The sequence below is a fragment of the Palleronia aestuarii genome, from assembly GCF_003253995.1.
GTDB lineage: Bacteria > Pseudomonadota > Alphaproteobacteria > Rhodobacterales > Rhodobacteraceae > Palleronia > Palleronia aestuarii.
The window spans coordinates 1-114,522 of sequence record NZ_QKZL01000008.1 but is presented as its reverse complement, the minus strand read 5'-3'; the positions used below and the strand labels follow the sequence as shown (position 1 = coordinate 114,522).

The 114,522-nt window shown below is 67.1% G+C and carries 94 protein-coding genes, 3 tRNA genes and 2 pseudogenes (1 of these 99 only partly in view); 51 read left to right on the top strand and 48 right to left on the bottom strand.

Annotated elements, in window-relative coordinates; translation table 11 throughout:
* Positions 1 to 271: the final stretch of a nicotinate-nucleotide--dimethylbenzimidazole phosphoribosyltransferase gene (cobT, locus tag LX81_RS11375; protein ID WP_373280280.1), read on the top strand. It extends 749 nt beyond the left edge of the window; 271 of the gene's 1,020 nt are visible here — the last part of the coding sequence; its start codon lies off the left edge, out of view; its stop codon occupies positions 269 to 271.
* 12 nt (positions 272 to 283) lie between these two features.
* Here the strand turns inward: cobT and LX81_RS11370 are convergent, their stop codons facing one another.
* Positions 284 to 2,203 carry a monovalent cation:proton antiporter-2 (CPA2) family protein gene (locus LX81_RS11370; RefSeq protein WP_111537440.1) on the bottom strand — a complete coding sequence of 640 codons (1,920 nt, stop codon included), beginning with the start codon at positions 2,201 to 2,203 and terminating at the stop codon, positions 284 to 286.
* A 69-nt stretch (positions 2,204 to 2,272) separates the two neighbouring features.
* On the bottom strand, positions 2,273 to 4,453 hold the full coding sequence (locus LX81_RS11365; RefSeq protein WP_111537439.1) for a hypothetical protein: 2,181 nt from the start codon (positions 4,451 to 4,453) through the stop codon (positions 2,273 to 2,275).
* A gap of 146 nt (positions 4,454 to 4,599) precedes the next feature.
* Between LX81_RS11365 and LX81_RS11360 the strand changes: the two genes are divergently transcribed.
* Positions 4,600 to 5,295 carry an SIMPL domain-containing protein gene (locus LX81_RS11360; protein WP_111537438.1) on the top strand — a complete coding sequence of 232 codons (696 nt, stop codon included), beginning with the start codon at positions 4,600 to 4,602 and terminating at the stop codon, positions 5,293 to 5,295.
* A gap of 6 nt (positions 5,296 to 5,301) precedes the next feature.
* Here the strand turns inward: LX81_RS11360 and LX81_RS11355 are convergent, their stop codons facing one another.
* The 6 genes from LX81_RS11355 to LX81_RS11330 form a co-directional block, all read right to left on the bottom strand.
* Positions 5,302 to 6,591, bottom strand: coding sequence for an O-acetylhomoserine aminocarboxypropyltransferase/cysteine synthase family protein (locus LX81_RS11355; RefSeq protein ID WP_111537437.1), 1,290 nt, complete (start codon positions 6,589 to 6,591; stop codon positions 5,302 to 5,304).
* Between the two features lie 74 nt (positions 6,592 to 6,665).
* Positions 6,666 to 7,187: a DUF421 domain-containing protein gene (locus LX81_RS11350; RefSeq protein ID WP_111537436.1), complete on the bottom strand. Its 522-nt coding sequence runs from the start codon at positions 7,185 to 7,187 to the stop codon at positions 6,666 to 6,668.
* 125 nt (positions 7,188 to 7,312) lie between these two features.
* Positions 7,313 to 8,278 (bottom strand): prolyl aminopeptidase, encoded by a 966-nt coding sequence (pip, locus tag LX81_RS11345; protein WP_111537435.1) that lies wholly within the window; start codon positions 8,276 to 8,278, stop codon positions 7,313 to 7,315.
* Between the two features lie 39 nt (positions 8,279 to 8,317).
* On the bottom strand, positions 8,318 to 8,851 hold the full coding sequence (locus LX81_RS11340; protein ID WP_111537434.1) for a bactofilin family protein: 534 nt from the start codon (positions 8,849 to 8,851) through the stop codon (positions 8,318 to 8,320).
* Positions 8,841 to 10,154: a M23 family metallopeptidase gene (locus tag LX81_RS11335; RefSeq protein ID WP_234822581.1), complete on the bottom strand. Its 1,314-nt coding sequence runs from the start codon at positions 10,152 to 10,154 to the stop codon at positions 8,841 to 8,843. The genes LX81_RS11340 and LX81_RS11335 overlap by 11 nt, the downstream gene beginning before the upstream one ends.
* Before the next feature lie 203 nt (positions 10,155 to 10,357).
* Entirely contained in the window at positions 10,358 to 10,816 is a 459-nt protein-coding gene (locus tag LX81_RS11330) for a peroxiredoxin (RefSeq protein WP_373280279.1), read from the bottom strand.
* A gap of 142 nt (positions 10,817 to 10,958) precedes the next feature.
* On the opposite strand from LX81_RS11330, the gene LX81_RS11325 reads away from it, so the two are divergent.
* From LX81_RS11325 to uvrA, 5 genes are all read left to right on the top strand, one after another.
* The gene (locus tag LX81_RS11325; RefSeq protein ID WP_111537432.1) at positions 10,959 to 14,270 is read left to right on the top strand and encodes an AsmA-like C-terminal region-containing protein; all 3,312 of its coding nucleotides are present in this window, start codon (positions 10,959 to 10,961) and stop codon (positions 14,268 to 14,270) included.
* Positions 14,271 to 14,329: 59 nt separating this feature from the next.
* The gene (gene queA / locus LX81_RS11320) at positions 14,330 to 15,388 is read left to right on the top strand and encodes a tRNA preQ1(34) S-adenosylmethionine ribosyltransferase-isomerase QueA (protein WP_111537431.1); all 1,059 of its coding nucleotides are present in this window, start codon (positions 14,330 to 14,332) and stop codon (positions 15,386 to 15,388) included.
* A gap of 138 nt (positions 15,389 to 15,526) precedes the next feature.
* Positions 15,527 to 16,105 carry a DUF924 family protein gene (locus tag LX81_RS11315; RefSeq protein ID WP_111537430.1) on the top strand — a complete coding sequence of 193 codons (579 nt, stop codon included), beginning with the start codon at positions 15,527 to 15,529 and terminating at the stop codon, positions 16,103 to 16,105.
* Between the two features lie 235 nt (positions 16,106 to 16,340).
* Complete coding sequence (gene opgC, locus LX81_RS11310) at positions 16,341 to 17,573, top strand: OpgC domain-containing protein (protein ID WP_170133922.1); 1,233 nt, start codon at positions 16,341 to 16,343, stop codon at positions 17,571 to 17,573.
* Positions 17,574 to 17,645: 72 nt separating this feature from the next.
* On the top strand, positions 17,646 to 20,504 hold the full coding sequence (uvrA, locus tag LX81_RS11305) for an excinuclease ABC subunit UvrA (protein WP_111537428.1): 2,859 nt from the start codon (positions 17,646 to 17,648) through the stop codon (positions 20,502 to 20,504).
* A gap of 24 nt (positions 20,505 to 20,528) precedes the next feature.
* Here the strand turns inward: uvrA and LX81_RS11300 are convergent, their stop codons facing one another.
* The 3 genes from LX81_RS11300 to LX81_RS11290 all read right to left on the bottom strand — a co-directional run bounded on the left by LX81_RS11300 (position 20,529) and on the right by LX81_RS11290 (position 22,661).
* A complete protein-coding gene (locus LX81_RS11300; RefSeq protein ID WP_111537427.1) occupies positions 20,529 to 21,287 on the bottom strand; it encodes a DUF8692 domain-containing protein in 759 nt (252 codons plus the stop codon).
* A 109-nt stretch (positions 21,288 to 21,396) separates the two neighbouring features.
* Positions 21,397 to 22,176 (bottom strand): exodeoxyribonuclease III, encoded by a 780-nt coding sequence (xth, locus tag LX81_RS11295; protein ID WP_111537426.1) that lies wholly within the window; start codon positions 22,174 to 22,176, stop codon positions 21,397 to 21,399.
* Between the two features lie 161 nt (positions 22,177 to 22,337).
* On the bottom strand, positions 22,338 to 22,661 hold the full coding sequence (locus LX81_RS11290) for a HesB/IscA family protein (protein ID WP_111537425.1): 324 nt from the start codon (positions 22,659 to 22,661) through the stop codon (positions 22,338 to 22,340).
* A gap of 74 nt (positions 22,662 to 22,735) precedes the next feature.
* Between LX81_RS11290 and LX81_RS11285 the strand changes: the two genes are divergently transcribed.
* Positions 22,736 to 23,896, top strand: a complete 1,161-nt coding sequence (locus LX81_RS11285; protein ID WP_111537424.1) for a deoxyguanosinetriphosphate triphosphohydrolase — start codon at positions 22,736 to 22,738, stop codon at positions 23,894 to 23,896.
* A 7-nt stretch (positions 23,897 to 23,903) separates the two neighbouring features.
* On the opposite strand, the gene LX81_RS11280 is transcribed toward LX81_RS11285, so the two are convergent.
* Complete coding sequence (locus LX81_RS11280; RefSeq protein ID WP_111537423.1) at positions 23,904 to 25,460, bottom strand: alpha-amylase family glycosyl hydrolase; 1,557 nt, start codon at positions 25,458 to 25,460, stop codon at positions 23,904 to 23,906.
* A gap of 130 nt (positions 25,461 to 25,590) precedes the next feature.
* Here LX81_RS11280 and LX81_RS11275 point away from each other — a divergent pair, with 130 nt between their 5' ends.
* The 6 genes from LX81_RS11275 (at position 25,591) to scpB (ending at position 32,674) form a co-directional block, all read left to right on the top strand.
* Entirely contained in the window at positions 25,591 to 27,417 is a 1,827-nt protein-coding gene (locus LX81_RS11275) for a cation:proton antiporter (protein ID WP_111537422.1), read from the top strand.
* A gap of 73 nt (positions 27,418 to 27,490) precedes the next feature.
* Positions 27,491 to 29,209, top strand: coding sequence for an arginine--tRNA ligase (gene argS / locus LX81_RS11270; RefSeq protein WP_111537421.1), 1,719 nt, complete (start codon positions 27,491 to 27,493; stop codon positions 29,207 to 29,209).
* A gap of 92 nt (positions 29,210 to 29,301) precedes the next feature.
* Positions 29,302 to 30,270, top strand: a complete 969-nt coding sequence (locus tag LX81_RS11265) for an SPOR domain-containing protein (RefSeq protein ID WP_111537420.1) — start codon at positions 29,302 to 29,304, stop codon at positions 30,268 to 30,270.
* Entirely contained in the window at positions 30,267 to 31,262 is a 996-nt protein-coding gene (locus tag LX81_RS11260) for a glycoside hydrolase family 3 N-terminal domain-containing protein (protein ID WP_234822580.1), read from the top strand. Before LX81_RS11265 ends, LX81_RS11260 begins: the two co-directional genes overlap by 4 nt.
* Positions 31,255 to 32,037 (top strand): segregation and condensation protein A, encoded by a 783-nt coding sequence (locus LX81_RS11255; protein WP_111537418.1) that lies wholly within the window; start codon positions 31,255 to 31,257, stop codon positions 32,035 to 32,037. The genes LX81_RS11260 and LX81_RS11255 overlap by 8 nt, the downstream gene beginning before the upstream one ends.
* A complete protein-coding gene (scpB, locus tag LX81_RS11250) occupies positions 32,030 to 32,674 on the top strand; it encodes an SMC-Scp complex subunit ScpB (RefSeq protein ID WP_111537417.1) in 645 nt (214 codons plus the stop codon). Before LX81_RS11255 ends, scpB begins: the two co-directional genes overlap by 8 nt.
* A 12-nt stretch (positions 32,675 to 32,686) precedes the next feature.
* On the opposite strand, the gene LX81_RS11245 is transcribed toward scpB, so the two are convergent.
* The 8 genes from LX81_RS11245 to rpmF all read right to left on the bottom strand — a co-directional run bounded on the left by LX81_RS11245 (position 32,687) and on the right by rpmF (position 37,720).
* Positions 32,687 to 33,760 carry a 2'-deoxycytidine 5'-triphosphate deaminase gene (locus LX81_RS11245; protein WP_272939479.1) on the bottom strand — a complete coding sequence of 358 codons (1,074 nt, stop codon included), beginning with the start codon at positions 33,758 to 33,760 and terminating at the stop codon, positions 32,687 to 32,689.
* 43 nt (positions 33,761 to 33,803) lie between these two features.
* Positions 33,804 to 33,880: transfer RNA gene (locus LX81_RS11240), tRNA-Pro, on the bottom strand.
* Between the two features lie 45 nt (positions 33,881 to 33,925).
* Positions 33,926 to 34,711, bottom strand: coding sequence for a MerR family transcriptional regulator (locus LX81_RS22780; RefSeq protein ID WP_234822579.1), 786 nt, complete (start codon positions 34,709 to 34,711; stop codon positions 33,926 to 33,928).
* A 4-nt stretch (positions 34,712 to 34,715) separates the two neighbouring features.
* Positions 34,716 to 35,018: an integration host factor subunit alpha gene (gene ihfA / locus LX81_RS11230; protein WP_111537415.1), complete on the bottom strand. Its 303-nt coding sequence runs from the start codon at positions 35,016 to 35,018 to the stop codon at positions 34,716 to 34,718.
* A gap of 90 nt (positions 35,019 to 35,108) precedes the next feature.
* Positions 35,109 to 35,279 (bottom strand): hypothetical protein, encoded by a 171-nt coding sequence (locus LX81_RS22195; protein WP_170133921.1) that lies wholly within the window; start codon positions 35,277 to 35,279, stop codon positions 35,109 to 35,111.
* A gap of 145 nt (positions 35,280 to 35,424) precedes the next feature.
* The gene (locus LX81_RS11225; RefSeq protein WP_111537414.1) at positions 35,425 to 36,399 is read right to left on the bottom strand and encodes a beta-ketoacyl-ACP synthase III; all 975 of its coding nucleotides are present in this window, start codon (positions 36,397 to 36,399) and stop codon (positions 35,425 to 35,427) included.
* Complete coding sequence (plsX, locus tag LX81_RS11220; RefSeq protein WP_111537482.1) at positions 36,396 to 37,496, bottom strand: phosphate acyltransferase PlsX; 1,101 nt, start codon at positions 37,494 to 37,496, stop codon at positions 36,396 to 36,398. The genes LX81_RS11225 and plsX overlap by 4 nt, the downstream gene beginning before the upstream one ends.
* Positions 37,497 to 37,513: 17 nt before the next feature.
* Positions 37,514 to 37,720: a 50S ribosomal protein L32 gene (rpmF, locus tag LX81_RS11215; RefSeq protein WP_111537413.1), complete on the bottom strand. Its 207-nt coding sequence runs from the start codon at positions 37,718 to 37,720 to the stop codon at positions 37,514 to 37,516.
* 237 nt (positions 37,721 to 37,957) lie between these two features.
* Between rpmF and LX81_RS11210 the strand changes: the two genes are divergently transcribed.
* From LX81_RS11210 to LX81_RS11180, 7 genes are all read left to right on the top strand, one after another.
* A complete protein-coding gene (locus LX81_RS11210) occupies positions 37,958 to 38,617 on the top strand; it encodes a fumarylacetoacetate hydrolase family protein (protein WP_111537412.1) in 660 nt (219 codons plus the stop codon).
* A gap of 182 nt (positions 38,618 to 38,799) precedes the next feature.
* Positions 38,800 to 39,384 carry an HNH endonuclease gene (locus LX81_RS11205; RefSeq protein ID WP_111537411.1) on the top strand — a complete coding sequence of 195 codons (585 nt, stop codon included), beginning with the start codon at positions 38,800 to 38,802 and terminating at the stop codon, positions 39,382 to 39,384.
* On the top strand, positions 39,381 to 40,346 hold the full coding sequence (speB, locus tag LX81_RS11200; RefSeq protein WP_234822578.1) for an agmatinase: 966 nt from the start codon (positions 39,381 to 39,383) through the stop codon (positions 40,344 to 40,346). The genes LX81_RS11205 and speB overlap by 4 nt, the downstream gene beginning before the upstream one ends.
* A 69-nt stretch (positions 40,347 to 40,415) precedes the next feature.
* A complete protein-coding gene (gene zwf / locus LX81_RS11195; RefSeq protein WP_111537410.1) occupies positions 40,416 to 41,870 on the top strand; it encodes a glucose-6-phosphate dehydrogenase in 1,455 nt (484 codons plus the stop codon).
* Between the two features lie 75 nt (positions 41,871 to 41,945).
* Positions 41,946 to 42,611, top strand: a complete 666-nt coding sequence (gene pgl / locus LX81_RS11190) for a 6-phosphogluconolactonase (protein WP_111537409.1) — start codon at positions 41,946 to 41,948, stop codon at positions 42,609 to 42,611.
* A 5-nt stretch (positions 42,612 to 42,616) separates the two neighbouring features.
* Positions 42,617 to 44,215: a glucose-6-phosphate isomerase gene (pgi, locus tag LX81_RS11185; RefSeq protein ID WP_111537408.1), complete on the top strand. Its 1,599-nt coding sequence runs from the start codon at positions 42,617 to 42,619 to the stop codon at positions 44,213 to 44,215.
* A gap of 17 nt (positions 44,216 to 44,232) precedes the next feature.
* A complete protein-coding gene (locus tag LX81_RS11180; RefSeq protein WP_234822577.1) occupies positions 44,233 to 44,643 on the top strand; it encodes a VOC family protein in 411 nt (136 codons plus the stop codon).
* 175 nt (positions 44,644 to 44,818) lie between these two features.
* On the opposite strand, the gene tkt is transcribed toward LX81_RS11180, so the two are convergent.
* Positions 44,819 to 46,816, bottom strand: a complete 1,998-nt coding sequence (gene tkt, locus LX81_RS11175) for a transketolase (RefSeq protein WP_373280282.1) — start codon at positions 46,814 to 46,816, stop codon at positions 44,819 to 44,821.
* Positions 46,817 to 47,040: 224 nt separating this feature from the next.
* A tRNA-Cys gene (locus LX81_RS11170) sits at positions 47,041 to 47,114 on the bottom strand.
* 202 nt (positions 47,115 to 47,316) lie between these two features.
* Between LX81_RS11170 and LX81_RS11165 the strand changes: the two genes are divergently transcribed.
* Genes LX81_RS11165 through LX81_RS11155 form a run of 3 tightly spaced genes read left to right on the top strand, consistent with a single transcriptional unit; the run spans position 47,317 to position 49,882 of the window.
* Complete coding sequence (locus LX81_RS11165) at positions 47,317 to 47,970, top strand: protein-L-isoaspartate O-methyltransferase family protein (protein ID WP_111537405.1); 654 nt, start codon at positions 47,317 to 47,319, stop codon at positions 47,968 to 47,970.
* Complete coding sequence (locus LX81_RS11160; RefSeq protein WP_111537404.1) at positions 47,967 to 49,388, top strand: TolC family outer membrane protein; 1,422 nt, start codon at positions 47,967 to 47,969, stop codon at positions 49,386 to 49,388. Before LX81_RS11165 ends, LX81_RS11160 begins: the two co-directional genes overlap by 4 nt.
* Before the next feature lie 26 nt (positions 49,389 to 49,414).
* Positions 49,415 to 49,882 (top strand): hypothetical protein, encoded by a 468-nt coding sequence (locus tag LX81_RS11155; protein ID WP_146259414.1) that lies wholly within the window; start codon positions 49,415 to 49,417, stop codon positions 49,880 to 49,882.
* On the opposite strand, the gene LX81_RS11150 is transcribed toward LX81_RS11155, so the two are convergent.
* Together LX81_RS11150 and LX81_RS11145 are read right to left on the bottom strand one after the other, a co-directional pair.
* Complete coding sequence (locus LX81_RS11150) at positions 49,866 to 51,329, bottom strand: cobyric acid synthase (RefSeq protein WP_111537480.1); 1,464 nt, start codon at positions 51,327 to 51,329, stop codon at positions 49,866 to 49,868. The genes LX81_RS11155 and LX81_RS11150 overlap by 17 nt on opposite strands.
* 111 nt (positions 51,330 to 51,440) lie before the next feature.
* Positions 51,441 to 51,764, bottom strand: a complete 324-nt coding sequence (locus tag LX81_RS11145; RefSeq protein ID WP_111537402.1) for a DUF6280 family protein — start codon at positions 51,762 to 51,764, stop codon at positions 51,441 to 51,443.
* A 219-nt stretch (positions 51,765 to 51,983) separates the two neighbouring features.
* Between LX81_RS11145 and efp the strand changes: the two genes are divergently transcribed.
* Positions 51,984 to 52,547, top strand: coding sequence for an elongation factor P (gene efp / locus LX81_RS11140; RefSeq protein ID WP_111537401.1), 564 nt, complete (start codon positions 51,984 to 51,986; stop codon positions 52,545 to 52,547).
* Between the two features lie 6 nt (positions 52,548 to 52,553).
* Here efp and ygfZ read toward each other — a convergent pair whose 3' ends face one another.
* Both ygfZ and LX81_RS11130 read right to left on the bottom strand, forming a co-directional pair.
* Positions 52,554 to 53,291: a CAF17-like 4Fe-4S cluster assembly/insertion protein YgfZ gene (gene ygfZ, locus LX81_RS11135; protein ID WP_111537400.1), complete on the bottom strand. Its 738-nt coding sequence runs from the start codon at positions 53,289 to 53,291 to the stop codon at positions 52,554 to 52,556.
* Positions 53,288 to 55,084: an ABC transporter ATP-binding protein gene (locus tag LX81_RS11130; protein ID WP_111537399.1), complete on the bottom strand. Its 1,797-nt coding sequence runs from the start codon at positions 55,082 to 55,084 to the stop codon at positions 53,288 to 53,290. Before LX81_RS11130 ends, ygfZ begins: the two co-directional genes overlap by 4 nt.
* Before the next feature lie 124 nt (positions 55,085 to 55,208).
* Here LX81_RS11130 and LX81_RS11125 point away from each other — a divergent pair, with 124 nt between their 5' ends.
* Entirely contained in the window at positions 55,209 to 56,405 is a 1,197-nt protein-coding gene (locus LX81_RS11125) for a pyridoxal-phosphate-dependent aminotransferase family protein (RefSeq protein WP_111537398.1), read from the top strand.
* Here the strand turns inward: LX81_RS11125 and LX81_RS11120 are convergent.
* Entirely contained in the window at positions 56,402 to 57,505 is a 1,104-nt protein-coding gene (locus LX81_RS11120) for a pyridoxal phosphate-dependent aminotransferase (protein ID WP_111537397.1), read from the bottom strand. The genes LX81_RS11125 and LX81_RS11120 overlap by 4 nt on opposite strands.
* Positions 57,502 to 60,789 (bottom strand): valine--tRNA ligase, encoded by a 3,288-nt coding sequence (locus LX81_RS11115; RefSeq protein ID WP_111537396.1) that lies wholly within the window; start codon positions 60,787 to 60,789, stop codon positions 57,502 to 57,504. The genes LX81_RS11120 and LX81_RS11115 overlap by 4 nt, the downstream gene beginning before the upstream one ends.
* Before the next feature lie 151 nt (positions 60,790 to 60,940).
* Here LX81_RS11115 and LX81_RS11110 point away from each other — a divergent pair, with 151 nt between their 5' ends.
* Both LX81_RS11110 and LX81_RS11105 read left to right on the top strand, forming a co-directional pair.
* Positions 60,941 to 63,244: a xanthine dehydrogenase family protein molybdopterin-binding subunit gene (locus LX81_RS11110; protein ID WP_111537479.1), complete on the top strand. Its 2,304-nt coding sequence runs from the start codon at positions 60,941 to 60,943 to the stop codon at positions 63,242 to 63,244.
* Positions 63,245 to 63,265: 21 nt separating this feature from the next.
* Positions 63,266 to 64,075 (top strand): YkgJ family cysteine cluster protein, encoded by an 810-nt coding sequence (locus LX81_RS11105; RefSeq protein WP_111537395.1) that lies wholly within the window; start codon positions 63,266 to 63,268, stop codon positions 64,073 to 64,075.
* Positions 64,076 to 64,246: 171 nt separating this feature from the next.
* Here LX81_RS11105 and LX81_RS11100 read toward each other — a convergent pair whose 3' ends face one another.
* Both LX81_RS11100 and metF read right to left on the bottom strand, forming a co-directional pair.
* A complete protein-coding gene (locus LX81_RS11100; RefSeq protein WP_111537394.1) occupies positions 64,247 to 64,639 on the bottom strand; it encodes a tautomerase family protein in 393 nt (130 codons plus the stop codon).
* A 247-nt stretch (positions 64,640 to 64,886) separates the two neighbouring features.
* Positions 64,887 to 65,750 (bottom strand): methylenetetrahydrofolate reductase [NAD(P)H], encoded by an 864-nt coding sequence (metF, locus tag LX81_RS11095; RefSeq protein WP_111537393.1) that lies wholly within the window; start codon positions 65,748 to 65,750, stop codon positions 64,887 to 64,889.
* Positions 65,751 to 65,842: 92 nt separating this feature from the next.
* Here metF and LX81_RS11090 point away from each other — a divergent pair, with 92 nt between their 5' ends.
* Positions 65,843 to 66,760 (top strand): LysR family transcriptional regulator, encoded by a 918-nt coding sequence (locus LX81_RS11090; protein ID WP_111537392.1) that lies wholly within the window; start codon positions 65,843 to 65,845, stop codon positions 66,758 to 66,760.
* A gap of 3 nt (positions 66,761 to 66,763) precedes the next feature.
* On the opposite strand, the gene LX81_RS11085 is transcribed toward LX81_RS11090, so the two are convergent.
* Complete coding sequence (locus LX81_RS11085; RefSeq protein ID WP_170133920.1) at positions 66,764 to 67,960, bottom strand: Aq_097 family APC-type transporter; 1,197 nt, start codon at positions 67,958 to 67,960, stop codon at positions 66,764 to 66,766.
* 118 nt (positions 67,961 to 68,078) lie between these two features.
* Here LX81_RS11085 and LX81_RS11080 point away from each other — a divergent pair, with 118 nt between their 5' ends.
* A complete protein-coding gene (locus LX81_RS11080) occupies positions 68,079 to 68,864 on the top strand; it encodes an inositol monophosphatase family protein (protein WP_111537390.1) in 786 nt (261 codons plus the stop codon).
* A gap of 2 nt (positions 68,865 to 68,866) precedes the next feature.
* Here the strand turns inward: LX81_RS11080 and LX81_RS11075 are convergent, their stop codons facing one another.
* From LX81_RS11075 to putA, 3 genes are all read right to left on the bottom strand, one after another.
* Positions 68,867 to 69,232, bottom strand: a complete 366-nt coding sequence (locus LX81_RS11075) for a GFA family protein (RefSeq protein WP_111537389.1) — start codon at positions 69,230 to 69,232, stop codon at positions 68,867 to 68,869.
* Positions 69,229 to 69,963: a rhomboid family intramembrane serine protease gene (locus tag LX81_RS11070; RefSeq protein WP_111537388.1), complete on the bottom strand. Its 735-nt coding sequence runs from the start codon at positions 69,961 to 69,963 to the stop codon at positions 69,229 to 69,231. Before LX81_RS11070 ends, LX81_RS11075 begins: the two co-directional genes overlap by 4 nt.
* A gap of 83 nt (positions 69,964 to 70,046) precedes the next feature.
* Positions 70,047 to 73,442 (bottom strand): bifunctional proline dehydrogenase/L-glutamate gamma-semialdehyde dehydrogenase PutA, encoded by a 3,396-nt coding sequence (gene putA / locus LX81_RS11065; protein WP_111537478.1) that lies wholly within the window; start codon positions 73,440 to 73,442, stop codon positions 70,047 to 70,049.
* A gap of 105 nt (positions 73,443 to 73,547) precedes the next feature.
* On the opposite strand from putA, the gene LX81_RS11060 reads away from it, so the two are divergent.
* From LX81_RS11060 to LX81_RS11030, 7 genes are all read left to right on the top strand, one after another.
* Positions 73,548 to 74,039 carry an Lrp/AsnC family transcriptional regulator gene (locus LX81_RS11060; RefSeq protein WP_111537387.1) on the top strand — a complete coding sequence of 164 codons (492 nt, stop codon included), beginning with the start codon at positions 73,548 to 73,550 and terminating at the stop codon, positions 74,037 to 74,039.
* Between the two features lie 76 nt (positions 74,040 to 74,115).
* A complete protein-coding gene (locus tag LX81_RS11055) occupies positions 74,116 to 75,591 on the top strand; it encodes an alpha/beta hydrolase (RefSeq protein ID WP_111537386.1) in 1,476 nt (491 codons plus the stop codon).
* A gap of 88 nt (positions 75,592 to 75,679) precedes the next feature.
* Complete coding sequence (locus tag LX81_RS11050; RefSeq protein WP_111537385.1) at positions 75,680 to 76,573, top strand: metal ABC transporter substrate-binding protein; 894 nt, start codon at positions 75,680 to 75,682, stop codon at positions 76,571 to 76,573.
* Positions 76,570 to 77,472, top strand: coding sequence for a manganese/iron ABC transporter ATP-binding protein (locus LX81_RS11045; protein WP_111537384.1), 903 nt, complete (start codon positions 76,570 to 76,572; stop codon positions 77,470 to 77,472). The genes LX81_RS11050 and LX81_RS11045 overlap by 4 nt, the downstream gene beginning before the upstream one ends.
* Positions 77,472 to 78,347 (top strand): metal ABC transporter permease, encoded by an 876-nt coding sequence (locus tag LX81_RS11040; protein ID WP_146259416.1) that lies wholly within the window; start codon positions 77,472 to 77,474, stop codon positions 78,345 to 78,347. The genes LX81_RS11045 and LX81_RS11040 overlap by 1 nt, the downstream gene beginning before the upstream one ends.
* A 1-nt stretch (position 78,348) precedes the next feature.
* The gene (locus LX81_RS11035; RefSeq protein WP_111537382.1) at positions 78,349 to 79,215 is read left to right on the top strand and encodes a metal ABC transporter permease; all 867 of its coding nucleotides are present in this window, start codon (positions 78,349 to 78,351) and stop codon (positions 79,213 to 79,215) included.
* Positions 79,206 to 80,432, top strand: coding sequence for an amidohydrolase family protein (locus LX81_RS11030; RefSeq protein WP_234822575.1), 1,227 nt, complete (start codon positions 79,206 to 79,208; stop codon positions 80,430 to 80,432). Before LX81_RS11035 ends, LX81_RS11030 begins: the two co-directional genes overlap by 10 nt.
* 147 nt (positions 80,433 to 80,579) lie before the next feature.
* Here the strand turns inward: LX81_RS11030 and LX81_RS11025 are convergent, their stop codons facing one another.
* From LX81_RS11025 to LX81_RS11000, 6 genes are all read right to left on the bottom strand, one after another.
* On the bottom strand, positions 80,580 to 80,864 hold the full coding sequence (locus LX81_RS11025) for a hypothetical protein (RefSeq protein ID WP_111537381.1): 285 nt from the start codon (positions 80,862 to 80,864) through the stop codon (positions 80,580 to 80,582).
* A 146-nt stretch (positions 80,865 to 81,010) separates the two neighbouring features.
* On the bottom strand, positions 81,011 to 82,048 hold the full coding sequence (locus LX81_RS11020; protein ID WP_111537380.1) for a gamma carbonic anhydrase family protein: 1,038 nt from the start codon (positions 82,046 to 82,048) through the stop codon (positions 81,011 to 81,013).
* A gap of 166 nt (positions 82,049 to 82,214) precedes the next feature.
* Positions 82,215 to 83,906, bottom strand: coding sequence for a methylmalonyl-CoA mutase family protein (locus LX81_RS11015; protein ID WP_111537379.1), 1,692 nt, complete (start codon positions 83,904 to 83,906; stop codon positions 82,215 to 82,217).
* On the bottom strand, positions 83,903 to 84,868 hold the full coding sequence (meaB, locus tag LX81_RS11010; RefSeq protein ID WP_234822574.1) for a methylmalonyl Co-A mutase-associated GTPase MeaB: 966 nt from the start codon (positions 84,866 to 84,868) through the stop codon (positions 83,903 to 83,905). The genes LX81_RS11015 and meaB overlap by 4 nt, the downstream gene beginning before the upstream one ends.
* Positions 84,868 to 86,313, bottom strand: coding sequence for a phenylacetate--CoA ligase family protein (locus tag LX81_RS11005; protein ID WP_111537377.1), 1,446 nt, complete (start codon positions 86,311 to 86,313; stop codon positions 84,868 to 84,870). The genes meaB and LX81_RS11005 overlap by 1 nt, the downstream gene beginning before the upstream one ends.
* On the bottom strand, positions 86,313 to 86,720 hold the full coding sequence (locus LX81_RS11000; RefSeq protein ID WP_111537376.1) for a cobalamin B12-binding domain-containing protein: 408 nt from the start codon (positions 86,718 to 86,720) through the stop codon (positions 86,313 to 86,315). The genes LX81_RS11005 and LX81_RS11000 overlap by 1 nt, the downstream gene beginning before the upstream one ends.
* Before the next feature lie 97 nt (positions 86,721 to 86,817).
* Here LX81_RS11000 and LX81_RS10995 point away from each other — a divergent pair, with 97 nt between their 5' ends.
* Complete coding sequence (locus LX81_RS10995) at positions 86,818 to 87,462, top strand: GntR family transcriptional regulator (protein ID WP_111537375.1); 645 nt, start codon at positions 86,818 to 86,820, stop codon at positions 87,460 to 87,462.
* 139 nt (positions 87,463 to 87,601) lie between these two features.
* Here LX81_RS10995 and treZ read toward each other — a convergent pair whose 3' ends face one another.
* Complete coding sequence (gene treZ, locus LX81_RS10990) at positions 87,602 to 89,503, bottom strand: malto-oligosyltrehalose trehalohydrolase (RefSeq protein WP_111537374.1); 1,902 nt, start codon at positions 89,501 to 89,503, stop codon at positions 87,602 to 87,604.
* Between the two features lie 534 nt (positions 89,504 to 90,037).
* On the opposite strand from treZ, the gene LX81_RS10985 reads away from it, so the two are divergent.
* Entirely contained in the window at positions 90,038 to 91,405 is a 1,368-nt protein-coding gene (locus LX81_RS10985; protein WP_170133919.1) for a flavin monoamine oxidase family protein, read from the top strand.
* A 16-nt stretch (positions 91,406 to 91,421) separates the two neighbouring features.
* Here the strand turns inward: LX81_RS10985 and LX81_RS10980 are convergent, their stop codons facing one another.
* The 6 genes from LX81_RS10980 to LX81_RS10960 all read right to left on the bottom strand — a co-directional run bounded on the left by LX81_RS10980 (position 91,422) and on the right by LX81_RS10960 (position 98,584).
* Positions 91,422 to 94,604 (bottom strand): DEAD/DEAH box helicase, encoded by a 3,183-nt coding sequence (locus tag LX81_RS10980; protein ID WP_111537372.1) that lies wholly within the window; start codon positions 94,602 to 94,604, stop codon positions 91,422 to 91,424.
* Positions 94,605 to 94,738: 134 nt separating this feature from the next.
* Positions 94,739 to 94,824, bottom strand: a tRNA-Leu gene (locus LX81_RS10975).
* Between the two features lie 92 nt (positions 94,825 to 94,916).
* Entirely contained in the window at positions 94,917 to 95,564 is a 648-nt protein-coding gene (locus tag LX81_RS23125; protein ID WP_272939481.1) for a M20/M25/M40 family metallo-hydrolase, read from the bottom strand.
* 38 nt (positions 95,565 to 95,602) lie between these two features.
* Positions 95,603 to 96,145, bottom strand: a complete 543-nt coding sequence (locus LX81_RS23120) for a M20/M25/M40 family metallo-hydrolase (RefSeq protein WP_272939478.1) — start codon at positions 96,143 to 96,145, stop codon at positions 95,603 to 95,605.
* Positions 96,142 to 97,518 (bottom strand): aspartate aminotransferase family protein, encoded by a 1,377-nt coding sequence (locus LX81_RS10965; RefSeq protein ID WP_111537371.1) that lies wholly within the window; start codon positions 97,516 to 97,518, stop codon positions 96,142 to 96,144. The genes LX81_RS23120 and LX81_RS10965 overlap by 4 nt, the downstream gene beginning before the upstream one ends.
* 22 nt (positions 97,519 to 97,540) lie before the next feature.
* Positions 97,541 to 98,584, bottom strand: a complete 1,044-nt coding sequence (locus tag LX81_RS10960) for a histone deacetylase family protein (protein WP_111537370.1) — start codon at positions 98,582 to 98,584, stop codon at positions 97,541 to 97,543.
* Positions 98,585 to 98,917: 333 nt separating this feature from the next.
* Between LX81_RS10960 and LX81_RS10955 the strand changes: the two genes are divergently transcribed.
* The 12 genes and pseudogenes from LX81_RS10955 to LX81_RS10900 all read left to right on the top strand — a co-directional run.
* Complete coding sequence (locus LX81_RS10955) at positions 98,918 to 99,502, top strand: ANTAR domain-containing response regulator (protein ID WP_111537369.1); 585 nt, start codon at positions 98,918 to 98,920, stop codon at positions 99,500 to 99,502.
* Positions 99,499 to 100,671: an ABC transporter substrate-binding protein gene (locus LX81_RS10950; protein WP_111537368.1), complete on the top strand. Its 1,173-nt coding sequence runs from the start codon at positions 99,499 to 99,501 to the stop codon at positions 100,669 to 100,671. Before LX81_RS10955 ends, LX81_RS10950 begins: the two co-directional genes overlap by 4 nt.
* Positions 100,672 to 100,934: 263 nt before the next feature.
* Positions 100,935 to 102,302, top strand: a complete 1,368-nt coding sequence (locus LX81_RS10945) for a CmpA/NrtA family ABC transporter substrate-binding protein (RefSeq protein ID WP_111537367.1) — start codon at positions 100,935 to 100,937, stop codon at positions 102,300 to 102,302.
* An 80-nt stretch (positions 102,303 to 102,382) separates the two neighbouring features.
* Entirely contained in the window at positions 102,383 to 103,459 is a 1,077-nt protein-coding gene (locus LX81_RS10940; RefSeq protein WP_111537366.1) for an ABC transporter permease, read from the top strand.
* Positions 103,460 to 103,464: 5 nt separating this feature from the next.
* Positions 103,465 to 105,135 carry an ABC transporter ATP-binding protein gene (locus LX81_RS10935; RefSeq protein ID WP_111537476.1) on the top strand — a complete coding sequence of 557 codons (1,671 nt, stop codon included), beginning with the start codon at positions 103,465 to 103,467 and terminating at the stop codon, positions 105,133 to 105,135.
* Between the two features lie 5 nt (positions 105,136 to 105,140).
* On the top strand, positions 105,141 to 106,073 hold the full coding sequence (locus LX81_RS10930; protein ID WP_111537365.1) for a GAF domain-containing protein: 933 nt from the start codon (positions 105,141 to 105,143) through the stop codon (positions 106,071 to 106,073).
* Positions 106,074 to 106,084: 11 nt separating this feature from the next.
* On the top strand, positions 106,085 to 108,514 hold the full coding sequence (gene nirB / locus LX81_RS10925) for a nitrite reductase large subunit NirB (protein WP_111537364.1): 2,430 nt from the start codon (positions 106,085 to 106,087) through the stop codon (positions 108,512 to 108,514).
* Entirely contained in the window at positions 108,511 to 108,843 is a 333-nt protein-coding gene (gene nirD, locus LX81_RS10920) for a nitrite reductase small subunit NirD (RefSeq protein WP_111537363.1), read from the top strand. The genes nirB and nirD overlap by 4 nt, the downstream gene beginning before the upstream one ends.
* On the top strand, positions 108,840 to 111,440 hold the full coding sequence (locus LX81_RS10915) for a nitrate reductase (RefSeq protein ID WP_111537362.1): 2,601 nt from the start codon (positions 108,840 to 108,842) through the stop codon (positions 111,438 to 111,440). The genes nirD and LX81_RS10915 overlap by 4 nt, the downstream gene beginning before the upstream one ends.
* Entirely contained in the window at positions 111,437 to 112,408 is a 972-nt protein-coding gene (locus LX81_RS10910) for a glycosyl transferase family protein (protein ID WP_111537361.1), read from the top strand. Before LX81_RS10915 ends, LX81_RS10910 begins: the two co-directional genes overlap by 4 nt.
* Positions 112,409 to 112,420: 12 nt before the next feature.
* Positions 112,421 to 113,554, top strand: a complete 1,134-nt coding sequence (locus tag LX81_RS10905) for an SAM-dependent methyltransferase (RefSeq protein WP_111537360.1) — start codon at positions 112,421 to 112,423, stop codon at positions 113,552 to 113,554.
* A 257-nt stretch (positions 113,555 to 113,811) separates the two neighbouring features.
* Positions 113,812 to 113,934, top strand: a pseudogene (locus LX81_RS10900) (transposase); the annotation flags it as partial.
* Positions 113,935 to 113,951: 17 nt separating this feature from the next.
* Here the strand turns inward: LX81_RS10900 and LX81_RS10895 are convergent.
* Positions 113,952 to 114,522: pseudogene (locus LX81_RS10895) on the bottom strand (IS5 family transposase); the annotation flags it as partial.

Here is a 114,522-nt window from a genome sequence, read left to right as displayed (position 1 = left end):
GATCCTCGACGGGTTCATCTGCACCGCCGCGGCCTCGGTCTGGGAAAAGGCGCGTCCCGGCGCGCTCGATCACTGCGTCGCGGGCCATCTTTCCGCGGAAGGGGGGCATGGCAGGCTGCTCGCCGCGATCGGCAAGCCGCCCCTCCTTTCGCTCGGGCTGAGGCTCGGCGAGGGGTCGGGCGCGGCGCTCGCGGTCGGTGTCCTGCAAGGCGCGCTCGCCTGCCATTCGGGCATGGCCACCTTCGCGGAGGCCGGGGTAACGGACGGCTGACGGGCTCTCTCGTCAGGCCGCACTCTCCGTCTCGTCGTCGTCATCGTCATTCCCGCCGCGACGCATTTCGTCGTATTTCGCGGAGAGCGCGCTTTCGAGGTCGTTGTCGAGCGCCTTCGCCCGTTCCATGTAGGCCGCGTTGCGCGAGATCGGAACGCCGGGCTGCCAGAGTTCCGCGAGTTCGCGCAGGGCGGAGCGGTCGACCCGGAAGAACGCCTTCTCGAGCTCCGCCGCCTCGAACTCGCTGAGCCCGATATTCTCGAGCACGTAGCGACCGGCCCGGAGCGAGCTGTCGAAGACCTCCCGCACGATGTCGTCGGCCCCGGCGCGGTAGAGGGCATAGACGTGGTTGCGGTCGTAGGCGCGGGCGATGATGTGCAGGTCCGGGCGGGTCTTGCGGGCATATTCCACGAGCGCCGTGACGTTCTTCGGCTGATCCATCGCGACGACGAGAACCTTGGCGGTATCGAGCCCCGCGGCATGGAGCAGTTCCGGACGGGTCGGGTCGCCGAAGAAGCCCTTGAAGCCGAACTTCCGCATGAGCTGGATCGTGTCGAGGTCGTGGTCGAGCACGGTCGTGTCGAAGCCCGCGAGCTGTAGCATCCGGTTCACGACCTGGCCGAAGCGGCCGATCCCGGCGATGATGACGGGCGCCTGCTCGTCGATCTCGTCGGCAGGCGGCTGCTCCTTTTCGGGCTCGGTGACGCGCTTCGAGATCTGCTCGAAGACGATGAAGAAGAGCGGCGTGATCAGCATCGAGAGTGCGACGACGAGCAGCAGCAGTTCCGCGAGCTCCTGCCCCAGCACGTTGGTCTGCAGCGAGAAGGAGACGAGCACGAAGCCGAATTCGCCAGCCTGCGCGAGGCCGAGCGTGAAGAGCCAGCGATCGCGCGTGTCGAGTTTGAAGAGGATGGCGAGGCAGTAGAGCACGATGCCCTTCACGAGCATCATCCCGAGCGTGAGGGCGAGGATCGAGACCGGTGCGCTCCAGAGCGTCGTGAAGGAGATGCCCGCGCCGACGGTGATGAAGAAGAGCCCGAGGAGCAGCCCCTTGAAGGGCTCGATGTCCGATTCGAGCTCGTGGCGGAATTCCGAGTTGGCGAGGACGACGCCCGCGAGGAAGGTGCCGAGCGCGGGGGAGAGGCCGACGATGCTCATGACGAAGGCGATGGAGATCACGATCAGGAGCGCCAGGGCGGTGTAGAGTTCGCGGAGCCGCGCGCGGTGGATGTAGCGAAAGACCGGGCGCGTGCCGAAGATCCCCGCCACGATGATCGCCCCGATCGCCCCGATCGTGATGAGGGTCAGCGCCCAGCCCGGCATCGAATCGAGAAGCGAGACGGCGGCCTCCGCATGGTTGCCGGCGGTCGTGTCGGGAATATCCTCCGCGCCGTGCCCTCCGGTCGCGGCGGAATGACCGCCCACCGCGAGAAGCGGCAGAAGCGCCAGCATCGGAATGACCGCGATATCCTGCGTGAGCAGGACGGAGAAGGAGGATCGCCCGCCCGCCGTCCGCATCAGCCGCTTCTCGTTGAGAGTCTGGAGCACGATGGCGGTGGAGCTCAGCGCGAAGATCATGCTGATCGCGATGGCCGAATTCAGATCCTGTCCCAGAACGAGCGCCGCGCCCGCGACGAGCGCCATGGTGAGCACGACCTGGCTCCCGCCCAGCCCGATCAGACGATGGCGCATGTCCCAGAGCGCCTTCGGCTCGAGCTCGAGGCCGATGAGGAACAGCATCATCACGACGCCGAATTCCGCGAAATGCTTCAGATCCTCCGTCTCCGAGCCGACGAGGCCGAAGACCGGGCCGATCAGGATGCCGGCGGCGAGATAGCCGAGCACGGAGCCGAGGCCGAGCCGAGCGGCCAGCGGAACCGCGATCACCGCCGCGGCGAGATAGACCGTGGCCTGGAACAGGAAGGATTCCATTTCAACTCTCGATTGTAAGATGTGGCGTCCAGAATGCGTACTGGACCGTGGTCATGCAAGCCTGTCGCGCTATCCGCCGGGCAATTGCAGGGGGATCGCCATCCCGTCGCGGACATAGGTCAGGCTCTCGCTCCCGATCTCGCTCACTTGCCCGCCATCGATCCGATCGCCGACGCTGACCTTCTCGAACCTCCCGTTGGGCAGCTGCACCAGCGCGCGCCGGTTCGAGGGCGAGCCGAAGACGCCGATGAGGCTCGCCCCGCCCCGGACGAGCGCGGGCGCGGTCATCGCGAGATCGCGGCTCGACCTGTCGGGGGTCGTGGCGGGCGGAGAGATCACGAGGTCGCCCGGCCGGCCGCGCGGCGCGAGCGAGCGGGCGATGGCGCCCGTCGGATCGATCTCCGCCGGTGGTTCGGGCGTGGCGATCGCCGCGGCGATCGCGGCCGATACCGCATCGCTGTCGGTCGAGGGTTCGGGTAACGCCGACATCTCCGCGGGCCGCCGGGCCGGACGCGCGGGAGGCGCGTTCTCCACGATCACCGGGCTGTCCGGAGCCGTCAGCGTAAGTGGCGCGGCATCGGTTCCCGCCGGCCCCGCGGGATCGGGGTCGAGCGCCGTCTCGTCGCGCGTGGCGGGACCTTGCGGTCGCGCGGGCGGCGTGACCGGAGGCGCGCCTTCGATTACTGGGATCGCGGCAGGAACCGGCGCGGCCGCATCGCGGCGCGGTGCGGGCGGCGGGCGAACCGGAGGGGGGCCATCGGTCACGACGATCTCGGTCTCGGCAGGCGCCGCCGGTGCAGGAGCGCCGTCCGGGCTAGGGCCCGACGTCTCGGTCTCGGGCGCATCCGGCTCTCTCGTTTCCTCCGGCAGGGCGTCGTCGAGCGCCGCAGCGACGGCGCTCTCGTCTTCCGGCACCGCGGCGGTATCGCGCGGAGGCGGAGCCTGGTCCGGCTGCGCGACGCCCTCGGCGGATGCCGGGGGCTCCACCGTTCCCTCGGGATTGCCGCGATCCTCCGCATCGGATTTAGGGCGCTCCTGCGGCGGCGGGGAGAGGAGTGCGCCGGGCTGGGCGGGGGACGCTTCCGGTGCGGCGAGCGACAGGGTGACGGGATCGGTGCGCAGGACCGGGTCGCGCATTCCGTCGCCCACCTCGCCCGGATTGTCGTCGCCGGGTATGTCTGGTCGTCCCGGAACGGCATCCTCCACGCCGGTCGCGGCGTAGCGTCCCGTGTCGGGCGCGCCCCCGGGTCGGTTCAGCGGATCGTTGGGCGCGATCCGTTCCGGATCGGGCGGAGCCTCTGCGGGCGGCGCCTCGACCGGCTCGGTGCCGGTTGGTGCGGTCGGCTCTTCGACCGGGACGGATCGAGCCGTGTCGGATGACGGCAGGGGCGCATCCTCGGTGGCGATCACTTCCGGCTCCGGCGGCGCGGCGAGGAAGAACGACCAGGCGAGGAATCCGAACAGGATCAGGGCGGCGATCGCGGGCAGGGCGAGGCCGGATGTCCGGCTCGACGCGCTCTTCCGCCCGCCGCGCGAGGCGTTGGCGGCGGGGATGGCGCGGGGCGACGGGCGCGGGATGGCGCGATCGGGCTTTTTCCCCGCGTGCTCCCCGGAACCGGGACCGGCGGGGCCGCGCGGTGCTGGAACGAAGGGCGCGGGCTCCTCCGCGAAATGCCCCGCGCCGGTTTCGGTGCCGACCGGAAGGACCGGTGTCGCGGTCGGAAGCGGCGTCTGCTCTCCCGTTTGCGGAGGAGTTGCCGGTCCGACCCCGTCCGGCGCAGCGGGCCGCCCCGATGCGGAACCGAAATCGGGGGCCGTGTCGAAGAGCCCCGGCTGCGGCTCCCCGGCGAAACCGCGCGGATCGAAGCCGTGGGCGCGCGCGAAGCTTTCCGCCTCGGCCAGCGTCTCCCGCGCGACGGCCGCGACGTGGGACTGCCCCGCCTCGCCGGGGTGCCAGTCGAAGACGAGATCGTCGAGCGCATAGGGCGTGAGCCCGTCGAGCGCCGCGCCGATCGTCGCCGCATCGGTGCCCTCGATGCGCGTGTAGAGCACTTCGGAGGCCGGGATCGTCACGATCGTCTCGACCGGGCCGCCGGCCCGTGCCTCCGCATCGCGGCGCAGGGCATCGAGGCGCGACTCGAAATCGGGCGCGTCGAGGGCGATCTCTCCCATCACGGCCTCCCCGTCCGCGCCGCGCTGGCGCAGCCGGATCCCGTCATGGGTCAGGTCGAGCAGGAATGTCGTCTTCATGTCAGGCTTTTACCGTGAGACGTGATTTGCCGTGAACGCAATCTCTTGATCATGGTACTGACGGCGTTCCCGGCCAGCAAGTTCGGGGCGCAGCTTCCGCCCATGCGGGCATTTCGGCCACGGCCGGGCAAGAGGAGAAGAGCGGGATGAGAAGGCTTCTGAGGATCGTCGCGACGGGGGCGTTGCTCGCAGCGCCGCTGGCCGCGACCGCGCAGGAGAATGGCGGCGCGGTGATCGTGGTCACCGGAGAGGGCCGGGCGACGGCCGCGCCTGACATGGCGCTCCTGTCGCTCGGCGTGGTGGCCGAGGGAGAGACGGCCGCCGATGCGGTCGCGGGCGTGTCCGAGAACCTTTCCCCCGTCCTTGCCGCGTTGCGGGACGGAGGTATCGCGGAGGCGGATTTGCAGACGACGGGTATCTCGGTCGTCCCCGTCTATTCCGCGCCGGGCCCCGATGAACAGACCGCGCCGCGGATCGCCTCCTACGAGGCGTCGAGCGACCTGTCCGCGGTCCTGCGCGACCTCGACACCGTGGGGGCGCTTCTCGATGCGGCGATCGCGGCGGGGGCGAACCGGGTCGGCGGGTTCCGCCTCGACATCACAGACGACGCGGCCCTCGCCGACGCGGCGTTGCAAGGCGCGGTCGGGGATGCCCGGCGCAAGGCGGAAGCGGTGGCCGACGCGGCGGGCCAGTCGCTCGGCGCCATTCTCGAGATCCGGGAAGCCGGGCCGGATGGCGGCCCCGGCCCGATGATGGAGATGCGTGCCAGCGCCATGCCGATCGCGGCGGGCGTGATCGAACGCCGCGCCACCGTCACGATCCGCTTCGCCATCGGATCCTGAACGCCCTCAGGCGGTGGCCTTCGCGAGCGCCTGATCGAGATCCGCGATGAGGTCGTCCGCATCCTCGATCCCGATCGAGACGCGGACGACCTCCGGCGGTGCCCCGGCCGCAACCTGCTGGTTCGCATCGAGCTGGCGATGCGTGGTGGAGGCGGAATGGATGATCAGGCTCTTCGCATCGCCGAGATTGGCCACGTGGCTGAAGATCTCCACCGCGTCGATGAGCTTCACGCAGGAATCGTAGCCGCCCTTGACCGCGAAGGTGAAGAGCGCCCCGGCGCCGCGCGGGCAGATCTTCTCCACCCGCGAATGATAGGGCGAGGAGGGGAGGCCCGCATAGGTGACGTAATCGACGCGGGGGTCCTTCTCCAGCCAGTTCGCGATCTTCACGGCGTTCTCCACGTGCCGCGCCATCCGCAGGCTCAGCGTCTCGATCCCCATGAGGGTGTAATGCGCGGCCTGCGGGTTCATCGTCATGCCGAGATCGCGCAGCCCGATCGCCACGCCGTGGAAGGTGAAGGCCATCTTGCCGAAGGTCTCGTGGAACTTGAGGCCGTGGTAGGCGGGCTCCGGCTCCGAGAGCGACGGGAACTTGCCGGAGGCCGACCAGTCGAACGTGCCGCTGTCGACGACCACGCCGCCGGTCACTGTGCCGTTGCCGGTGAGATACTTCGTCGTAGAGTGGACGACGAGCGTCGCGCCATGCTCGAACGGGCGGCAAAGCCAGGGCGTGGCGGAGGTGTTGTCCACGATGAGCGGCAGCCCCGCCTCCCGCGCTACCTCCGCCACGGCGTCGAGATCGGTGATGTAGCCGCCGGGATTGGCGATGCTCTCGCAGAAGACCGCGCGGGTGTCGTCGTCGATGGCCGCACGGATCGCGTCGAGGTCGTCGAAATCGACGAAGGTCGCCGACCAGCCGAAGCGCCGGATGGTCTGCGTCATCTGCGTGACCGTTCCACCATAGAGACGGGTCGACACGACGACGTTCCGGCCCGGGGCCATCAGGGGGAAGAGCGCCATGATCTGCGCGGCGTGTCCGGAGGAACAGCCGATCGCCCCCACGCCGCCCTCGAGTGCTGCCACGCGCTGCTGCAACGCCCCCACCGTGGGGTTCGTCAGCCGCGAGTAGATGTAGCCCACCTCCTCGAGATTGAAGAGGCGTGCGGCATGATCGGCGTCGCGAAAGACGAAGGCGGTCGATTGGTAGATCGGAACCTGCCGTGCCCCCGTCGTCGGATCGGGCCCTGCGCCCGCATGGATTTGCAGCGTGTCGAAACCCTTCGCCAGATCGCTCATCTTGTTTCCTCCCTTGGGTAATTGCGCCGGGGATCCGGGCGCGTGGATGGGCGCGGCCGCCGCCGCGCCCGCTGTCAGACGTTCGCCACGCTCTGCGTCGTGTAGGGGGTCCGGTCGCCGGGGCCGTCGCGGGTAATCACGCTGAAGGCGCCGTCGGTCTCGAGGATCACCGCCTCGACGTTCTCGGGCGTGTTGGCGGGGCTCGTCCGGATCACGGTCATGAGCTCTCCCTCCGTCACCCGCTCGCGCCGGAGTGCCGCGTGCAGCACCTCGCCCCGATGCATGAGGAGCGTCGATTCGGATCGTACCAGTCGGTCGATCGCGCGGGACCGGACCGAGGCGTACGCCACGAGCCATTGCAGCGCGATGAGCGTGGCGAACGCCGCGAGACCCTCGATCAGCGGAGTCGATTTCGACAGGATCGTGGAGGCGAGCGTCGACCCGAGCGCCACGGTCACGATGAAGTCGAAGGCGTTGAGTTTTGCGAGCGTGCGTTTGCCCGAGATGCGGATCATCACGACCACGGCCGCGTAGGCGAAGAGGCACAGGAGCGCGACGCGCCCGATCCCGGCAAGGCTGTCGATGAAGACGGGCATGGCGGCCTCCGTTCTGGGCGTCCTCCTCCCAATGCAGCCTTCGGGCGGCGGGTTCAATGCCGACGCCTGTCCGCGATCCGTCCGGCACTCCCCGACCGGCGCCTGCGAAGCGCCAGTGAAGCGATCTACCGGTCCCCGTCGCGCGCGTGCCTGGCGACCGCGCGGCGCAGGGCATCGACGGTGCCGCCGTCGCTCATCGTATGCCCGGCCTGCGGAATGCCGACGATCCGCGCCGTCGGCCAGGCCCGCGCGAGCGCATGCGCCGTCGCGGGAGGGCAGAGGAGGTCGTAGCGGGGCTGGATCAGCGTTCCCGGAAGGCCCTCGAGCCGTTGTGCGCGGTGCAGGATCTCGTTCGGTTCGAGGAAGCAGTCGTGGCTGAAATAATGAGCCTCCAGAAACGGGCTTACGGGCAGCGGGCCGGGGGTGTCGGCCAGGGCGTCGGGGGAAAGCCGTGTCGTCCGGGGTTGAAACTCCGACAGGATGCGTTCCGTGGCGTACCAGGCGCGAGCCGCACGTCGATGCACGGCCGGATCGGGATCGAGGATCCGCGCCCAGTAGGCATCGAGCGGGCGGGAACGCTCACCGGGCGGAAGCTCCGCCAGGAAGTCCTCGTGCAGCTCCGGATGGAAGCGGGGCAACGTCTCGCAGAAGGCCGTCTCGATCTCCGCGCGGGTGCCGAGGAACACGGAGCGCAGGACGAGCCCGCGAACGTGCTCCGGATGGCGTTCGGCGTAGGCGAGGGCGAGCGTCGCCCCCCAGGAGCCGCCGACGACGAGCCAGTCCGCGATGCCGAAGCGCGTACGAAGCCGTTCGATATCGGCGATCAGGTGGGCGGTGGTGTTGTGCTCCCGCCCGCCCCGGGGCCGACTCCGCCCCGCGCCGCGCTGGTCGAAGAGCACGACGCGGTAGCGCTGCGTGTCGAAGAGCTGACGGAAGCCCGGATGCGATCCGCTGCCCGGTCCGCCATGCAGGACGATGGCGGCAAGCCCGTCCTCGGGGCCCGAAACCTCCACATAGAGGGAATGGCCATCGCCGACATCGACATGGCCGGCAAAGCTCGGCGCCGCCGGATGAGCGTGATCGGCCTGCATCGCGCGGGAGGGATCGCGTCCGGACGGCGTTTCCGGCGTCTAGCCCTGTGCGTCCGCGGTGACGATCGCCGTTCCGCGCGACGGGGATTGGGACGTGCCGGAGGAGGTGGGGGATTTCGTGTTGAGCGGATCGTCGCGCCGGGCAACCGATCCCTCGAAATGCGCGCCGGATTCGATGGCGATGGTCTTATGGATGATGTCGCCTTCCACCCGCGCGGTGGAGGTCAGGCGGACCTTCAATCCGCGCACGCAGCCGACGACGCGGCCGTTGACCACGACATCGTCTGCCATCACCTCGCCCTTGATCGTCGCGGCCTCGCCCACGGTGAGCAGGTGCGCCCGGATGTCGCCTTCGACCTGACCCTCGATCTGGATGTCACCGGTGGTCTTGAGGTTGCCCTTGATGATCAGGTCCGACGACAGGACCGACGCGGCGGGCTTCGATTTCGGCGCGGGTACGGGCATGTCGTTTCCCAAGCGGGAGGGGGCAAGCGCGGGATCGGGATCGGCGCCGGGGGCCGTTTCGCCCATCTGCTTCGGACCAGGCTCGTTGATCTTGCTCTTAGAAAACATCCTGCGCGGCCTTGATGTAGGTCATCGGGTTGACGGGCTTGCCCACCACGCGGATCTCGTAGTGGAGATGCGTGCCGGTCGAGCGGCCTGTATTGCCCATATCACCGATGCGGTCCCCGCGCGATACCCTTTGGCCCACGTTCACGCGAACCTTCGACATGTGTGCGTATCGTGTCTCTATGCCGAATTCGTGCTGGATCTTCACGAGGTTGCCGTAGCCCGATTGCCGCCCGGCGAAGATCACGACGCCGTCCGCCGTGGAATAGATCGGCGTGCCATGCGCCGCGGCGAAATCTGTGCCCTCGTGCATGCGGCCCCATCGCGGCCCGAAGCCCGAGGTGAAGCGGAAGGCAGCCTGGATCGGCAGCGCGAAGGGCGCCTTCTGCGCGGCGATCCGGTAGAGGTTCATCCGGTCGAGCCGCTCCAGGATCGAATTCGCCCGCAGGCTGTCCTCGTCCGGGCCGGAACCCTTCGTAGAGAAGCTCATCGGCGTGAGCGGTCCGCCCTGACCGGAATAGCCCGCGCGCACCGTGTTCAGGAGATCGTCGGTCGAAAGACCCGCGGCGGTGAACATCTTGTCGAGCGGCTCCACGGAGATGCTGAGCGCGTCCTCGAGCTGCGAGAAGATCTTCGCGTTGCGATCCTCGGCGAGCTTCGCCTCCAGGATAAGCTCCTCTGCGAAATCCTCCGCGTCACGGGCCTCGTCGGCAAGGGCGTCGCGCTGCCCGGCCGTCGCGTTCAGGGCGGAGGCGAGTACGTCGACGGTCGTCTCGACGTCGTCGATCCGGGCGATCTCGGTGCCGGATTTTCCGTCTCCGTTCAGCGCGACGGAGAGTTCCTCCGCCTCGGTCATCGCGGCATCGCGTTCGGCGATGGCCGTGCGCAGCGTGCCATGCGTCGCATCGAGGCCGCGTGTCAGTTCCTCGCGCCGGGTCTCGGAAACCAGGAGCTGCGTCTGCATCTCGCTGACTTGCTCGAGCGCGGCGGTGAAGCGTTCCTGTGCCGCCCGCGCATCCGCGAGCGCCTGGTCGCGTTCCCCAGATATGCCGTTAAGCCGCTCCTCGAAAAGCGCGCGCTCGCGCTGAGTCTGATCGCGGAGATGATCGGTCCCGATCCCGTCGACGAGGATCATGGAGGTCGCGACGATCGTCCAGCCGACGACGAGCGCCATGCCCGACAGGGCAAGGAACTGCGTGGCGGGGGAAAGGCGCACGAAGCGCGTCTCCGTATCGGTTCTCAGGAAAAGTCGTTTCTCGGGAAAGGCGCGCGCGATCGCGCCGCCCGGAAGGCGTCCGTTGCTCACTTGGTCTCTGCCCCTCTGCTGTCTTGGTGCAGCACTGGTATGGTTTTTGCTACCTGCGTATTGCGTACCGGGGCAAGCTGTGCGGAGCAAGAAATTATGGTTAACTGAATCGTAAGAAAGCCGTTCCAGCCGCGAATCGGCATGAATTCGCCGATCGCGACCGAGGCCGGATGATTTGCCGGGAACCCCAGCAAAACCACATGTCAGAGAGCCTTCACCGCCTCGAGCACCTCTTCCACGTGCCCCGGAACCTTGACCTTGCGCCATTCGCGCTCGACCCGGCCCGAACCGTCGACGAGGAAGGTCGATCGCTCGATCCCCATATGAGTCTTGCCGTACATCTTCTTCTCGACCCAGACGCCGTACCGCTCGCAGACATCGCCGGCCGCGTCCGACAGGAGCGCGATGCCGAGGCCGTGCTTGTCGCGGAACTTGTCGTGCTGCGCCACGCTGTCCTTCGAGATCCCGAGGATCGTCGCCCCCGCCGCTTCGAACTCCGCGGCCCGGGCGGTGAAATCGAGCGCTTCCGCGGTGCAGCCCGACGTGTCGTCGCGCGGGTAGAAGTAGAGGATCACCGGGCCGTCGATCTCCGAAAGCGTAACGGTGCCGTCGCCGTCGCGCGGCAGGGTGAAGCCCGGGGCAGGTTCGTTCGTCAGGTCCATCATTCTCTCCTCGAAACAGGGCGCCGGATCTTTCTAGGCCGATTGCGGGGAATGAAAACCTGCCCCCCTTCCTGCCGCGATCGTGAGCGGAAAGAGGCCCGCCCCGGTGGCGAATGACGGCAGGTGGAGGGATAAGGGCCCGATGAGCGGCAATCCGGACAACAGGACCCGAAAAGGCCGGCGGAGACAGCACCTGCGGCGGATCCACAGGCGTAGCTGGGGGATCGCGAGCGCGCTCCTCTTCTCGCTCCTACTCTGCATCGCGGTCCTCGCCGTGACTGAACGGCGGATCGCGTTGCCCGAGACGCTGACCGATCGGATCGAGGCGCGCGTCGATGAGGCGCTCGCGCCCGTCGCGGTCTCGATGGGCCGCATCTCCGTCGGGCTCGACCGTCATATCCTGCCGCGTCTCTGGCTCGAGAACGTCGCGATCCGGACCGCGGAGGGCCTGCCTCTCCTAGAGGTCCGCGAGATTGGGGCTGCCTTCGATCCGGCCGCGGCGATCCGGGGTCGCGTGGCGCCGCGCGATCTCGCGGGGGAGGGGGTTACGCTCTCGCTCAGGCGCGATGCCGAGGGCGCGTTCGAATTGCCCTTCGCGCTCGAGGGCGGACCCCGCGATGGCGGGCTCGGGGCGCTTCTCGACACGGTCGACGCGGCCATGGAAGCGGCGCCCTTCGACCGGCTTGAAGCGGTGCGGATCGACGGGGGCACCGTGACGCTCGAGGATGCGCGCGCCGCGCAGGTTTTGCAGGCCGTGGACACGCGGATCGCGCTGGCGCGGACACCGGAGGGGACACGGCTCACCCTCGCCGCGGATCTCTTCGAGGGGAACGACACCGCCTCGCGCGTCGATCTCGCCCTCGCGACGCGCCGAGCGGATAGCGGCGCCACGCTGTCCGCGCGCCTCGACGACGTCACGGCGGAAAGCATCGCGGCGCAGGCTCCGGTTCTCGGCTTCCTTTCCGTCCTCGACGCACCGCTTTCCGGACGCCTGGCGGCGCATCTCGACGCGCAGGGCGCGCTCGCCGATCTCTCGGGGAGCCTCGAAATCGGAGCGGGCGCGATCCAACCGCGCCGGGCGACGCGTCCTATCCCCTTCGAATCTGCGCGGGCCGCGCTCGACTACGACGCCGCGACCGCGCGCCTGACCTTTGCGGAGATCTCGGCGCGCTCCTCGCTCGGTGCGCTGCGGCTCTCGGGGCATGCCGATCTGGGCGATTTCGGAGATACCGGCGTGCCGGCCTCCCTGGTCGGGCAATTCGCGATCGAGGACGTCGCGATCGAAGCGCCAGACCTTTTCGAGAACGCGGTCCGGGCGCAGGACGGGTCGCTCGATATGCGGCTCAGGCTCGATCCGTTCGAGGTCGAGATCGGCGAGCTGGTCCTGCCCGATCCCGAGGGTCGGCGCGAACGGCATCTGCGCGCCTCCGGCCGCATCTCCGCCTCCGCCGAGGGATGGCGCGTGGGCGTCGATCTCGCGACGGAACGGCTCTCCGTGGAGCGCCTGCGCGCGCTCTGGCCGCTGCCAGTCGCGCCGGGACCGCGACGATGGGTGGCGGAGAACCTGAAGGAGGGCCGGATCGACGGGCCGCGTCTTGCGCTGCGCTTCGTGCCCGGCGACGAGAAGCCACGGCTTTCGGCGAGCTTCGCCTTTGCCGAGACGCGCGCGCGGATCCTGCGCACGCTCCCGCCCCTCACCGGCATGGCCGGGTTCGGGTCGATCGGCGAGAACCGCTTCGCGGTCGCTCTCGACGCCGGGGTGGTGACGATGCCGGGCCGCGCCCCGCTCGACCTCGCGGGGACGACGATGACGATCCCAGACACGCGGATCAAGCCGAGCCCTGCGCGGTTCGACCTGCGCACGACCGGATCGCTTCCCGCTCTGCTTGCCGTCCTCGACGCGGACCCCTTCAAGCTCCTCAATCGCGTGGGGCGCGATCCCGATCTTGGTACGGGCGAGGTCACGCTGCGCACGGACCTCGAATTGCCCCTGAAGCCTGGCCTGACGCCCGACGACATCGCCGTCTCGGCCCGTGGCACCGTTCGTGATCTGGCGTCCGACACGGTCGTCGCGGGGCGGGAATTGCGGGCAGAGGAGATGGCGATCACCGCCGATCTGGACCTTATCCGGGCCGAGGGTGCCGCGACCCTCGACGGGGTCGCGTTCGACGGATCGTGGCAGCAGGTCCTGCGCGGCGACGATCGGGGGCAGGGATCGGTCGAGGGGCGAGTCGCGCTGTCGCCCGAGGGACTGGCGAGGTTCGGTGTCGCGCTGCCCGATGGCTACGTGAGCGGTTCGGGGGAGGGCGATCTCTCGCTCGACCTCGCGCCGGATGTGCCGCCGCGCCTGACGCTCACGACCGATCTGCGCGGCGTCGCCCTCCGCATCGCGGCCGTCGACTGGTCGAAGGCGGCGGCGACGCCCGCCTCCCTCACCGTTGGCGGAACGCTGGGCGCGGTACCCGATATCGACACCCTTCGCCTGGAGGCGCCGGGTCTTTCGGCGCAAGGCCGCGTGGAGCTCGGACCGGGTCCGCGGTTCGAGGCGCTGGCGCTCGACCGGGTGGTTCTCGGCTCCTGGCTCGATGCGGGCGTCACGATCAGCGCGCGCGGCCGGGGCGCGGCACCTGCGATCACCGTGCGGGGCGGAGAGATCGACATCCGAACCGCCCGGCTCGGTGCCGGAGGCGGATCGGCGGGCGGCGGCACCCGCGGTCCGGTGGCGCTCCGGCTCGACAGGCTCGTCGTGACCGATACCGTGGCGCTGTCGAACTTCGCGGTCGATCTCGCGCCCGGACGAACCTTGGCGGGCCGTTTCGAGGGCCGGGTGAACGGCGGGCAAACCGTCACCGGCCGGATCGAGGGCGGGCCGCGGGGCGCCACGATCAGCCTCGGCAGCGGCAATGCCGGGGCGCTCCTGCGCGATGCGGGCCTCGTGCGCCGCGTGGAGGGGGGCGCGCTGGCGCTCACCCTCACCCCCACGGGCGATCGGGGCAGCTATGACGGGCGGCTGCGTGTCTCGAACACGCGGCTGCGCGACGCGCCGGCCATCGCCGAGATCCTGTCGGCGGCGAGCGTCGTGGGCCTCGTCGAGCAGCTTCAGGGACAGGGGATCGTTTTCGACGAGGTCGAGGCCGATTTTCGCCTGACCCCCTCGCGGATCACGCTCTACAATTCTTCGGCCACGGGGGCGTCGATGGGGATCTCCATGGATGGCGTCTACGACCCGGTGGCGCGTACCATGGACATGCAGGGCGTGCTCTCGCCCCTCTACGTCGTCAATCGCATCGGTTCGCTCTTCACGCGGAGGGGAGAGGGGCTTTTCGGCGTGACCTTCACGCTCCGCGGGCCGGTGGCGCAACCTGCGGTCGGGGTCAATCCGCTTTCACTCCTCACACCGGGGGCGTTTCGCGACATCTTTCGGCGCGATCCGCCGCGTCGCCCGGCCCGCTGACCCTTCGCCTCGCCTCCGAATGGCGCTAAGCCCCATCCGCGAGACAAGGGGCACGGACCATGAAACTGAGCGAATTCGATTTCGAACTGCCCGACGAGTTCATCGCGACCCGCCCGGCGCGACCCCGGTCGAGCGCGCGGATGCTCGTGGCCCAGGGTGCGGCGATCACCGATGCGCAGGTTTCCGACTTGCCGGACTGGCTACGGCCCGGCGACAGGCTGGTTCTGAACGACACGCGGGTGATCCCGGCCCGCCTCGCCGGAACCCGGACGCGTGACGGTCACGTGGCGAAGGTAGAGGCGACGCTTCTCGAACCCGAGCCCGACGGTAGGTGGACCGCCCTCGTCAAGCATTTGCGAAAGATCGAGGACGGAGAGGAGATCGCGTTCGACGCGGGGCTCCGCGCGCAGCTCTTCCGGCGCGGCGACGGAATGGTGTCGCTACGGTTCAACCTCGAGGGAGAGGCGTTCGACGCCGCGCTGGCGGAGGCCGGGCTGATGCCGCTGCCGCCCTATATCGCCGCTCGCCGGCCCGCCGACGCGCAGGACATGCAGGATTATCAGACGATCTGGGCCAGGCATACGGGCGCGGTGGCCGCGCCGACCGCATCGCTGCATTTCGACGATGCGCTGATGAAGGCCCTCAGGGAGCGGGGCGTCGAGCTGACCTATGTCACGCTCCATGTCGGAGCGGGGACGTTCCTTCCGGTGAAGGTCGACGACATCTTAGAGCACCGGATGCATGCCGAACGCGGCCTCGTGACGGCCGAGGCGGCCGCGGAAATCGCGGCGACGCGGGCGGACGGCGGACGGGTCATCGCGGTGGGCACGACGGCCTTGCGCCTGATCGAGACCGCAGCTCAGAAGACGGGTGCGATCGAGCCTTGGGAGGGCGCGACCGACATCTTCATCACGCCGGGCTTCCGCTTCGCCGTCGCGGACGGGCTCGTCACCAATTTCCATTTGCCGAAATCGACCTTGATGATGCTGGTCTCGGCCTTTCTGGGTGTAGAGGAGATCCGCGCGGTCTACGCCCATGCCATCGCAGGGGCATACCGCTTCTACAGCTACGGCGACGCGTCGCTCCTTCTGCCGCGCGGCGGTAACCCGCGCGCCTGACAAGGCCCCGCACGCGGATTTCCCCGCAATTTGCGTCCGAACGCAGGGATTTTACCGCCCGGTGATCGTAGGAGGCACTTGCCAGCCTGCGCGCCTTGCGTCACGTTCGCTCAACGGGAGCAGGATGGGAGCAGGCAGATGTCCACGCCGGAAGAGGTTCTGGCCTTCTGGATCGACGAGGTCGGTCCCTCCGGATGGTACGATCGCGACGACGCGCTCGATGCCACGATCACGGAGCGGTTCGAGCCGGTCTGGCGCAGGGCGTCGGAGGGAGGGCTTTCGCTGTGGCTGACCTATCCGACGGGCACGTTGGCCTATCTCGTCGTCACGGACCAGTTTCCGCGCAACATGTTCCGTGGCGACGCGAAGGCCTTCGCGCTCGACCCGATCGCGCTCGCGGCGGCGAAGATGGCGATCGCGCGCAATTGGGACACGAGGATAAACGAGCCCGCGCGGCAATTCTTCTATCTTCCGCTGATGCATTCCGAAAACCTGAGCGATCAGGACCGCTCCGTACGTCTTTTTCACAGCCGCATGCCCGAGACGGGGGAGTCGAACCTTCTCCACGCAAAGGCGCATCGCGAGGTCATCCGCGAGTTCGGGCGGTTCCCGTACCGCAACGACGCGCTGGGGCGCAAGACGCAGAAGGCGGAACAGGATTTTATGGATCAGGGCGGCTACGGCGCGACTGTCAAAGCGGTTCGCACGGCGGCCTGAACCGTTCGAGGTTTCGGGAACGGCGCGGCAGCGGGTAAGCGGATCCGATATTCACGTATAACGAGAGCGGGACGACGTCTATCTCGTCCGAGACGTTAGTAGCGGTTCCACGTCACAGCAGTTTGACGGTTGCGACAGGGAATGAACGGCAGGATCCGCTCGGGAGGGCTTGCCGCGCCTCTGGCGTATGACCTAAGTGAATGCCGCGTCCATGCGCATGTATCGGAGGATGCCCATGGGGCGGCTTTACATTATCGACGGCTTTAGGGGCTTCTTCCTCCTCTTCATGGGGATCGTCCATTTCAACGGGATCCTCGGCACGACGATCGGCCGCTACAACCACCATGTCGTGGGCTGGGTCGAGGATGCGCAGGGCTTCGTCTTCATCTCCGGGATGGTCGTGGGCCTCGTCTACGGCAAGAAGTTCCTCAGGTCGGACGATCCCTCCACCGCGACGCGTGCGATCTGGGCGCGGATCCGGACGATCTACTCCCATCATGCCGGGCTGATCTTCATCTTCCTTGCCTCCGCACTGCTTCTCGGCGCGGCGGTTCCGAACGTCCTTGCACCCTACGCGCGAGAGCCGATCGTCTTCACGATGACCAGCCTCGTCTTCACCTCGTCGTCGATGCATATGGGCATCCTGCCCATGTATATCGGGTTCATGGTCTTCGTTCCGCTGGCCTTCCGCTGGCTTCACGAGGGCAAGGACCCCGCCTTCTGGGCACTCGTCGGTGTCTGCTGGCTCGCCGCGCAGACGGCGCTCGCGGGATTTCTCATGAACCTGGCGCAGAACGGCCTGCGGGTGGCCGGCGTGCCCGTCACCTTCGGCATCTACTTCAATCTTCTCGGCTGGCAGGTCCTGTTCTTCGTCGGCCTCTTCTTCGGGTTCCGGATGGCACAGGGGCGGCTGGACCTGTCTGTCCTGTCCGCGCCCGGCTATCGCCTCGCCTTTCTTATCGCCGGTACCGGGATCATCCTGCTCGCGATCTACAAGCTGTCGCTCGGAAACGGCGTATTCCCCGCCGATTTCTTCACCAGAGACCTCGTGCGGAATCTGAACGAGCGCTCCACGCTCTCGACGATCTATGTCGCGGCCTTCGCGCTCGATGCCTTCGTTATTGTCTGGCTTCTCAACGCGGGCGTGACCGATCGTGCCGCCTGGGTCAGGGGGCTTTCCGGCGCGATCCGCTGGCTCTTCTCCCGTCCTGCGCTGGTGTTTCTCGGACAGCATTCACTCCATGTCTTCTCGTTCCACCTGCTCGTCTTCTACGCGATGGGGATCCTCGTGGAGCATACGGACATGACGGAATTTGTCCGCTCCCTCGTGCTCGTCGCCGCGACGGCGTCGCTCTGGCTCGCGGCGTGGGCACATGCGCGGATGCAGTCGCGCGGCGCGGTGTCGCAGGAGCCGCGGGCGGGGTCGCGGACCGTTCCTGCCAAGGCTGCGACCACCACCAAGCGCTAGGCGATCGCGTTTGGCATTCCCCGCACCGGCGTCTATACGAGAGCCTTCCCGGAATCGACGGAAGGCGGGGTCATGCCGGAACAGAAGTTCATCGAAATCCGCGGGGCGCGGGAGCATAACCTCAAGGGCATAGACGTCGACATTCCGCGCGACCAGTTGGTCGTGATTACGGGCCTCTCGGGTTCGGGAAAGTCGTCTCTCGCCTTCGATACGATATATGCCGAGGGCCAGCGCCGCTATGTGGAATCGCTCTCGGCCTATGCCCGTCAGTTCCTCGACATGATGCAGAAGCCCGACGTGGATCACATCTCGGGCCTTTCCCCTGCGATTTCCATCGAGCAGAAGACCACCTCGAAGAACCCGCGCTCCACGGTCGGCACCGTGACGGAGATCTACGACTATCTCCGCCTCCTCTTCGCCCGGGTCGGCACGCCTTATTCTCCCGCGACCGGGCTGCCCATCGAGGCGCAGCAGGTGCAGGACATGGTCGACCGGGTCATGGCGATGGAGGAGGGGACGCGCGGCTATCTCCTCGCGCCCATCATTCGCGACCGGAAGGGCGAGTACCGCAAGGAGTTCCTGGAGCTTCGCAAGCAGGGATTCCAGCGGGTGAAGGTCGACGGGCAGTTCCACGAACTCGACCAGCCGCCTACGCTCGACAAGAAGTTCCGCCACGACATCGACGTGGTGGTTGACCGGATCGTCGTGCGCGAAGGGGTGGAGACGCGTCTCGCCGACTCGTTCCGCACCGCGCTCGACCTCGCCGACGGGATCGCCATCCTCGAGACGGCGCCGAAGGAGGGGGAGCCCGAGCGGATCACGTTCTCGGAGAATTTCGCCTGCCCCGTTTCCGGCTTCACCATTCCGGAGATCGAGCCGAGGCTCTTTTCGTTCAACGCGCCCTTTGGGGCCTGCCCGGTCTGCGACGGGCTGGGTGTGGAACTCTTCTTCGACGAACGTCTCGTGGTGCCGGACCAGAACCTGAAGCTCGGCGACGGGGCGCTCGCGCCGTGGCGGAAGGGCAAGTCGCCCTATTTCACCCAGACGATCGAGGCGATCGCAAAGCATTACGGCTTTCCGGCCTCCGCCCGCTGGAAGGATGTTCCCGAGACCGCGCAGCAGGTCTTCCTTCACGGATCGGGCAAGGAAGAGATCGCCTTCCGCTACGACGAGGGGGGGCGGGTCTACAACGTTTCGCGTCCTTTCGAGGGGGTAATCCCCAACATGGAACGGCGTTACCGGGAGACGGATTCAGCCTGGATCCGCGAAGAATTCGAACGCTACCAGAACAACCGCCCCTGCGGCGCCTGCGACGGCTACCGCCTTCGCCCCGAAGCGCTAGCGGTGAAGATCGCGGGCCTCCACGTCGGCCAGGTAGTGCAGATGTCGATCCGCGAAGCCGCCGATTGGTGCGAGACCGTGCCCGCATCGCTCAGCCGGCAGAAGAACGAGATCGCCCGCGCGATCCTGAAGGAGATCCGGGAGCGCCTAGGCTTCCTCAACAATGTGGGCCTTGAATATCTTACGCTATCCCGCAATGCCGGAACGCTCTCGGGCGGCGAAAGCCAGCGGATCCGACTCGCGTCGCAAATCGGGTCGGGTCTGACCGGCGTGCTCTACGTGCTCGACGAACCGTCCATCGGCCTGCATCAGCGCGATAACGACCGCCTCCTCACGACGCTGAAGAACCTGCGCGACCAGGGCAATACCGTGATCGTGGTGGAACACGATGAGGAGGCGATACGGGAAGCCGATTACGTCTTCGATTTCGGCCCCGGCGCGGGCGTCCATGGCGGCGCGGTCGTGGCACACGGAACGCCCGAAGAGATCATGGACCAGCCGCAGAGCCTGACCGGCGATTACCTCGCCGGGAGACGGGAGATCGCAGTGCCTGCGACGCGGCGCAAGGGCACCAAGAAGAAGATCACCGTGGTAAAAGCCACCGGCAACAATCTCAACGGGCTCACCGTCGATTTTCCGTTGGGCAAGTTCGTCTGCGTGACAGGCGTTTCCGGAGGAGGAAAGTCGACGCTCACGATCGAGACGCTCTTCAAGACCGCCTCCATGCGGCTCAACGGCGCGCGGCAGACGCCCGCGCCTTGCGAAACGATCAAGGGGCTCGAACATCTCGATAAGGTCATCGACATCGACCAGCGTCCGATCGGACGCACGCCGCGCTCGAACCCAGCGACCTATACCGGGGCCTTCACACCGATCCGCGACTGGTTCGCCGGGCTGCCGGAGGCGAAGGCGCGAGGCTACAAGCCGGGACGGTTCAGTTTCAACGTGAAGGGCGGCCGGTGCGAGGCCTGCGAGGGCGATGGCGTCATCAAGATCGAGATGCACTTTCTGCCGGACGTCTACGTCACCTGCGAGACCTGCGGCGGGGCACGCTACAACCGCGAAACTTTGGAAATTCGGTTTAAGGGCAAGAGCATCGCCGAAGTTCTTGATATGACGGTCGAGGATGCGCAGGGTTTCTTCAAGGCGGTTCCGTCGATACGGGAGAAGATGGATGCGCTCGTTCGCGTGGGCCTGGGGTATATCCGAGTGGGTCAGCAGGCGACGACGCTCTCGGGCGGGGAAGCGCAGCGCGTGAAACTGTCTAAGGAACTCGCGAAGCGTTCCACGGGCCGGACGCTCTACATCCTCGATGAACCGACGACGGGGCTGCACTTCGAGGATGTCAGGAAGCTGCTTGAGGTGCTGCACGAGCTCGTCGAACAGGGCAATTCCGTGGTGGTGATCGAACACAACCTGGATGTCATTAAGACCGCCGACTGGCTCATCGATATCGGGCCGGAAGGCGGCGACGGCGGCGGCCGCGTCGTCGCGACGGGTTCACCCGAGGCAGTCGCCGAAGTCGCCGAAAGCCACACCGGTCGATATCTCAAGCCGATGCTGGATGCCCGCAAGGTCGCGGCGGAATGATCCGCCGCACCTTTTCACGGCCGGTCAGGTGGGACGCCGCCTGAACGATTGGGCGAGCGGGGTCGCTTCGATCAGGCTCAGGATCGCAGTGCAGAAAATCATCACGCCGAGCATCTCGAATGTTTCTTCCAGCGTCGTGGCGATGGCGTAGGCGACGGTGTAGCGCCCGATCCCGTCGAAAATAAAGCTGCCAACCATCTCCATCCCGATGGCACCGAAGACGAAGACAGCACCGGAGACCAAGATCAGGTTTCGCTGATATGCGGGGAGCGACAGCACCATCCTCAAATAGATCCCCGCGATCCCGAGTACGCCGATCATGCCGGGGATGACCCAGGCGAAATAGAGCGCTCCGCTCGCGCCGGTGAGTTGCCGAATCGGCGGCCCCAACTTCTCATGTACCTGAGCAGCCTCGTCATAGGCCATGAAGAGAAGAATTGCGCCAAGTGCGACCCAGTAGAAACGCCACCGCTCACCCGTCATGACCTTGAAGAATGCCAGGACGCTGGTCAGTAGGCTTGCCATTGCAAGGAGGCTGAAAGCGAAGAGCGTCGCGATGTTCGTTTCCTGATCGACCCAGAATGCCTTGTGCAGCAACGCAGTCGCATGCGTACCGACCTCGCGATGGATTACGAGCGTCGTGGTCGAGGCAATCATCACGAGTGCGATCAGACAGGTAGTGACGCCGGCAAACTGAAGATGTACCGGCGCGCTGCGATACCAAGCGATGGCGGAGAATCCTTTCGAAGGTGAACGGTCGGGGGAAAAGGCGGTATTGGTCATGAGCGAACAAAGCTCCGGGCAATCGTTATAAAAGGTTTGCATTAATTTCACATGTGAGCGTTCTCGGTCAACCCTATGTATAGACTGACGAAACGTCGTCGCCTGCCGTTCAGACGTCGAGTTCGATCCAGACAGGTACATGGTCGGACGGCTTTTCCCGACCGCGGATGTCCTTCTCCACCCATGCCGATCGCGCCAGGTCGGCTGCCTGAGGGGTGAGGAGGTGGTGATCGATCCGGATGCCGAGATCGCGATCCCAAGCGCCGGCCTGATAATCCCAGAACGTATAGAGGCCCGGCCTCTGCGTTTCCGCCCGGAGGGCGTCGGTGAACCCAAGCGCGAGGAGCCTTCGGAAGGCCGCACGGCTTTGCGGCAACGCAAGCGCGTCTTCGCGCCATGCCTCTGGGCGAGCGGCGTCTTCGTCTTGCGGTATTACGTTGTAGTCGCCCGAAAAGACGGCCGGCTCCTCGAGCCGGAGCACGTCCCTCATTCTGACCTCCAACCGGTCGAGCCAGGCAAGCTTGTACTCGTATTTCGGCCCCGGCGCGGGATTGCCGTTCGGCAGATAAATGCCGCAGACGCGTACGGAGCGCGTACCCGTCACCGTCGCCTCGATATAGCGCGCCTGCGCGTCGTCCTCGTCGCCGGGAAGCCCCCTGACCACGTCCTCGAGCGGAAGCTTCGACAGGATCGCGACCCCGTTGAACCCCTTCTGACCATGGGTCTCGACGGTGTAGCCTAGATCCTCGAGCTGCTCCCTGGGGAAGGTCTCGTCCGTCGACTTTATCTCCTGCAGGAGCGCCACGTCGGGCGCGGCGTCACGCAGCCAGCCGCACAGCGTGTCGAGGCGCGCCTTGACCCCATTGATGTTGAATGTCGCGATCTTCATCCGTCGCACCTCCGAACCGCCCTTCTGTCGCAGGTGCAGGGGGCTTACAAGCATCGCGGAGCCATATGTACGCCGCCAGGTCCTTCATTCATCTCACGCTGGCAAAGGGTGTCATACCGTCCTCGCAGCAAGTCCGAACGACTTGGATAAAGCAGGGCTGGCTAGAGCGAGAAAGAGGTCCCGCAGCCGCAGGAGGAGGTGGCGTTCGGGTTGTCGATCACGAAGCGCGCCCCGATCAGTTCTTCGCTGAAATCGATCACGGCGCCCGCGAGGAACGGGAGTGACACGCTATCGACTAACACTTTCTCTCCGTTCTTCTCGAGCACGAGATCGTCCTCCGCCGGAGCGTCGAGCTTGATCTCGTACTGGAAGCCAGAGCAACCGCCGCCCTCGACGGCGACGCGCAGGGCCTGGCCATCGGCAGCTGCCCCGATCTCCGCGAGGCGGTCGAAGGCGCGATCGGTGACTTTCGGAGGCAGGTTCATCTTGTGTTCCACATGCGGCCCGGATGCGATCGGAATATAAGGAGGGGTGTTGGCATCAACAAGGTGGGTGAAGCATGCAGGCGCGTTTCGCGGCGCGGCCCGAGGAAAGTCGCGGCCGCCTCTATCCCGAGGAAGAGAGTACCTTCCGTTCGTGTTTCCAGCGCGATCGCGACCGGATCATCCATGCCTCCGCTTTCCGGAGACTGAAACACAAGACGCAGGTCTTCATCGAGCACGAAGGCGACTACTTCCGCACGCGTCTCACCCATTCGATCGAAGTCGCGCAGGTCGCGCGCACGATCGCCGGCGTCCTGGGCCTCAATTCGGAGCTGACCGAGGCCGTGGCGCTCGCCCATGACCTGGGCCATCCACCCTTCGGCCATACCGGGGAGGAGGCGCTCTCGGCCCTGATGGCGCCGCATGGTGGGTTCGATCACAACGCGCAGGCGATCCGCATCGTGACCTCGCTCGAGCGGCATTACGCGGAATTCGACGGGCTCAATCTCACTTGGGAAACGCTCGAGGGGATCGCGAAGCATAACGGTCCCGTAGACGCGCCCGTACCCTATGCGCTCGCAGAGTACGACGCCCGGCACGATCTGGAGCTTTCCACCTTCGCGAGCGCGGAGGCGCAGGTCGCGGCGCTCGCCGACGACGTGGCCTACAACCATCACGATTTGCATGACGGCCTGCGGGCCGAACTCTTCTCCACCGATGAGCTGGCGGACCTGCCGCTCCTCGACGGTTGCTTCGCGGAGGTGGATCGGATCTATCCCGACTTGAACTATTATCGCCGTCGGCACGAGGCGCTGCGCCGCTTCTTCGGCGTGCTTGTCGAGGACGTCATCGCGGAGGCGCGGATCCGGCTTGCGGCGCTCGATCCGATCTCGTCGGAAGAGGTACGGCATGCGGGACGGGGGATCATCCGGTTTTCGGATCCGGTCTGGCGCGACCTGCAGGTGATCCGTCGCTTTCTGTTCGAGCGGATGTACCGCGCACCGGGCGTGGTCGCGATGCGGCGCGAGGTGACGGAGGTCGTCCACGACCTCTTCCCGCTCTTCATGGAGCGGACCGACCTGCTGCCGAAACAATGGCGAAAGGACGTGGAGGAGGCCGAGGGCGAGACCGCGCTTGCCCGGATCGTCGCCGACTACATCGCCGGCATGACCGATCGCTTCGCGCTGCAGGAGCACGGACGGCTTTGCCACGGATCGGGGCCGTTCGTACCGAGGTAAGTGCGCGTCAGGCGCCGAGGATCAGCCCCTCGTCGGGCCGCAATTCGCCATCGGCCGCGAAATCCCCATGCGTCGAGACGAGCGGTGTGCCGTTGCAGGGCAGGGGTTGCGGTCGATCGGTAAAATTGAGTGCCACGTTGATCGTTCGGTCGCCGTGGCGCCGGGCATAGGCGAGGACGCCCGCATCCGCATGCAGCCGCGTATAGCCGCCGATGGTCAGGGCGGGCTCCGAACGCCGCATCGCGATGAGCCCGCGCTGGAACGTCAGCATCGATCCCGGATCGTTCGCCTGAACGGTCACCGGCGTCGTGGAGGACAGGGGAAGCCAGGGCGTGCCGGTGGTGAAGCCCGTCCCGGGACCGTCGTCCCAGGGGATGGGCACGCGGACCGGATCGCGGCCGAGCCCGGTTCCGGGATTGTTGATTGCCCAGGGGTCCTGGAGCATGTCTTCGGGTATCATCTCGTTCACCATGCCGAGCTCGTCGCCCTGGAAGATCGTGGGCGTGCCGCGCAACGTGAGAAGGAGCATTGCGGCCACGCGGGCCTGCGCCGCGCCGACGCGGGTGGCGATACGGTTGCGGTCGTGATTGCCGAGGACCCAGTTGGGCCAGGCCCCTTCCGGTAGCGCCGCTTCGTAGATGTCGATGTAATCGGCGATCGCGCTCGGATCCCAGGGTGCCTCGATCAGTTTGAAGTTGAACGGCAGTTGAAACCCGTCGAGGGCCGTGCCGTAATACATCATCACCTCGTCGAGCTCTCCGTAAGCCTCCCCGATGAGGAGACGGCCGCCGTATTCCTCGGCCACGGCGCGCATCTCCCGCACGATCTTCAGACCTTCGGGTTGGTGGGACGAATAGGTGCGATGAAGCGACTGCGCCGGCCCGTCCTCGAACTTCCAGTCCTTGCGAGGCGGATTGTCGCGGAGCTGGTCGTCGGGCGTCAGGTGTTCGGCCGCATCGACGCGGAACCCGTCGACGCCGCGTTCGAACCAGATGCGCATCGCATCGTACATCGCAGCCCGGACCTCCGGATTGCGCCAGTTCAGCGCCGGCTGCCCGCGCGCATAGATGTGGAGGTAATACTGCCCCGTCGCCTCGTTGAGCGTCCAGGCCGGACCTCCGAACTCGCTGAGCCAGTTGTTGGGCGGCCGGCCGTCCGCGCGCGGGTCGCGCCAGATGTACCAGTCCCGCTTCGGATCGTCGCGGGAAGACCGCGCAGCCTGGAACCAGGGATGCCGGTCCGACGAATGCGAGGGCACGAAGTCGAGAAGCAGCTTGAGCCCGTGATCGTGGACCGCCTGAACCAGCGTCTCGAAATCAGCGAGCGTTCCGAAGATCGGTTCGATGCCCGTGTAATCGCTGATATCGTAGCCCGCGTCCTTCATCGGCGACGGATAGATGGGCGAGATCCAGATCGCGTCGACCCCGAGATCGGCGACATGGCCCAGTCGTTTGCGGATCCCGTTCAGGTCGCCGATGCCGTTGCCGGTCGTGTCCTGAAACGATCTGGGATAGATCTGGTAGACGATCCCCCGCTTCCACCAGACGAAGCCCTTGTCATCCATCGCGCTCGCCTCATCCTTGCAGCCACCGGTCGAGGGCTAGCGAACGCCGGGGAACGCTGCAAGGCATAGCAGGCTTGCGCCGTTGACGTGGATTGGCGATGCTGCAGCGCCAAAAATGAAGGAAGACCGGATGGCCGTCGAAACCGTGGAAGGCGCGCTTTCTCCCGTCGCGGCAATCGCGATCGTGGGCGCGCTCGGGGTGGGAAGCCAGTGGCTGGCCTGGGCACTCCGGATGCCGGCCATCGTCCTGATGCTCGCCGCCGGCGTGATCGCGGGCCCGGTCCTGGGGGTCTTCGATCCGGCGCGCGATATCGGTCCGCTCTATTCCTCGCTCGTCGCGATCGCGGTCGCGATCATCCTCTTCGAGGGCGGTCTGACGCTCAATTTCCATACGCTGCGCGACGCGGCCGAGGGGGTCAAGCGACTGGTCTTCATCGGCGCGCCGCTCGGCTGGCTGCTCAGCACGCTGGCGCTGCGCTATGGCGCGGGGACGAGCTGGGAATCGGCGGCGGTGTTCGGCGGGATCATGATCGTGACCGGCCCTACGGTCATCGCGCCGCTGCTGCGATCCGCCCGGCTAAGCCGCAGGCCCGCGGCGCTTCTCCAATGGGAGGCGATCCTCAACGACCCCGTCGGCGCCATCGCGGCCGTGCTGGCCTTCGAGGTCGTGCTCGTGATGCGCACGGCGGAGCGGGTCGGGGAGGCCGTCTGGTCGCTCGCCTTCGGCATCGCCTTCTCCGTCGCTGTGGGCGCGGCTGCCGGTTACGGACTCTGCTGGGCCTTCCGCCGCGCCAAGGTGCCGGAATACATGAAGGTCCCGGTCCTTTTCGTGGTTCTCCTCGCGGTCTTTGCGCTTTCGAACGCGGTCTTGCACGAATCCGGCCTCGTTGCCGTCACCCTGATGGGGGTCGTCATCGCCAACGCGAATCTCGCCTCCTACGAGGAGTTGCGCCGGTTCAAGGAGCACGCCACGATCCTCCTTGTCTCGGGTGTCTTCATCCTGCTCGCCGCGAGCCTCGATTTCGGCGCGCTCGCGCAGCTCGACTGGCGCGCGGCGGTCTTCGTCCTCGTCGTTCTCTCAGTTGCCCGTCCGGTCACCGTCTTCGTCGCGCTCGCCTTCACCAAGCTGCCGATGAAGGAGAAGATCCTCGTCGCCACGACCGGGCCGCGGGGCGTCGTTCTCGTGGCGGTAGCGGGCCTTTTCGGGGAGCGGCTCGTTTCCCTGGGGATCGACGACGGGGCCATCATCGGTCCCCTGGCCTTCATCCTGGTCGCGGCGTCCGTCGTCGTCCACGGCTTCACGCTCAAACCCGTGGCGCGGCTGCTGGGCCTCACTGCGTCGGAAACGCCGGGCGTGATCCTTGTCGGTGGCTCCTACTGGACCACGGGCCTCGCGGAAGCCTTGCGGAAGGCGGACGTGCCCGTGCTCGTGACCGATCCCAACCGCGGCCACCTGCGCCGGGCACGGGAAGCGGGGATCGATACCTTCTTCGGCGACATCCTGAGCGAGGCGGCGGAGATGCGCATCGAGCTCGCGGGCTACAAGACCGTGGTCGCGGCGACCGACAACGACGCCTACAACACGCTCGTCGCCACCGATCTGGGGCCGAGCTTCGGCCGCGAGAACGTTTACCAGGTCACGCGCGAGAAGGCGGCCTATGCGCGCCACGCGCTGCCCTCAACGCTGGGCGGGAGGAAGTTCGCGGACGAGGCGACCTACAACGAGCTCAACCGTCTGATGTGGGAGGACTGGACCTTCCGCCTGACCGGCCTGTCCGAGGAGTACGGGATCGAGGAATGGCGTGCGGAGCGCCCGGAGGCGAAGCTGCTCGCCTGGATCGACACCGAAGGCGAGATCTTCTTCATCAGCGAGGACGATGACGTGACCCCCGCGCCCGGCGTCAAGCTGCTCTCCATGCTGCCGCCCGGCGAGGCGGACCGGTCGGAAGCCGCCTGAGACCCGCGGCGCGCGTCGTTGACGCGGCAGGGCGGCATGTTATGACGCCCGCGACCCTGATTGGATGGCCATCATGAACCTTTTTGCCAGGATGCGCGACGACGTGATCGCGAGCCTCGACGCGATGTCCGCGGACGGTATCCTCCCCGGTGGACTGGCGACGGACGCGGTGACCGTGGAGCCCCCGCGCGATCCCGCCCATGGCGACATGGCGACGAACGCCGCGATGGTCCTCGCCAAGCCCGCCGGGATGAAGCCGCGCGACATCGCCGATGCGCTCGCCGGGCGCCTCGCCGCGCGGGACGACATCGTCGCCGCGGATGTGGCGGGACCGGGTTTCCTGAACCTCCGCCTTGCCCCGTCGGTCTGGCAGGAAACGATCGCCACCATCCTTTCGGATCCCGACTACGGACGTTCCGGAATGGGGCAGGGGCGGCGGGTCAACGTCGAATACGTCTCCGCCAACCCGACCGGTCCGCTTCATGTCGGCCATACGCGGGGCGCGGTGTTCGGCGATGCCCTGGCCTCGCTTCTCGCCTATGCGGGCTGGGACGTGACGCGCGAGTATTACATCAACGACGGCGGCGCGCAGGTCGACGTGCTCGCCCGCTCGGTGTACCTGCGCTATCTCGAGGCGCACGGGCAGAAGGTCGCCTTCCCCGACGGGACGTATCCCGGCGATTATCTGATCGCGGTCGGAGAGCGGCTCAAGGACCTGCACGGCGACGCCTTCGTGGATACGGGCGAACAGGTCTGGCTCGACGAGGTCCGCTCCTTCGCGACGGAGGAGATGATGCGGATGATCCGCGAGGACCTCCTCGCGCTCGGCGTACGGATGGACCGGTTCTATTCGGAAAAGTCGCTCTACGGGACCGGCCGGATCGAGGCCGCGCTCGACGATCTCGACGGCAAGGGCTTGATCTACCAGGGCACGCTCGAGCCGCCCAAGGGCAAGCTGCCGGAGGATTGGGAGGCGCGCGAGCAGACGCTCTTCCGCTCCACCGCGCATGGTGACGACGTGGACCGCCCGGTGAAGAAATCCGACGGCGGCTGGACTTATTTCGCCCCTGACATCGCCTATCACTACGACAAGATCGACCGCGGCTACGACGCGCTCATAGACGTCTTCGGCGCCGATCACGGCGGCTACGTCAAGCGTATGAAGGCCGCGGTGAGCGCGCTGTCGGACGGGCAGGTGCCCCTCGACATCAAGCTCGTGCAGCTCGTCAAGCTCTTCAAGAACGGCGAGCCCTACAAGATGTCGAAGCGCGCCGGCACCTTTGTCACGCTGCGCGACGTGGTCGACGAGGTCGGCCCGGACGTCACGCGCTTCACGATGCTCACGCGGAAGAACGACGCCCCGCTCGATTTCGATTTCGCCAAGGCGGTCGAGCAGTCAAAGGACAACCCTGTCTTTTATGTTCAGTACGCCCATGCCCGCTGCCGCTCCGTCCTGCGTAAGGCCGAGGCGGAGGGGATCGCGGCGGGTCCGGCCATCCTCTCCGATCCCGCGGAGATCGAGGTTGCTCGCAAGCTCGCCGAATGGCCACGCCTGGTGGAGATCGCGGCACGCGGGCACGAACCGCACCGGATCGCGTTCTACCTCTACGATCTCGCGAGCGCGTTCCACGCCCTCTGGAACCGCGGGAACGACGATCCTTCGCTGCGCTTCGTGCAAGACAGTGACCGGCAAGCGACAGCGGGCAAAATTGCGCTGCCGATGGCTGTTGCGATTGTGATTTCCGCCGGGCTTGGTATCTTAGGCGTGGTACCTGCCGAAGAAATGCGCTGATCTTAAAACGGCGACGCGGCGGTACCTGGAACGAGGCGAGTGGCAGTGACGTGGCGGGCGATACAGGATGCCCTCCGCACAAAGAGGCAGGCATGACACATCACGAGATTGGACTGAACGGCTATCCGGTCGGGCATGGCTTGGCATTTCAGAGACTCGCGAATGTCTCGGGGGCGCTCGTTTCCGTAGCGCTGATCGCGGGGCTCGGCACCTGGGGCTACAATTTGCTCGTGCGCGACGTGACGGGCGTGCCGGTCATCCAGGCGATGGAAGGCGCGTTCCGCATCGCTCCCGAAGAGCCGGGTGGAATGAACACGCCGCATCAGGGGCTTGCGGTCAACGAGATCGCGGCGGAAGGCGGGGCGACCGGTCCCGCGGATACCGTGACGCTCGCGCCGCCGCCCGTCGATCTCGCCTCCGAGGATCGCCCCGCAGCCGATCTGCGTGCCGAGATGGCGCGCGAGGCCGAGGCTGTCGCGGAGATTGCGCGTGCGGAAACCGCGGCTCTGTCCGATTCTGCAACTGACCGAACGGAGACGTTGCCGGAGGCCGAGACTGTCGCCGAATCCGGGATCATCATCGACGATACGCCCGGCGACGCGTCCCCGACCGATATGGCCGTGGCCGAAGCGCTCGCCGGTGCGTTTGAACCGGAGGCCGTCGTCACAAACGCCTCCCTCGGCGGTGCGATTTCGCCGCGCCCGGAGCCCCGCCCGGGTTCCCAACAGGCGTCGGTGCCGTCACCGTCCATCGCTCAGCCCCGCGTCGATCCGTCCGAGGCGCCCGAGATCGCGGCTGCCTCGATCGCGCCCGGGACGCGGCTTGCCCAGCTTGGCGCCTATCCCGACGCGCGGATGGCACGCGCGGAATGGAACCGGATCGGCGAGAGCTTCGCCGAATATTTCGGCGGCAAGCGTCGTGTCGTGCAGGAAGTCACGACCGGCGGTCGGACCTTCTATCGCCTGCGCGCGGAAGGATTTGCCGATCTCGCGGAGGCCCGGCGCTTCTGCTCCGCCCTCGCGGCCGGCAACGCGGAATGCATCCCGGTCGAATTTCGGTGACGCAGGCCGCGATCCTCGGGTGCGAGGGGGTCGACCTCTCCCCCGACGAGGCGGCCTTTCTCGCCGGGATCGATCCCTTCGGCATCATCCTCTTCGCGCGGAACATCTCCACGCCCGACCGCTTACGCCGCCTGACGGGCGACCTGCGCGACGCCCTGGGCCGCGACGTACCGATCCTCGTCGATCAGGAGGGCGGGCGCGTGCAACGGCTTGCCGCGCCGCATTGGAGGGCATGGCAACCGCCGCTCGATCACGTGGCGAAATCTTCCGATCCGGAACGCGCGATATGGATCCGGGCACGGCTCATCGCGGCCGAACTTCATGAGGTCGGGATCGACGTCAATTGTATCCCGACCGCGGACGTGGCGCGGGAAGAGACCCATCCGTTCCTGAGGAACCGTTGCTACGGCACCGATCCCGATCGCGTGGCGGCCCTCGGGCGAGCGACGGCGCAGGGCCTTCTCGCAGGTGGTATCCTGCCGGTTATGAAGCACATGCCCGGACACGGGCGGGGCCGGGCCGACAGCCATTACGACCTGCCCGTGATCGACGCTCCGGCGGAGGCGCTGGAAGAGGATTTCGCCCCCTTCAGGGCCCTCGCAGACCTGCCGATGGGAATGACGGCGCATATTGTGGTCAGCGCGTTCGGGAAACATCCGGCCACGCAGGATCCAGCGCTGATCACGCTGATCCGGGAGAGGATTGGCTTCGACGGTCTTCTGATGAGCGACGATCTGTCGATGGAGGCGCTCGGCGGCACCCTCGCGGAGCGCACGGCGGCCGCGATCGGCGCGGGTTGCGACATCGCGCTTGCCGGTCATGGGGACAGGTCGGAGAAAGAGGCCTGCGCCGCCGCGGCCGGGCCGATGACGGCAGAGGCCACGCGTCGTGCGGAGGCCGCTCTCTCCAAACGCACTCCGCCCGAGCCGGCCGATCTCGACGCACTCGAGGCGGAACTCGCGGCGCTCATGGACGGCCCCGTCTATGCCTGAACCGCAGGAGGAGGCGGACGCCGTTGCCGAACGGGTGGCGGCGGAGGCGCTGATCGTCGACGTGGACGGTTTCGAGGGGCCGCTCGACCTTCTCCTGATGCTGTCCCGCACGCAGAAGGTCGATCTGCGTCAGATTTCCGTTCTCGCGCTCGCGCGCCAATATCTTGCCTTCGTGGAACGCGCGCGGACCCTCAGGATCGAGCTTGCCGCCGATTATCTCGTCATGGCCGCGTGGCTCGCTTTCCTGAAGTCCCGCCTGCTCCTGCCGCCTGACCCGGACGAGGAGGGTCCATCCGGCGAAGAGATGGCGGCCCATCTCGCTTTCCAGCTCGAACGGCTCGAGGCGATGCGCGAGGCCGCTGCAAAGCTGATGGCGCGCGACCGTCTGGGGCGCGAGATCTTCGCCCGTGGCCTGCCCGAAACCGTGGAGCGGGTCCGCTCGATCCGCTATACGGCCACCCTCGTGGACCTCATGCAGGCCTATGCGCGCGTGCGGACCCGTGACGAATTCCGGCCCTTCGTCCTCGATCGCCACGCGGTGATGAGCATGGAGGAGGCGCTCGACAGAATGCGGGGGCTCATCGGCTATTCCGGCGACTGGACGGATCTCGCGGGCTACATGCCGGACGGCTGGAGCGAGGATGCGGAGAGACGCCGCTCGGCGATGGCGAGCCATTTCGCGGCCTCTCTCGAACTCGTCAAGGAGGGGCGGATCGACATTCGTCAGGGGGCGCTCTTCTCGCCGATCGAGATCCGCGCACGCCGCGATGAGTGACGATGCGAGCCGCCCGCTCTTCGATCCGCCCCCTCTCGATGCCCAGGAGCGGATGGTCGAGGCGATCCTATTCGCGACCGCGGAGCCCATCAGCGTGGCGGACATGAACGCGCGCATGCCGCATGGCTGTGACGCGGCGACGGCGCTTGCCCTCCTGCGCCGCCGCTACGAGGGGCGCGGCGTGCGGCTAGTGAAGGTTGGCGAGGCCTGGGCGATGCGGACCGCACCCGACCTCGCCTTTCTCATGCGGCGCGAGATCGCCGAGAGCCGGAAACTCGGACGCGCGGCGATCGAGACGCTGGCGATCATCGCCTACCACCAGCCCGCCACGCGCGCGGAGATCGAGGAGATCAGGGGTGTGAGCGTGAGCCGCGGCACGCTCGACCAGCTTCTCGAACTCGAATGGATCCGTTTCGGCCGCCGACGCGAGACGCCCGGACGTCCCGTGACCTTCATGGTGACGGAGGCGTTTCTCGACCATTTCGGGCTCGAGACCGCCCGTGATCTGCCGGGATTGAAGGATCTGCGCGAGGCGGGCCTGCTCGAGAGCACCTTGCCGGAGCCGTCGGACGGGGCGACAGAGACGGATACCCAGGTCGATATGTTCGATGCGGAAGGGAATGACGACGCCGGGTGATCCGGCACGCTTTCAGCGGAAGTGCTTCGAGAGCTTCAGCCCCTGTCCCTGGTAGTTCGAGGCGATCTCCTGACCGTAGAGGCGTTCGGGTAGTTCCGCCATCCGCTCGTAGACAAGGCGGCCCACGATCTGTCCGTGCTCGAGCGCGAAGGGGGCCTCGTGGCAGCGAACCTCGAGCACGCCGCGCGCGCCCCGTCCGCCGGCCGTGTCATGGCCAAACCCGGGATCGAAGAACCCCGCGTAATGGACCCGGAACTCACCCACCATGGCGAGATAGGGCGCCATCTCCGCGGCGTAGGCGGGCGGGATCGTCACCGCTTCCCGGCTGACGAGGATGTAGAAGGCACCCGGATCGAGGATGATCCGGCCAGCCCGCGCGCGCACGTCTTCCCAGAAATCCGCGATCGGGTAATGCCCGATCAGGTCGAGATCGACGATGCCGGTATGTGGCTTGGCGCGGTAGCCCACGAGATCGCCGCTCTCGGGCATGAGATCGACGGAGAAGCCGAGGCCGTCGCCGATCACCGCGGGACCGTCGACGAGCCCTTCGCTGTCGTGCAGGCGCGACAGCGCCGCATCGTCGAGCCTCGCCTGGCCACGGCGGAAGCGGATCTGCGTAAGCCGCATGCCCGGTCGCACGAGAACCGAGAAGGATCGCGGACAAATCTCCGCGTAAAGTGGGCCGTCATATCCTTCGGAAACCCGGTCGAACTCGGTTCCTCCATCGGTGATCACCCGCGTCAGCAGGTCGAGCCGCCCGGTCGAGCTCTTGGCATTGGCGACCGCACGGATCCCGGTTGGAAGCCGAAGCGATTCCATGAGCGGGACGAGGTACACGCACCCTTTCTCGAGCACCGCTCCCGGCCGCAGGTCGATCTCGTGCATCGCAAATTCGTCGAGCCGTTCCGCGACCCGATGCGTCTCTCCCGGCAGGAAGGAAGCACGGATGCGGAAGGCCCGCGTCCCGAGCCGCAGGTCGATCGACGCGGGCTGAACCTGATCTCGTGCGATCTCCGGTACGGCGTGTATCACGCCTTCCGCGACGAGGCCGCGGAGCGCCTGCATCGGAAGGATGCCCGGGCTCACCGGGACGGATGGGCGATCTGCCCCGATAGGTAGCGGAATGAAATGGTCGGGCTAGCAGGGTTCGAACCTGCGACCTTCCGTCCCCCAGACGGACGCGCTACCAGGCTGCGCCATAGCCCGACTTCGAGGCCTTTTACAGGGCTTGGCGGTCGGCGCAAGTCCGGATTAGACATCCTCGCGATCCATGCGCCGTGCAAGCTCCCGCGCCCGGTCGAGGAGGGGGCCGAGACGCTCCGAACGTCGCGAAAGCGCTTGGGGATCGAGGGCCATGAGCTTTGCGAGCAGGAGCGGGGGCAAGGTTTCCCCGCCAGCAGATTCATCAGCTACGAAAGGCTGGTCCGGCCCCGGAGCTTCCGCGAATCCGGCCACGTGATGGTGGGACGGAGGAGCATGGATTGGCAGGATCGACGCCCAGTCATCTCGTTCGGGATACGACTCCTCGAAAGATGCGTCCGACTCGCTTCCTACTGCCGTGGCGTGCGGTCGTGTTTCTTCTTCGGGGTCGGATCCGTGCTCTTCGTCGGAGGTGGGCATGTCTTCATCCACAGCGTGCTCCGCCTCCAACGTCGGTTCCGTCTCGGGCGGGACCGCATCGCAGTCCTCGACAAAGGCGAAGTACTCGTTCTCCTGCACGTCGTCCCGATCAGGTTCTGACGGAGCTCTCTCCAAGCCGGGGTCGAGGGGCCGGGAGAGGCTGCAGACGTGGTGCACGCCCTGCTCGCGCAGAAGCTTCTGCGCGCCCCGTATCGTCAACCCGTCATCGTGCAGCAATTGCTTGATGCCACCGAGCAGCCGCATGTCGGCCGGGCGGTAGTAACGGCGCCCCCCGGCACGCTTGATCGGCTTTACCTGGCTGAAGCGGGATTCCCAGAACCTCAGAACATGGGTCGGCACTTCGAGCCACGTCGCGACCTCGCTGATGGTCCTGAAGGCGTCCGGGGATTTAGACATGGCGCTATCGCTTGTTGCCGGCAGCGACCCGGTCCTTCATCAGGTGCGACGGCCGGAAGGTCAGGACGCGGCGGGGCAGGATCGGCACTTCCTTCCCGGTCTTCGGATTGCGCCCGATGCGCGCGGCCTTGGAGCGGACGGAGAACGTGCCGAAGGACGAAATTTTGACGGTTTCCCCGGAAGCGAGCGCATCCGACATATGCCCGAGGACCGACTCCACGAGCTGCGCCGATTCGTTCCGGCTGAGCCCCACTTCGCGGAACACCGCCTCACTCAGATCCATCCGCGTCAATGTCTTCTCGCCCATCAGACCCCCCGGCTCGGTTTGGGCGACAATGGGTTCACGAGGATTCAAAGTCAATAACAAGCGGTTGCAGGAAGGCCCGGATCCTCCGTTTCAGCGGCCATCGCAAACACCCGCCTCCAGCTCGCAACTTTCGACCGCGTTTTCGGCAATCGAAGGACGCGACGCGCCGGGCATCCGATCCGAGGGCTGCGCCTCGAGAGCATGCGAGATGAGGGCGTAGAGCGCCGCAACGGCGAGCGCGAGAAGACGGAAATACAGCATGGCACACGAACCGGACAACAAACGCGCCGCACCCGAATTGCGCGGTGCGCCCAAGCTAGAAGAGCCTGTCCGGTTCGGGCAATATTTTCGCGCTGGACGAGGGGGAAAATTTTAACCCGTGGTTAACGGGGACGCGTGCGGTGCACTACCATCTCAGCGTGACGGAACCCCAAGCGAGACCGCCGCCGATCGCTTCCGTGACGATGACCTGGCCCCGGCGCAAGCGGCCGTCCGCATTGGCGACGCTGAGTGCCAGGGGGATCGACGCGGCGGACGTGTTGCCGTGATCCTGTACGGTCACGACGACACGGTCGAGGGACACGCCCATGCGCTGCGCCGTCGCGCGGATGATCCGCAGGTTGGCCTGGTGAGGAACGACCCAGTCGACATCGTCGGGCGAGAGACCGGCCTTGGCGAGGGAGGCATGGGCAGTGTCGGCGAGCTTCTCGACGGCATGGCGGAAGACTTCTTTCCCCTCCATGCGCAGGTGTCCGACCGTATCGGTCGAGACGCCGCCGTCGACGTATAGGATGTCGCGGTGTCGTCCGTCGGAATGCAGATCGGCGGCAAGGATGCCCCGGTCCGCATTGGTGCCCGCTTCTACGGCCGCCTCGAGGACCAGAGCGCCGGCGCCGTCGCCGAAAAGCACGCAGGTCGTCCGGTCGGTCCAGTCCATGATCCGGCTGAAGGTCTCGGCGCCAATCACCATCACGCGCTCGGCCTGACCCGACATGATCATCGAATTGGCCGTCGCAAGCGCATAGACGAAGCCCGCGCAGACCGCCTGGACGTCGAAGGCGAAACCGCGCTCCATGGCGAGGGCGTTCTGGACCATCGTCGCGACCGAGGGAAAGATGAGGTCGGGCGTGGAGGTGGCGACGATGATGGCGTCGAGATCTCCAGCCTCCATGTCGGAATCGGCCAGCGCCGCGATCGCGGCGTTGGTCGCGAGGTCCGACGTCGTCTGGCCTTCCGCGCAGAAATGCCGTCGCTCGATTCCCGAGCGGGACCGGATCCATTCGTCGGTTGTCTCGAGCGTCGCTTCAAATTCGTGATTTTCGACCACCCGTTCGGGCAGGTAATGGCCGACCCCGCGGACCTGCGCGCGCACGAGTGTCATGCCGGGTCCCTGCCACGGAGATCGTCGTTGCTCCGCAAGACCTCCGCATCGGCGAGCCGGGCTGCCAGACGCTCGTTGAACCCCGACTGCGCCAAGCGAAAGGCGAGCTTGATCGCGGCCGAGATGCCCGTCGCATCGGCCGCCCCGTGGCTCTTGACCACCGTGCCGTTGAGACCGAGGAACACGCCGCCATTGACGCGGCGCGGATCGATACGCTTCTGGAGCCTCTTCAACGAGGTCAGCGCCAAGAGCGCCGCGGTCCGCGACAGGATGCTGTAGCTGAAGGCCTCGCGCAGGGAATCGCGGATCAGCGATGCCGTTCCCTCGCCGGTCTTCAGGGCCACATTCCCGGTGAAGCCGTCGGTCACCACGACATCGACGCGATCGGACGGAATATCGCCGCCTTCGACGTAACCCACGAAATCGAATGAGGCGCGCTTGGCCGCCGCGGCGATGAGGTCGTGGGCCTGCTTCAGCTCGGACCGGCCCTTGTGTTCTTCCGTCCCGACATTGAGCAGCCCGATCCGGGGCCGCTCCAGATCGAGGCCGTTGCGCGCGTAGGAGGCGCCCATCAACGAGAACTGCAGAAGCTCGTCGGGGTCGGCACGGATATCGGCGCCCACGTCGAGCATCACGTTGAACCCCGCCGGGTTGCGCGAGGGCCAGAGACAGGCGATCGCGGGCCGGCTCACCCCGTCGAGCTTGCGCAGCCGGATCATCGAGATTGCCATGAGCGCGCCGGTATTCCCGCAGCTCACGGCCACCTCCGCCTCTCCGTTGCGCACAGCCTCGATCGCCGACCACATCGACGTCGACTTGCCGTGGCGCACGACGTGGCTCGGCTTCTCTTCCATCGTGACGACATCCGACGCATCGCGAAGCTCGACCCGGTCGTCGAGCTTGGCCCGGGCGATCAGCGGAGCGAGCTCGGCTTCCCGACCGTGCAGGATGAACGCGATGTCGGGGTTCTTGTCGGCCGATTTGGACATGCCCGCCACAACGGCCGACGGACCGCCGTCACCCCCCATCGCATCGATGGAGAGCGTGACACGGCCGGTAGGGGGGCGATGCGGCGTGGACGGCGAACCTGACGGCATGGCGCCGGGCAAGCGGTTCAGGCCGCGTCGTCGTCGAGGTCGATCTCGTCGGCCTGTACCACGATCTCGCGCTCGGCATAGTGGCCGCAGGAGCCACAGACGTGGTGCGGACGCTTCAACTCGCCGCAATTCTGACATTCGTGCGGATTGGCGGCGGTCAGCGCGTCATGGGCGCGGCGCATGTTGCGGCGCGACTTGGTGACTCTGTTCTGGGGGACAGCCATGATGTGACCTTCGGGTTGGAGGGCGTTTCCCGACGCCCATCGTGAACGGGGCCACTGGCCCTCTTAAGGATTGAGGTGGCCGAATACGCTCATCACCGCACGGGATCAAGCCCCGTGATCCGGGAGGGCGTACAAATATCGTTCCGGTGCGACGGGGCAGCCCGCCCGTGACCTGCTCTGGCCAACAGGGGCGTGCCGCGCCATAAGGCGTGGATCGCAACCAGGTCAGGACCCGCCATGTCCCTGCTATTCCCGCGCGCCGAGGCGCCGTCCGTCGACATCCGCGGCATGGGGCAATTGCCCATCCACCGGATATTCTGCGTCGGTCGCAATTATGCCGAGCATGCGGCGGAAATGGGAGGAGAGGTGGATCGCGAAGCGCCCTTCTATTTTCTGAAGTCCGCCCATTCGGCGATCACGCGCGAGGGACCCATTCCCTATCCGCCGGGTACCCAGGACCTGCATCACGAAGTGGAGCTCGTCGCGGCCCTCGGGGAGAGCGCGGAGATCATTGCCTATGGCGTCGGGCTCGACATGACGCGCCGCGACCTGCAGGCCCGTGCGAAGGAAAAGCGCCGGCCCTGGGACCTGGGAAAAGATTTCGAGGGGTCGGCGATCCTCGGGACGATGCGTCCCGCGCGGGACATCTCGATCGAGACTGCGCGTATCGCACTCACCGTCAATCGCGCGCTGCGCCAGGAAGGCAGGATCTCGGACATGGTCTGGTCGCTGCCCGAAATCGTCGCCGACCTGTCGAAGTTCTACACCCTGCAGCCGGGCGATCTGATCATGACGGGAACGCCGGCGGGTGTGGGTGCTGTCGTGCCCGGAGACCGCCTCGATGCCACGATCGACGACCTGCCGTCGCTTCGGTGCGTGATCGAGGAGCCCGCCTGATCGCGGTCGCTGATCGTCACAAGACCGTCACTTCGCCGCGCTAGGAGGCAACCGGGCGGCGTGCGCTATTTCGTGGGGCTTGTACACGCGCGGACGCCAGATATAGTCGCGTTGACGTCGGGGCGGGACTCCCCGCCCTGGGCTTCGGGATACGAGTCGCAGGGCAGGAGCGAGTTTCGACGATGCAAGGTGATTTCAGGACGAGTTTCGTCCGCGAGCCGAACAATCTCAAACATCATCCGGCCCTGGTGCTGAACGCGGATTACCGCCCCTTGAGCTATTACCCCCTGTCGCTCTGGCCCTGGCAAGAGGCGGTGAAGGCGGCGTTTCTCGACCGGGTGCAGATCGTCGCGGAATACGACAGCGTGGTCCGCTCTCCCACGACCGAGATCCGAATACCCTCGGTCGTCGTCCTCAAAGATTACGTGAAACCTCAGAAGCGCGTGGCCTTCACGCGCTTCAATCTTTTTCTGAGGGATGAATTCTGCTGCCAGTATTGCGGCTCGCACGGGGATCTGACCTTCGATCACGTCGTGCCGCGCTCCCGTGGTGGGCGGACGAGCTGGGAGAACGTGGTCGCGGCTTGCGCGCGCTGCAACCTCTCGAAGGGCGCGAAGGGGCTGATGGAGACGGGCATGTCCCTGCGCAAGCCGCCCCGTCAGCCGGGCGCGGAGGAGCTGAAGAACATGGGACGTCGCTTCCCGCCCAACCACCTCCACGAAACCTGGACCGATTTCCTCTACTGGGATGCGGAGCTCGAGGCGTGAGGAGCGATCCGTTCTTCCACCCCGTCTCCGGTGCGGTCCTGCCACGCTTCGCGGGCGTGCCGAGCTTCATGCGGCTTCCCCATCTTGCCCCCGATCATCCGCGGCGCGCGGAAGTGGAGGTCGCCCTTTTCGGCATGCCGTGGGACGGGGGCACGTCGAACCGCCCCGGCGCCCGGCACGGACCACGTGCCCTGCGCGACGCGTCCACCATGGTGCGCGCAGAACACGGCGTGACCGGCTTCCGGCCTTTCGAGGCGATGGCCTGCGCCGATCTCGGCGACGTGGCGGTCAATCCGGTGGATCAGGACGAGACGCTCGACGCGATCACGGCATTCGTCGGCGATATCGTCCGCGGCCGGGCGCGGCCGCTCGGCGTTGCGGGCGATCACCTCTGCACGCTCCCGGTGCTGCGCGGTCTGAAATCTGCGGAACCGCCCGGGCTCGTGCTTCTCGACAGTCATACCGACCTCTATCCGCTCTATTTCGGCGGCTCGACTCTGACCCACGGCAACCCGTTCCGGGTGGCGGTGGAGGAGAGGCTGATCGATCCGGCCCGCAGCATCATGATTGGGATGCGGGGGACGCGGTACAATGACGAAGACCGCCTCTTCGCGCGCGATGCCGGGATCCGCGTCGTGCCGATGGACGAACTTGAGGAGCGCGGGATCGCTGACGTCGCGGAGGAGGCGCGCGACATCGCCGGCGGGGGGCCTGCCTATCTCTCCTTCGATATCGACTTCATCGATCCGGCCTTCGCGCCGGGCACCGGAACGCCCGAAGTGGGCGGACCGACATCGGCCGAAGCGCTGCGGCTCCTTCGGGCGCTCTCCGGGCTCGAACTTGTCGGGGCCGACCTCGTCGAGGTCTCGCCGCCGTTCGACAATGGCGGGATCACCGCCTGGCTCGGCGCGTCGGTCCTCTTCGAATTGCTGTGCCTCATGGGTGACGAGACCCCGCGTTAGCGGTCACATCTCTCTTGACCTCCTCGGGACGCCGGGCGATCCCCGGAACTATCTGGGAAAGGGTACGTCATGGTCTCGCGCGTCATTCCGGTCGAACCGTTCGACCTCGTCATCTTCGGCGGCACCGGCGATCTCGCGCGCCGCAAAATCCTGCCTGGCCTCTACCGCCGTTTCGTCTCGGGCCAGATGCCGCCGGAGGCGCGGGTGATCGGGGCGGCGCGTTCGGAATTCGACGACGCCGGCTATCGCAACGAGGTGCGCGACGCGCTCGTCGAGTTCATCGCGAAGGACAAGCTCGACGACGACCGGGTCGCGGCCTTCCTCGATCGCCTCCACTACGTCGCGATCGACGCGACGGGTGAGGCGGGCTGGTCCGAGCTTGCTGACCTGATGCGCGAGAATGTCGTGCGGGCCTTCTACTTCTCCGTCGCACCGAGCCTTTTCGGCGCGCTGGCGGAACGTCTGCATATGCACCGCATAGCAGACGCGGATTCGCGCATCGTGGTGGAGAAGCCCTTCGGCCGCGACCTCGCCTCTGCCCGCCAGTTGAACCAGACGCTGGCGGAGCATTTCGAGGAGACGCAGATCTACCGCATCGACCATTACCTCGGGAAGGAGACGGTGCAGAACCTGATGGCTGTGCGTTTCGGCAACGTCCTCTTCGAGCCGCTCTGGAACGCGCAATATGTCGACCATATCCAGATCACGGTGGCCGAGACCGTCGGCGTCGGCGGACGCGGCGGGTATTACGACAAGTCCGGCGCGATGCGGGACATGGTTCAGAACCACCTGATGCAGCTTTTGTGCCTGATCGCGATGGAGCCGCCGTCGCGCTTTGATCCCGATGCGGTGCGCGACGAGAAGCTGAAGGTCATCCGGGCGCTCGAGCCGGTCGAATCGCGCGACATCGTCCGCGGGCAGTACCAGCGCGGCAGCAATTCTGCCTCCTACCTCGAAGATGTCGAGGACGAGCAGAGCCGGACGGAAAGCTTCATCGCAATGAAGCTCCACGTCTCGAACTGGCGGTGGGCGGGCACGCCCTTCTACGTGCGCACCGGCAAGCGGCTGCGCGCCCGGCAATCGGAGATCGCGGTCGTCTTCAAGGACGCCCCCCATTCGATCTTCGGGGAAGAGGCGGGGCGGCACCGCAACATCCTGACGATCCGGCTCCAGCCCAACGAGGGCATGACCCTCGGCGTCACGATCAAGGAGCCGGGGCCGGGCGGTATGCGGCTCATCGACGTGCCGCTCGACATGACCTTCGCGGATGCTCTCGGTCCCGACAACGACGACGTGACCGATGCCTACGAACGACTGGTCATGGACGTGATCCGCGGCAACCAGACGCTCTTCATGCGCGGCGACGAGGTGGAGGCCGCCTGGGCCTGGACCGATCCGATAATCGAAGGCTGGCAGATGCGCGACATGCGGCCCAAGCCCTACGAGCCCGGGACGGCAGGACCGGAGGAATCGGCCATGCTGCTTCACCGCGAGAATCGCCGCTGGCGCGCGATCCGCGACTAGGCCCGGACGATGCGGCAGTTTGCGGATCCGGACGGCGTCCGGCGACGTTGAGTCGCGACAGACAAGGAACCGGCGATGGAACTGATAGAATATTCCGACGCGGAAATGATGATGGTGATGCTTGCGGACAAGCTTGCCAGCGAAATCTCGAAGAGTTTCAGCTCGCACGATCACGTCTCGATCGCCGTGCCCGGCGGCTCCACCCCCGGGCCGGTCTTCGACACGCTTTCGGGCGCCGATCTGAAATGGGACCGCGTTCACATCCTGCTCACCGACGAGAGGATGGTGCCCCCCGATCATGAGCGCTCGAACGAACGGCTCCTCAGGTCCCACCTGCTGCGCGACAAGGCGGACGCCGCGACATTCGTCCGGCTCGTGCCCGATGCTGAGACGGACATGGAGACGCTCGAGGCGCGGCTGGCGCCCGAACTGCCGCTCTCGATCCTGCTCCTCGGAATGGGGTCGGACATGCATACCGCATCGCTCTTTCCCGGTTCCCCGCAACTCGCGGCCGCGCTCGCCACGGACGCGCCGCCGCTGATGCAGATCGACGCCCCCGGGGGGCTGGAGCCGCGGATCACGCTGACGGGACCGGTCCTGCGCGGCGCGCTCTCGACCCATGTGGTCATCATCGGAGACGAGAAGCGCGAGGCGCTCGAACGCGCCCGCCGCCTCGATCCGGCGGAAGCGCCGATCGCGGCGATACTGGGGGAAGCTGACGTGCACTGGGCGAAGGAGTGAAGGTGATGTGGGATGCATTGAAGGCCAGGGCGGAGGCATCGGAAGGCCTGCGCATCGCGGATCTCCTATATGCGGATCGCGTGCGGGACTTCGCCGTCGAGGCCTGCGGTCTGCGCTTCGACTATTCCAAGACGACGCTCGATGCCGAAGCGCGCGAGATCCTTCTCGGGATCTGCGAGGCCGCCGATCTTCCGGCGCGGCGTGATGCCATGTTCACGGGAAAGCCCATCAACGAGACAGAGGGACGTGCCGTTCTTCACACGGCGCTGCGCAATCTCTCGGGCGATCCGGTAGAGGTGGGTGGCGTCGACGTCATGCCCGAAGTGCTCGAAACGCTCTCGTTGATGGAGGCCTTCGCGACGGCGGTGCGCGACGGCAGCGCCGCGGGGCAGGGCGGGCGGATCACCGATGTCGTCAACATAGGCATCGGCGGCTCCGATCTCGGGCCCGCCATGGCGGTGCAGGCGCTCGCGCCCTACCACGACGGACCACGCTGCCATTTCGTTTCCAACGTCGATGCGGCGCATGTGGCCGACATCCTGCGGCCGCTCGACCCGGAGACGACGCTGGTCATCGTCGCCTCCAAGACCTTCACCACGATCGAGACGATGACGAACGCGGCAACGGCGAAGGCCTGGATGGCCGAGGTCGTCCATGCCCCGGGAGAGCAGTTCGCCGCGCTCTCGACCGCGAAAGCCAAGACCGCAGAGTTCGGCATCCCCGAGGATCGCGTCTTCGGTTTCGCCGACTGGGTCGGCGGACGCTATTCGATGTGGGGGCCGATCGGGCTGTCGTTGATGATCGCCATAGGGCCGGAGGCGTTCCGCGCCTTCTTGCGGGGCGCGGAGGCGATGGACCGTCATTTCCGGTCCGCCGAGCCGCTCGAGAACATGCCGGTGATGCTGGCGCTCGTCGGGCTCTGGCACAACCAGGGTTGCGGACATGCCACCCGCGCCGTTCTGCCCTACGAACAGCGGTTGGCCCGGCTTCCGGCCTATCTTCAGCAACTCGAGATGGAATCGAACGGCAAGCGCGTGGCGATGGACGGGACCACGCTCCCCGTTCCGTCCGGCCCGGTCGTCTGGGGCGAGCCCGGGACGAACGGGCAGCATGCCTTCTACCAGCTTATCCACCAGGGGACGCGGGTGATCCCTTGCGAGTTCATGGTGGGCGCCGAAGGGCACGAGGAGGATCTGCGCCACCAGCACGCGCTCCTCATCGCCAATTGCCTTGCCCAGGCGGAGGCCCTGATGCGCGGACGCAGTTTCGAGGAGGCCAAGGGCCTTCTCGGCGCGAAGTTCGACGGCGCGGAGCTCGAGCGGCAGGCGCGCCACCGCGTCTTTCCCGGCAACCGGCCTTCGACGATGCTCCTCTATCCCAAGCTTACGCCGGAAGTCCTGGGCCAGATCGTGGCGCTCTACGAACACCGGGTCTTCGTGGAGGGCGTCTGCCTCGGCATCAATTCCTTCGATCAATGGGGCGTCGAGCTTGGCAAGGAGCTTGCCAAGGCGCTCGAACCCGTCGTGACGGGGGAGGAGGATGCTGAGGACAAGGACGCGTCGACCCTTACCCTCGTCTCCTGGCTGCGAGCACATCGGGAATGATGGCGGCGGGGCAGCAGATGGCGGCCCTGACCCTTGCAGTAGTCGATCCATCGCGGTCGCGCGACTTCTATGCGGACGGCTTCGGCTGGGTCCCCGTCTTCGAGGCGCCGGGCATCATCTTCTACCAGATGAACGGGTTCGTCCTCGGGCTCTACCGCCTGCCCGATTTCGAGGAGGATGCCAATCTCGAGGTCGGGAGCGGACCTGGCGGTGTCGCCATGGCCCACAACGTCGCGACCGAGAACGAGGTCGTCCCCCTCATGGAGCGGCTTCTGAAGGCGGGCGGACGGCTCCTGCGTCCCGCCGATGCACCGCCCCATGGCGGGTTTCGCGGCTACGTCGCCGATCCCGACGGCCATGCCTGGGAGATCGCGTGGAACCCCGCCTGGCCGATCGACGGCGAAGGTCACGTCACGTTCGGCGCCTGATCGTCGAACGCCAAAAGTGTCGGGTTACGGATCGAGACGCCCTGCCGCAGGACGCGATCTGTTGCCGTCGAGCAGCCGCTTCCCATGATGCCGCCATCGGCGCTACGCAGCGAACAGCCCCGCGCGGAACCCAGGCGATTGAATGCCTATCCACGCGGGGCGCAAGAGGATCCGTCTAGAGCAGCGCCTTCACTTTCTCGGCCACCGCTTCCGCGGTGATCCCGAAATGCGCGTAAAGTTCCTCGGCCGGGGCGGAGGCGCCGAAGCCCTCCATGCCCACGAAGCCCGCCTTCGCCTCCCGGCCGCGTTCGCCGAGCAGCCAGCGATCCCAGCCGAAACGAGAGGCCGCCTCGATCCCGACGCGGACCGCACCCGCGGGCAGGACCCGCCGGCGATAGGCCTCGTCCTGTGCCTCGAAGAGCTCCCAGCAGGGCATCGAGACGACACGCGTGCCGATCCCCTCCGCCTGCAGGATATCTCGCGCGGTGACGGCGATCGAAACCTCTGAACCGGTCGCCATGAGCACCGCCTGCCGCTTGCCGTCGGCCTCCCGCAGCACGTAGGCACCCTGCGCCGAGAGGTTCTTCGACTTGTGCTCCAGCCGCATCGCGGGCAGGCCCTGCCGGCTCAGGGCGAGCACCGAAGGCCTGTCGGTAGCGGTAAGCGCCAGTTCCCACGCCTCGATCGTCTCGACCGTGTCGGCGGGTCGGAAGACCTGCAGGTTCGGCGTCGCGCGCAGCATGGCCAGATGCTCCACCGGCTGGTGCGTCGGGCCGTCCTCGCCGAGGCCGATGCTGTCATGCGTCATGACATAGATCGCGGGCGCCCCCATCAGCGCGGAAAGACGCATGGCCCCGCGCGCGTAATCGGCAAAGCACATGAACGTGCCGCCATAGGGCCGCACGCCGCCATGGACGGCGAGACCGTTCATCGCCGCGGCCATGCCGTGCTCGCGGATCCCGTAATGGATATAGCGGCCCTTCCGGTTCTCGGCGGAGAAGACGCCGAGATCGGGGGTGAGCGTGTTGTTCGAACCCGTGAGGTCGGCGGACCCGCCCAGCATTTCGGGCATGATCGGGTTGATGACCTCGAGCACCATCTCGGACGATTTCCGCGTCGCGACCTTCGGCTGGCTCTCCGAGATCTGCTTCTTCAGGGCACGCAGCGTGGAGGCGAGCTTGCCCGGCGTCTCGCTCCGCATCACGCGGTCGAAGAGCTTTCGCTTCCCCGTGCCGAGTGCCTCCACCCGCTCTTCCCAGTCGCGGCGGGCCTGGTTGCCGCGCTGTCCGACTTCCTCCCACCAGCACTTGATCTGCGACGGGATGTCGAACGGCGCATGTTCCCAGCCATAGACCTCGCGCGTGTCGGAGATGAGCTTGGCGTCAGTGAGCGCCCCGTGCCCCTTCGCCGTGTCCTGCGCGGAGCTTCCGAGCGCGATATGGGTCTTGCACGCGATCATCGACGGGCGGGGATCGGACTTGGCTGCTTCGATCGCGGCGTCGATCGCGTCCGGATCATGGCCGTCGCAGCTCTGCACATGCCAGCCCGACGCCTCGAACCGCTTAACCTGGTCGGTGCTGTCCGCGATGCTGACCTTGCCGTCGATCGTGATGTCGTTGTTGTCCCAGAACACGGTCAGGTGGCCGAGGCGGAGGTGGCCGGCCAGTGCGATGACCTCCTGGCTAACACCCTCCATCAGGCATCCGTCCCCCGCGAAGGTCCAGGTCCGGTGATCGACGATCTTGGAGCCGAACCGGGCGCGGAGCGATTCCTCCGCGATCGCCATGCCGACGGCCGAGCCCAGACCCTGTCCGAGCGGGCCGGTCGTCGTCTCCACGCCCTTGGCGTGACCGTATTCGGGATGACCCGCGGTGATCGCGCCGAGCTGGCGGAAATCGCGCACCTGCTCCAGCGTCATGTCCTCGTATCCCGTCAGATAGAGCAGCGCGTAGAGCAGCATCGAGCCGTGGCCCGCCGAGAGGACGAACCGGTCGCGATCGGCCCAGTCGGGGTGGCTCGCGTCGAACTTGAGATGCTTCGAGAAAAGCACCGTAGCGACGTCGGCCATCCCCATCGGCATTCCCGTATGCCCGGAATTCGCCGCCGCGACGCCGTCCATCGCGAGCATCCGGATTGCGGCCGCACGGGACCAGTGATCGGTGTTCCGGGCCATGATGTTGGCGATATCCACGAACGATCCTCCATTGAGCCGATAGACAGACCGGTGATAGCAGGCGGTGGTGCGAGTTCAAGCGGCACCACGCCCGTTCTCGCGGTGGTCACTCCGCTGGCACTGTCGAAGAAGCGGACCTCGCGACGTGCGGAAGCCGGGGCCGTCGACCATTCGGACGATGCCGCCGCCCGCATAAGGGCATGAACATGTCGTGAGGTCAGGGGTGGAGGCGAGTACCGGAATCGAACCGGTGTACACGGATTTGCAATCCGCTGCGTAACCACTCCGCCAACTCGCCGAAAGCCCTGTGGTGGCGTGGTTCTATGTCGGCGCAATTCCGACCGCAAGGGGCGGGGCGACCGGGATGGTGGATTGCGGCTTCCCCCGTCGGGTGTCGTCGCTTCGCCACGCGGTGGACCGCAAACCGCATCTGCCGTTGCCGACCCGGACCTACTGTGGCAATCGGGGGACGAGCCCGAAAGATAGGAGCGGGGTGTTCGATGGCCGATTACGCGCTGCGACGCAGGATGATGGTCGATACCCAGGTACGTCCATCCGATGTCACGAAATTTCCCGTCATCGATGCGATGTCGCGTATCAAGCGCGAATTGTTCGTGCCGTTGCGGTTGAAGGAGGCTGCCTATCTCGGCGAGAACCTCCCTCTCGCGCGGGATCGGGTGATCCTCGAACCCCGGACCATGGCGAAGATGCTCGACGCGCTCGACGTCTCGCCCACGGACCTGGTCCTCGATCTCGGCCCCGGCATGGGCTATTCCGCCGCCGTCCTGGCCTACCTCGCCGAAGCGGTCGTTGCGGTGGAGCCCGACGAGATGATGGCGAGCGAGGCGGAAGCCGCTCTTTCGGAAGCGGGGATCGACAATGTCGCGATCCATCGCGGACCGCTCGAGGACGGTCTCGCGAAATACGGCCCCTATGACGTCATCGCCATCGAGGGCGCGGTCGACGTGTTCCCGTCCGCGCTCGCCGATCAGCTCGCCGAAGGCGGACGCGTCGCTTGCATTTTCATGGAACGCGCGCTCGGCGTCTGCCGGCTTGGCATCAAGATCGACGGTCGGATCAACTGGCGCTATGCCTTCAACGCCAGCGCGCCGGTCCTTCCCGGCTTTGCGGGCAAGCGGGAGTTCTCCCTATGACGATCCTGCGGCGTTTCGGCGCCCTCGCCCTGACCGGCCTTCTCTGTTTGCCGGCTTTGCCCTCCAGGGCGGAAACCCTGACCGACGCCCTGATCCTTGCCTATCGCCACAGCGGTCTTCTGGAGAAGAACCGCGCGGTGCTCCGCGCGGCCGACGAGGACGTGGCACAGGCCATCGCGACGCTTAGGCCGATCATCTCCTACACCGCAAGCGCCGCGCGCCAGTACCAGTTCCCGAACGACGGCACTTCCGAAAGTATCTCGCCCCTGATCCCGGGCCAGAGGAACAGCGACGACAGCTTCAATTCCGCCTCCTTCTCGATCTCGGCCGACCTGCTGCTCTGGGACGGCCGGCAGACCGCGCTCGCTGTCGATGCCGCTAGAGAACTCGTTCTCGTGACCCGGGAAGCGCTGACCGCGGTGGAGCAGCAGATCCTCTGGGATGCGGCGCAGGCTTATCTCGGGGTCCTCGACGCACAGGCCTTCGTCGAACTGAGACAGAGCAACCTTCAGCTTCTGAGCCGTGAATTGCAGGCGGCGCGGGATCGGTTCGAGGTGGGCGAAGTCACGCGCACCGATGTCGCGGTCGCCGAGGCTGCGCTCGCCTCCGCGCGTTCGCTGCTCGCCACGTCGCAGGGCGATCTCGATCTCGCCCGCGCCCAGTACGTCGAGGCGGTCGGCCAGCCGCCCGGAAACCTCGCTCCGACGAGCGCCCTGCCGCAGACGGCCGCCACGCTCGAGGCGGCTCAGGCGATCGCCCGGCAGACCCATCCCACGATCCGCCGGGACATGCGCTCCATCACCGTCGCGGAGCTGAACGTGGAGCGTGCGGAACGGGCCGTGAAGCCGACGATTCGGGCCCGATCCTCCTTCACGATCGGGCAGGATTTCGAGGAAACCGGGTCGATCGGTCTCGAGATGTCGGGTCCGATCTATCGCGGCGGCGAGATCACCTCGATCTACCGTCAGGCCATTGCCAACCGCGACGAGACCCGCGCCGATCTTCACATCACCGTCGACGACGTCCTCCTCCAGGTCGCGCAGGCCTGGGCACAGCTCGCGGTGTCGCGCGCGAGGATCGATGCGAGCCAACTCGAGGTTCGTGCGGCGCAGGTCGCGTTCCGCGGCCTTCAGGAGGAGGCGACGCTCGGCGCGCGGACCACGCTCGACGTGCTCGACGCGGAACAGAACCTCTCCGACGCACGGGCCAATCTCATCTCCGCCCAGACGTCGGAAGTCCTGGCGTCGTTCCAGCTCCTTGTGGCGATGGGGCTGATGACGGTCGAGCATCTGAACCTCGGGATCGTCACCTACGACCCGTCCGTCTATTACAACGCCGTCCGTAACGCGCCGTCCCGCAAGGTCAGCCCGCGCGGGGAAAAGATGGACTCGCTTCTCCGCGCGCTCGGCAAGAACTGATCGGCGCGTGAATGGGGGATTTCGGCATGTCCGGATCCGACAAAGAGGAAAACGGAGCGCGGCCTGACGCATCCGGTGGCGGAGCGGCCATGTCGGGTGGTGCGACCCCCCTGCGACTCGAGCCCGACAATCGGATCGAAGCCACTCGCGCCACGGAAGCCGGACCGCTTCGCCTCATGCCCTCGAAGAATGGCGTCCCTTCGCTGGATGATCGTGTCGCGCGACTGCAGGCGGCTATCGACGCCGCACCGCAGGACAATGTGACGAGTGAACCTTCCCACGTTGCGTATCCCGTGACAGTATCCCCGACGAGCGCGGGAGAATCCGGGACCGCGCCGCTGCGCCGCGAAGAGGATCCCGCCCTTGAGCAAATGATCGCGGACATCGTCCGGCAGGAATTGCGCGGTATCATGGGCGAACGTCTGACGCGTAATCTGCGTCAGATGGTTCAGCGCGAAGTCCGGCGCAGCCTCGCTTTCAGGGACAGCGAATAGGCGCGGCAATCTCGAGAAGCATGTCGAGATCGAAATGGGCCTCGAGGTGGTCCGCCAGATCATCGAGCGTCCGCTCCACGCTCTCCTCATAGAGTGCGGCCGGTCCCATATCTCCGAGCTGGCCTAGGTACCAGTGGCGGAACTCATCACCCGAGAAAAGCCCGTGGAGATAGCACCCGGCGATGCGCCCCGACGTCGAACTCGCGCCTTCGGGTCGTCCTGCGATGCCGAGCCATGGCCGCTCGCAATCGGGCCCCGATGTTTCGCCCATGTGAATTTCGTATCCCGCAACCGGCAGATCGGTCCCGAGGTGACGCGTGTGTGTCAGGGCAAGCCGCTTTGCCGGTCGCATATGGGTGACCACGTCGAGATGCCCGAGGCCCGGCACGCGCCCCGGAGGGCCTTCGACGCCGTCCGCGTCGACGATTTCCTTCCCGAGCATCTGGTAGCCACCGCAGATCCCCAAGACATGGCCGCCGCGACGGACATGCGCGGCGAGATCGATGTCCCAGCCCTGGGCACGAAACCTCGCCAGATCGGCGATCGTCGATTTTGAGCCCGGCAGGAGGATGAGATCGGCGTCGCCGGGCAACGGGCGACCCTCCGTCACGATGTCGAGCGCCACGCCGGGTTCGGCGGAAAGCGGATCGAGATCGTCGAAATTTGCGATCCGCCCGAGTTTCGGCACCGCGATCCGAATCCCCTCCCGGCGGGCGGGAGCGGACAGATCGAGGATGTCCTCGGCCGGCAGGCGCCAGGCATCCTCGAACCACGGCACGAGCCCCAGCGCGCACCATCCGGTCCGCACGGCGATCGCGTCCATTCCCGCGGCGAAGAGCGCCGGATCGCCACGGAACTTGTTGATCGCGAAACCCCGAATGCGGTCCCGGTCATCGGCCGGCAGCACGGCATGCGTCCCGACGCATTGCGCGATGACCCCGCCGCGGTCGATGTCGCCCACGAGGATCACGGGGATGTCGAGGGCCTCCGCGAAGCCCATGTTCGCGATATCGCCAACGCGCAGGTTGATCTCTGCTGGACTTCCCGCGCCCTCGACGAGGATGAGATCGGCGGTGCGGGAAAGGCGGTGGAAGCTCTCGACGACGCGAGGCAGGAGGGTGGCCTTCTGAGTGCCGTAATCGCGGGCGCGCAACGTGCCCATCCGCGCGCCCTGCACGATGACCTGCGCGCCCTCGTCGCTCTCGGGCTTCAAAAGCACGGGGTTCATGTCCGTCAGCGGCGCACGTCCCGCGGCGCGAGCCTGGAGCGCCTGCGCACGTCCGATCTCACCGCCATCCTCGGTGACAGCGGCATTGTTCGACATGTTCTGCGGCTTGAACGGCGCGACCGAAAGGCCGCGGCGGAGGCAGGCCCGGGCGATACCCGCGACCAGCATGGACTTGCCGACGTTGGAGCCTGCCCCCTGGATCATCACGGCACGGGTCAATGTCGCGGCGGCCCCCAAACGCGTCGTGTCATCCGGGGCAAAGGCCCGGGGTAGAAAACGACGACGCCGCAGGCGGAGCCCACGGCGTCGTCGGAAGCATACCGGTCGGGATCAGGCGGCCTCGGCCTCGGCCTGCGCGGCGTGGCGGCGTTCGCTCTCCTCGCGGCTCAGCGCGACGGAGGTGCGGATACCCTTCGAGACAAATTCCATCAGCCCGGTCACGACCCGCTCGTTCGGGTCGATTCCGGCGCAGCTCAGCACTTCGCGCCCATCGCGCGACCGCGCCCACCGCGCAATTTGCTCGGGACCATTGCCGTATTTCTTGTCGTCCGCGATGGCATCATCGAGCGCGGCGAGGACCACGGCGGCAAACAGCTTGCGCGCCCGGTTGCCTTGCTCGTGATTGAAAGCGGTTCCATCAACGAAGTCGGACATTCGTCTTCCTTGCTCTTATTCTTGTCTTGGTTAGCGTGGCGCCCCTTATGGACGCTTTGATCCAGCGCAGGGTCCCTGTTTCGGAATGGCACCCTTGCGGAAGATGCATAGCTCCAAGTCGTGGATCCATAGGTTGCGGGCCGTGTTGCGCGGCTTGCAAGGGAGGGATATAGGGTCCGAAATCCGCTCATCAACCAATTTGCAAGGTTTGGCCCGCGCATGCCCAAGATTAATGGTAACGAGATCCGGCCCGGCAACGTGCTGGAGCACAATAACGGCCTCTGGGCCGCGGTGAAGGTCGACCACGTGAAGCCCGGCAAGGGCGGTGCGTTCGCGCAGGTCGAACTGCGCAACCTCCGCAACGGCTCCAAGCTGAACGAACGCTTCCGGTCCGCGGACAAGGTCGAGCGCGTCCGGCTCGAGCAGAAGGACCAGCAATTCCTGTTCGAATCCGACGGCATGCTGACCTTCATGGACAGCGAGACCTATGAACAGATCGAGCTGCCCGCGGAGATCCTCGGCGAACGCCGGCCGTTCCTGCAGGACGGAATGACGATCCAGATCGAGTATTACGAGGCCGAGGCGCTGAACGCGACGCTGCCGCAGAAGGTGGTCTGCAAGATCGCGGAGACGGAGCCGGTGGTGAAAGGTCAGACCGCGGCCAACAGCTTCAAGCCCGCGATCCTCGAGAACGGCGTGAAGGTGATGGTCCCGCCCTTCGTCGGTCAGGACGAGGAGATCGTCGTCAATACCGAAACGATGGAATACGCCGAGCGGGCTTAAGGCCCGTCAGGCGAGCGTCACCTCGGCTCCCCCGGCCTCAAGCGGTTCCGTTCCGGCGCGGCCGAAGCGAAGATAGGCGAGCGCGCGTCCCCCGGATTGCGTATGCACGGTTCCGACCGTGCGCCCGCCCGACGTGATCTCGGTTCCGGGCGGGACGGGGGCGGATAGGGCGACGGCCGCGAGGCCCTTCTTCAGCTCGGTCTTGTGCTTCATCCGCGCAGTGACTTCCTGTCCGACATAGCATCCCTTGCGGAAATCCACGCCGTTCAGTCGGTCGAACCCCATTTCCAGCGGGTAGCTCTCGCCCACGACGAGTTCGTGCCCGGCTTCCGGAATGCAATGCGCGACGCGGAGGGCGTCCCAGTCGGTATCGTCCACCTCTCCGCTCTCCGATATGCGGCGCCAGCCAAGCTCGGGGTGGCGCGGATCGGGGAAGGCGCCTGCGGGCGGCTCGCCTGTCCCGCGCGAGGAACGGAGATCCGTTTCCGTGATCTTCACGTCGCGGCGCAGGCGGTACATCGAGAGGCGCTGTGCGAGTGCCGGGGCGAGGGCGGTGGCGACATCCAGGAGCAGCCGCCCGCCGTCATGGACGACGAAGAAATCGGCAAGGTACTTGCCCTGCGGCGTCAGGAGCGCAGCATAGGTCATCCGCTCCGGATGGGTGATGTCGTTCGTCACGAGATCCTGCAGGAACGCCACGCGGTCGCGCCCCTCGATCGACAGGATGGTGCGGTCGTTCGTCATTCGGAACCTCCGTCAGGCGCGGTTTCGGCGAATTGCAGGCGGTAAAGCTCGGCATAGGTGCCGTCGCCCTGCAACAGATCGTCATGCCTGCCTTCCTCGACAACCCGTCCGCCGCGCATCACCACGATCCGGTCCGCGCCGCGCACGGTCGCGAGCCTGTGGGCGATGACGAGGGTCGTGCGCCCCGCGCTCAACCTGTCGAGCGCCGACTGGATCACCGCCTCCGACCGGGCATCGAGCGCCGAGGTCGCCTCGTCGAGGAGCAGGATCGGCGTGTCGCGCAGGAGCGCCCGGGCGATCGCCACGCGTTGGCGCTGCCCGCCCGAGAGGTTCGAGCCGCGCGGACCCGCGAGCGTTTCGAGTCCCAGCGGCAGGTCGTCCGCGAAATCCGCGACATGAGCATCCTCCACCGCCGCACGGAGCCGCGCTTCGGGAATATCGGTCCGGCCGAGGAGGATGTTCTCCCGGATCGTCTCGTCGAAGAGGAGTGCGTCCTGCGTGACCACGGAGAAGAGGCCGCGCAGGTCCGCAAGCGGCATGTCGCGGATGTCGCGTCCGTCGATGGTCACCCAACCCGATTGCGGCTCCACCAGCCGCGTCAGGAGGTTGAAGAGCGTGCTTTTGCCCGCGCCCGACGGACCGACGAGGGCCGTGGTCTCGCCCGCACGGGCGACGAGATCGACGCCATCGAGCACGTTGGCGTCCCCGTAGGCGAAGCGCGCGCCCTCCACCACGATCTCGGGCCGCGACACGTCTCGCACGCCAGCGCCCGGGCCCGAAACGATGGACGGGTGGAGCGCGAAGACGGTGTAGATGTTCTCGAGCGAGGCCGCGGCGATCTGGAACACGCCCGCGACGCCACCGAGACGCCGGAGCGGCTGGAAGGCCAATGCCATCGCGGTGAAGAACGACATGAACTGGCCCACGCTCTTATCGCCTGCGATGATCTCCCGCCCTCCGAGGATCAGCACGCCGAAGAAGCCGAGACCCGTAACCACGTCGATCAGGCCCGGCAGCATGGCGCGCCCGGCCTCCTTGCGGACCTGGTTGCGCACGATCCGGTCGACGACGCGACGGAATCGGCCAAGCTGATAGGCCTCCATGCCGTTGAGCTTAATCGCGTTGATCCCGTGGAAGATCTCGTCGAGGCGGGTGGCGCGGCTCATGGAGGAGAACCGCATCTCCCGGGTCTTCCGCCGGACGTAACGTTGCAGCGTCACCGACGGCAGGATGAGGAGCGGGATGCCGATTACCGCGGTGAGCGTCCAGCCGACATCGATCGAGAGCGCCACGACCGTGAGCGAAATCAGCGCCACGACATCGCGGCCGAGCCCAGAGATGATGACCTGCCAGACGTTCTGCACGGCGAGCGTGTCACCCTGGACCCGTTCGATCAGCGATCCGGGCGCGTTGGTCTGGAAATAAGTGCTGTCGAGGGTCATCATGTGCGCGAGCAGGTCCGTCTGCATCGCCGTGGAGGTAAGCTGCGCCACGCGCGTCAGGATCACCTTCTCCGCGACCCCGGTGACCGCGCGGATCACGAAGAGGGCGAAGATCGTCCCGCCGACCCACCACATCGCCGACGTGTTGCCGGCGACGAAGACGCGGTCGAACATCGGCTGCAGCATCCAGCTCAGAACCCCGAGCGTACTGCCCTCGACGATCATCAGGAGCGTCGCGACGAGGAGCCAGCGCCAATGGGTCGACACGTAATCGTGCCAGAGCCGCATCATCAGGGCGCGAGAGCTCGGCGAGAAGGCGGCGGCCTTCGGGGATGAGGCGGACGAGGACATCGGCCGGAGGCCTAGCGCGGATCCCCGCCGGGGGAAAGCGCCGCCGCGTCGCCTTCCGCGTCGATTGACCTTACCCCCTCAGGCGCATAGGGCCAAAACGACCACCACCATTCGAGTGCCCGCCATGAGTCTCGCCAACGGACGTCCCTATCTCGCAATTCCCGGCCCGTCGGTCATTCCCGACGCCGTGCTCCGGGCCATGCACAGGGCGGCGCCCAACATCTATACCGGCGAGCTGCACGAGATGATGCCGGAGCTCGTGGCCGATCTGAAATACGTCGCGCAGACCGAGCAGCATTGCGCGATCTACATCGCCAACGGCCATGGCGGCTGGGAGGCGGCGCTCGCCAACATGCTGAGCCCCGGCGACGCGGTTCTGATCCCGGCCACGGGACGGTTCGGCCATACCTGGAGCGACATGTCGGCGGCGCTCGGGGTGGAGAACCGGATCATCGATTTCGGCCTCAGAAGCCCGATCGACGCGGAGCGGGTGCGCGAGGCCCTCGTCGAGGACCGCGAGCACCGGATCAAGGCCGTCCTTACCGTCTATGTCGACACGTCCACGGGTATCCGGAACGATCTCGAGGCGCTGCGGCGCGTGCTCGACGAGACCGGCCATCCGGCTCTCCTCGTGGCTGATTGCATCGCCTGCATGGGCTGCGACCGGTTCGAGATGGATGCCTGGGGCGTCGATGTGGCGATCACCGGCAGCCAGAAGGGCCTGATGACGCCGCCGGGCCTCGCCTTCGTCTTCTACAACGACAAGGCAGACCGGGTGCGGGAGAACGCGCGTTGCGTCACGCATTACTGGGATTGGCGGCCGCGCACCGATCCCGTCGACTTCTACCGCCATTTCGACGGCACGGCGCCCACGCATCACCTCTTCGCCCTGCGCGCCGCGCTCGACATGATCCGCGAGGAGGGCCTCGAGCAGGTGATGCGCCGCCACGCGATCCTTGCCCGCGCGCTCTGGGCCGCCTTCGACGGCTGGGGGGCGGAGGGGCCGATCGAGATCAACATGGCCGACCCCGCGTATCGCAGCCACGCGGTGACCGCGATCCGGATCGGCGGCGACAACGGCGACCGGCTCCGCGCGTGGTGCGAACAGAAGGCGGGCGTCACGCTCGGCATCGGCCTCGGCATGGCACCTCCGGGCAGCCCAGAGGCCGGCGGGTTCTTCCGCGTGGGCCATATGGGGCACATCAACGCGCATATGACGATGGGGCTTCTGGGGGTGATCCAGGCCGGGCTGAAGGCGCTCGACATTCCGCACGGGCCGGGCGGGCTCGACGCCGCGGCGTCGGTCTGCGCGGAGGCCTAGCTTGCCTCCGCGACGGCTCCGGGCAACGCCTGCGCAAGCCGTTCCATGTCCGGCGCGGGACCGCAGCTCACGCGGATGCACCGGTCGAGCGGGGCCACGCCGGGCATCCGCACGAAGATGCCGCGACGAAGCAGCCCGTCCAGAACCTTGCGGGCAAAGGCGCCATCGCGACCGCAATCGATGGTGACGAAATTGGTGGCGGTGGGCAGGGCGACGAGCCCGGCGTCGGTGGCGATGTCGTTGATCGCGCTCGCGCTTTCGGCGATGCGGCGCCGCACCTCAACGGGCCAATCCGTGTCCGACAGCGCCGCGAGCGCGGCCGTCTGCGACAGGCGGGAGACGCCGAAATGGTTCCGCACGAGGCCGAAGGACGCGACGAGCGGGGCGGCCCCGATGGCGTAGCCGACCCGCGCGCCGGCGAGGCCGTGGGCTTTCGAGAAGGTCCGCATCCGGATGACGCGGGGATCGTCGACATCGAGCGGCGGCGCGGTGGGTATGTCGCTGCATCCCGCATAGGCCTCGTCGAGGACGAGAAGGCAGCCGTCGGGCAGATTGCCGATCATCGCCTCGATCGTCGCGGGATCGTGCCATGATCCCATGGGGTTGTCGGGATTTGAGAGGTAGAGGAGCTTCGCCCCGGTCTCGCGGGCGCGATCGAGGAGCGCTTGCGGATCCTCGCGGTCGTCACGGTAGGGGACCTTGTGGAGCGTCCCGCCGAACCCGGCCACGTGGTAATTGAAGGTCGGGTAGGCGCCGTCCGAGGTCACGACGGCGTCGCCGGGGGCCACGAGGAGGCGGACGACGACGCCCAGGAGGCCGTCGATCCCCTCGCCGACGACGATATGATCGAGCCCAATTTCGTGATAGTCCGCAAGGGCTTGGCGGAGGTCGTGGTTCTCCGGGTCGGGATACATCCAAGCCTCCGTCACGGCATCGCACATAGCGGCGATGGCGCGGGGGCTGGGGCCGAAGGGGCTTTCGTTGGCGCCGAGGCGGGCGGTGAAGGGGGCGCCGCGGAGACGCTCCATCGTTTCGGGGCCGACGAAGGGGATCGTCGCGGGCAGGGAGGTCGCGAGCGGCGTCAGACGGGGGCCGCTCACAGCTCTTCCAGACGCGCGAGGGCGGCCTCAAGCCGTTCCTTTTCCTCGGTTTTCTCGGCCATGAGCTCCTGCGTTTCGGTCACGACCTCCTCGGGGGCGGAGGCGAGGAACTTGGGGTTCTTCAGGCGCCCGTTGAGGCCCGCCAGATCCTTCTCGAGCTTTGCCAGGGCCTTGGCGAGACGTGCCTTTTCGGCCTCCACGTCGATGATGTCGGCGAGCGGCAGGGCGAAGGTGCCGCCCGGAACGGAGACGGTGAGCGCGCCTTTCGGCGGCTCGGTCACTTCGCGCAGGCTCTCGATCCGGGCAAGCCTTTGAATCAACGCGGCATTCTTCTCCCACGCGGCGTGGCCCGCTTCGTCGAGATCGAGCTGCAGCAACGGCACCTGGAGGCCCGCGGGGACGTTCATCTCGCCGCGGACGGAGCGGATGGCCTCGATGAGGGAGATCACCCAGGACATCTCCGCGTCGGCCTTTTCGTCAACGAGATCAGCGGCTTGGTACTCCGGCCACGGGGCCAGCATGAGCTTGCCCTCGCCCTGCCACAGCTCTTCGGTGACGAAGGGCATGATCGGGTGCAGCAGGATCAGGCACTGGTCGAGGACCCAGGCCATCGTGGCGCGGGTTTCCTCAACGATTTCCGTGTCTTCCGAGGCGAAGAGGGGCTTCGAGAGCTCCAGGTACCAGTCGCAGACGCGGCCCCAGACGAAGCCGTAGAGGGCGGTGGCGGCGTCGTTGAAGCGGTAGCCCGCGAGCGCGGCGTCGACCTCCTCGCGGGTACGGGCGACTTCGCCCATGATCCAGAGATTGACTGTCTGACTCGCGTGCACGGGGCGTGCAGCACCTGTACACGGGACGTCGGATCCGCGTGCATCCGTTGTGCCGACATCGTGCGTCCCGCGTGCACCGGATGTCTGCACATCGTGCACCGCGCGTGCACCGGGGGCGAGCGCGCCGTTCATTTCCGCGAAACGGAAGGCGTTCCAGAGCTTCGTGCCGAAATTGCGGTAGCCCGCGATGCGCTCTTCGGAGAGCTTGAGGTCGCGGCCCATCGCGGCCATCGCGGCGAGCGTGAAGCGCACCGCGTCGGCGCCGTAGGCGTCGATGAGGTCGAGCGGGTCCATGACGTTGCCGAGCGACTTCGACATCTTCTTGCCCTTGGCGTCGCGGACGAGGGCGTGGACGTAGACGTCTCGGAACGGCACGCGGTCCGCGAGATCGGGCTTCTCGTCCGCGAGCACCGCCGTCTGCATCATCATCATCCGCGCGACCCAGAAGAAGATGATGTCGAAGCCGGTGACGAGGGTGGAGGTCGGGAAGTAGCGTTTCAGCTCGTCGGTCTCCTCGGGCCAGCCGAGGGTGCCGAGCGGCCAGAGGCCGGAGGAGAACCAGGTGTCGAGGACGTCCTCGTCCTGGCGCAACGTGACGATCTCCGCGCCGGGCTCTTCCGCATGGGGCGGCACGGCGTCCGCATCCTCCTCGGCGAAGCGCACCGTGACGCGGCTGCCCATGCGGGCGCGATACCAGGCCTCGGCCTCCTCGCGGACGGCCTCCGCGCTTTCGCCGCAGAAGGCGATCGTCCATTGCCCGCCCTGCATCATCACGCCGGCATCGACCGGGGCCGTGATCTCGTGGGCCGCGTGGGGCCGCGTGCCGTCCTCGCGGAGATAGGGGCCGTACCAGACCGGGACCCGGTGCCCCCACCAGAGTTGCCGGGAGATGCACCAGGGCTCGATGTTCTCGAGCCAGTGAAAATAGACCTTGGCGTCGCGCTCGGGCAGGATGCGGGTCTGGCCGTTTCTGACCGCGTCGAGGGCGGGGCCGACGATCTTCTCCGCGTCGACGAACCACTGGTCGGTCAGCATCGGCTCGATCACGACCTTGGAGCGGTCGCCGAAGGGCTGCACGATCGGCTTGCGCTCGACGAGGGGGACGAGGGCGTCGGGCTCCGTCCGCGCCTCGCCGCCTTCCTCGGGGGCGAGAGGCCCCGGCTCGGGGGCCGGGGCGGCGTTGCTTGCGGATTTCCCCGACGCGCCCCGGGCCTGACCCGGGGCCTGCCCCAGACGGGGATCGGTGGCCGGGACCATGACCGCGAGACCCTCGGCGGTGATGTCGGCCACGATCCGGTCGCGCGCGGCCATCCGGTCGAGGCCGCGATAGGCGTCGGGGACGAGGTTGATCGCGTCGATCTCCGCCTCCGTCCAGTCCGCACCCTCGACGAAGGCGCGGGCCTTCTCCGCCTCCTCCGCGTAAGGTGCGCCGTCGGCGCGGAGCGCGCCCTTGGTGTCCATGAGCCGGTAGCAGGGGATGTTTCCGCGCTTCGCCACCGCGTAGTCGTTGAAATCGTGCGCGCCGGTGATCTTGACCGCGCCCGATCCGAAATCTGGGTCGGGATATTCGTCGGTGATGATCGGGATCAGGCGGCGGTGCTCTTTCGGACCCACCGGGATCTCGCAGAGCTGGCCCACGAGGGGGGCGTAGCGGGTGTCGGAGGGATGGACCGCGACCGCGCCGTCGCCCAGCATCGTCTCGGGACGGGTGGTGGCGATGGAGATCCAGTCGCGCTCCTCCTCGAAGAGGGTGTTCCCGTCCGCGTCCTTCTCCACGTAGGTGTAGCTGGCCCCGCCCGCGAGCGGGTAGCGGAAGTGCCACATCGCGCCCGGCACCTCCACGTTCTCGACCTCGAGATCGGAGATCGCCGTCTCGAAATGCGGATCCCAGTTCACCAGCCGCTTGCCGCGGTAGATCAGGCCCTTCTCGTACATCTCCACGAAGACCTTGATGACGGCGTCGTGGAAATTGCCCTCCTCGCCCTCGGGCGCGCCGGGGGCGCCCGACATGGTGAAGGCCTCGCGGCTCCAGTCGCAGGACGCGCCGAGGCGCTTCAACTGCCCGATGATGTTGCCGCGCGAACGCCGCTTCTGCTCCCAGACATGGCCGAGGAACGCCTCGCGTCCCATCTCCGCGCGGGTGGGGTTCGACGGGTCCTTCGCGAGCTCGCGCTCCGTCACCATCTGCGTGGCGATGCCGGCATGGTCGGTGCCGGGCTGCCAGAGCGTGTCGTGCCCGCGCATCCGGTGCCAGCGCACGAGGATGTCCTGCAGCGTGTTGTTGAAGGCGTGGCCCATATGGAGCGCGCCCGTCACGTTCGGCGGCGGGATCATGATCGAGAACGTCTCCGCCCCCGCTGCGGCGCCGGCCCCGGCACGGAAGCATCCGGCTTCCTCCCAGGAGGCGTAAAGGCGCGGCTCGGCCTCGGTGAATTGAAACGTCTTTTCCATGGGCATCGGAGCCTCCTCGCGCGGTCCGGGCCGGGATAGCCAAAGGCCGGGCCGAGGGAAAGGGCCGCCGCCGCTCCGCGCCGCCCGTGCGCATTCGCCACTGGCATCGCGCCGCAGGATGGCTAGGGTGCGTCCGGAACGTCAGACGGAGGACGCGATGCAGACTTTCGGCAAGAGCCAACCGGTGGTGCGCAAGGAGGACGTTCGGTTCCTCACCGGCGAGGGCCGCTACGTGGACGACATCGCGCCCGAGGGTGCGCTCCACGGGGTGTTCGTCCGCTCTCCCGTTGGTCATGCCGAGATCGGCGGCATCGACACCGAGGCCGCGATGGAGGTCGAGGGCGTGGCGCTGGTGCTCACGGCCGCCGATTGCGCTCAGATGGGGCTCGAGACGGGCATGGCCTATTCCGCGGTGACGAATCGCGACGAGAGCACCGGGGCGAGCCCGAAGCGGCCGTTCCTCGCCGAGGGCCGGGTGCGCTTCATCGGCGAGCCGGTCGCGCTCGTGGTGGCCGAGACGCTCGCCGCCGCGCGGGAGGCCGCCGAGCTCGTGGAGCTCGACCTCACCGACCTGCCCGCCCATGTGGAGCCGGTGGTGGGCGGCGAGGCGATCCACGCGGAAGCGCCCGAGAACCTCGCCTTCGATTTCGGGCTCGGCGACGAGGCGGCCACCGAGAAGGCGTTCGCCGAGGCCGCGCATGTCGTGAAGCTCCGCATCGAGGACAACCGCATCATGGTGTCGTCGATGGAGCCGCGCGGCGCCTATGCCGAATACGAGGGCGGGCGGCTGCATGTCTGCTTCGGCGGGCAGGGCGTCTGGGGGATGAAGGGCGAGCTGGTGCGGATGTTCGGGCTCGACGAGGCCAACGTGCGGACCACCAACCCCGACGTGGGCGGCGGCTTCGGGATGAAGGGGTTCGTCTATCCCGAATACCTGGCCGTCGCGGCGGCGGCGATGAAGCTCGGCCGGCCGGTGCGCTGGATGTCGGAGCGCGGCGAGGCGATGCTGTCGGACAATGGCGGACGCGACCTCGTCCACGACGCGGAACTGGCCTTCGACGCGGATTACCGGATCACCGCCTACCGGATCGAGAATCTCTGCAATCTCGGGGCCTACAACTCAACCTTCGGGCAGATGATCCAGACGCAGCTCTTCAGCCGCGTGCTGATGGGAACCTACGACGTGCAGACGACGTGGCTGCGGACGCGGGGGGTCTTCACCAACACCGCGCCGGTCGATGCCTATCGCGGTGCGGGGCGGCCGGAGGCGATCTTCGCGCTCGAGCGGGTGATGGAACATGCCGCGCGCGAGCTCGGCGTCGATCCGTGGGAGCTTCGGCGCAAGAACTTCATCGCGCCAGACGCCTTCCCCTATACCTCCGCGACCGGGGAGACCTACGACGTCGGCGATTTCGCCGCGGTGCTCTCGCGGGTGGCCGCGACGGCGGATCGCGAGGGCTTCGCCAAGCGGCGGGAGGAAAGCCGTGCGCGCGGGCGGCTCAGGGGCATCGGGCTCTGCTACTACATCGAATCGATCCTGGGCTCGCCCACGGAGAACGTGAAGGTGGAGATTCACGACGACGATACCGCGTCGATCTATGTCGGCACGCAGTCGAACGGGCAGGGGCACGAGACCGTCTTCGCGCAGTTCCTCTCCGATCACACCGGGATCCCGGCGGACCGGATCAATGTCGTGCAGGGCGATTCGGACCTGATCGCTTCGGGCGGCGGCACCGGCGGCTCGCGCTCCGTCACGACGCAGAACAACGCGACGCTCGGCACGGCGCGGAAGATGATCGCCGATTTCTCGGCCTTCCTCGCCGAGAAATTCGACGCGACCGAGGAGGCCGTCACCTTCGACGACGAGCGGTTCCGGATCGAAGGCTCGAACGAGACGCCCACCATGCTCGAGGCGGCCGCGATGGCGCGGGAGGCGGGACGCGAGGACCTGCTGACCTTCGCCGGCGAGGAGACGCTGCCCGGACGGTCCTATCCGAACGGCGCCCACGTGGCGGAGGTCGAGGTCGATCCCGAGACCGGGGAAGCCCATGTCGTGCGCTACTCGGTTGTCGACGATTTCGGCAACCTCATCAATCCGATGCTGGCCGAGGGCCAGGTGCATGGCGGCGTCGTGCAGGGCATCGGGCAGGCGATGAGCGAGCGGGTCGTCTACGACGCGGACGGGCAGCTTCTGACCGCGAGCTTCATGGATTACGGGATGCCGCGCGCGGCGGAGATGCCGTTCATCTCCTTCGACACGCATCCCGTTCCCTCGACGGCCAATCCGCTCGGGATGAAGGGCTGCGGCGAGGCCGGAACCGTGGGCGCGCTCGCGGCCGTGGCCAACGCCATGCAGGACGCGCTCTGGGACGAGGGCGTGCGGCAGGTGGACCTGCCCTTCACGCCCGCTCGGGTCTGGGCGATGCTGAACGAGGCCCGGCCGGCGGTCGCGGCGGAATAGGTCCGCCCGGAGCCGCATCTCATGGCGCGAACGGGCAAGCCCGCGGGACGGGCCGCGCGGCGGCGCGATGCGCGGGCCGCCCGCGACGCGCCGCTCGACCTCGACGGGCTGCGCGCCCGCGTGGCGCGCGCCGCCATCCCCGGACCGGCCGACCGGGCGGAGCGGGCGCGGCGGCTTCTCTCGGCATGGATCGGAACGGCGGCGGCGCATGGCGCGTCGCTCCGCGACATCGTGCGGGGGCTCGGCAACGGCAGTGCGGCGGAGCAGCTTCGCGGCGCGCTCGAGACGGAAATTTCCCGCAACCCGCCGCCCGTGCTGCGCGACGCGGCCTGCCGGGCGGGCTGCGCCTTCTGCTGCATCCTCGACGGGCCGGACGGGGGCACGATCACGGAGGTGGAGGCACGGCGGATGCATGGGGCGCTCGCACCCCTCGCGGGACGGCCCGACGGACGCGACTGGCATCCCGCCGCCTGTCCCGCGCTCGATCCCGAAACGCGGACCTGTCGCGCCTACGACGAACGGCCCGGCCTCTGCCGCGCCTATCTCTCCAGCGACGCGGAAGCGTGCCGGATCAATGCCGAGGGCGGCGCCGCGCCGGGCGCGGGGCTGCTTTCCACCCATCCCGACGCGCTGGCGGTCCACGGCCTCGCGCGCGCTGCGTTGAGGGGTGTCGTGCGGGTCGAGACCTTCGCGCTCGCCCGCCTCAACGCGGCGGCGCTGGAGGGCCGGGACGTGGACGCCGCGCTCGATGCGGCGCGCCATCCGCCGAAGATGCTCGACGAGGCGCTCCGCGGACTGGTTTCGAGCGCGGCGGCCGCGCGAAGGAGGTAGGAGCGGAGGCCGGCCGATCCCGTCCGGGTTCGACGTCGAGGGGCGAAACCTGCGGGACCGTTTTCTGCGATTGAGACTGCCGGCACAGGTGATGCGGGGCGACGCGGACCTCGCGCAATCGACGGATCGTCGACTACGTCCTTGCCTCCCGACGGGAAGCGGTATCCTCGCTCAAGGCAGGCGTCCGGTCACGTATTGTGCTTCGCCCTGGGCGAAACTCCAGTCTTCCTCCCGGTTCGTGAAGACCGAGATCAGAAGGTCGTTCGGATCGAGACCGCATTCCTTTTCGAGGTTTTCCGAGAGAAGCCGGTATACCTTCTTCTTCTCGACATGCGTCCGCGGGCTGGTGAAGAACTGGATCGAGATCATCCGGTCGCTCCGGGAGAAGCCGAGGCCAGTGTCGAGGAACACCATGCGGCCTGGCTTGTGTTCGTGGACGATCTGATAGCGGTCGGTTTCGGGGACGCCGAAAGCCTCCACGACGCAATTCTGGATGGTATCGAGGAGGTGCCGGAGCTCTTCGTCCGAACGTCCTTCGATCATCTCAATTCTCAGGAGCGGCATTTCTCGGTATTACCCTTGCTACGATGTCCCAACACGAACAACGATGCCGAACACCTCTGAAGCGGTTTGGTTTCCCGGGTCATCTTCGAGCCCGCAAGGGCGGTTTCGACGGTGGACCCTTTTGATGGCGGAACCGGTCGCTCGCTCGATAAAGAAAAGGCGGCGGCCTCCTGCCACCGCCCGGATCGTTCTTCGTCGCCCTCGTCTCACCAGGCGCATCCTTCCCCGGATGCGGCCGGACCCGGCTTCAGGCGACCTTCTGGAGCGCGGCTTCGGGCGCGAGGCCCAGGGCGTGGACCACGTCGCGGGTGAGCTGCGGCTTGTTCAGCGTGTAGAAATGCAGGTTCTCCACGCCGCCCTCGAGGAGATCGGAGCAAAGCTCCGAGCAGAGCGCGGTCGCGAGGAGATCGGAGCGGTCGTCGCGGGCCGCGGCCTCGAAGGCGCGGTCGAGCTCTTCGGGGATCGGCGTGCCGCAGGACTTCGCGAACTTCTTGACGCCCTTCCAGTTCTCGATCGGCAGGATGCCGGGAATGATCGGCACGTCGATGCCGGCGGCCACGCAGCGGTCGCGGAAGCGGAAGAACGTCTCCGCATCGAAGAAGAACTGCGTGATCGCGGCGTCCGCGCCCGCATCGACCTTGCGCTTCAGATAGGCCACGTCCGCGTCCGGGTCCGACGCCTCGGGATGCGGATCGGGATAGGCGCCGACGCGCAGGGTGAAATCGCCCGTCTCCTTCAGCGCCGCGATCAGCTCGACCGAATTGGCGAAGCCCTCGGGATGGGGCGCGAAGGGCTTGCCGCCGGGCATGTCGCCCCTGAGCGCCACGATGTCGGTGATCCCGGCCTCCGCATAGCTGCGCGCGATCTCGAGCGTCTCCGCCCGGCTTGCATCGACACAGGTAAGGTGGGCCGCGACCTTGAGCCCGGTGAGCTTGCCGATGGTCGTCACCGCCTCGTGCGTCAGCTCCCGCGTGGTGCCGCCGGCACCGTAGGTGACGGAGACGAAGTCGGGCGCGAGGGGCGCGAGCGCGTGGATCGTGTCCCAGAGACGGAACGACGCCTCGAGGGATTTCGGCGGGAAGAATTCGAACGAGATGGCGGGGCGGGTCATGTCTGGCGTCCTTCGCTGATGAGTGCTTGTCGCATTGCGGCGCCCGTGAGACAAATTCATAACGCTCAACAAGACTATGAGGTACGTGCAAGTTGCGCATCGAGTTCCGTCACCTGCGAACGATCAAGGCGATCCACGATGCCGGCGGGCTCGCCCGCGCGGCGGACATGCTCAACATCACACAGAGCGCGCTCAGCCATCAGGTCAAGGCGCTTGAGGAGCAGACCGGGGCCGAGCTCTTCGTGCGCCGCGCGAAGCCCATGCGGCTCTCGGCGGCGGGAATGAAGGTGCTGCGCGCGGCGGAGCGGATCCTGCCCGAGATGGCCGCGCTCGAGGCGGAATTCGCGGCGCTCGAGGCCGGGCGGTCCGGGCGGCTCCATATCGCGATCGAATGTCACGCCTGTTTCGAATGGCTCATGCCGGTGCTCGAGAAGTTCCGCCATGCCTGGCCGGAGGTGGACGTGGACATCCGCCCCGGCCTCGCCTTCCAGGCGCTGCCCGCGCTGGTGCGCGAGACGGTGGACCTCGTCGTCACGTCCGATCCCGAGAGGATCGAGGATGTCGATTTCACGCCGCTCTTCGACTACGAGCCGGTCTTCGTCGCTTCAGCCCGGCATCCGCTCGCCGAGAAACCCTTCGTCGTGGCCGAGGATTTCGTGGGCGAGACGCTCATCACCTACCCGGTGGAGCGCGCCCGGCTCGACGTGTTCACCGAATTGCTGACCCCCGCGGGGGTGGAGCCCGGCGCCGTCCGGCAGGTGGAGCTGACGGCGGTGATCCTGCTTCTCGTGGCGTCGCAGAGGGGGGTCGCGGTCCTGCCCGATTGGGTGGTGCGGGACGTGGCGCGGCATTCGGACTACGTCACGCGGCCGATCACGAAGGGGGGGCTCACGCGCAGGCTCTATGCGGCGACGCGGGGCGGCGAGACGACGGAGCCCTTCATGGCGCATTTCCTGCGCCTCGCCCGGACGGAACCCGTGAAACTCCAGCGCGCCAAGGCCTCCGCCTGAGGCTCAGCCCGCGGGTACGGCGAAGAGGGCCACGAACGTGCAGAGCGCGACGAGCGCGCCCGCGGCGATCCGGACGGCAAGGCTTTGCGCGACAATGAACGTGACGGCGCATTGCAGCGCGTAGTAGACGGCGAAGGCCCGCGACGCGATGGCGAGGATCTGCAGCGTGTCGGCGAACCAGGTCAGCAGGATGGCGCCCGCCGCGACGAGGAGGCATCCGCGCCGATCGTCGAGCCAGCCACGCGTGAGCTCCGCCATGTTCCCGGTCGCGGCATGGGTATCGGCGACGGCCGCGGAGAACTGGCTCAGCACCGCCGCCACGACGAGAGGGAGGGCGAGGAGCGGGGCGGCCGCCGCGACGAGGTCGATGAGGCTGTTGTCGTCATATGCACCGCCGAGCGTATGGAGCGCGGGCAGGGCGAGTGCGACGAAGAGGATGTAGACGGTGGCCGCGATCCATTGCGACAGGCGCGAGGCGCGGATCCGCGTTTCCATGTCGTAGCTCGCACCGAGATAGCGCGGCGTCTCGAAGCCCTGCACCACGATCAGCGTGCCGGCGACGATGGTCGCGACCTCCCAGGGCGTGTGATCCTCGGTCGCGGGGGGCGTGAAGCCCGGCCCGGAGAGGACCGAGGCGTCGTAGACCGCGAAACCCGCCCCGAGAAGCACCACGATGAGAAGTGTCACGGCCAGGCCCAGCATCTCCAGCCGGTCGAGCGCGCCGAGGCCCCGCGTCACGCCGACGAGCGCGATGGCGGCGATGATCGCGGTGGTGAGCCAGCGCAGCGTAGCCTCCGCCTCGACCCCGAACCCGCCGAGGAGGAACGAGGAGAGGATGTGGATGTAGAGGCAGACGGAGATCACGTAGGCCAGGATCAGCGCCACGTCGGACGCTCGTTCGATCCCGAGGAGAAGGCGGCCCGGCGTTGCCGCGAGCGCCGGTTCCGCGTAACGGATGTTGAAGCGGATCGCGGCGCCGAGGAGATAGGCCACGGCGCAGACCACCGCCATCGCGAGGGGCGAGAAGGAGCCCACCGCCGCGGCGAGGATCGGCACGATGACCAGGAATCCGCTCCCGAAGATGGAGGAGAGCGGCGAGGCGGTCGCGCTGAGCAGCGTGCGGATGGCGGCCTCCGGTCGGAGCCTCGGGGCATGTCCCGGTCCGAGCCGGACGGGGGCACCGCGCGAGGACGGGTTCACTGTCTCCCCCGCTCTTGCGGCAGGATATGGGGAGAGGCAAGCAGCCAGACCCGCCGGTTCGGCTTGGCTTTGCCGCGTGCGGACCTTATAGGCCGGGTTCGGACCGAAGGAGCGACGCATGGCCAGTGCAAATCTCAACGTGATGATCAAGGCCGCGCGGGCCGCGGGCCGTTCGCTCGTCAAGGATTTCCGGGAAGTGGAGAACCTGCAGGTCTCCTCCAAGGGGCCGGGCGACTTCGTCTCCCGCGCCGATCTCGAGGCCGAGCGCATCGTGCGCGAGATCCTCACCAAGGAGCGTCCGAATTACGGCTGGCTCGGCGAGGAGAGCGATCCCGTGCCGGGCAAGGATCCGACGCGGCGCTGGATCGTCGATCCGCTCGACGGAACGACGAACTATCTCCACGGGCTGCCGCATTGGGCCGTCTCCATCGCGCTCGAGCACAAGGGCGAGATCGTGGCGGGCGTCGTCTTCGACGCGGCCAAGGACGAGCTCTACGTGGCCGAGAAGGGGCAGGGGGCGTTCATGAACGAGACCCGGCTCCGCGTCTCGGGCCGCCACAAGATGATCGAGTGCATCTTCGCGACCGGCCTGCCCTTCGGCGGCAGCCGGCAATTGCCGCGGAGCCTGAAGGATCTGGGCCGCATCCTGCCGGCGACGGCGGGCGTGCGGCGGTTCGGGGCCGCCGCGCTCGATCTCGCCTATGTCGCGGCGGGCCGCTACGACGGCTTCTGGGAGCGCGGCATCTACCCCTGGGACATGGCCGCGGGGCTCATCCTCGTACGCGAGGCTGGCGGTCTCGTGGCGCCCATCGTCGAGGGAGAGAGCATCCTCGAGAGCGGGCACGTGATCGCGACGAACGCCGCGATCTTCGAGACCTTCGCCCAGGTCGTGCGCGCCGAGTGATCTCAGGCGTCGGAGGGATGGTTGCGGCCGTCCGTCCACGGGATCGGATCGAGCAGCCGCACGTCCACGCCGCGGATGCAGGCCGCGTTGAGCCCGTATTGCGTGGGGTCGGAGCGGCGGCGGTGATGGGTGTAGATCCCGCAATGGCGGCAGAAGTAATGCTGCGCCGTGCCGGTCCCGAAGGTGTAGAGCGTGAGGTCCGCCTCACCGCGCACCACTTCCACGTCCTCGAGCCGCGCGGAGACCGTGGCCGCCCCCCGGCGCGAGCAGAACGAGCAGTCGCAGCGGCGGATCGATTCCATCCCGTCCGCGAGGATCGCGTGGAGTTCCACGGCGCCGCAATGGCAGGTCAGGGTCACGTCGTTCATCTCTTGCGTCCTACTTTGGGAATGGTGCTCGCCCGCGTCGCGTAACGCGCGGGGGCGTGAGGGGGGTGGCCGCTCGTGCGGCGCCAGTAGCGCGGGCCGCCGCGGCGCAGGAAAAGCGGCAGGGTGAGCGCGATGCCGGCCACGAAACCGCCCGCATGCGCCCAATAGGCCACGCCGCCCGCGCCCGCGGGCGTATTGGCGCCCGAGAGGATCTGCAGCGCGAACCAGATGCCGAGCACGATCCAGGCGGGTACGGGAATGATCCGGAAGAAGATCAGGAGAATGACGAGGATGTCCACGCGGGCCCGCGGGAAGAGCAGGAGATAGCCGCCCATCACGCCCGCGATCGCGCCCGAGGCGCCGACCATCGGCACGGTCGAGCCGGGGTCGGGGAGCGTCTGTCCGATCGCCGCCGCAACGCCCGCGGCGAGGTAGAAGAGGAGGAACGGAAGCGGCCCCATCTCCTCTTCGATGTTGTCGCCGAAGAGCCAGAGGAACCACATGTTGCCCAGCAGGTGCATGAGCCCGCCATGCAGGAATTGCGAGCTGAGGAACGTCACCGGCGAGGAGATCGCGGGCACGAGGGCCCAGCGCTCCAGAAGGGCCGCGAGCGCGCGCGGGTCGGCGAAGGCGGGCGCGGTGGCAAAGAAGACGGCGACGTTCGCGGCGATGAGCGCGTAGGTGACCCACGGCACGGATTGCGAGGGATTGTGGTCGCGGATCGGGAACATGGTCCCTCGTGCCCAAGTGGCGCGGGACGGTCAAGGTCCGCACGCGGGGGGCGGGGCCGCGACCCCGCGCACCGCCGCTCGTTTCAGGCCACGCCGGTCTTGCGGTGCGGATCGTCGTCGGCCACCTGCGCGAGGAGGGCGGCATTGCCGCCCGAGGCGGTGGTATCGACGCAGAGATGACGCTCGTGCATCACGTCGGGCACGGTCACGGGGCCGGTGACGAGCCGCAGGAGCGGGCCGTCGCGGCGGGCGAGCTGGCCCGCGAGGGACCGGGCGCTCTCTTCGTCGCCCCACCAGATGGCCGCGCCGAAGGCGTCCTCGTGCTCCAGATCGGGCAGGATCGAGAGCGGCCTGGCCACGCCGCCCAGACGTTCGACCTCCGCCACCTGCGCGCGGCGATCCGCGTCCGTGGGCCCGAGGCAGAGCACCGGCGGGCGGGGCACGAGGTGGAGCCGGTTCGATTCTCCCGTGGGGCCCGGCATCTCGCGGACCATCTCGGGCCGCTCGCTCTCCCGCGCTTGGGCGAAGCGGGGCAGGTAGAACGGCCCGCCGGCCTTCGGACCGGTCCCCGAGAGGCCCTCGCCGCCGAAGGGTTGGGAGCCCACGATGGCGCCGATCTGGTTGCGGTTGACGTAGAGGTTGCCGGCCTCGATCCGGTCGGTAACGTGCTGCACGCGGTCGTCGATGCGGGTGTGGAGCCCGAAGGTCAGGCCGTAGCCCGTGGCGTTGATCGCGTCGATCACCCGGTCGATGTCACGCGCCTTGTAGGTCGCGACGTGGAGGACGGGGCCGAATACCTCGCGTTCCAGATCCGCGATGGAGGACACGCGGATGAGGGTGGGGGCGAGGAAGTGGCCGGTGCCGGGGGCCTGCGCCTCGTGGATCACGCGGCCCGCCTCGCGCGCCTTCGTCACGTAGGACGCGATCTGCTCGTGCGCCGCGCCGTCGATGAGCGGGCCGCTGTCGGAGGCGAGGTGCCAGGGATCCTCGAGGCGGAACTCGTCCATCGCGCCCGTCAGCATCTCGAGGAAATCCTCCGCGATGTCCTCCTGCACGTAGAGGCAGCGAAGCGCGGAGCAGCGCTGGCCCGCCGACTGGAACGAGGATTGCACGATGTCGCGGACCGCCTGCTCGGGGAGCGCGGTCGAATCGACGATCATCGCGTTCAGGCCCCCCGTCTCCGCGATGAGGGGCGCGCCGGGGGCGCAATGCTCGGCCATCGCCTGCTTGATCTTGCGCGCGGTGGCGGTCGATCCGGTGAAGGCCACGCCATCGACACGGGCATCGGAGGTGAGCGCCGCGCCGACCTCTCCGCCGCCCGGCAGAAGCTGGAGCGCGCCACGCGGCACGCCCGCCTCGTGCAGCAGCGTGGTGGCGAGATGGGCGATGAGGGGCGTCTGCTCCGCGGGCTTGGCCAGCACCGCGTTGCCGGCGGCGAGAGCGGCCGCGACCTGGCCCGTGAAGATCGCGAGCGGGAAGTTCCAGGGCGAGATGCAGGTGACGCGGCCCAGGGGGGCGGCGTCGAGATCCGCGATCCGGGCGGCGTAGTAGCGCAGGAAGTCCACCGCCTCGCGCAGCTCCGCCACGCCGTCGCGGAGCGTCTTGCCGCCTTCGCGCGCGAGGATGGCGAAGATCTGCCCGAAGTTCTCCTCGTAGAGATCGGCCGCCGCGTTCAGCATCCGCGCCCGCTCCTCGGGCGTGGCGTCCCAGGTTTCTGCCGCGTCGAGAGCCACCTTCGCATCCTCGGCACTCGCGGCGCGAACCTCCCCGACCGTGTCGCCGGGATCGGCGGGGTTCTTTACGGAGGCCGCGGCGTCGGGGGCCGGATCGACCGCGAGTAGCGGTCCGGCCTCAAAGCGCGCGTCGCGGAAGGGCGCGCGCGCGGCCTCGATCCGGTCGAGATGGTCGGCGCAGGCGAGATCCCAGCCCTGGCTGTTCTTCCGCTCGGGCAGGAAGATGTCGGTCCCGGGCGTCACCGGGGCGGTGTAGCCCAGCGCGGCGAAGGGATCGGCGGCGACCTCTTCGGCGGGAACGGTCTCGTCCACGATCTGGTTCACGAAGGAGGAGTTCGCGCCGTTCTCGAGCAGGCGGCGGACGAGGTAGGCCAGGAGATCGCGATGCGCGCCCACGGGGGCGTAGATGCGGCAGCGCGTGTCGTGGCGGTCCATCACCACGTCGTGGAGGGCCTCGCCCATGCCGTGAAGGCGCTGGAACTCGTATTCGTCCACGCGCGCGTCGAGGCTGTCCGCGATGTCGAGGACGGCCGCGACCGTATGGGCGTTGTGCGTAGCGAATTGCGGGTAGATCCGCGCGCGGTTCTCTAGAAGCTTGCGGGCGTTGGCGATATAGCTCACGTCGGTCGCGGGCTTGCGGGAGAAGACGGGGAAGCGCTCCAGCCCCTCGACCTGCGCGCGCTTGATCTCCGTGTCCCAGTAGGCGCCCTTGACGAGGCGGACCATGAGCTTGCGGTCGAGCTTCGACGCCGTCTCCGCGATCCAGTCGATCACCGCGCCCGCCCGCGGCCCATAGGCCTGCACGACGATGCCGAAGCCGTCCCAGCCCTCGAGCCGGGGATCCTCGAGCACGCGCGCGATGATCTCGAGCGAGAGGGTCAGGCGGTCGGCCTCCTCCGCGTCGATGTTGAAGCCAATGCCGAGTTCCGCCGCCTTGGCGGCGAGGTCGCGGACGCGGGGGACGAGCTCGTCGAGCACGCGGTCGCGCTGCGCCACCTCGTAGCGGGGATGGAGCGCGGAGAGCTTGACGGAGATGCCGGGGTTCTTCGCGATGCTGTCGTGCTTGGCGCCGCGGGAGATCTTCGCGATCGCGTCGTCGTAGGAGCGGTAGTAGCGATCGGCGTCGGCCATCGTGCGCGCCGCCTCGCCCAGCATGTCGTAGGAATAGGTGTAGCCCTTCGCCTCCTGCTTCTTCGCGCGCTCCATGGCCTTTCCCATGTCCTCGCCCAGGACGAACTGGCGGCCCATCTCCCGCATCGCGCGGCCCGTCGCGGTGCGGATCACCGGCTCGCCCAGCCGCTTGACGGCACCGCGGAGCGCCTTCGCGGGGGAGGCGCGCTTCTCGTCGAGGACGCGGCCCGTCAGCATCAGCGCCCAAGTCGAGGCGTTGACGAGCGGCGAGGTGGACTTGCCCAGATGCGTGCCCCAGTCGCCCGGCGCGATCTTGTCCTCGATGAGCGCGTCGATCGTGGGCGCGTCGGGCACCCGCAGGAGCGCCTCCGACAGGCACATGAGCGCGATCCCCTCCTCGGTAGAAAGCCCGTACTCGGCCAGGAACACCTCCATCATGCCGGGCCGGCTGTCCTCCCGGATGTGGCGCACGAGGCCTGCGGCGGCCTTGCGGATGCGCGCGCGGTCGCCCGCGGCGAGCGCCGCCTCGGAGACGAGCCGTTCCAGCACCGCGTCGGGATCGGGATAGGGCGAGAGGGGCAGGACGGATGGGGGCAGGGTCGTGTCGCGGGGCATGGCAATCTCCTTCGTCACATCATAGTATAGCCCCGTTCCCGCGGGCGACCTGACCGAATTGATGTCGATCGACAGACGATCCGCCCGCTTTGTGAGGCATTGTCCGTGCATTTGAAAAGATCCGACCTCGACACCTTCGATCTCGCCATTCTCGACGTGCTGGGGGTCGAGGGACGGATCAGCGTGACCGAACTCGCCTCCCGCGTGGGCCTGTCGAAATCTCCCGTTCAGGCTCGGCTGAAACGGCTCGAGCAGACCGGGGTCATCACCGGCTATCGCGCGCTCATCGATCCGGTGCGGCTCAACCGCGAACACGTGGCCTTCGTCGAGGTCAAACTCGGCGATACCCGGGAAGCCGCGCTCGCGGCCTTCAACGCCGCCGTCAGGCGCGTGCCCGAGATCGAGCAATGCCACATGATCGCGGGCGATTTCGATTACCTCCTGAAGGTCCGCACCTCCGACATGACAACCTACCGCGAAATCCTCGGAACGCGGATCTCTGTCCTGCCACACGTTGCCCAGACCTCCACCTTCGTGGCGATGCAGGCGATCAAGGACGCCGCCGTCGCGGCGGCGACGCCGGGGGATCCGGGCTGAGGCGAGGGGCGAAGAGCGCGCGCTTGCGGCAGATGGCGCGTTGCGCCCTTGAAGCCGATGGCGCTAGCTCCCCGGCATGACCCGGTTGCCGCGCCTCTGGCCATACCTGCTGGCCGTCGGCCTGACGGCGCTGTCTCTCGCCTGCATCTGGCGGCTCGAGGCGGTGCGCGCGGGACTCCGCGTGGACAGCTTCGCCGTCGGATCGACACCGGTGACGCTCTGGCAACCCGCGACCGCGGGGCCGCATCCGCTCGTCGTCGTGGCGCACGGCTACGGCGGGTCGCGGCAATTCATGCAGACCATCGCCGCGACGCTCGCGCGGTCGGGCTTCGCGGCCGCCGCGTTCGACTTTCACGGCCACGGACGCAATCCGCTGCCCATGCGGGGCGACGTCACCCGCCTCGACGGCGCGACGGCCGATCTGGTGACGCAGACGCGGGAGGTCCGGGCGGCGCTCGAAGGCCGGGAGGGGATCGGCGGTTCGGTCTCGCTCCTCGGTCATTCGATGGCGACCGACATCGTGATCCGCGCCGCGGGCGAAGCGGACGATGTCGCGGCAGTCGTCGCGATCTCGATGTATTCCGACGCGGTTTCCCCCACATCGCCCCCGCGCCTCCTGATCGTATCGGGCGCGTTCGAGGGACGGCTCAGAGAGGTCGCCCTCGATCGGGCGCGCCTTGTGGCGCCCGACGCCGAGGAGGGCGAGATCGTGCGGGCGGGCGATGTCCTCCGCCGCGCGGCGGTCGCGCCCCTCGTGGGGCATGTGGGCGTCCTCTACAGCGCCACGACGCTGCGGGAAGTTCGCGATTGGCTCGCCACCGCCGCGGGGATCGCGCCCGCGGGCGCGCTGCCTCGGACCGGCCTGCCGCTCCTCCTTCTTCTCGGCAGCGTTCTGGCGCTCGCCCTCCCGCTGTCGCGCCTCCTGGGCCCACCCGAAGCGCCCGGTCCGCGCTCCACCGGGCTGATGCGCCGCGCGCTCGTCCTCCCGGTTCTGCCCGCCGCGATCGCGGCGCTCGCGGTTCCCGAGGGGCTCGTGGGGATCGCGGCGTTCGGACCGCTTGCCGCGTTCTTCCTGGCTTGGGGCGGCGTACAACTCGCGATCCTCTGGCGCGCCGGAGTTCTGCCTGCGCGGATCCGGGCCGCCGGTGCGGCCATGCTCCTCTTCTGGGGGCTCTGCCTCTTCGCGCCGGCGCTCGACCGCTACGGGGCGGCCTTCGTTCCGACCGGGCCGCGGCTCTGGATGATGGCGCTGCTGCTGCCGGGAACGATCGCCTTCTGTCTTGCCGACGCGGCGCTCGTCGCGGGACGCGGTCTAGGTCCCAGGATCGCGCTCCGTGTCGTGCCGATCGCGACCTTGCTTCTTTGCATGATCGCGGCACCGCGGCTCGGGGTGGCGTTCACGGTCCTGCCGGTCCTCGGTCTCTTCTGGCTGGTCTACGGCACTGCGGCGCGCTGGATCGGCGCACGAGGCGGCCGGACAGGTACGGCGCTTGCCCTCGGGGTCTGCCTTGCCTGGGCGATCGCGGCGAGCACGCCGCTCCTTGCAACGTGATGATGCACAGGGAGGCAAGCAGGGTGCGGACATTGACTTTTGCGAATGAATTGCATTATCAGGTGCGGGACTTCATTGGAGAGATTTCATGCGCGTGTTGATTGCCGGCGTGGCGCTGACCTGTCTGGCGGCAGGTGCCACGGCGCAGGAAGGCGGGCCGCTCAAGGTGGTGACGACCTTCACGGTGCTCGCCGACATGGCGCAGAACGTTGGCGGGGAGGCGGCGGAGGTCGTTTCAGTCACCCGGCCGGGCGCGGAGATCCACGGCTACGAGCCGACGCCGCAGGACATCGTGCGGGCGCATGGCGCGGACCTGATATTGTGGAACGGGCTGAACCTCGAACGCTGGTTCGAGCAGTTCCTCGCCAATCTCGGCGACCTGCCCTCGGCCACGCTGACCGATGGGATCGACCCGATCCCGATCGCCGAGGGCGCCTACGAGGGGCAGTCGAACCCCCATGCCTGGATGGGGCTCGAGAACGCGGAGATCTACGTCGACAACATCGCCGCGGCCTTCGCCGAAGCCGATCCGGAGAACGCGGACCTCTATGCGGCCAATGCCGGAGCCTACAAGGCGCGGATCCGCGAAACGATCGGCCCCGTGCGCGACCGGATCGCGGCGATCCCCGAGGCGCAGCGGTGGCTCGTCACCTGCGAGGGCGCCTTCTCCTATCTCGCGCGCGATTACGGGATGCAGGAACTCTATCTCTGGCCGATGAACGCCGATCAGACCGGCACGCCGCAGCAGGTGCGCGCGGTGATCGACGGGGTGCGAGAGCACGAAGTCCCGGCCGTCTTCTGCGAGAGTACCGTGAACACCTCTCCGGCCGAACAGGTCGCGCGGGAGACGGGCGCCGATTACGGCGGCGTCCTCTATGTCGACAGCCTGTCAGAGCCGGACGGCCCGGTGCCCACCTATCTCGACCTGCTGCGCGTGACGTCGGAGACAATCGCGGACGGGCTCGGGGCGGGGACGCGATGATCCCCACGGAGCCTCTCGAGGCACGGATCTCGGCGGACGGGCCGGGGGGCGGCATCCTCGCGCGGGACCTGACCGTGACCTATCGTAATGGCCATACCGCGCTCACGCGGGCGAGCTTCGAGATCCCGCGCGGCACCGTGACCGCGCTCGTGGGCGTGAACGGCGCCGGCAAGTCGACGCTCTTCAAGGCGATCATGGGGTTCGTGCCCGCGTCGCAGGGCGAGATCCGGCTTCTCGGGCGCAGCGTGCGCGACGCCCTGCGCGAGAACCTCGTGGCCTATGTCCCGCAATCCGAGGAGGTGGACTGGGCCTTCCCGGTGCTCGTCGAGGACGTCGTCATGATGGGCCGCTACGGGCATATGGGCTTTCTCCGCCGCGCCTCGGCGACCGACCGGGAGGCCGTGGCGCAGGCGCTCGCCCGCGTCGGCATGAGCGAGTATCGCCAGCGCCAGATCGGCGAGCTCTCGGGCGGGCAGCGCAAGCGCGTCTTCCTCGCCCGCGCGCTCGCGCAGGACGGTCAGGTTATCCTTCTCGACGAACCCTTCACCGGCGTCGATGTCCAGACCGAGGAGCAGATCGTGACGCTCCTGCGCGAGTTGAAGGACGAGGGGCGCGTGATGCTCGTCTCCACGCACAATCTCGGCTCCGTGCCGGAGTTCTGCGACCGCACCGTTCTCGTGAAGGGCACCGTGCTCGCCTATGGCCCGACGGAGACGACCTTCACCCGCGCCAATCTCGAGCGTGCCTTCGGCGGTGTGCTGCGCCACTTTACGCTGGGGGGCGCGGACCTGCATGACGACCATGCCGACGATGCGCGCCAGATCTCCATCTTCACCGACGACGAACGGCCGCTCGTCCATTACGGCGACCGCGCGCAGGTCCGGGGAGAGCGGGAATGATGGGGATCCTGCTCGAGCCGTTCTCCTATGGCTACATGACGAACGCGATGTGGGTCTCCGCACTCGTGGGCGGGCTGTGCGGCTTCCTGTCGTGCTATCTCATGCTGAAGGGTTGGAGCCTGATCGGCGACGCGCTGTCGCATTCCGTCGTGCCGGGGGTCGCGGGTGCCTACATGCTGGGACTGCCCTTCGCGCTCGGCGCGTTCCTCGCGGGCGGGCTCGCGGCGGGCGCGATGCTGTTCCTGTCGGACCGCTCCGGTCTCAAGGTCGACGTCGTGATCGGGCTGATCTTCACCGCCTTCTTCGGGCTCGGCCTCTTCATGGTGTCGCTGAACCCGGTCGCGGTGTCGATCCAGACCATCACCATGGGCAACATCCTCGCCATCACGCCCGGCGACACGCTGCAGCTCGCCCTCATCGGCGTGGTCTCGCTCGCGGTCCTGCTTCTGAAGTGGAAGGACCTGATGGTCGTCTTCTTCGACGAGACCCATGCGCGGTCCATCGGCCTCAGGCCCGGGCTTCTGAAGGCCATGTTCTTCGTGTTGCTGTCGGCCGCCGTCGTCGCGGCGATGCAGACAGTGGGCGCATTCCTCGTCATCGCGATGGTGGTGACGCCGGGCGCCACGGCCTACCTGCTTTGCGACCGCTTTCCGCGCCTTCTCGTCGTCGCGGTCGCGATCGGGTCGGCGACGAGTTTTCTCGGGGCCTATGCAAGCTATTTTCTCGACGGGGCAACGGGCGGCGTGATCGTCGTGCTGCAGACGGCGATCTTCCTCGCGGCCTTCGTCCTCGCGCCGAAGCACGGGCTTCTCGCCGCGCGCCGGAAGGCTGGAAAAGCCGCGGCGGTCGTTCCGAACGCGCCCGGGGAAGCCTGAGATGAACCTCGAGACACTGCTCCTGCCGCTGCAATTCCCGTTCATGCAGAACGCGTTCGCAATCGCGATCCTCGTCTCCGTTCCGACGGCGCTCCTGTCGTGCTTCCTCGTCCTCAAGGGTTGGGCGCTGATGGGCGATGCGGTGAGCCACGCTGTCCTGCCCGGCATCGTGCTTGCCTGGATCACCGGATTGCCGCTGATCCTGGGCGCCTTCGCGGCCGGCATGACCTGCGCGGTGGCCACGGGCTATCTGAGCGAGAACAGCCGGGTGAAGCACGACACGGTGATGGGCGTAGTCTTCTCCGGCATGTTCGGCCTGGGCCTCATCCTCTACACATCGATCCATACGAACGAGCATCTCGACCACGTGCTCTTCGGCAACATGCTGGGTGTCGGCACGGGCGATCTCTGGACCACGGGGCTTATCGCGGCGCCGGTCTCCGCAGCCCTGCTCCTGAAATGGAAGGACCTGCTTCTCCATGCCTTCGACCCGGCACAGGCGCGGGCGAGCGGGCTCCGGACGGGCCTGCTCCATTACGGGCTTCTCTCGATCCTGTCGCTAACCATCGTGGCGACGCTGTCGGCCACGGGACTGATCCTCGCCGTGGCGCTCCTCATCGCGCCCGGAGCGATCGCGTTCCTGTCCGTCAGGAGCTTCGGGAAGATGCTCGCCGTCGCCGTCGTGACCTGCATGGTCGCGATGCTCGCGGGGGTCTATGCGAGCTTCTTCCTCGACAGCGCGCCCGCGCCGACCATCGTCCTGATCCTCACGGCGATCTTCCTCGTGGCCTTCCTGCGGCGCGTCCGCGCGGTGCGGGCGGCCTCCCGGACGCGCATACGCGAGGACGGAGCGGCATCTTGGAGCTGATCGTCCGCAATGTCATCCTCGCCCCGGGCGCGGCTCCGGTCGATCTGGGCGTCGCGGACGGGCGGATCGTGGAGATCGCGCCGCGCCTCGCGACGAAGGCGGAAACGAAGACGCTCGACGGCGCCGGTGGATACGCCTTCCCGGGCTTCGTCGAAAGCCACGTGCACCTCGACAAGGCCTGTCTTCTCGACCGGACGCAGGCGGGCGGCGATCCGAAGGCCGCGATCGCGGCGGTGAAGGAGGCCAAGGCCGATTTCACCCGCGACGATGTCGCGGCCCGGGCGGGCCGGGTGCTCGACATGATGATCGCCCAGGGCACGACGCTGTTGCGGACGCAGGTCGAGGTCGATCCCGTCGTGGGGCTCACCGGCCTCGAGGGCGTGATGGAGGCTGCTTCCGCGCGCGCCTGGGGGATCGAGACGGAGATCTGCGTCTTTCCGCAGGACGGTCTGACGAACCTGCCCGGAACGGAGACGCTGCTGCGCGAGGGGCTGGCCGCGGGGGCGACGGTGCTCGGGGCCTGTCCCTACACCGACGACGACCCGATGGCGCAGCTCGACATCCTCTTCGACATGGCGGTGGAGCATGATGTCGATCTCGATATGCATCTCGACTTCGACCTCGATCCCGATCTCTCGACGCTTCACGCGGTGATCGAACGGACCGAGGCCGCCAGCTGGCAGGGGCGCGTGGTCGTGGGTCACGTCAACCGCCTTTCCGCCGTGGCGCGGGAAGCGCGCGAGGGGATGACGGACCGGCTCGCGGCGGCGGGGATCGGGCTCACCGCGCTGCCCTCGACCGATCTTTTCCTGATGGGGCAGGGCGCAGAGCATCTCGTGCCCCGCGGCGTGGCCCCGGTCCACGCGGCGAAGGGCTGCCGCTGCTCGCTTTCGACGAACAACGTGCTCAATCCGTTCACCCCCTTCGGCGACGGCTCCGCGCTTCGGATCGCCCATCTCTATGCGCACGTGGCCCGGATCGGCGATGCGGAAGGGCTCGCGCGCTGCTTCTCCCTCGTATCGGAGGACGCGCGCGCGCTCATGAACCGCCCGGCCTTGAGGATCGAGCCCGGCGCGCCTGCCGATATCGTCGTCCTCGACGCGGAGGGCCCCGCCGATGCCGTCCGCCGCCTAGCCCCGGCGCGGCTGGGCGTGAAGGCGGGACGGCAGAGCTTCTGTCGCCCTTCGGTCAGGCTGCTGTCGCCATGTTCCGCCTAAAGAGGTAGGTTGAGGCAAGCTATCTGCATGTCGGCGAGGCCCCGGGATCGCAAAGCCCTGGAAGCAGCACAACCTCATGGGGCACAAGGCAGATCAGTCCATCTCGCCGTCGCAGAAATGTTTGCGGAAGGGACGCAGGACGTCCGGCTAGCGTCGACCACCGAGAATTAGACTGCACATCCCTCCGACCAAACCGCCGAAGACGATCAAGCCGATGGCGATCGCCGGAGCGATTGACGGCAGAAACAGCGATGCGATCCAGACGTAAAACGCCACTGTCGCGCTTCCGCTCGCGATAAGAATGATCGTACGGGCGAGCGCGTATCCGATTTCGTCCCAGTAGCCCGGTTTTTCGTCCGTGCCATGCTGTTGGGTATCCGACGCGTGAGGGTCGGATGATAATCGAACTTCATTCCGGGGAATTGCGCTCATAACTCGGCGCCTCACACACGCAACAGTTAGATGCGTACGTGATTTTTTCGAAAATTGCAACTCTAAGATGCGCGCGGGGTCAAATCGAGAAGTTTAGGTGGCCGGATCTGGTCGATCCGTACGCCAAAGAATTGAAAACGCAATCCTCACTCGGATTGGCGAGTCGGGATCGGCGCGACATCCGCGTCGCGGAAATGAGCGGCGTAGCCGCGGTAGGTCGGCAGCGTCTCCGACAGCATCTTGCGGCGCGCCTCGTTCATGTCCCCGATCGGCTTTGCAGGCCGCCCGGCCCAGACCTTGCCCGACGTCAGGACTTGCCCCGGCTCGGTCTCGGCACCCGCAGCGACGAGCACGTCCTTCTCGACGACCGTGCCGGGCGCGATAACGGCACCGATGCCGACCAGGCTGCGTGTCTCCACGCGGCATTCCGCGAGCGTGACGTTATGGCCGATCGTGACGTCGCCCGCGATCTCGATCTTGCCCGATCCGCAGCGCAGGAGCGAATTGTCCTGTACGTTCGTGCCGTCGCCTATCGTGATGCTTCCGGTACCGGCATCGAGTTCGCAGCCGTACCAGATTCCGACTTCGATTCCGCACGAAATCTCCCCGATCGTCGTGGCGGAGGGGGCGAGGAAGAAAGCGGGGGCTTCCTGCCTCATAGCGACTGCATCGCCGGTTCGCTGCTCGGCGCGGAGTTTCTGGTGACGTGCCTCGAGACCGGCGGCATCGATCCGCTCTACGGGCTTGGCGGGCACGCCCGCATAGATCCAGCCTCCCTCGAGCTCGGTCCTGGGAAAGACGACGGAGCGCGCGGAGATCACGGCGCCGGGGCCGATCCTGGCGCCGTCGAGGATCACAGCCTCGCGCTCGACCACGCAGTCGGAGGCCACGTCACAGGCATGGATGACGCTGCGCGGCCCGGCGGTCACGTGATGGGCGATATGGGTGGGCAGGACGTCGTGCGCGATATGGACCGTCGCATGCTCGGAGAGGAAGAAGTCGTCCCCGATCTCGACGCAATGACCATCGGCGCGGATGACGCTGCAGGGGCCGAGCCAGGCATCGCGCCCGATCCGTGCCCGGCCGAGCACGGCCGCTCCGGCCCCCGCATAGGCGGGCGGCCCCGCGAATTCGGGCTTGGTCCCGTGATAGGGGGTCAGGATCGACATCGGGTCGTTCGGCATGAATGTTCTCCTCCGGTCGGCGGTTTCGCCGGGGCGCCGGCCTTCACCGCCCCATATAGCGGCGAAGGCGTGGTGAGCGGTATGGTTCCGGGCAAGCCGGTCCGACGGCCGGACCCGACCCGCTGACGGAGGTGGATCGGGGACCGGCGCCGGTGTGAGCCGGATATCAGAAGACCGGCGTCTCGCGGTAGATGCCCCAGATTTCCTTCAGCTTCTCGACGATGTCGCCCATCGTTGCCCCCTCCTTCACCAGCTTGATCGTGACCGGCATGATATTGGCGTTCTCGTCCTTCGCGGTGGCGACGAGTTCGTCGAGGAGAGACTGCACCTTCGCCTCGTCGCGGTTCTCCCGAACGCTTCTCGTGCGGTTGATCTGCCGCTCCGCTGTGGTGGCATCGTAGGGGTGAACCTCGATCTTCGGGTCGGCCTCCTCGCTTACGTAGCGATTGACGCCGATTACGGGCTTCTCGCCGGACTGCTTCTTCAGAGCCGTCTCGTAGGCGAAATCGGCAATGTGTTTCTGGAACCAGCCTTCCTCGATCAGCTTGATCGTGCCGCCGCGTTCTTCTACCTCGTCGAGGATCTCGAAGATCTTCTTCTCGTACTCGTTGGTGAGCGACTCCACATAATAGGAGCCGCCCAGCGGGTCGACGACCTGCGTCACGCCGGTCTCGTCCGCGATCACCTGCTGCGTGCGGAGCGCGAGCTGCATGGCGTGCTCCGTCGGGATCGCGAAGGCCTCGTCGTAACCGTTCGTGTGCAGCGATTGCGCACCGCCCAGAACCGCGGCCAGCGCCTGCGTCGTCGTGCGCATGACGTTGACCATGTATTGCGGTTTCGTCAGAGAGGCCGCGGCGGTCTGGCAATGGAAGCGCAGACGCATCGATTCCGGCTTCTTCGCGCCGTAGCGCTCCTTCATGATCTTGGCGTAGCAGCGGCGCAGCGCGCGGAACTTCGCGATCTCCTCGAAGAAATCGGCCTGGCAGACGAAGAAGAAGGCAAGCCGCGGCGCGAAATCGTCGATGTCGACGCCGGTCTTCAGCACCTCGTCGACATAGACGGTGAGGTTCGCGAGCGTGAAGGCGGCCTCGTGGAGCGGCGAGGAACCGGCTTCGGAGATGTGGTAGCCCGAGATGTTGATCGGGTTGTAGCGCTTCATCGTCTTCGCCGAGTAGGAGATGATGTCGCGCACGATCCGGACCGATGGCGTGATCGGGTAGATGAACTCCTTCTGCGCCATGTATTCCTTGAGGATGTCGGCCTGCACCGTGCCCGAGAGCTTGTCGAGATCGTAGCCGCGCTTCTCCGCGAGCGCGATGTACATGGCGAGCAGGATCCAGGCGGTGGGATTGATCGTCAGGGAGACCGAGATCTCCTCCAGATCGATGCCCTCCAGAAGCGCCTCCATATCGGCGAGCGTGTCGATGGCCACGCCCTCGCGGCCCACCTCGCCATCCGACATTGGATGATCGCTGTCGTAACCCATCAGCGTCGGCATGTCGAAATCGGTGGAGATGCCGGTTTGACCCTGCTGGATCAGGAACTTGAAGCGCTTGTTCGTGTCCTCGCCGGTGCCGAAGCCCGCAATCTGGCGCATTGTCCAGTTCCGGCCGCGGTACATGGTGGGGTAGGGGCCGCGGGTGAAGGGATACTTGCCCGGCAGACCGATATCCTCCGCCGGCGTGTCGGCGATATCGGCGGCGGTATAGGTGCGCTTCACCGGGAAGTCACCGAGTGTGTAGAATTCCTCCCGGCGCTCGGGCGCGCGCTTGAGGAACCCCGCGACTTCCTCCTGCTCCCATTTCGCGACGGTTTCGCGGATCTGATCGGGCGACATCTGGGAAATGCTTGCAGTCATGAACTTGCCTCGCTTGAAAAGTTGCGCACGAGCGTTTCGGCCGCGCTGTAGGGATCGACGGTCCGTGCGGCGACATCCGTCGCGGCGCCGTCGAAGTCGCTCTGGGCCTCGAAACGCTCAAGCATGAGGGCCTCCGCCGCCTTGCGCAGGCGAAAGGACGAGATCTGTTCGCGCCGTGCCCGCCCGGGCTCGCCCTCGAGACTTTCGAGGTGCTTGTCGAAGGCGGCGACGAGCTCGTCGAACCCTTCCTCCTGGAACGAACTCGAACCGATGACGGGTGCGCGCCAGTTGGGCTGCACGCCGTGGCCGATGCCGTCCCTAAGCATGGACTTGAGATCGGTCATCGTCTTGTTCGAATCCGAGCGGTCGCATTTCGAGACGACATGGATATCGGCGATCTCGAGGATGCCGGCCTTGATCGCCTGCACCTCGTCGCCCAGGCCCGGCGCGGAGACGACCACCGTGGTATGGGAGGCGTTCGCGATCTCCACCTCGTCCTGTCCGACGCCGACCGTCTCGATGATGATCTTGTCGAAGCCGGCGATGTCGAGGATGTCGACCACGTCGAGCGCCGCATGGGCCATGCCGCCCACCGAGCCATGCGTCGCCATCGAGCGGATGAAGACGTCGCGGTCCAGCGCCAGGTCGGACATGCGGATGCGGTCGCCCAGGATCGATCCGCCGGAATAGGGGCTCGACGGATCGATCGCCACCACCGCGACGCGGCGGCCGGCGGCGCGCAGCTTGTGCACGAGTTTCGCGACCATCGTCGACTTGCCCGAGCCCGGAACGCCGGTCAGCCCGATCACGTGCGCGTTGCCCGCACGGCGGTAGATCTCGCCGATGGCCTCGCGCACCTCCGACATGTTCGCCTCCGCACGGGAAATGAGGCGGGCCACAGCCCAGGTCTCTCCCTTCGAGGCCGGTTCGATCAGGTCCATGGAGGGGATGTAATCTGCCATCACGACGATCCTCCTTCCTGACGTCGCCGCATCTCCGCGAAGGCCTCGCGGTCGTCGATCACGCGCTTGGCCTTGAAATCGGTGCGCTCGTGGCTGTTCGGCGCCACGACTTCGACCGCCGCCCTGAGCCCCAGCATGTCGTGGAGTTGTCGCGAAACCTGCGCATGGAAAGCCTTGCGCCGCTCGTCTCCCTGCTGCCAGCCCGCGTCGTCGAGTTCGACGGAGATCATCATCTCGTCCATCGTTCCCTCGCGCGTGACGAAGACCCGGTGCTCGCCGCCATAGCCGTCCGTCTTGCTCAGCGCGGCCTCGATCTCGCTCGGATAGACGTTCTCGCCGCGGATCGTGATCATGTCGTCGATCCGTCCGATGATGCCCATGGGCAGGTGCGGATAGGTCCGCCCGCACGGTGTCGGGCCGTCTTCCCAGATCGTGAGATCGCCCGATTCCAGCCGGATCATCGGCTGCGACATCCGCTCGAGATGCGTGTAGACCGGCGTTCCCCGGGAGCCGTAGGGCACGCGGGAGTGGGTCTCGGGATCGCAGACCTCGGTATAGACGATGTCCTGCCAGCTCAGCATACCGGGCGTGCCCCGCGCGCCGCCCAGATGCATCCAGGGCGTCATCTCTCCCATCGAGCCGCAATCGAAGACGGACGCGCCATAGAGATCCTCGATCCGCTCGCGCACCGCCGGAATGGAGGCGCCGGGCTCGCCCGAGAAGAACATGTAGCGAAGGCCGAACTTGCGCGGATCGAGCCCGTCCTTGATCGCCGTCTCCGCGAGATGGATGGCGTAGGTGGGCGTACCGTAGAAGCCTGCAGGCTTCAGCATGTCGAGCCATTGCGCGCAGCGCGAGGACATGCCGGAGGCGCCGGCACCGAACGGGAACGCCTTGGCCCCGAGCCGCTCCGCACCCGCGAGCGCGCCCCAGCTGCCCATGTAGAGGCTGAAGATCGCCGCCACGCAGATCGTGTCGCCCGGCCGCATTCCCATGGCCCACATGATCCGGGCATGGGCGTTCGCGATCGCCCGCCAATCCTCGCGCGAGATCGCGAAGGCCGTGGGCCGCCCCGTCGTCCCGCTCGTCCCGTGGATGTGGTGGACCTCGCCTTCGGGCACGCAGAGGTAATCGCCAAAGGGCGGGGCGGAGGATTGCGAGCTACGCAGATCCGCCTTCCGGATCACCGGCACGCGTTCCTCGAAATCCTCGAGGGATTTCAATTGAGATGGATGAAACCCTGCCTCGTCCCATTTGCTACGATAGAAGGGCGCGTGGTCATAGGCATAAGCGCAGATCTCCTGTAGCCTGACGAGGATCGCCGCGTCCCGGTCGGCAGCCGGCATCGTCTCCCGGTGCGAAAACCAGTAGCGGCTGTCCGGATCGGGGAGATAGCCGTCATCGAATTTCGGCGGGAACGACCATTGCTCCATCCGGGCGGTCATCAGCGGACGCCCCGCGCCTCGACCAGCTCCCTGAGCGTATCGACGATCTTCTGGGGCGGGGTGTCCTGCAGCATCACTTCCGCGACGCCCATCTTCTTGAGCTCCTCCACATCCTCGTCGGGCATCACGCCACCCGCGATGATGATCATGTCCTTGGCGCGGTTCTCCTCCAGGAGCTTGAAGATCTTGGGAAAGACGGTCATCTGAACGCCGGAAAGGAGAGAGACGCCGAGCACATCCACGTCTTCCTGTACGGCGGCCGAGACGACTTCCTCGGGCGTACGGTGCAGACCGGAATAGATCACGTCCATCCCGGCATCGCGCAAGGTCCGTGCGACGACCTTCACGCCGCGGTCGTGGCCGTCGAGACCGATCTTCGCCAGAAGCACGCGAATGGGTGCGGCCATAATAATTCTCCTCCCTCGGATCGAATGTCGTATACGAAATGTGAGACCGCGGGACATGTCAAGGCTGTCGTGGTCTTTCGATGGGAAGGAAGAGCCGATGCGGGCGTTGACGCAGAACAAGACGTTGCTGGATCAGACCTACGAGGCACTGCTCGAGGCGATCTGCACCGGGAGCATCAAGGCCGGAGAGCGCCTCAATCAGGACGAGATCGCGGCGCGGCTTTCCGTCTCGCGGCAGCCGGTCAACAGCGCGATCGCGATGCTGAAGGCGCAGCGTTTCGTGAACGATACCGGCCGGCGCGGCGTGGTCGTGGCCCCGATCGACCGCACGATCTTCGAGTCGATCTACACGTTCAGGACCGCGGTCGAGCCTCTGGCGGTGCGCCTCGCGACCGGGCGACTGACGCGAGATGCCATCACGCTCGGACGAGACGTGATCGAGCGCGGAAAGCGTCAGGTCCAGGCCGGCGAACGATCGGCCGCGCTACGCTGCGATATCGAGTTCCACAACCTGATCTATACGCTGAGCGGCAACCTCATCATCTCCGATACGATGAGCCTGAACTGGCGCCATCTGCAACGTGCCATGATCGAGGTGCTGAACGTTCCGGGCGCGACACTGCGCGTCTGGAAGGAGCATGACGAGATCTTCCGATCCATGGTCGAGGGCGATGCGGAGGGTGCGGCAGCAATGATGCACGCCCACATGATCAACGCGACCCTGCAAATCCCGGAAGAGTGAAGCTCAAGACATCACGGATAAATTCAACATAATCTTGCTTCTCGGATCTCGGTAACCGACGGATTGTACTGGAGCCTTACCCCGACGATCCGCGATGCGACCCCGCCCGTGGCGGGATCGCTCGGCTCGACATGGGGCATCAGGTCATATGCTGGTTCTTCACGAAATGCAGCGCCGAATGCGGGGAGCCGATCGTGTCGCCGACGCCGTGCTCCTGATCCTGCACGCGGTGGATGAGCTCGCCTTCCGCCGCGGGCAAGTCGACCGGCTCGTCGGAGAAGTTGGCGCGCAGCTGCAGGATGACCGCGGCATCCTTTCCGAGGTGCCAGTCGATGGCAATGGCGCCGTTCTCCATGCGCAGGATGCGTCCGCAATTTCCCCCGGTTGCCGCGAGATGCGGCAAGATATGGGTGCGTCTCAGATCGAGCAGCCTGCCGACCCGGTCGAGCACGGCGCGTCCATCCTCGGTCCCGACGCGGGACCAGTCGAGCTTCGACGCCTCGAAGGTCGAGGGCGAGATCGGATCGGGGACGTGATGAATCCCGGTCGAGGAGAACGCGTCGAAATCGGCGAATTCGCGACGGCGCCCCTCGGTTACGCTCTCCGCGAGTTCCCCCTCGAAATCGGCGAAGAAACAGAACGGCCGTTCCTCCCCGTATTCCTCGCCCATGAACATCAGCGGAATATGCGGGGAAAGAAGCAGCATGGACGTGAGGAGTTCGACGCGCCATTCGCTCGCGAGCGCCGGCAGACGCTCTCCGAAAGCGCGGTTTCCGATCTGGTCGTGGTTCTGGAGGAAATCGACGAAGGCCACCGGCGGGAGATGCGCAGAAGGAACGCCACGTTCCTCGCCCGTCTGGGGCGAAACCTGCCCGGTATAGGCGAAACCTTCGGCCAGCGCCCGCGCGAGATACTCCCAACGGTGCGAGGCGAAATCAACGTAATACCCTTCGGATTCGTTCGTCGCGACGACATGGGCCACGTTGTGCAGGTCGTCGTTCCATTCGCCGGTGAAGAGCGGGACGGAATTGTCGGGGCCACGCTCGTGAAGCCGCGTGATGTTGCGATTGTCCTCCGTCGTCAGGTGAATCGGGCGATCCGTGATGCGCGCCCGGACCTCCCGTGCCGCCTCGACGAGGATTTCCGGGTCGGACGGATCGTCGACGTGGTCGATGGCGTCGAACCGCAGGCCGTCGAGGCGGAATTCCTCGAGCCAGTAGAGGACGTTGTCGATCACGAACCGCCGGACGGCAGGCCGGTCGTAGGCGATCGCGTCGCCCCAGGGCGTCTGCCGCTCCGAATGGAAGAAGTCCGTGGCGTAGGCGTTGAGGTAATTCCCGGACGGGCCGAAATGATTGTAGACGACGTCGAGTAGAACCATGAGCCCCCGCTCATGCGCCGCGTCCACGAGCGCGCGAAGATCGTCGGGACGACCATAGGCCGAGTGCGGTGCATAGAGGAGCACGCCGTCGTAGCCCCAGCCGCGCGTTCCGGCGAACTGTGCCACCGGCATGATCTCGATGGCGGTGAAGCCTGCGGCCGCGACGTGGTCGAGCCGTTCGATCGCCGCGCGGAACGTCCCCTCGTCGGTGAAGGTGCCGATGTGGAACTCGTAGATGACCGCTTCTTCCCAGGGGCGACCCGACCATTCGGCACGCCACTCGTATCGCCCGGGAGCCGTCACGATGGAGGGACCGTGCACGTCGCCCGCCTGTGCGCGGGACGCCGGATCGGGGACCGCCAGCCCGTCCCCGTCGGTTTCGCCAGGGAGGAGATACTGGTAGGCATCCCCGGGTGCGGCATCGGTGGCAAGGGAGAACCAGCCCCCCTCCTCCGCCTCCATGTCGAGCGTGCTGTCGTTGAGACGAAGTTTCAGCGTCCCTCCGGCGGCCGCGATGTCCGGCGCCCAGAGGCGGAACCTCACCTTTCCCCCGTCGAGCGGAACGGCGCCCCAGGCGGGAAGGTGTTCCCTCTGCTCGCCGCCCGCCTCCGCGGTCGCCTCGTTCCCGGATGTCTGCAGATCGGTGTCGCTCGGTGTCATTCTTCGTTCCGTCATTTTGCGCCGCAGGGCCGCGGCCGGTCCTGAAACGGCAAGTAGTGTGTCCCGCCGACTTGTCCGGGGCCGGTTGTCATCTTTCATCCGACCGGTCTGCCGATCCCGGTCGCACGGCAGGATCGGCCGATTCCGTTATCCTTCGCAATCCGCCTCGCTCGCTGTAATCTTCCGTGCAGCGGGGCGAACGGCGTGGAGCGTACCGCTCGGGGAAGGGGCAGGCCCGCGGGATCCGGCTTGATCGGTCCAAACTTCACGCAACATGGCGCCCGAATGTGCGGTCAGCGAAGGGAAATTGGCAATCCGACGCCGCCTTTCGGCATGCGACGTCCGAATCCTTGCGGGCTCTATTAGAATAGCCTTTCGAGAGCGCCACGATTCGGGGCCCGATCGGATCTCGACACGGCGGGGCGGATGTCCCAAAGGCGCGATATACTAGGGGTTTCGCGGATACGGCAGCTCCCGCGAGGCGATCGCACCCAAGGGGCCGGTCCGGCGCCCGGCAACGATGGAGGAGGCATCATGCTCGGAACGCTGATCATCGGCGCCGGATTTGCCGGACTGTCCGCCGCGGAGACGCTCGAGAAACGCGGCGATGGCTCATTCGTCGTGCTCGAGGCGCGTGATCGCGTGGGTGGGCGGACAAAGCGCGGAATGCTCGGCGACCTGCCTGTCGATCTCGGCGGCATGTGGATGGCGCCGTCCCAGACCGAACTCGCCCGGCTCGCCGAAACCCGCCGCGTTCGCACGTATCCCACGTATCTCGACGGCAAGGCGATCTTCCAGTTCGGCGGACGCCAGCGCCTTGGTCAGCGCGAGGAACTGGGCCCGCTTCTCGGTCTTCGGGGCGGCATCGGCTATCTCCTCGCGCGGCGTCATCTCGGGCGCCTCATGGAGCCTCTGGATTGTGCAAGGCCCTGGGCGCACCCCGATGCGGCGCGGCTCGATGCAACCACGGTGGACAGCTGGATCCGCGAGAATATCGGCAATCGCCTGCTGCGGAGCGCGTTCCGTACGGTCACGGCGACGCTCTTCTGTGCGGAACCCTCGCAGATCTCGCTCCTCTTCTTCCTGCACTACCTGAAATCGGCGGGAGGGCTCGATGTGCTCATCTCCGCCGACGAGGGAGGTGCGCAGAACCTCCTCTTCCACGGCGGGCTTCATCAGCTCAGCCGGATGATGGCGGCCGATCTCGGTCAGCGCGTGCACCTGAGGTCACCCATCGATGCGATCGAATGGGGCCCCGGCCACGTAACGGCCCGGAGTGGCGCGCGATCCTGGACCGCGCGCAACGCGATCGTCACCGTTCCGCCCACGATGCTCGACACGATCACCTTCACCCCCGAGCTTCCCCGCGCGAAGATGGCGCTGCATGACCGTCTGGTGATGGGATCGGCCCTGAAGTTCTGGGTCATGTACGACCGCCCGTTCTGGCGCGAGGCCGGGCTCAACGGCACGATCCTGAGTGACGAGGCGCCAGCGACGCCGATCATGGACGTCTCTCCTCCCGGACAGAAGCGGGGCCTTCTCGTCGGGTTCTTCGACGGGGACGAGGCGATCCGCCATGCCGACATGACGCGCCGCGAGCGCAGCCGCATCGTGATCGACGTCCTCGTGGCACACCTGGGGGAGCAGGCGCGGACGCCGCTCGCCTATCTCGATCAGGACTGGCGTGCGGAAGAATGGTCGCGGGGGTGCTACGGCGCCTTTGCGCCACCCGGGGTGCTCTCGTCCTACGGGGCGCATCTAAGCGCCCCGGTGGGGCCCATCCACTGGGCGGGGACGGAAACGTCCGATGTCTGGACGGGGTATGTCGAGGGCGCGATCCGCTCGGGCCAGCGCGCCGCAGCGGAGGTGGCGGCACCGAACGCGCTCGCAATCTCCGCCTGAAAGCTCGGCGGAGGTCTCAATCCGGATCGAGGCCCTCGAGGGCGCTCGACATGCGGGAAAGCGCATCCTCGTCGTCGCCTTCGACCGGAACGACGACCCGGTCGCCAGAGACCTCGAAACCCTTCGGCACGCTCTCGGGTCGTCTGCTCTCGGCATAGTCCAGCGCCACGGCTTTCGGTCCGGCCGAAATTGCCGAGACGCCGAGCGCAGACGCGCGGATGCGGATCGCGGCATGTTCGAGCAGGATCGCCGCCTCCTTCGGCAACGGCCCGAACCGGTCTTCGATCTCGTCGGCGAGCCGATCCGCCTCGTCCGACGTCCGCGCGCGGGCGATCCTCACATAGAGGCTTGCGCGAACGTCCTCCCGCGGGACGTACTCGGCGGGCAGACGGGCCACGTCCGGCAGCGTCAGGTCCGGCGGACGCGGATCGTCTTCGCCACGCGCCTGCCGCAGCGCCGAGGCCAGCATCTCCGCATGGAGCGCCGGACCGATCCGGGCCTCATGCCCACTTTGCGCATCGCCGAAGAGATCGCCCGCGCCGCGCCGGTCGAGATCGGCCACCGACAGAGCGAAGCCCGCCCCGAGCCCGTCCTCCGCCTCGAAGGTCTCGAGCCGAGAACGGGTTTCCTCCGTCACCTCCTCGTCGGGATCGACGAGCAGCCAGCAATGCGCCTGCCGCTCGCTGCGGCCCACACGCCCCCGGAGCTGATGGAGTTGGGCAAGGCCGAGAAGATCGGGACGGAGCACCACCATCGTGTTGGCGCGCGGCACGTCGAGCCCGGATTCGATAAGGCTCGTGGCCAGAAGCACGTCGCCCCGCCCTTCGGCGAACCCCGTCATCGTCTCGTCGATCTCGCGGGCCGGGAGCTTGCCGTGGGCGATGCGGATGTCGAGGTTGGGAACGAGGTCTTTCAGGGACGCGACGGTCGCCTCGATATCCTCTATCCGGGGGACGACCACGAAACTCTGTCCGCCGCGGCGATGCTCGCGTGACAGGGCGTCCCGGATCAACCCGTCGGCCCGCTCCGTCACGATGGTGTGGACGGGGCGGCGTCGCGCGGGCGCGATCGTCAGCAGGCTCAACTCCTGCAGACCCGCGATCGCCCCCTGCAAGCTGCGCGGGATCGGCGTGGCCGTCATCGACAGGACATGGACGCCGCTCGCGAGGTCGCGCAGCGCCTTCTTGTGGGCCTTGCCGAAGCGCTGTTCCTCGTCGATCACGACAAGGCCGAGACGCGCGAATTCCGTTCCTTTCTTGAGGATCGCGTGGGTGCCGACCACGACATCGACAGTTCCGTCCGCGAGGCACGTGCGCACCTTATCAGCCTCCGACTTGCTGGAGAGACGGGAGAGCGAGGCGATCTTCAGCCCGGCCATGCCGAGCCGCCGCGAAAACGTCGTGGCATGCTGCCGCGCGAGAACCGTCGTGGGGGCGATGATCGCAACCTGGTGACCGCTCAGCGCCGCAGCGGCCGCCGCGCGGATCGCGACCTCCGTCTTGCCGAAGCCGACATCGCCGACGAGGAGGCGGTCCATCGGCCTGCCCGAACCGAGATCGTCGAGAACGGCGCGGATGGCGGCACTCTGATCGGCCGTCTCCGCATGGGGGAAGCTGTCGGCGACGGGTTTCATTTCCCGCGTCTCGGGAGAGAGCTTGGGCGCCGTCTCCCGGGCACGGGCCTCCGCACGCTCCGCAAGGGCCGCCGCGGTCTTCTGGACGCTGCGGGCGAAGCGTGCCCGTCGCTTGTTCCAGCTTTCGCTTCCGAGATTGTCGAGCGACACGTCCCCGGTATCGTGGCCGTAGCGCCAGACGAGCCCCGCTTCACGCAGCGGCACGAGACAGGACTTGTCGTCGGCATAGACGAGCCGCAGCGCCTCGCCCGCCTCGATGGGCTCGAGCCCCTCGAACCGGCCAAGCCCCTCGTCCTCGTGGACGACCAGATCACCGTGATGCAGGTCCTGCGCATCCGCGAGCCAGGGCGGCACCACGGTCGCTTGACCGGCCTCTTCCGCGGCGTGCCCAAGAAGATCGCGCGACGTCAGGGCAAGAAGCTCGCCGTCGCGGAACCCCCGATGAAGCGGGGCGCGCAGGAGGGCCGCCTGCCCGGCCGGCACGTCCATCGCGGCCTTCCAATCGGAAACTTCCGCGACCTCCGCGAACCGTTTTGCCATCCTCGCCATCCGCTTGGCGTCGCGGTTGCTACCGGCCAGTAGGACGCATCGCGTCTCCTTCATCGCCTCGCCCAGCGCCGCGCGGGGCCGCCTTTCCGCCGCGATTTCGGGCGCGGCTTCCAGTCCCTCGGTGGAAACGGGCGTCGCGCCATCCCGGACCGCCTCCCATTCCTCCTGCCCGAGGTAGAGCGCATCGGGCTCAAGCGGACGCCGGGAAGTACCGGCCTCGATCTCGGCGTCGGACCTCTCTCGCCGGGCCGTGGCGAGCGAGCCGACGAACCGGTCGCCCAGGGAAATCACCGCCTCCGCGAGGAAGACGGGCGCGTCGGGAAGATACGCGGTCAGCGGGACGAGCCCCTCCCGATGCGCGGGCAGCCAGTGTTCTTCCCCGCGCGGCCAGCCCGCCTCGGCATCCTCGGGAGGAGGCAGTTCGGTGGCCGGATCCACGGGCACGTCATCGACCGTCTCCACCGTGAGCTGCGTCACCGGATCGAAGGACTTCATCTCCGTGATCTTGCCGTCCTCGAGATGGAAACGGACAGGCGCGTCGGCCGCTGCGGGAAAGATGTCGATGACGGATCCGCGGATCGCCAGATCACCCGGTTCTCCGACGCGCTCCTCCTGGGCGTACCCGTTCCGCAAGGCCCAGGCCTGAAAGGCGTCGACATCGAACGTTGTGCCGCAGGCCAGGGAGCGGTGATCGAGCGCATCGGCAGGCAGGACCCGCTGCAGGAGCCCTGCTGGCGAGGTCAGAACGAGGACCGGGCCATCCTCCTCGATCCGGCGAAGCGCGGCGAGGCGGCGTCCCATGATACCGGTGCCGGGGGAGGCCCAATCGTAGGGGAGACAGTCCCAGCGGGGCAGAAGAACGGCACCGAGATCGGGCGCGATCACGGAGAGGAAGCGGAAGATTTCCGCCGCACGTTCTGCGTTTCGCGCGACATAGATCGCCCGGTTCGTCTCGTGATCCCTGACGGCGCGGAGAAGCCGGATGGCCTCGCCTCCTGCCGGCGAAATGTCTGCCATCTAAGCCCTCCACGGAATGGAGGGCAAACGGCAACCCGCCGTCGCGGTTCCGCGGCATTCCGCCACCCGGGGTCTGAGGATCATTCGCCCCCGCACCAACAAGTCCGCGAGAACGGATACGAGGTGAAGTTGCGTGGTGCGGGCGGTGGGACTCGAACCCACACGGCCTTTCGGCCCACAGATTTTAAGTCTGATATGTCTACCATTCCATCACGCCCGCCGGCGAATGGGGGCCGATGCTAGTCATGCACGACCGCTCCGCAATGCGAAAATGCCGGTGGTGACGCGACGATCCTCGGGCCTTGCCCCCGATCAGGCGACGACGGCTCTCTCGACCACCGCGTTCAGGAGAACGGCGAGGCCAGGAGCGAGATCGTCGGGGTCGCAGCTTTCCTCGTGATTGTGGGTGATCCCGTTGCGGCAGGGTGTGAAGATCATCGCGGTCGGACAATGCGCGGAGAGGTGATAGGCATCGTGGCCCGCCTGGCTCGCGATGTCGCGCCAGCGATATGGCGCGGCGTGACGACGGCAGAGCTCCGTGAGGTCCGCGTCGAAAATCGCCCCGCCCCAGCTCCATTCGTCCTCGATCGTCGCGGTACAACCCGCATGGGCCGCGGCTGCGTGCAAGCTTCGCCGCATCGTCTCACGCATGACCCGCGCCGCGGCGGGATCGGGATGGCGCACGTCGCAGACGGCCTCCGCGAAATCGGACAGGATCCCCGCACGGTTGGGCCAGGCGCGAAGGCTCGCCGCGGTCGCCTTGCCGTCCTGCGCGGCCTCTGCCCAGCCGAGATCGTCGACCGCGACGAGCCAACGCGCCGCGGCGATGAGGGCGTTCTGCCGCGCCTCCATGGGCGTGGGGCCGGTATGGGCCGTCCGGCCCGTGAACCGCGCCCGGATCCCGTGACTGTCATAGGCATGGGTGACGATCCCCACCTCGGCCCGCTCGGCATCGAGGATCGGGCCCTGCTCGATATGAAGTTCGAAATAGCTGTCGATCAGCCCGGCGGCGCAGGGCGTGTCGCCGAGGTAGCCGATGCGGCAAGCTCGTCTCCGAACCGCTTGCCGTCGTCATCCGTGAGGTCGTGGACCCAACCGGGATCGTGCGCGCCGACGAACGCGCCCGAGGCCACCATGGGCGGAGAGAACCGCGCCCCCTCCTCGTTCGTCCAGTTCGCGACCACGATCGGGCGATGCGTGGCGATGTCGAGATCGTCGAGACGGCGGACGATCTCGAGCCCCGCCAGAACGCCCGCGATCCCGTCGAACCGGCCGCCATCGACCTGCGTGTCGAGGTGGCTGCCGATCATGACGGGCGCGGCGTCCGGGTCGCGGCCGTCCCGCCGTGCGAAGATGTTTCCGCACGCGTCGATCGTCACGGACAGGGACGCATCCCGGCACCAGGAAACGAAGAGATCTCGCATGTCCCGATCCGCATCCGACAGGGTCAGGCGGGAGAGCCCGCCGGGCCGGCCCGGCCCGATCCGGGCCGAGGCTTCGATCGTCGACCAGTATCGATCGATATCGGGCGCGAGAGTCAAATGTGGCCTTCTGCCTTCGCCCATTCCGCGGTGCGGTCGAACGCGCGGGTCAGCCGCTCCACCATCTGGGTGATGTCGTCCTCCGTCACGATCAGGGGCGGGCATAGCGCGACCGTGTCATAGACGTTGCGGCAGATCAGGCCCTCCTCCTGGGCGTTCATGTAGACCGACTTCGCGAGGACACCCATCGGACCGATGGCTTCCGCGGTGTCCTTCTTGCCGACTTCGATCCCCGCGATGAGACCGACGCCCCGTACCTCGCCCACGATCGGATTTCCCTCGAGCGCCTTCAGCTGCGTCTGCATGAGCTCGCCCATCCGCGCGGCGTTGCCGATCAGGTCGCGCTCCTCGATGATCGCGAGGTTCTCGAGCGCCACGGCCGTCGCTACGGGATGACCCGACGCGGTATAGCCGTGCCCGAACGTCCCGAGCTTTTCGGTGTTGTCGGCGATCGCGTCGTAGACCTGTTCGCTGACCATGATCGCGGCCAGCGGCATGTAGGACGAGGTGAGCTGCTTCGAGACGACCATGATGTCGGGCGTGAAATCGTAGCGTTGGCACCCGAACGTGGTACCGAGCCGCCCGAACCCGTTGATCACCTCGTCGGCCACGAGCAGGATGTCGTATTTCTTGCAGAGCGCCGCGATGCCCGGCCAGTAGCCCTCCGGCGGCGTGATGACGCCGCCCGCGCCCATGACCGGCTCGCCGATGAAGGCGGCGATCGTCTCCGGACCTTCCGCGAGGATCGTGTCCTCGGTCTCCTTCAGCAGACGCGCGGTGAACTCGGCCTCCGACTCCCCCTGCCCGTTCTTCCAGTGATGCGGACAGGTCAGGTGCGTGACCGGGATCGCCGGCAGATCGAAATCCTTGTGGTTCGCCGGCAGTCCTGTAAGCGAGCCCGCCGCGACCGTGATCCCGTGATATCCCTTGAGGCGGGCGAGAAACTTCTTCTTCTCCGGCCGGCCGAGGGCGTTGTTCATGAACCAGACCATCTTGACGACGGTGTCGTTCGCCTCGGACCCGGAATTGGTGAAGAACACCCGGTTCAGGTCGCCCGGCGACATGTGCGCGAGCTTCTCGGCAAGCTTGATCGATGGCTCGTGCGCCTTGTGCGCGAAGCTGTGGTAGTAGGGCAGCGCATCCATCTGACGCATCGCCGCCTCTCTGAGCCGGGGTTCGGAAAAGCCGACGGCGACGGACCAGAGGCCGCCCAGCCCCTCGATATATTCCCGGCCCTCGCTGTCATAGACATGGACGCCCTTGCCATGGGTGATGATCATCGGTCCGTCGCGCTCATGCGCCCGCATGTTCGTGTAGGGGTGGATCGAATGGGCCTGATCCGAGATGGCGAGGGAATTCGATATCTTGTTCATGGGAAGTCTCCGATTGACGATGTCAGGCTGAAGCAGACTCGGGCGCATTGTCCAGTGCGCCCGCCAGGAATTCCGCCAGCGAGGTAATGAGATCGGGAGAGAGGTATCCCCCCTCCTGGATGTATGCCGTGGGCAGGTTTGCAGCGGCGATGGCCTTTCCGGCGCGCCGGAATCCATCGAAGGTGATCGCCATGCCCTTCAAGGGGTCGTTCTCGTGCGCGTCGAGCCCGAGGCTCACGACGAGCGCACCGGGATCGAACTCCGCGATCCGCGCGAGGGCCGTGTCGAGCGCGGCGAGCCAGGGGTCGTCCCCGGTCCCCTGCGGCAGCGGCAGGTTCAGGTTGAAGCCGGTGCCGTCGCCGGTCCCGGTCTCCGCCTCGTAGCCTAGGTAGAAAGGGTAGTAGGCGGCAGGATCGGTATGGATCGAGGCGAAGAGTACGTCGCTTCGGTCGTAGAAGATCCGCTGGGTCCCGTTGCCGTGATGGACATCGATGTCGAGGATCGCCACGCGCTCGTGACGTTCGCGCAGGCGTTCGGCCGCGATCGCCGCGACGTTCATGAGACAATGCCCCGCCGCCGTTTCCCGGTCGGTATGATGGCCCGGCGGACGGCAGAGCGCATAGGCCGGCCCCTGCCCCGCGGCGACCGTATCGGCGGCCGCCACCGCGCAATCGGCCGCGCGCCGCGACGCCTCCCAGCTATGCGCGCCGATGGGCGCGGACGTATCGCCCAGGTGCCACCCCGCCCGTGCGACGATGCTTTCGGGATAGGCGGCCCAATCGCGCTGCGCGAATACGTTCGGAACGATCTCGGGACCCGCGCCGGGCAGTTTCTGCCACTCGTCCCAGCCGGTTTCGAGAAAGTCGAGGAAGCGCGCGGAATGGACGGTCTCGAATGCCGCTCGCGGTACTTCGGGCGGCTCCTCGGTGGAAAGCCCTGCCCGTTCGAGCCCGGCGAGGAGCAGATGCGCCCGCTCCGCTTGCTCCGCGTTCGGCAGGATCGTCCCGTGGGTCAGGCGGAATTTCGGATCGTGCCGCTCGGTGGCGGCCGCATAGAAGCATCTCATGTCGTGCCCTGTTCAGGTCGAAGGCGTCGCCGGGAGTGCGATCACTCTCGACATCGCAACCATACGGTCCCGATCGCGGGGTTCCCACACGCCTTTCGCAAAAGCCTAACCTGCTATCTGTCGATTGTCGACAAATCTCTTCGACACGTCGTGAGGCAATAGCGAGGAGCGGAACGCGCATCGGACAGAGGCCATTGGCGTCACGCCTCGCTTGTTCAAAGGATGGGCACCCTTCCTCCGCGCAGGCGATTTTTATTGCAGTGCGGACATTGATCGTCCTCTCCGCGCGAAACCATCTCACGGTCGCCCCTCGCGTTCGATCTAAGTGGCTCCATGCTCGAACCGCTCACAATCGTCGTCGTTGAACCCGATCCCGAACGGGCCCGTTTCATCGTCGACGCCCTGACCGACAACGCCGATTATCGGGTTCACATCATCGCCGAGCGCGCCGCGCTGGCGCGACAGATCGCCAAGGTCAATCCGGACGTCGTGCTGATCGACGTCGCCGATCCGTCCCGTGACATCATCGAGGAATTGACCCTTGCGACGGGACCGCTCGACCGGCCCGTGGCGCTCTTCGTCGAACGCAGCGCGGAGGGGCTGTCGACCGCGGCGATCGAGGCGGGGTTGTCGGCCTACGTCGTCGACGGCCTGACACGCACGCGGGTGAAGCCCGTGCTCGACGCGGCCATCGCGCGGTTCCGCCTGATGGCGCGAATGCGTACGGAACTGGCCGAGACCAAGCGCGCCCTCGAGGAGCGCAAGGTGATCGACCGGGCCAAGGGTCTCCTGATGCGCGCCCGTGGTCTTCCCGAGGACGAGGCCTACGCCCTCTTGCGCCGCACGGCGATGGACCAGGGCCGCCGCGTCGCCGATGTGGCCGAAGCGCTGATCACGGCCGCGAGATTGCTGGAATGAAGGCGTCCGGCATCGACATCGGTTTCATGCCGCTCTTGGACGCCGCCCCGCTTCTCGTCGCCCAGGAAATGGGTTTCGCAGCCGAGGAAGGACTGGCGCTCAACCTTCACCGCGCGCCGTCGTGGTCCTCGGCCCGCGACGCGCTGACCTTCGGGCAGGTGACGGCGGCCCACATGCTGGCGCCGGTCCCGGTGGCCATGGCGCTCGGTCTGGGTGGCGGGGCAGCTCCCCTCGACGCGCTGTCGGTCCTGTCGATGAACGGGACGGTCGTGGGTGTCAGTCGGGATCTCGCCCGTCGGATGCGGGATGCGGGGCATGCCTTCGATTTCGCCAATGCGCGTGCCGCCGGGCAGGCCCTGATCGCGGCAGCGCCCGAGCCGCTGCGGATCGGCGTGCCGTTCCCGTTCTCCATGCATGCCGAACTCGTTTTCTACTGGCTCTCCGCGCTGGGCCGCCCCAGCCCGCAAAGCCTCTCCGTCCGTACCGTGCCGCCCCCGTTGATGGCCGACGCGGTCCGGGCGGGCGAGATCGACGCGTTCTGCGTGGGCGAGCCCTGGGGGTCGAAAGCCGTCGAGAGCGGAATGGGCGAGCTATTGCTTCCCGGAAGCGCCATCTGGGCCTACGCACCCGAAAAGATCCTCGCGGTGCGCCGCGACTGGGCCGAGGCCAATCCGGACCTGTCCAGCCGCCTGATCCGTGCGGTTTGGCGCGCGGGGCGCTGGCTCGACACCGCCGACGGCCGGTCGCTCGCAGCCGAACTCCTGTCGCGTCCAACCCATCTCGACATCTCGCCGGAGCTTGTCGAGCGTGGATTGTCCGGACGCCTGATCCTTGCCCGGACCGGCGAGACCCAGACAGCCCCCCGGTTCGTCGCGTTCCACGCAGGGCAGGCGAACTTCCCGTGGCGCAGCCAGGCGGCGTGGATCGGCGGCCAGCTCGCCGCACGTACGGGGCTCGACCGCGACGAGGCCGCAGCCTCCGCCCGCGCGGTGTTCCGCAGCGACCTCTACCGCGCGGCGCTGGAGAATACGGGTGCCGAGCTGCCCGCGGCTTCGTCGCGGATTGAAGGGGCCTTGGCCTGCGATTCGCCGGTCGCTGCTACCCGAGGAGATACGGTCCTGTTCCGCGACAGCTTCTTCGACGGACGCACGTTCGATCCGGTGTTCTGATACTGCCCATTTCGTCGGCAGGAGCGCCGTTCGCTGCCGCAATGCAGCGCAGCCTGCGGTTGCGAACGAAAAAGCTCTTCCGTTTCCCGTCCGGACGACTGCATGACGGTGGTGCGACAGGCAACGGGGCCGATCGCACTCCCACACCCGAACGACCGGGACGATGAGCAAAGCCGCTCGACCCTTCGCCTCAACGGCGAAGTGCGTCAGCGGCTTTTTTCGTGTTTGGCCGGCCCCACGGCGGCCCAAGATGGAACGACGACATGAAACACCTCCTGATCGGCCTCGCCGCCACCACCTGCCTCACCAGCCCCGCCCTCGCACAGATGCTGGAGTTGGAAAAGGACCAGCTGACCCTCGGGTTCATCAAGCTCACCGACATGGCGCCCCTCGCGGTCGCCTACGAGCAGGGGTACTTCCTCGACGAGGGTCTCTTCGTCACGCTCGAAGCGCAGGCCAACTGGAAGGTTCTGCTCGACGGCGTGATCGACGGCACGCTCGATGGGGCGCACATGCTCGCCGGCCAGCCCCTTGCCGCGACGATCGGATACGGCACCGAGGCCCATATCGTCACCCCCTTCTCGATGGACCTGAACGGCAACGGCATCACGGTGTCGAACGAGGTCTGGGAGATGATGAAGCCGAACATCCCCCAGTCCGCAGACGGCAAGCCGCAGCATCCCATCTCGGCCGAGACCCTGTCCCCGGTGGTCGAGGCCTTCGCCGCGAAGGGCGAGGCCTTCAAGATGGGCATGGTCTTCCCGGTCTCCACCCACAATTACGAACTGCGCTACTGGCTGGCGGCGGGCGGCCTCAACCCCGGCTTCTACGGCGATGGCGACGCCACCGGTCAGATCGGCGCCGACGTGCTGCTGTCGGTGACCCCTCCGCCGCAGATGCCGGCGACGCTCGAGGCCGGAACGATCCACGGCTACTGCGTGGGCGAGCCGTGGAACCAGCAAGCGGTGTTCAAGGGGATCGGCGTGCCGGTCATCACCGACTACGAGATCTGGAAGAACAACCCCGAGAAGGTCTTCGGCATCACCGCCGAGTTTGCCGAGGAGAACCCGAACACCACGCTGGCGCTCACCAAGGCGCTGATCCGCGCGGCGATCTGGCTCGACGAGAACGACAACGCCAACCGCGAGGAGGCCGTGGAGATCCTCTCCCGCCCCGAATACGTGGGCGCCGATGCCGAGGTCATCGCGAACTCGATGACGGGCACCTTCGAATACGAGAAGGGCGACGTGCGCGAGGTTCCCGACTTCAACGTCTTCTTCCGCTACAACGCCACCTACCCCTTCTATTCCGACGCGGTGTGGTACCTCACGCAGATGCGGCGCTGGGGCCAGATCGTCGAGGCCAAGGACGATCAGTGGTACTTCGACACCGCCGAGAGCGTCTATCGCCCCGACATCTATCTCGAGGCGGCCAGGATGCTGGTGGATGAGGGCCTCGCGCCGGAGGACGGCTTCCCCTGGGACACCGACGGGTACAAGGATCCGACCCCGGCCGAGGATGTCATCGACGGGCTGGCCTATGACGGGCGCGATCCGACCGGATACCTCGAAAGCCTCGAGATCGGCCTCAAGGATGGCCAGACCGTCACCGGCTCCGGCGTCGAAGGCTGATCGATCGGGTGCGCGGGACATTCGCGCACCCGTCCCCCGGACGCCTTCGAAACCCCATCTGCACTTTTCGGGAACGCATCATGACCGCCGTCGATCCGAACGCCCTCGAAGCACAGCACCGCGAGGCACGCCGCGCCCTCTGGTTCACCCGCATCAACAAGGCCGACGCGTGGTTCAACGTCCTCGGCCTGTCGTTTGTCACACCGCTCCTGCGGGCCGCTGCGGGCGACAACCCCAAGGCGCAACTTTCGGAGATCTGGCGCCTCCTCGGCGTGCCCCTTCTGGCCATCGTCGGTTTCCTGGCGCTCTGGGGCGTGCTGGCGCCGCAGGTCCAAACCTCGCTCGGCGCCGTCCCGGGACCGGTGCAGGTCTGGAGCGAGGCACGGGGGCTGCATGCCGACGCCGTGCGTACGGGAGAGCAGCGGGCCCGGTTCCAGGAACAGCTCGCCACCCTGAACGAACGTCGTATCGCGAACGGACAGGAGGCCATGGAACGCGCCTATACCGGCGCGCCGTCCTTCTATCAGCAGATCCGCACGTCGATCGGGACGGTGTTCTTCGGCTTCCTCGTCGCGACGGCGATCGCCGTTCCGCTTGGCATCGCAGCCGGTCTGTCGCCCACCGCCAACGCGGCGCTGAACCCGATCATCCAGATCTTCAAACCCGTGAGCCCGCTCGCCTGGCTGCCCATCGTGACGATGATCGTCTCGGCGGTCTACGTCACCAATGACGGACTTTTCGCCAAGTCGTTCCTCGTCTCGGCGATCACGGTGACGCTCTGCTCCCTCTGGCCCACGCTCATCAACACGGCCCTCGGCGTCGCTTCGATCGACAAGGATCTGGTGAACGTCTCGAAGGTCCTGAAGATGGGCACCTGGACCAAGATCACCAAGCTCGTCCTGCCCTCGGCGCTGCCGCTGATCTTCACCGGTCTGCGCCTGTCTCTCGGCGTCGGCTGGATGGTCCTGATCGCGGCCGAGATGCTGGCGCAGAATCCGGGCCTCGGCAAGTTCGTCTGGGACGAGTTTCAGAACGGCAGCTCGTCGAGCCTGGCGCGGATCATGGTCGCCGTCTTCACCATCGGCATCATCGGCTTCCTGCTCGACCGGCTGATGTTCGCGGTGCAGGCCGCCTTCACCTTCACGAACCAGCGGTGATCGGGATGGGTATCCTTTCGTTCGAAAACGTCTCGAAGAGCTACGGCGACAGCGCGGTCCTGAAGGGTATCGATCTCGACGTGGCCGAGGGCGAATTCCTCGTCCTGCTGGGGTTCTCCGGCACGGGCAAGACGACGCTGATCAATCTCATGGCGGGGCTCGAGCCTCCCACGACGGGTCGTGTCACCTTCAAGGGCCAACCCGTCACCGGACCCGGCCCGGAGCGTGGCGTGATCTTCCAGAACTACTCCCTGATGCCGTGGCTGACCGTGACCGGAAACGTGCGTCTCGCGGTCGATACCGTCTTTCCGAAACTGACCGCCAAGGAGAAGGACGCCAAGGTTGCGCACTACGTGAAGATGGTGGGCCTTTCCCATGCCGCCACCCGACGCCCGGCCGAATTGTCGGGAGGGATGCGGCAGCGGGTGAACGTGGCGCGTGCGCTGGCGATGAACCCGCAGGTGCTGCTGCTGGACGAGCCACTCTCGGCGCTCGATGCGTTGACGCGGGCCAACCTCGCCGACGAGATCGAGGCGATCTGGCAGGAAGAAAGACAGACCTGCGTCCTCATCACCAACGACGTGGACGAAGCCATCGTGCTGGCCGACCGGATCGTCGCCTTGACCCCGGACGGCACGCTCGGGCGGGAGTTCACCGTGACGATCCCGCGCCCCCGCGAACGCGGCGCCATGAACCATCACGAGGGGTTCAAGCGCCTGCGCGCCGATATCACCGGTTACCTCATGGATGTGGGCATCAAGACCGAGGCGCAGGGAAGGAAGACGCTGCCGAACGTCACCCCGATCCACGGAATACCCAAGGCGCAGAAGGAGGCACAGACCGGCATGATCGAAGAGCGGTTCCTCGACTTCAGCCAGCTCCACAAGGTCTATCCCACGCCGAAAGGGCCACTGACGGTGGTCGAGAATTTCGATCTCAAGATGAACCGCGGCGAGTTCATCTCGCTCATCGGCCATTCGGGCTGCGGCAAGTCCACGGTGCTGACCATGGCCGCCGGGCTCAACGACATTTCCAAGGGCGCGATCAAGCTCGACGGGCGGCACGTGATGGGCGCGGATCCCGAGCGCGCGGTGGTGTTCCAGTCTCCGTCGCTCTTTCCGTGGCTCACCGCGCGCGAGAACTGCGCCGTGGGCGTCGACAAGGTGTATCCCCGCTCCTCCCGCGCCGAGCGGCAGGACGTGGTGGAATACTACCTCGAACGGGTGGGCCTCGCAGATGCGATGGACAAGCCCGCCGCGGAGCTTTCGAACGGGATGAAGCAGCGCGTCGGCATTGCGCGCGCCTTTGCGCTGTCGCCGAAGCTCCTGCTTCTCGACGAACCCTTCGGCATGCTCGACAGCCTGACCCGCTGGGAGTTGCAGGAGGTGCTGATGGAGGTCTGGGACCGCACCAAGGTCACCGCGATCTGCGTCACCCACGATGTCGATGAAGCGATCCTGCTGGCCGACCGCGTCGTGATGATGACGAACGGCCCGCAGGCGACGATCGGGCGGATCGTCGATGTGGACCTGCCGCGTCCGCGCTCGCGCAAGGCGCTGCTCGAACACCCCGACTACTATCTCTACCGCGAACAGGTGCTCAACTTCCTGGAGGAATACGAGCATGGCGCGCGTCCCAAACCCAAACCGGCCGACACGGCCATCGCGGCGGAGTGAGTTCCATGGACACGGTTCTGGAGGCGACGAAAACTTTCGTGGAGGTCGCCGAGATCTGGGTGCCCGAAGAGGGCCGCCTCGTACTGTCCGGCGGCGTCTACGGCGCTCATGGCACCTTCGCGCACGCTTCGCATGACGAAAGTTTCGCGAAGGGGGAAGGTCTGCCGGGCAAGGCTTGGGCCGAGGCGCGCCCTGTCGTATTGAAGCAATTCGACGGCTCCTACTTCAAGCGCACCGAGGCGGCGAAGGAGGCCGGCCTGACCAGTGCCGTCGCGGTTCCCGTCTTCGCCGGGTCGAAGCTGAAAGCGGTGCTGGTCATTCTTTGTGCCGACGACGCGACCCGGACCGGTGCCATCGAGGTCTGGGCCGAAGCGGACGGTATCCTGACCCTCGACGACGGCTATTACGGGGCCGCAAGCCATTTCGAATGGGTCAGCCAGCACACGCAGTTCCCGCGTGGCCAAGGTCTTCCGGGGGGTGTCTGGGCCTCGAACACGCCGATCCTGATGCGGGATCTGGGTTCCGGCTACAGGTTCGTGCGATCCGAAAGCGCGGGCCGGGCGGGTCTGACCACCGGTCTCGGCCTTCCCGTCCCGGTGCCGGGCGGCACGACCTATGTGCTGACGCTGCTCTCGGCCAAGGGCACGCCTATCGCACGCCGCTTCGAGATCTGGGACGCGCGCGCCGCCAGGACCGGCCCCCGCGAGACGGCGAGGCTGACCGACGGCATCTGCGAACGCGAAGGCCCGCTTTGGGATCCGGAGAACGCCGGGAAGGAACGCGTGGCCCATGTCTGGGAAGGGCCAGTGGGCCGCGTTCTCGGCACCGGACTACCGGTGGTCGAGACCGGGGCCGCGGCCGGCGGCTATGCGATGATGGTAGGGCTTCCGATCCACAGGGGCGGCGAGCTTGCCCACGTGGTCGCCTGGTATTGCTGAGGAGCGGGATCATGGAACGTTTGGTTGTCATAGGCGCGGGCATGGCCTCGGGGCGCCTGCTCGAGCATCTTTTCGAGGCCGCGCCGGGGCGGTTCGAGGTCACGCTCTTCAACGCGGAACCGCGCGGCAATTACAACCGCATCATGCTGTCGCCGGTCCTCTCCGGAGAAAAGAGCTATGCCGAGATCGTCACCCATGACGACGATTGGTACGCCGCGCATGGCGTGACCTGTCGGTTCGGCGAACGCGTCCAGCACATCGATCGCGACCGCAAGGTGGTCACGGGCGCGACTGGCGATGTACCCTACGACCGGCTCGTGATCGCGACCGGCTCCGATCCGTTCATCATCCCCTGTCCCGGACACGACCTCGATGGCGTGATCTCCTACCGCGATCTCGACGACACCAACCGCATGATCGACCAGCCGCCGGGCACCCGTGCCGTGGTGATCGGCGGTGGCCTCCTCGGTCTCGAGGCCGCGGCGGGCCTGCGTCTGCGCGGGATGGAGGTCACGGTCCTGCACCTCTCCGGACATCTGATGGATCGCCAGCTCGACCCGGCGGCGGGGTATCTGCTGCGCGCCGATCTGGAGCGACGCGGCATTTCCGTGATGACCCAGGCCTCGACCTCACGCATCCGGGGCGAGGGCCGCGTCGAAGCGGTCGAACTCGAGGACGGTACGATCCTGCCGGCCGATCTCGTGGTCATGGCCGTGGGTATCCGCCCCTCGGTCAAGCTCGCCCAGGCGTCGGGGCTCACGGTAGGTCGCGCCATCGAGGTGGACGCACAGATGCGAACCTCCGACCCGAACGTCTTCGCGGTGGGCGAATGCGTGGAGTTCGCAGGCCAGCTCTTCGGGCTGGTCGCCCCGCTCTACGATCAGGCCAAGGTGCTCGCCGCGACGCTGCTGGACGAGCCCGCCGCCTTCACGCCGAAACAGCTCTCGACCAAACTCAAGGTCACCGGTTGCGATCTGTTCAGCGCCGGCGATTTCTCCGACGGACAGGGTCGCGAGGACATCGTCTTCCGCGATCCCGCGCGCGGGATCTACAAGCGATTGGTGGTGGCGGACGACCGTCTCGTCGGCGCGGTGATGTACGGCGACACGGCGGACGGCAATTGGTTCTTCGGGCTGATCCGTGACGAGACCGACATCGCGGAGATGCGCGAGACACTGATCTTCGGGCCCGCCTACCAGGGAGGGTCCGTGCAGGACCCTTTGGCCGCCGTTGCAGCCTTGCCGGCTGATGCAGAGATCTGCGGCTGCAACGGCGTCTGCAAGGGTCGGATCATCGAGGCCATCGAAGGCGGCGCGACGGACCTCGGCGCCGTGCGCGGCGCGACCAAGGCCAGCGCCTCGTGCGGCACCTGCACCGGCCTCGTCGAACAGGTGCTCGCCGCCACCCTGGGTGACGCGTTCACGATCACCGCGGCCCAGCCCGTCTGCGGCTGCACCGATCTCAGCCACGAGGACGTGCGCCGCCTCATCAAGAGCCGCGAACTGAAGTCGCAGCCTGCCGTCTGGCAGGAACTCGGCTGGCGCACGCCGAACGGCTGCCACGTCTGCCGCCCGGCGGTGAACTTCTACCTGCTGGCGGACTGGCCGCTGGAGTATCACGACGACCCGCAGAGCCGTTTCGTCAACGAGCGCAAACACGCCAACATCCAGAAGGACGGGACCTTTTCGGTCGTGCCCCGCATGTGGGGCGGGATCACGAGCGCGTCCGAACTGCGCGCCATCGCCGATGCCGCCGAGAAATACGACGTGCCCACGGTCAAGGTCACCGGCGGGCAGCGGATCGACCTCCTGGGGGTGAAGGGAGAAGACCTGCCCGCCATCTGGGCCGACCTCAACGCCGCCGGTCTGGTGTCGGGACATGCTTATTCCAAGGGTCTGCGCACCGTGAAGACCTGTGTCGGAACCGATCATTGCAGGTTCGGCACACAGGACAGCACCGGTCTCGGCATCCGCCTCGAGAAACGGCTCTGGGGGTCATGGACGCCGCACAAGGTCAAGCTCGCCGTCTCGGGCTGCCCACGCAACTGCGCGGAGGCGACATGCAAGGACGTGGGCATCGTCTGCGTCGACAGCGGCTACGAGATCGGCGTCGGCGGTGCGGCGGGCATGGATGTGAGGGAAGTCGAGCGCCTTGCCAAGGTCGCGACCGAGGACGAAACGGTCGAGTGGACGGTGGCCTTCGTCCAGCTCTACCGCGAGCACGCGAAATATCTCGACCGACCCTACAAGTGGCTCGCTAAGGTCGGACTCGACTGGGTGATAGACACGCTGTCCGATCCCGCGACGCGCAGCGCGTTGGTGGAACGGTTCGATCTCAGCCAGACCATCTACCAGACGGACCCCTGGGCGCAGCACACCGCCCGCGAGACCGCGCGGAGCTTCGCGCCCATCGCGGATCTCACGCTGGAGGCCGCGGAATGAGCTGGATCGACATTGGCGCATTGGGCGATGTTCCGGTTCGCGGCGCGCGCCTGGTGAAGACGCATGCGGGCTGCATCGCGCTCTTCCGCACCACCGAAACCGAGATCTTCGCCACCTCGAATACATGCGCGCACAAGGGTGGACCGCTCAGCGAGGGGATCGTCCACGACCGCAAGGTGACCTGCCCGCTGCACAACTGGGTCTGGTCGCTCGAAACCGGCGAGGCGCAGGGTGCCGACCAGGGGCGCATCGCGACATATCCCGTCCGGATCGAGGATGGCCGCATCCTGATCGACGGCGACGCCATCGACAGGCGGAGCGCGGCATGAGCGAGGTCCGCTCGACCTGTCCCTATTGCGGGGTGGGTTGCGGGGTGATCCTTGCACCCGGGGCGGACGGATTGCAGGTGCGCGGCGATCCGCACCACCCGGCCAACCGGGGGCGGCTCTGCTCCAAGGGATCGGCGCTGGCCGAGACGGTCGGAACCGAAGGCCGGTTGCTCGCCCCGCGGATCGGTGGGCGCCAGACCGACTGGGAAACCGCGCTCGACCACGTGGCGCGCCGTTTCGCGGACACCGTCGCGACCCACGGCCCGGACAGCGTGGCCTTCTACGCCTCGGGGCAGATGCTGACCGAGGATTACTACCTCGCCAACAAGTTCATGAAGGGCTTCGTCGGCACCGCCAATATCGATACCAACTCGCGGCTCTGCATGGCGTCGACGGTCGCAGGTCATAGACGCGCCTTCGGCACCGACACGGTGCCCGGTACCTACGAGGATCTCGACGACGCCGACCTAGTTGTGCTGGTCGGTTCGAACCTCGCGTGGTGTCACCCCGTTCTCCATCAGCGTGTCCTGGCCGCCAAGGCCGCGCGCGGCACGAAGATCGTGGTCGTGGATCCGCGTCGGACCGCCAGCTGCAACGGCGCGGACCTGCACCTGCCCCTTGCCATCGGCTCGGATGTGGCGCTCTTCAATCGGCTCCTTGCGGCAATCCACGAAGCGGACGCGGTCGATCACGGTTACATCGCAAGCGTGACCGGCTTCGACGCCGCGCTTGCCGCGGCGCGCTCGGCCGACATCGCGCCTACCGGGCTCGCTCCCGATCTCGTCGAAAGCTTCTGCCGCCTGTGGATCGGGACCGAGCGCGTGGTCACCGTCTTCAGCCAAGGCGTGAACCAGTCCACGTGCGGAACCGACAAGGTGAGCGCCATTCTCAACTGCCATATCGCCACGGGCCGTATCGGCAAGCCGGGCATGGGCCCGTTCAGCGTCACCGGCCAGCCCAACGCGATGGGTGGGCGCGAGGTCGGGGGGCTGGCGAACACGCTCGCCTGCCATCTCGACATCGAGAACCCCGCCCATCGCGCGGCCGTGGCCGGTTTCTGGTCTGCGCCACGCCTTGCCGCCACTCCGGGCCTCAAGGCCGTCGACATGTTCCGCGCGGTGGCAGATGGGCGCGTCAAGGCGCTCTGGATCATGCACACGAACCCGGCCGCGACCTTGCCCGAAGCCAATGCGGTGCGCGAGGCCATCACCGAGTGCCCGTTCACGGTGGTTTCCGACGTGACCAACGCGACCGATACGGCGCGGCTCGCCGACGTCCTGCTGCCCGCCGCGGCCTGGGCCGAGAAGGACGGCACGGTCACCAATTCCGATCGGACGATCTCGCGCCAGCGCGCGGCCCTCACCCCGCCGGGACAGGCGAAACCCGACTGGTGGCACATCGCGCAGGTGGCGACCCGCATGGGTCACGCCCACGCCTTCGACTATGTCGGTCCGTCCGAAATCTTTCGCGAACACGCCGCATTGTCGGGGATCGCCGGCGGTCTCGGGCGCGACTTCGACATCTCCGGTCTCGCGGACCTGACCGATGCCGATTACGACGCTCTCGCTCCCACACGGTGGCCGGTCGCCGCGCGCCGCGGGGGTCGCTTCTTCGCCGACGGCCTGGCCTTCCATGCGGATGGAAAGATGCGGATGATCCCCGTGCATTGGTCCGAGCCTGTAGGCAAGACGGAACCGCGCTATCCATTCCGCCTGAATACCGGGCGGGTACGCGACCATTGGCACACGATGACGCGCACCGGCCGCTCCGCCAGGCTTTCGGCCCACCTCGCCGAACCCTTTGTGGAGATCCATCCCGAAGACGCGGACCGCCTTCACATCGCGCCGGACACGTTGGTCGAAGTGTCGTCCCCCACAGGAAGCGCAATCCTGCGCGCCACGATTACGGACGCGGTGCAGCCGGGTACGCTCTTCTCACCGATGCACTGGTCCGCGGAGACCGCCCCCTCGGGCCGGATCGACGCGATGGTGGCCGCGGCGACAGATCCGATTTCGGGACAGCCGGAAAGCAAGGCAACGATCTGCGCGGCGCGTCCCTTCGCGGCCGCCTGGTACGGCTTCGCCGTCTCCGCCGGGCCGATGGCGCCTGCCTGCGAGTACTGGGCCGTTGCGCGCAGCCCGAACGGCTGGCGGGCGGAACTCGCAGGCCGCAACGCTCCCGCAGACTGGGAGGCCGCCGCACGTGCCCTCTTCGCCCTTCCCGATGCCGACGCGCAAATCATGAGTGATCCGGCCCGCGGCATCGCGCGGATCGCGATGCGGGTCGAGGGACGCGTCGCCGCCGCGCTCTTCATCGCGCCGCAGCCCGTGGGTGTGATGCGCGATCACCTGACCACGTTGCCCGAAACCGACACGCTGACGGGCCGCGCCCCTGCCGACCGACCCGATCCCGGGCCGGTCCTCTGTTCGTGTTTCGGCGTGGGGATGAACACCATCGTCACCGCGATCGAAACGGACGGCCTGCTCACCGTCGAAGCCGTCGGCGCGGCGCTGTCCGCGGGCACGAATTGCGGCTCGTGCCGCCCCGAGATCGCGGCGCTGCTCACCGCCGCGCAAGCCCGCGTGGCCGCGGAATGACCCTCGCCCCCTTCGTACAGATCCTCGGCCGCGGGCAGGGCCGCGCGCGGTCGCTCGATCAAGACGAGGCCCGCGCCGCGATGACGGCGATGCTTGCCCACGATGCGGCACCGGAGGCGATCGGTGCGATCCTGATGCTGATGCGGATGAAGGGAGAAACCGCGCAGGAGATCGCGGGCTTTGCCGCGGCCGCCAAGGCATCGCTTGGTGAATGGGTCGGAACGCGCCCCGGGCTCGACTGGCCGTGCTACGCCGCGGGACGCACCCGTGGCCTGCCGTGGTTCCTGCTCTCTGCGAGGCTGGTGGCGGCCGCGGGCGTACCGGTGCTGCTTCACGGCTGGAACAGTCACCAGTCGCGCGGCGCCTCCGTCCGCACAACCCTTCCGATGATCGGCCTGCGCGTGGCCCGGGACCCGACGGGCGCGGCCCGGGATCTGGCCCATGACGGTATCGCCTACCTGCCTCTCGAGGCGCTGGCGCCCGGCCTCATGAACTTGCTCCGCCTGCGCGATACGCTTGGTCTGCGCTCCTGCATCAACACGGTCTGCCGAATGCTGAACCCGGGAGGCGCCCACGCCGCGGTACAAGGTGTTTTCCATCCACCCTACCGGGAGCTTCAGGCCGATGCCGGCGCGCTGCTGGGCCTCGACCGGCTCAGCGTACTGAAGGGCGGTGGCGGCGAGTTCGAGCACCATCCCGGCAAAGACATCGCGCTCTTCGGACTGCGCGACGGGCGACGCTGGACCGGAACGGCGCCGCATGTCACCGCCGGTCACAGGCGTCTCGCCGATGCCCCGTCGGACCCACAGGCGCTGGCGGAGATCTGGAGCGGTACGCTTCAGCACCCGTTCGCCGAAGCCATCATCCTGTCGACCGCCGCCCTCGCCCTCGACGCGGCGGGCGTCGATGCCCCGCACCGCACCGCGCGCGCGCTCTGGGACGCGCGAAATCGACATATCGCCGCCTGACCGGAGACGTCCATGCAGAGCTTTCCCATGTTCATCCGTACCACTGGCCGCCGCGTGGTGATCGCGGGCGGAGGCGAACAGGCCGCTCAAAAGGCGCGGCTCCTGACGAAGACCGATGCGCAACTCGTCCTCGTCGCGCCCGCTCTCGACGCGGAACTGGCCGCGCTGGTGAAATCGGGGCGGGCCTGCCACGTGCCCGGCCCGGTCACCTCTACCCTCTTCGAGGGCGCGGCGATGGGCTTCATCGCGACGGGCTGCCCTGGGCTCGACGCCAGCCTGTCGGACCTCGCCCGCGCAGCACGTTGCCCGGTAAACGTGGTCGACCAGCCGGCGCTCTGTGACCTGACGACACCGTCGATCGTGGACCGCGACCCCGTGGTCGTGGCCATCGGCACCGAAGGCACCGCCCCCGTGCTCGCCCGGCAGATCAAGACCGAGGTCGAGCGCCTGCTGCCGCCCTCTCTCGGCGGCCTCGCCGCGTTCGCAGGTCGCCTGCGCGCCGGTGTCGCGGCACGGGTGCCGCGCGAGGGCCGGCGCGCCTTCTGGCGCTGGGTGTTCTCGGGCGATCCGCGTACCGCCTGGATCCGTGGTGCGGAGCGCGACGCCGCGCGCCTCGTCAAGCAGGCTCTCGAGGCCGGCCGCGCGCCCGATGCACTTTCTGCCGGCTCCGTCGCCTATATCGGCGCGGGCCCCGGGGCCCGCGATCTGCTGACGCTGCGCGCCGTCGCGCGCCTTCAGGAAGCCGACGTGATCTTCCATGACCGGCTCGACGACCCGGACGTGATGGAACTCGCCCGCCGCGACGCCGAGCGCGTCTTCGTGGGCAAGGCAGTTGGCATTCGTGCTTGGCCGCAGGAGCGGATCGATGCGGTCGTCATCGCCGAGGCCCGCAAGGGCCGTCGCGTCGTCCGCCTGAAATCAGGCGACCCGGCGGATCTCGATCGCCTCGGCCAGGAACTCGACGTCGCACGTACTGCGGGAATCGCGATCGAGATTGTCCCCGGGGTTGCGGCGTCTCGCATCTCTAGAACCACAATTGGGCGACCGCTCAAAACGCGCAGCGCGACGAAACATGCCGCCGCGCTCCACAAGGAAGAAGGTGTACTCCCCGACGTGGCATGGAGCGCTCATCAGCCCTGGCGCTGACGGCAAATTCAGGGACGAGCGGATCGCGTCTACTTTAAAGAAAGGCGGTGGCAGGCATGGAAGTCTGGCTTGTCGCACGTGCTGTTGTGAGGGAGTCCGTTCGACAATCCTGTAGGTCGGTCGCATGCTGAAGCCGACAGCATCCGCTACCGCGAGGCGAGCTGGTCCGAGCCCGATGCCTCGCAGGGACGACCTGGCACCCTGTAGTCTGGTTCAACCGAAAGATTGCGTAGCATGCGTCTGGAACCGGCAAGCGCGGGCACCTCAATCCCTTGAGTGACATTGCTGTTCAAACCTGCTCGACGTCGAAGGACCTGTTCGGCCTTCCGCTTCGTCTCACCGTCGGCCTTGTCGAAAGCTTAATCAATGGCCGGACTTAGGCTGCAGACTCATTAAGTTAGAGCCAGAACAAGACGGTTGCTGCGAGGGCGATCGCTGACAAGAAAGCCTTCGGGCACCGATCGTAGCGAGTGGCGACGCGGCGCCAATCCTTTAGGCGCCCGAACATGATCTCGATCCTGCTGCGGCGCTTGTAGCGGCGTTTATCATATCGGACCGGCTTGTCGCGCGACTTCCGTCCCGGGATGCAGGGGGTTATTCCTTTGTGTACAAGGTCTTCGCGGAACCAGTCCGCGTCATATCCGCGATCTCCGAGCAGCCAGTCGGCCGCCGGCAAACTACCCACCAAAGCCCTGGCTCCGGTATAGTCGCTGACTTGTCCGGCTGTGATGAAGAACCGTATCGGGCGCCCGATACTGTCGGTGATGGCGTGAAGCTTCGTGTTCATCCCGCCGTCCTCGGGGAAACGATCCACTGGATCGTCTCCTGATCCTCGAACTCCGTCCGATCAGCCTGCCACGCCCCCCTTTTTCAACCGCAGGCTGGAAGCCGTGCGATGTGCCTTGAGATAAGTTGCGTCGATCATGATCGTCTTCCGTTCCGCGCCCTCGGCTGCCAACCCTTCCATG

What these genes read in the sequence shown, in the direction of transcription:
- LX81_RS11370 (WP_111537440.1), bottom strand. Translation starts at nt 2,203, where the DNA reads ATGGAATCCTTCCTGTTCCAGGCCACGGTCTATCTCGCCGCGGCGGTG.
- LX81_RS11365 (WP_111537439.1), bottom strand. Translation starts at nt 4,453, where the DNA reads ATGAAGACGACATTCCTGCTCGACCTGACCCATGACGGGATCCGGCTG.
- LX81_RS11360 (WP_111537438.1), top strand. Translation starts at nt 4,600, where the DNA reads ATGAGAAGGCTTCTGAGGATCGTCGCGACGGGGGCGTTGCTCGCAGCG.
- LX81_RS11355 (WP_111537437.1), bottom strand. Translation starts at nt 6,591, where the DNA reads ATGAGCGATCTGGCGAAGGGTTTCGACACGCTGCAAATCCATGCGGGC.
- LX81_RS11350 (WP_111537436.1), bottom strand. Translation starts at nt 7,187, where the DNA reads ATGCCCGTCTTCATCGACAGCCTTGCCGGGATCGGGCGCGTCGCGCTC.
- pip (WP_111537435.1), bottom strand. Translation starts at nt 8,278, where the DNA reads ATGCAGGCCGATCACGCTCATCCGGCGGCGCCGAGCTTTGCCGGCCAT.
- LX81_RS11340 (WP_111537434.1), bottom strand. Translation starts at nt 8,851, where the DNA reads ATGTTTTCTAAGAGCAAGATCAACGAGCCTGGTCCGAAGCAGATGGGC.
- LX81_RS11330 (WP_373280279.1), bottom strand. Translation starts at nt 10,816, where the DNA reads ATGGACCTGACGAACGAACCTGCCCCGGGCTTCACCCTGCCGCGCGAC.
- LX81_RS11325 (WP_111537432.1), top strand. Translation starts at nt 10,959, where the DNA reads ATGAGCGGCAATCCGGACAACAGGACCCGAAAAGGCCGGCGGAGACAG.
- queA (WP_111537431.1), top strand. Translation starts at nt 14,330, where the DNA reads ATGAAACTGAGCGAATTCGATTTCGAACTGCCCGACGAGTTCATCGCG.
- LX81_RS11315 (WP_111537430.1), top strand. Translation starts at nt 15,527, where the DNA reads ATGTCCACGCCGGAAGAGGTTCTGGCCTTCTGGATCGACGAGGTCGGT.
- opgC (WP_170133922.1), top strand. Translation starts at nt 16,341, where the DNA reads ATGGGGCGGCTTTACATTATCGACGGCTTTAGGGGCTTCTTCCTCCTC.
- uvrA (WP_111537428.1), top strand. Translation starts at nt 17,646, where the DNA reads ATGCCGGAACAGAAGTTCATCGAAATCCGCGGGGCGCGGGAGCATAAC.
- LX81_RS11300 (WP_111537427.1), bottom strand. Translation starts at nt 21,287, where the DNA reads ATGACCAATACCGCCTTTTCCCCCGACCGTTCACCTTCGAAAGGATTC.
- xth (WP_111537426.1), bottom strand. Translation starts at nt 22,176, where the DNA reads ATGAAGATCGCGACATTCAACATCAATGGGGTCAAGGCGCGCCTCGAC.
- LX81_RS11290 (WP_111537425.1), bottom strand. Translation starts at nt 22,661, where the DNA reads ATGAACCTGCCTCCGAAAGTCACCGATCGCGCCTTCGACCGCCTCGCG.
- LX81_RS11285 (WP_111537424.1), top strand. Translation starts at nt 22,736, where the DNA reads ATGCAGGCGCGTTTCGCGGCGCGGCCCGAGGAAAGTCGCGGCCGCCTC.
- LX81_RS11280 (WP_111537423.1), bottom strand. Translation starts at nt 25,460, where the DNA reads ATGGATGACAAGGGCTTCGTCTGGTGGAAGCGGGGGATCGTCTACCAG.
- LX81_RS11275 (WP_111537422.1), top strand. Translation starts at nt 25,591, where the DNA reads ATGGCCGTCGAAACCGTGGAAGGCGCGCTTTCTCCCGTCGCGGCAATC.
- argS (WP_111537421.1), top strand. Translation starts at nt 27,491, where the DNA reads ATGAACCTTTTTGCCAGGATGCGCGACGACGTGATCGCGAGCCTCGAC.
- LX81_RS11265 (WP_111537420.1), top strand. Translation starts at nt 29,302, where the DNA reads ATGACACATCACGAGATTGGACTGAACGGCTATCCGGTCGGGCATGGC.
- LX81_RS11255 (WP_111537418.1), top strand. Translation starts at nt 31,255, where the DNA reads ATGCCTGAACCGCAGGAGGAGGCGGACGCCGTTGCCGAACGGGTGGCG.
- scpB (WP_111537417.1), top strand. Translation starts at nt 32,030, where the DNA reads ATGAGTGACGATGCGAGCCGCCCGCTCTTCGATCCGCCCCCTCTCGAT.
- LX81_RS22780 (WP_234822579.1), bottom strand. Translation starts at nt 34,711, where the DNA reads ATGTCTAAATCCCCGGACGCCTTCAGGACCATCAGCGAGGTCGCGACG.
- ihfA (WP_111537415.1), bottom strand. Translation starts at nt 35,018, where the DNA reads ATGGGCGAGAAGACATTGACGCGGATGGATCTGAGTGAGGCGGTGTTC.
- LX81_RS22195 (WP_170133921.1), bottom strand. Translation starts at nt 35,279, where the DNA reads ATGCTGTATTTCCGTCTTCTCGCGCTCGCCGTTGCGGCGCTCTACGCC.
- LX81_RS11225 (WP_111537414.1), bottom strand. Translation starts at nt 36,399, where the DNA reads ATGACACTCGTGCGCGCGCAGGTCCGCGGGGTCGGCCATTACCTGCCC.
- plsX (WP_111537482.1), bottom strand. Translation starts at nt 37,496, where the DNA reads ATGCCGTCAGGTTCGCCGTCCACGCCGCATCGCCCCCCTACCGGCCGT.
- rpmF (WP_111537413.1), bottom strand. Translation starts at nt 37,720, where the DNA reads ATGGCTGTCCCCCAGAACAGAGTCACCAAGTCGCGCCGCAACATGCGC.
- LX81_RS11210 (WP_111537412.1), top strand. Translation starts at nt 37,958, where the DNA reads ATGTCCCTGCTATTCCCGCGCGCCGAGGCGCCGTCCGTCGACATCCGC.
- LX81_RS11205 (WP_111537411.1), top strand. Translation starts at nt 38,800, where the DNA reads ATGCAAGGTGATTTCAGGACGAGTTTCGTCCGCGAGCCGAACAATCTC.
- zwf (WP_111537410.1), top strand. Translation starts at nt 40,416, where the DNA reads ATGGTCTCGCGCGTCATTCCGGTCGAACCGTTCGACCTCGTCATCTTC.
- pgl (WP_111537409.1), top strand. Translation starts at nt 41,946, where the DNA reads ATGGAACTGATAGAATATTCCGACGCGGAAATGATGATGGTGATGCTT.
- pgi (WP_111537408.1), top strand. Translation starts at nt 42,617, where the DNA reads ATGTGGGATGCATTGAAGGCCAGGGCGGAGGCATCGGAAGGCCTGCGC.
- LX81_RS11180 (WP_234822577.1), top strand. Translation starts at nt 44,233, where the DNA reads ATGGCGGCCCTGACCCTTGCAGTAGTCGATCCATCGCGGTCGCGCGAC.
- tkt (WP_373280282.1), bottom strand. Translation starts at nt 46,816, where the DNA reads ATGGCCCGGAACACCGATCACTGGTCCCGTGCGGCCGCAATCCGGATG.
- LX81_RS11165 (WP_111537405.1), top strand. Translation starts at nt 47,317, where the DNA reads ATGGCCGATTACGCGCTGCGACGCAGGATGATGGTCGATACCCAGGTA.
- LX81_RS11160 (WP_111537404.1), top strand. Translation starts at nt 47,967, where the DNA reads ATGACGATCCTGCGGCGTTTCGGCGCCCTCGCCCTGACCGGCCTTCTC.
- LX81_RS11155 (WP_146259414.1), top strand. Translation starts at nt 49,415, where the DNA reads ATGTCCGGATCCGACAAAGAGGAAAACGGAGCGCGGCCTGACGCATCC.
- LX81_RS11145 (WP_111537402.1), bottom strand. Translation starts at nt 51,764, where the DNA reads ATGTCCGACTTCGTTGATGGAACCGCTTTCAATCACGAGCAAGGCAAC.
- efp (WP_111537401.1), top strand. Translation starts at nt 51,984, where the DNA reads ATGCCCAAGATTAATGGTAACGAGATCCGGCCCGGCAACGTGCTGGAG.
- ygfZ (WP_111537400.1), bottom strand. Translation starts at nt 53,291, where the DNA reads ATGACGAACGACCGCACCATCCTGTCGATCGAGGGGCGCGACCGCGTG.
- LX81_RS11130 (WP_111537399.1), bottom strand. Translation starts at nt 55,084, where the DNA reads ATGTCCTCGTCCGCCTCATCCCCGAAGGCCGCCGCCTTCTCGCCGAGC.
- LX81_RS11125 (WP_111537398.1), top strand. Translation starts at nt 55,209, where the DNA reads ATGAGTCTCGCCAACGGACGTCCCTATCTCGCAATTCCCGGCCCGTCG.
- LX81_RS11115 (WP_111537396.1), bottom strand. Translation starts at nt 60,789, where the DNA reads ATGCCCATGGAAAAGACGTTTCAATTCACCGAGGCCGAGCCGCGCCTT.
- LX81_RS11110 (WP_111537479.1), top strand. Translation starts at nt 60,941, where the DNA reads ATGCAGACTTTCGGCAAGAGCCAACCGGTGGTGCGCAAGGAGGACGTT.
- LX81_RS11105 (WP_111537395.1), top strand. Translation starts at nt 63,266, where the DNA reads ATGGCGCGAACGGGCAAGCCCGCGGGACGGGCCGCGCGGCGGCGCGAT.
- LX81_RS11100 (WP_111537394.1), bottom strand. Translation starts at nt 64,639, where the DNA reads ATGCCGCTCCTGAGAATTGAGATGATCGAAGGACGTTCGGACGAAGAG.
- metF (WP_111537393.1), bottom strand. Translation starts at nt 65,750, where the DNA reads ATGACCCGCCCCGCCATCTCGTTCGAATTCTTCCCGCCGAAATCCCTC.
- LX81_RS11080 (WP_111537390.1), top strand. Translation starts at nt 68,079, where the DNA reads ATGGCCAGTGCAAATCTCAACGTGATGATCAAGGCCGCGCGGGCCGCG.
- LX81_RS11075 (WP_111537389.1), bottom strand. Translation starts at nt 69,232, where the DNA reads ATGAACGACGTGACCCTGACCTGCCATTGCGGCGCCGTGGAACTCCAC.
- LX81_RS11070 (WP_111537388.1), bottom strand. Translation starts at nt 69,963, where the DNA reads ATGTTCCCGATCCGCGACCACAATCCCTCGCAATCCGTGCCGTGGGTC.
- putA (WP_111537478.1), bottom strand. Translation starts at nt 73,442, where the DNA reads ATGCCCCGCGACACGACCCTGCCCCCATCCGTCCTGCCCCTCTCGCCC.
- LX81_RS11055 (WP_111537386.1), top strand. Translation starts at nt 74,116, where the DNA reads ATGACCCGGTTGCCGCGCCTCTGGCCATACCTGCTGGCCGTCGGCCTG.
- LX81_RS11050 (WP_111537385.1), top strand. Translation starts at nt 75,680, where the DNA reads ATGCGCGTGTTGATTGCCGGCGTGGCGCTGACCTGTCTGGCGGCAGGT.
- LX81_RS11045 (WP_111537384.1), top strand. Translation starts at nt 76,570, where the DNA reads ATGATCCCCACGGAGCCTCTCGAGGCACGGATCTCGGCGGACGGGCCG.
- LX81_RS11040 (WP_146259416.1), top strand. Translation starts at nt 77,472, where the DNA reads ATGGGGATCCTGCTCGAGCCGTTCTCCTATGGCTACATGACGAACGCG.
- LX81_RS11035 (WP_111537382.1), top strand. Translation starts at nt 78,349, where the DNA reads ATGAACCTCGAGACACTGCTCCTGCCGCTGCAATTCCCGTTCATGCAG.
- LX81_RS11025 (WP_111537381.1), bottom strand. Translation starts at nt 80,864, where the DNA reads ATGAGCGCAATTCCCCGGAATGAAGTTCGATTATCATCCGACCCTCAC.
- LX81_RS11020 (WP_111537380.1), bottom strand. Translation starts at nt 82,048, where the DNA reads ATGCCGAACGACCCGATGTCGATCCTGACCCCCTATCACGGGACCAAG.
- LX81_RS11015 (WP_111537379.1), bottom strand. Translation starts at nt 83,906, where the DNA reads ATGACTGCAAGCATTTCCCAGATGTCGCCCGATCAGATCCGCGAAACC.
- meaB (WP_234822574.1), bottom strand. Translation starts at nt 84,868, where the DNA reads ATGGCAGATTACATCCCCTCCATGGACCTGATCGAACCGGCCTCGAAG.
- LX81_RS11005 (WP_111537377.1), bottom strand. Translation starts at nt 86,313, where the DNA reads ATGACCGCCCGGATGGAGCAATGGTCGTTCCCGCCGAAATTCGATGAC.
- LX81_RS11000 (WP_111537376.1), bottom strand. Translation starts at nt 86,720, where the DNA reads ATGGCCGCACCCATTCGCGTGCTTCTGGCGAAGATCGGTCTCGACGGC.
- LX81_RS10995 (WP_111537375.1), top strand. Translation starts at nt 86,818, where the DNA reads ATGCGGGCGTTGACGCAGAACAAGACGTTGCTGGATCAGACCTACGAG.
- treZ (WP_111537374.1), bottom strand. Translation starts at nt 89,503, where the DNA reads ATGACACCGAGCGACACCGATCTGCAGACATCCGGGAACGAGGCGACC.
- LX81_RS10985 (WP_170133919.1), top strand. Translation starts at nt 90,038, where the DNA reads ATGCTCGGAACGCTGATCATCGGCGCCGGATTTGCCGGACTGTCCGCC.
- LX81_RS10980 (WP_111537372.1), bottom strand. Translation starts at nt 94,604, where the DNA reads ATGGCAGACATTTCGCCGGCAGGAGGCGAGGCCATCCGGCTTCTCCGC.
- LX81_RS10965 (WP_111537371.1), bottom strand. Translation starts at nt 97,518, where the DNA reads ATGAACAAGATATCGAATTCCCTCGCCATCTCGGATCAGGCCCATTCG.
- LX81_RS10960 (WP_111537370.1), bottom strand. Translation starts at nt 98,584, where the DNA reads ATGAGATGCTTCTATGCGGCCGCCACCGAGCGGCACGATCCGAAATTC.
- LX81_RS10955 (WP_111537369.1), top strand. Translation starts at nt 98,918, where the DNA reads ATGCTCGAACCGCTCACAATCGTCGTCGTTGAACCCGATCCCGAACGG.
- LX81_RS10950 (WP_111537368.1), top strand. Translation starts at nt 99,499, where the DNA reads ATGAAGGCGTCCGGCATCGACATCGGTTTCATGCCGCTCTTGGACGCC.
- LX81_RS10945 (WP_111537367.1), top strand. Translation starts at nt 100,935, where the DNA reads ATGAAACACCTCCTGATCGGCCTCGCCGCCACCACCTGCCTCACCAGC.
- LX81_RS10940 (WP_111537366.1), top strand. Translation starts at nt 102,383, where the DNA reads ATGACCGCCGTCGATCCGAACGCCCTCGAAGCACAGCACCGCGAGGCA.
- LX81_RS10935 (WP_111537476.1), top strand. Translation starts at nt 103,465, where the DNA reads ATGGGTATCCTTTCGTTCGAAAACGTCTCGAAGAGCTACGGCGACAGC.
- LX81_RS10930 (WP_111537365.1), top strand. Translation starts at nt 105,141, where the DNA reads ATGGACACGGTTCTGGAGGCGACGAAAACTTTCGTGGAGGTCGCCGAG.
- nirB (WP_111537364.1), top strand. Translation starts at nt 106,085, where the DNA reads ATGGAACGTTTGGTTGTCATAGGCGCGGGCATGGCCTCGGGGCGCCTG.
- nirD (WP_111537363.1), top strand. Translation starts at nt 108,511, where the DNA reads ATGAGCTGGATCGACATTGGCGCATTGGGCGATGTTCCGGTTCGCGGC.
- LX81_RS10915 (WP_111537362.1), top strand. Translation starts at nt 108,840, where the DNA reads ATGAGCGAGGTCCGCTCGACCTGTCCCTATTGCGGGGTGGGTTGCGGG.
- LX81_RS10910 (WP_111537361.1), top strand. Translation starts at nt 111,437, where the DNA reads ATGACCCTCGCCCCCTTCGTACAGATCCTCGGCCGCGGGCAGGGCCGC.
- LX81_RS10905 (WP_111537360.1), top strand. Translation starts at nt 112,421, where the DNA reads ATGCAGAGCTTTCCCATGTTCATCCGTACCACTGGCCGCCGCGTGGTG.